The sequence below is a fragment of the Oryzibacillus soli genome, assembly GCF_051594765.1.
In the GTDB taxonomy this organism is placed as follows: domain Bacteria; phylum Bacillota; class Bacilli; order Paenibacillales; family NBRC-103111; genus Paenibacillus_AR.
Map to the genome: position 1 here is coordinate 1 of NZ_JBPPGJ010000023.1, position 81402 is coordinate 81402.

Annotated in this window: 93 protein-coding genes and 1 rRNA gene; 73 read left to right on the forward strand and 21 right to left on the reverse strand. The window is 58.3% G+C overall.

Annotation, left to right across the window (positions count from 1 at the left end; genetic code table 11):
- Positions 1–288: 288 nt before the first annotated feature.
- Positions 289–1068: a DODA-type extradiol aromatic ring-opening family dioxygenase gene (locus ACSEXW_RS24250; RefSeq protein ID WP_438448772.1), complete on the forward strand. Its 780-nt coding sequence runs from the start codon at positions 289–291 to the stop codon at positions 1066–1068.
- A 67-nt stretch (positions 1069–1135) separates the two neighbouring features.
- Here the strand turns inward: ACSEXW_RS24250 and ACSEXW_RS24255 are convergent, their stop codons facing one another.
- Positions 1136–1363, reverse strand: a complete 228-nt coding sequence (locus ACSEXW_RS24255; protein ID WP_438448773.1) for a hypothetical protein — start codon at positions 1361–1363, stop codon at positions 1136–1138.
- 477 nt (positions 1364–1840) lie between these two features.
- Between ACSEXW_RS24255 and ACSEXW_RS24260 the strand changes: the two genes are divergently transcribed.
- The 11 genes from ACSEXW_RS24260 to ACSEXW_RS24310 all read left to right on the forward strand — a co-directional run bounded on the left by ACSEXW_RS24260 (position 1841) and on the right by ACSEXW_RS24310 (position 12725).
- The gene (locus tag ACSEXW_RS24260; RefSeq protein ID WP_438448774.1) at positions 1841–2269 is read left to right on the forward strand and encodes a Fur family transcriptional regulator; all 429 of its coding nucleotides are present in this window, start codon (positions 1841–1843) and stop codon (positions 2267–2269) included.
- Entirely contained in the window at positions 2266–2496 is a 231-nt protein-coding gene (gene yidD, locus ACSEXW_RS24265; RefSeq protein ID WP_438448775.1) for a membrane protein insertion efficiency factor YidD, read from the forward strand. Before ACSEXW_RS24260 ends, yidD begins: the two co-directional genes overlap by 4 nt.
- A gap of 412 nt (positions 2497–2908) precedes the next feature.
- Entirely contained in the window at positions 2909–4891 is a 1983-nt protein-coding gene (gene metG, locus ACSEXW_RS24270; protein ID WP_438448776.1) for a methionine--tRNA ligase, read from the forward strand.
- A 124-nt stretch (positions 4892–5015) separates the two neighbouring features.
- Complete coding sequence (locus ACSEXW_RS24275) at positions 5016–5261, forward strand: hypothetical protein (RefSeq protein WP_438448777.1); 246 nt, start codon at positions 5016–5018, stop codon at positions 5259–5261.
- Positions 5258–6796: a spore germination protein gene (locus ACSEXW_RS24280; RefSeq protein ID WP_438448778.1), complete on the forward strand. Its 1539-nt coding sequence runs from the start codon at positions 5258–5260 to the stop codon at positions 6794–6796. The genes ACSEXW_RS24275 and ACSEXW_RS24280 overlap by 4 nt, the downstream gene beginning before the upstream one ends.
- Positions 6797–6833: 37 nt before the next feature.
- A complete protein-coding gene (locus tag ACSEXW_RS24285; protein WP_438448779.1) occupies positions 6834–7937 on the forward strand; it encodes a GerAB/ArcD/ProY family transporter in 1104 nt (367 codons plus the stop codon).
- On the forward strand, positions 7934–9145 hold the full coding sequence (locus ACSEXW_RS24290; protein ID WP_438448780.1) for a Ger(x)C family spore germination protein: 1212 nt from the start codon (positions 7934–7936) through the stop codon (positions 9143–9145). The genes ACSEXW_RS24285 and ACSEXW_RS24290 overlap by 4 nt, the downstream gene beginning before the upstream one ends.
- Before the next feature lie 180 nt (positions 9146–9325).
- Positions 9326–10318: a metal ABC transporter substrate-binding protein gene (locus tag ACSEXW_RS24295; RefSeq protein ID WP_438448781.1), complete on the forward strand. Its 993-nt coding sequence runs from the start codon at positions 9326–9328 to the stop codon at positions 10316–10318.
- A gap of 49 nt (positions 10319–10367) precedes the next feature.
- Positions 10368–11153, forward strand: coding sequence for a metal ABC transporter ATP-binding protein (locus ACSEXW_RS24300; RefSeq protein ID WP_438448782.1), 786 nt, complete (start codon positions 10368–10370; stop codon positions 11151–11153).
- A 12-nt stretch (positions 11154–11165) separates the two neighbouring features.
- Positions 11166–11972, forward strand: coding sequence for a metal ABC transporter permease (locus tag ACSEXW_RS24305; protein WP_438448783.1), 807 nt, complete (start codon positions 11166–11168; stop codon positions 11970–11972).
- 36 nt (positions 11973–12008) lie between these two features.
- Positions 12009–12725: a cytochrome c biogenesis CcdA family protein gene (locus ACSEXW_RS24310; protein WP_438448784.1), complete on the forward strand. Its 717-nt coding sequence runs from the start codon at positions 12009–12011 to the stop codon at positions 12723–12725.
- Here ACSEXW_RS24310 and splB read toward each other — a convergent pair whose 3' ends face one another.
- The gene (gene splB / locus ACSEXW_RS24315; RefSeq protein WP_438448785.1) at positions 12726–13787 is read right to left on the reverse strand and encodes a spore photoproduct lyase; all 1062 of its coding nucleotides are present in this window, start codon (positions 13785–13787) and stop codon (positions 12726–12728) included.
- A 217-nt stretch (positions 13788–14004) separates the two neighbouring features.
- Between splB and mntR the strand changes: the two genes are divergently transcribed.
- Both mntR and ACSEXW_RS24325 read left to right on the forward strand, forming a co-directional pair.
- Entirely contained in the window at positions 14005–14418 is a 414-nt protein-coding gene (gene mntR / locus ACSEXW_RS24320) for a transcriptional regulator MntR (protein WP_438448860.1), read from the forward strand.
- A gap of 117 nt (positions 14419–14535) precedes the next feature.
- Entirely contained in the window at positions 14536–15513 is a 978-nt protein-coding gene (locus ACSEXW_RS24325; RefSeq protein WP_438448786.1) for a patatin-like phospholipase family protein, read from the forward strand.
- 3 nt (positions 15514–15516) lie between these two features.
- Here the strand turns inward: ACSEXW_RS24325 and ACSEXW_RS24330 are convergent, their stop codons facing one another.
- The 3 genes from ACSEXW_RS24330 to ACSEXW_RS24340 all read right to left on the reverse strand — a co-directional run bounded on the left by ACSEXW_RS24330 (position 15517) and on the right by ACSEXW_RS24340 (position 17303).
- Positions 15517–15996 carry a hypothetical protein gene (locus ACSEXW_RS24330; protein ID WP_438448787.1) on the reverse strand — a complete coding sequence of 160 codons (480 nt, stop codon included), beginning with the start codon at positions 15994–15996 and terminating at the stop codon, positions 15517–15519.
- 121 nt (positions 15997–16117) lie between these two features.
- Positions 16118–16408, reverse strand: coding sequence for a hypothetical protein (locus tag ACSEXW_RS24335; protein WP_438448788.1), 291 nt, complete (start codon positions 16406–16408; stop codon positions 16118–16120).
- Between the two features lie 13 nt (positions 16409–16421).
- Positions 16422–17303 (reverse strand): DUF1385 domain-containing protein, encoded by an 882-nt coding sequence (locus tag ACSEXW_RS24340; RefSeq protein ID WP_438448789.1) that lies wholly within the window; start codon positions 17301–17303, stop codon positions 16422–16424.
- A 181-nt stretch (positions 17304–17484) separates the two neighbouring features.
- Between ACSEXW_RS24340 and ACSEXW_RS24345 the strand changes: the two genes are divergently transcribed.
- The 6 genes from ACSEXW_RS24345 to ACSEXW_RS24370 all read left to right on the forward strand — a co-directional run bounded on the left by ACSEXW_RS24345 (position 17485) and on the right by ACSEXW_RS24370 (position 22518).
- Positions 17485–18012 carry a YqhR family membrane protein gene (locus ACSEXW_RS24345; protein ID WP_438448790.1) on the forward strand — a complete coding sequence of 176 codons (528 nt, stop codon included), beginning with the start codon at positions 17485–17487 and terminating at the stop codon, positions 18010–18012.
- An 89-nt stretch (positions 18013–18101) separates the two neighbouring features.
- Positions 18102–18545, forward strand: coding sequence for a type II 3-dehydroquinate dehydratase (gene aroQ, locus ACSEXW_RS24350; RefSeq protein ID WP_438448791.1), 444 nt, complete (start codon positions 18102–18104; stop codon positions 18543–18545).
- Positions 18546–18554: 9 nt separating this feature from the next.
- Positions 18555–19625, forward strand: coding sequence for a M24 family metallopeptidase (locus tag ACSEXW_RS24355; protein ID WP_438448792.1), 1071 nt, complete (start codon positions 18555–18557; stop codon positions 19623–19625).
- Positions 19626–19687: 62 nt separating this feature from the next.
- Entirely contained in the window at positions 19688–20245 is a 558-nt protein-coding gene (gene efp, locus ACSEXW_RS24360; RefSeq protein WP_438448793.1) for an elongation factor P, read from the forward strand.
- 250 nt (positions 20246–20495) lie between these two features.
- On the forward strand, positions 20496–21749 hold the full coding sequence (locus ACSEXW_RS24365; protein WP_438448794.1) for an aspartate kinase: 1254 nt from the start codon (positions 20496–20498) through the stop codon (positions 21747–21749).
- A gap of 97 nt (positions 21750–21846) precedes the next feature.
- On the forward strand, positions 21847–22518 hold the full coding sequence (locus ACSEXW_RS24370) for a putative endonuclease domain-containing protein (protein WP_438448795.1): 672 nt from the start codon (positions 21847–21849) through the stop codon (positions 22516–22518).
- Between the two features lie 466 nt (positions 22519–22984).
- On the opposite strand, the gene ACSEXW_RS24375 is transcribed toward ACSEXW_RS24370, so the two are convergent.
- The 3 genes from ACSEXW_RS24375 to comA all read right to left on the reverse strand — a co-directional run bounded on the left by ACSEXW_RS24375 (position 22985) and on the right by comA (position 25155).
- Positions 22985–23440, reverse strand: a complete 456-nt coding sequence (locus ACSEXW_RS24375) for a DUF441 domain-containing protein (protein ID WP_438448796.1) — start codon at positions 23438–23440, stop codon at positions 22985–22987.
- A 153-nt stretch (positions 23441–23593) separates the two neighbouring features.
- Complete coding sequence (locus ACSEXW_RS24380) at positions 23594–24319, reverse strand: 2-phosphosulfolactate phosphatase (protein WP_438448797.1); 726 nt, start codon at positions 24317–24319, stop codon at positions 23594–23596.
- Positions 24320–24351: 32 nt separating this feature from the next.
- Positions 24352–25155 carry a phosphosulfolactate synthase gene (gene comA, locus ACSEXW_RS24385; protein ID WP_438448798.1) on the reverse strand — a complete coding sequence of 268 codons (804 nt, stop codon included), beginning with the start codon at positions 25153–25155 and terminating at the stop codon, positions 24352–24354.
- 205 nt (positions 25156–25360) lie between these two features.
- Here comA and ACSEXW_RS24390 point away from each other — a divergent pair, with 205 nt between their 5' ends.
- The 29 genes from ACSEXW_RS24390 to trxA all read left to right on the forward strand — a co-directional run bounded on the left by ACSEXW_RS24390 (position 25361) and on the right by trxA (position 49228).
- Positions 25361–25627, forward strand: coding sequence for a YqhV family protein (locus tag ACSEXW_RS24390; protein WP_438448799.1), 267 nt, complete (start codon positions 25361–25363; stop codon positions 25625–25627).
- A gap of 33 nt (positions 25628–25660) precedes the next feature.
- The gene (gene spoIIIAA, locus ACSEXW_RS24395) at positions 25661–26644 is read left to right on the forward strand and encodes a stage III sporulation protein AA (RefSeq protein WP_438448800.1); all 984 of its coding nucleotides are present in this window, start codon (positions 25661–25663) and stop codon (positions 26642–26644) included.
- Between the two features lie 47 nt (positions 26645–26691).
- Entirely contained in the window at positions 26692–27210 is a 519-nt protein-coding gene (gene spoIIIAB / locus ACSEXW_RS24400) for a stage III sporulation protein SpoIIIAB (RefSeq protein ID WP_438448801.1), read from the forward strand.
- 15 nt (positions 27211–27225) lie between these two features.
- Positions 27226–27429: a stage III sporulation protein AC gene (gene spoIIIAC / locus ACSEXW_RS24405; RefSeq protein WP_438448802.1), complete on the forward strand. Its 204-nt coding sequence runs from the start codon at positions 27226–27228 to the stop codon at positions 27427–27429.
- Between the two features lie 11 nt (positions 27430–27440).
- On the forward strand, positions 27441–27830 hold the full coding sequence (gene spoIIIAD / locus ACSEXW_RS24410) for a stage III sporulation protein AD (protein WP_438448803.1): 390 nt from the start codon (positions 27441–27443) through the stop codon (positions 27828–27830).
- A 19-nt stretch (positions 27831–27849) separates the two neighbouring features.
- A complete protein-coding gene (spoIIIAE, locus tag ACSEXW_RS24415) occupies positions 27850–29034 on the forward strand; it encodes a stage III sporulation protein AE (protein WP_438448804.1) in 1185 nt (394 codons plus the stop codon).
- A gap of 13 nt (positions 29035–29047) precedes the next feature.
- Positions 29048–29764 (forward strand): stage III sporulation protein AF, encoded by a 717-nt coding sequence (gene spoIIIAF / locus ACSEXW_RS24420; RefSeq protein ID WP_438448805.1) that lies wholly within the window; start codon positions 29048–29050, stop codon positions 29762–29764.
- A gap of 31 nt (positions 29765–29795) precedes the next feature.
- The gene (spoIIIAG, locus tag ACSEXW_RS24425) at positions 29796–30437 is read left to right on the forward strand and encodes a stage III sporulation protein AG (protein ID WP_438448806.1); all 642 of its coding nucleotides are present in this window, start codon (positions 29796–29798) and stop codon (positions 30435–30437) included.
- A gap of 81 nt (positions 30438–30518) precedes the next feature.
- The gene (locus ACSEXW_RS24430) at positions 30519–31193 is read left to right on the forward strand and encodes a SpoIIIAH-like family protein (RefSeq protein WP_438448807.1); all 675 of its coding nucleotides are present in this window, start codon (positions 30519–30521) and stop codon (positions 31191–31193) included.
- A gap of 305 nt (positions 31194–31498) precedes the next feature.
- Positions 31499–31984: an acetyl-CoA carboxylase biotin carboxyl carrier protein gene (gene accB / locus ACSEXW_RS24435; RefSeq protein WP_438448808.1), complete on the forward strand. Its 486-nt coding sequence runs from the start codon at positions 31499–31501 to the stop codon at positions 31982–31984.
- A 72-nt stretch (positions 31985–32056) separates the two neighbouring features.
- Positions 32057–33415: an acetyl-CoA carboxylase biotin carboxylase subunit gene (gene accC / locus ACSEXW_RS24440; protein ID WP_438448809.1), complete on the forward strand. Its 1359-nt coding sequence runs from the start codon at positions 32057–32059 to the stop codon at positions 33413–33415.
- Positions 33416–33565: 150 nt separating this feature from the next.
- On the forward strand, positions 33566–33979 hold the full coding sequence (locus ACSEXW_RS24445) for an Asp23/Gls24 family envelope stress response protein (RefSeq protein WP_438448810.1): 414 nt from the start codon (positions 33566–33568) through the stop codon (positions 33977–33979).
- A 200-nt stretch (positions 33980–34179) separates the two neighbouring features.
- Positions 34180–34740, forward strand: a complete 561-nt coding sequence (amaP, locus tag ACSEXW_RS24450) for an alkaline shock response membrane anchor protein AmaP (RefSeq protein ID WP_438448811.1) — start codon at positions 34180–34182, stop codon at positions 34738–34740.
- A gap of 14 nt (positions 34741–34754) precedes the next feature.
- Positions 34755–34982 carry a DUF2273 domain-containing protein gene (locus ACSEXW_RS24455; protein ID WP_438448812.1) on the forward strand — a complete coding sequence of 76 codons (228 nt, stop codon included), beginning with the start codon at positions 34755–34757 and terminating at the stop codon, positions 34980–34982.
- Between the two features lie 179 nt (positions 34983–35161).
- The gene (nusB, locus tag ACSEXW_RS24460) at positions 35162–35611 is read left to right on the forward strand and encodes a transcription antitermination factor NusB (RefSeq protein ID WP_438448813.1); all 450 of its coding nucleotides are present in this window, start codon (positions 35162–35164) and stop codon (positions 35609–35611) included.
- Positions 35612–35645: 34 nt separating this feature from the next.
- Positions 35646–36503 (forward strand): bifunctional methylenetetrahydrofolate dehydrogenase/methenyltetrahydrofolate cyclohydrolase FolD, encoded by an 858-nt coding sequence (folD, locus tag ACSEXW_RS24465; RefSeq protein WP_438448814.1) that lies wholly within the window; start codon positions 35646–35648, stop codon positions 36501–36503.
- 6 nt (positions 36504–36509) lie between these two features.
- Entirely contained in the window at positions 36510–37877 is a 1368-nt protein-coding gene (gene xseA, locus ACSEXW_RS24470; protein WP_438448815.1) for an exodeoxyribonuclease VII large subunit, read from the forward strand.
- Positions 37878–37896: 19 nt separating this feature from the next.
- The gene (gene xseB, locus ACSEXW_RS24475; RefSeq protein WP_438448861.1) at positions 37897–38139 is read left to right on the forward strand and encodes an exodeoxyribonuclease VII small subunit; all 243 of its coding nucleotides are present in this window, start codon (positions 37897–37899) and stop codon (positions 38137–38139) included.
- 5 nt (positions 38140–38144) lie between these two features.
- A complete protein-coding gene (locus ACSEXW_RS24480; RefSeq protein ID WP_438448816.1) occupies positions 38145–39083 on the forward strand; it encodes a polyprenyl synthetase family protein in 939 nt (312 codons plus the stop codon).
- Between the two features lie 104 nt (positions 39084–39187).
- A complete protein-coding gene (gene dxs / locus ACSEXW_RS24485; protein WP_438448817.1) occupies positions 39188–41068 on the forward strand; it encodes a 1-deoxy-D-xylulose-5-phosphate synthase in 1881 nt (626 codons plus the stop codon).
- Positions 41069–41119: 51 nt separating this feature from the next.
- Entirely contained in the window at positions 41120–41935 is an 816-nt protein-coding gene (locus ACSEXW_RS24490) for a TlyA family RNA methyltransferase (RefSeq protein ID WP_438448818.1), read from the forward strand.
- Between the two features lie 141 nt (positions 41936–42076).
- Positions 42077–42529, forward strand: a complete 453-nt coding sequence (locus ACSEXW_RS24495) for a hypothetical protein (RefSeq protein ID WP_438448819.1) — start codon at positions 42077–42079, stop codon at positions 42527–42529.
- Between the two features lie 10 nt (positions 42530–42539).
- Positions 42540–42989, forward strand: a complete 450-nt coding sequence (gene ahrC, locus ACSEXW_RS24500) for a transcriptional regulator AhrC/ArgR (RefSeq protein WP_438448820.1) — start codon at positions 42540–42542, stop codon at positions 42987–42989.
- Positions 42990–43291: 302 nt separating this feature from the next.
- Positions 43292–45040 (forward strand): DNA repair protein RecN, encoded by a 1749-nt coding sequence (recN, locus tag ACSEXW_RS24505; protein WP_438448821.1) that lies wholly within the window; start codon positions 43292–43294, stop codon positions 45038–45040.
- Between the two features lie 113 nt (positions 45041–45153).
- Complete coding sequence (spoIVB, locus tag ACSEXW_RS24510; protein WP_438448822.1) at positions 45154–46473, forward strand: SpoIVB peptidase; 1320 nt, start codon at positions 45154–45156, stop codon at positions 46471–46473.
- Positions 46474–46684: 211 nt separating this feature from the next.
- On the forward strand, positions 46685–47509 hold the full coding sequence (spo0A, locus tag ACSEXW_RS24515; RefSeq protein ID WP_438448823.1) for a sporulation transcription factor Spo0A: 825 nt from the start codon (positions 46685–46687) through the stop codon (positions 47507–47509).
- A 175-nt stretch (positions 47510–47684) separates the two neighbouring features.
- Positions 47685–48323 carry a phosphatase PAP2 family protein gene (locus ACSEXW_RS24520; RefSeq protein WP_438448824.1) on the forward strand — a complete coding sequence of 213 codons (639 nt, stop codon included), beginning with the start codon at positions 47685–47687 and terminating at the stop codon, positions 48321–48323.
- 60 nt (positions 48324–48383) lie between these two features.
- On the forward strand, positions 48384–48821 hold the full coding sequence (locus ACSEXW_RS24525; RefSeq protein WP_438448825.1) for an RrF2 family transcriptional regulator: 438 nt from the start codon (positions 48384–48386) through the stop codon (positions 48819–48821).
- 89 nt (positions 48822–48910) lie between these two features.
- Complete coding sequence (gene trxA, locus ACSEXW_RS24530; protein ID WP_438448862.1) at positions 48911–49228, forward strand: thioredoxin; 318 nt, start codon at positions 48911–48913, stop codon at positions 49226–49228.
- A gap of 86 nt (positions 49229–49314) precedes the next feature.
- On the opposite strand, the gene ACSEXW_RS24535 is transcribed toward trxA, so the two are convergent.
- From ACSEXW_RS24535 to ACSEXW_RS24565, 7 genes are all read right to left on the reverse strand, one after another.
- A complete protein-coding gene (locus ACSEXW_RS24535; protein ID WP_438448826.1) occupies positions 49315–49599 on the reverse strand; it encodes a hypothetical protein in 285 nt (94 codons plus the stop codon).
- The gene (locus tag ACSEXW_RS24540) at positions 49596–49793 is read right to left on the reverse strand and encodes a DUF2524 domain-containing protein (protein WP_438448827.1); all 198 of its coding nucleotides are present in this window, start codon (positions 49791–49793) and stop codon (positions 49596–49598) included. The genes ACSEXW_RS24535 and ACSEXW_RS24540 overlap by 4 nt, the downstream gene beginning before the upstream one ends.
- Before the next feature lie 199 nt (positions 49794–49992).
- Positions 49993–51225 (reverse strand): [FeFe] hydrogenase H-cluster maturation GTPase HydF, encoded by a 1233-nt coding sequence (gene hydF / locus ACSEXW_RS24545; RefSeq protein WP_438448828.1) that lies wholly within the window; start codon positions 51223–51225, stop codon positions 49993–49995.
- Positions 51226–51239: 14 nt separating this feature from the next.
- Positions 51240–52652: an aspartate ammonia-lyase gene (locus ACSEXW_RS24550; RefSeq protein WP_438448829.1), complete on the reverse strand. Its 1413-nt coding sequence runs from the start codon at positions 52650–52652 to the stop codon at positions 51240–51242.
- A 159-nt stretch (positions 52653–52811) separates the two neighbouring features.
- Positions 52812–53084 carry a hypothetical protein gene (locus tag ACSEXW_RS24555; protein WP_438448830.1) on the reverse strand — a complete coding sequence of 91 codons (273 nt, stop codon included), beginning with the start codon at positions 53082–53084 and terminating at the stop codon, positions 52812–52814.
- Positions 53085–53181: 97 nt separating this feature from the next.
- The gene (locus ACSEXW_RS24560) at positions 53182–53364 is read right to left on the reverse strand and encodes a hypothetical protein (protein ID WP_438448831.1); all 183 of its coding nucleotides are present in this window, start codon (positions 53362–53364) and stop codon (positions 53182–53184) included.
- Between the two features lie 156 nt (positions 53365–53520).
- Entirely contained in the window at positions 53521–53703 is a 183-nt protein-coding gene (locus tag ACSEXW_RS24565) for a hypothetical protein (RefSeq protein ID WP_438448832.1), read from the reverse strand.
- A 167-nt stretch (positions 53704–53870) separates the two neighbouring features.
- Here ACSEXW_RS24565 and ACSEXW_RS24570 point away from each other — a divergent pair, with 167 nt between their 5' ends.
- A complete protein-coding gene (locus tag ACSEXW_RS24570; protein ID WP_438448833.1) occupies positions 53871–54449 on the forward strand; it encodes a CBO0543 family protein in 579 nt (192 codons plus the stop codon).
- Positions 54450–54503: 54 nt separating this feature from the next.
- On the opposite strand, the gene ACSEXW_RS24575 is transcribed toward ACSEXW_RS24570, so the two are convergent.
- Entirely contained in the window at positions 54504–54779 is a 276-nt protein-coding gene (locus ACSEXW_RS24575; protein ID WP_438448834.1) for a DUF2627 domain-containing protein, read from the reverse strand.
- Between the two features lie 65 nt (positions 54780–54844).
- Here ACSEXW_RS24575 and lpdA (ACSEXW_RS24580) point away from each other — a divergent pair, with 65 nt between their 5' ends.
- The 4 genes from lpdA (ACSEXW_RS24580) to ACSEXW_RS24595 all read left to right on the forward strand — a co-directional run bounded on the left by lpdA (ACSEXW_RS24580) (position 54845) and on the right by ACSEXW_RS24595 (position 59897).
- The gene (gene lpdA / locus ACSEXW_RS24580) at positions 54845–56323 is read left to right on the forward strand and encodes a dihydrolipoyl dehydrogenase (protein WP_438448863.1); all 1479 of its coding nucleotides are present in this window, start codon (positions 54845–54847) and stop codon (positions 56321–56323) included.
- A 162-nt stretch (positions 56324–56485) separates the two neighbouring features.
- Entirely contained in the window at positions 56486–57511 is a 1026-nt protein-coding gene (locus tag ACSEXW_RS24585; protein ID WP_438448835.1) for a thiamine pyrophosphate-dependent dehydrogenase E1 component subunit alpha, read from the forward strand.
- A gap of 3 nt (positions 57512–57514) precedes the next feature.
- Positions 57515–58495 carry an alpha-ketoacid dehydrogenase subunit beta gene (locus ACSEXW_RS24590; RefSeq protein WP_438448836.1) on the forward strand — a complete coding sequence of 327 codons (981 nt, stop codon included), beginning with the start codon at positions 57515–57517 and terminating at the stop codon, positions 58493–58495.
- A 46-nt stretch (positions 58496–58541) separates the two neighbouring features.
- The gene (locus ACSEXW_RS24595; RefSeq protein WP_438448837.1) at positions 58542–59897 is read left to right on the forward strand and encodes a dihydrolipoamide acetyltransferase family protein; all 1356 of its coding nucleotides are present in this window, start codon (positions 58542–58544) and stop codon (positions 59895–59897) included.
- Here ACSEXW_RS24595 and prli42 read toward each other — a convergent pair.
- Positions 59894–59995, reverse strand: coding sequence for a stressosome-associated protein Prli42 (gene prli42 / locus ACSEXW_RS24600; RefSeq protein ID WP_438448838.1), 102 nt, complete (start codon positions 59993–59995; stop codon positions 59894–59896). The two genes, ACSEXW_RS24595 and prli42, sit on opposite strands and share 4 nt — an antisense overlap.
- A gap of 120 nt (positions 59996–60115) precedes the next feature.
- Here prli42 and ACSEXW_RS24605 point away from each other — a divergent pair, with 120 nt between their 5' ends.
- A complete protein-coding gene (locus ACSEXW_RS24605; protein ID WP_438448839.1) occupies positions 60116–61252 on the forward strand; it encodes a M20/M25/M40 family metallo-hydrolase in 1137 nt (378 codons plus the stop codon).
- Between the two features lie 59 nt (positions 61253–61311).
- Here ACSEXW_RS24605 and ACSEXW_RS24610 read toward each other — a convergent pair whose 3' ends face one another.
- Positions 61312–62409, reverse strand: coding sequence for a DNA alkylation repair protein (locus tag ACSEXW_RS24610; RefSeq protein ID WP_438448840.1), 1098 nt, complete (start codon positions 62407–62409; stop codon positions 61312–61314).
- Between the two features lie 110 nt (positions 62410–62519).
- Positions 62520–62741 (reverse strand): hypothetical protein, encoded by a 222-nt coding sequence (locus ACSEXW_RS24615; protein ID WP_438448841.1) that lies wholly within the window; start codon positions 62739–62741, stop codon positions 62520–62522.
- 106 nt (positions 62742–62847) lie between these two features.
- Between ACSEXW_RS24615 and ACSEXW_RS24620 the strand changes: the two genes are divergently transcribed.
- The 4 genes from ACSEXW_RS24620 (at position 62848) to fur (ending at position 65910) form a co-directional block, all read left to right on the forward strand.
- Positions 62848–63408, forward strand: coding sequence for an NUDIX hydrolase (locus tag ACSEXW_RS24620; RefSeq protein WP_438448842.1), 561 nt, complete (start codon positions 62848–62850; stop codon positions 63406–63408).
- 4 nt (positions 63409–63412) lie between these two features.
- Positions 63413–64600: an endonuclease Q family protein gene (locus tag ACSEXW_RS24625; protein ID WP_438448843.1), complete on the forward strand. Its 1188-nt coding sequence runs from the start codon at positions 63413–63415 to the stop codon at positions 64598–64600.
- A 104-nt stretch (positions 64601–64704) separates the two neighbouring features.
- Positions 64705–65343: a stage II sporulation protein M gene (spoIIM, locus tag ACSEXW_RS24630; protein WP_438448844.1), complete on the forward strand. Its 639-nt coding sequence runs from the start codon at positions 64705–64707 to the stop codon at positions 65341–65343.
- Positions 65344–65442: 99 nt separating this feature from the next.
- Complete coding sequence (gene fur, locus ACSEXW_RS24635) at positions 65443–65910, forward strand: ferric iron uptake transcriptional regulator (protein WP_438448845.1); 468 nt, start codon at positions 65443–65445, stop codon at positions 65908–65910.
- A gap of 118 nt (positions 65911–66028) precedes the next feature.
- On the opposite strand, the gene ACSEXW_RS24640 is transcribed toward fur, so the two are convergent.
- Positions 66029–67225, reverse strand: a complete 1197-nt coding sequence (locus ACSEXW_RS24640; protein WP_438448846.1) for a S8 family peptidase — start codon at positions 67223–67225, stop codon at positions 66029–66031.
- Positions 67226–67402: 177 nt separating this feature from the next.
- Here ACSEXW_RS24640 and ACSEXW_RS24645 point away from each other — a divergent pair, with 177 nt between their 5' ends.
- The 13 genes from ACSEXW_RS24645 (at position 67403) to lpdA (ACSEXW_RS24705) (ending at position 80466) form a co-directional block, all read left to right on the forward strand.
- Complete coding sequence (locus tag ACSEXW_RS24645; protein WP_438448864.1) at positions 67403–68221, forward strand: SDR family oxidoreductase; 819 nt, start codon at positions 67403–67405, stop codon at positions 68219–68221.
- A gap of 72 nt (positions 68222–68293) precedes the next feature.
- Positions 68294–68527 carry a DUF4227 family protein gene (locus ACSEXW_RS24650; protein WP_438448847.1) on the forward strand — a complete coding sequence of 78 codons (234 nt, stop codon included), beginning with the start codon at positions 68294–68296 and terminating at the stop codon, positions 68525–68527.
- Between the two features lie 87 nt (positions 68528–68614).
- The gene (gene xerD, locus ACSEXW_RS24655) at positions 68615–69508 is read left to right on the forward strand and encodes a site-specific tyrosine recombinase XerD (protein ID WP_438448848.1); all 894 of its coding nucleotides are present in this window, start codon (positions 68615–68617) and stop codon (positions 69506–69508) included.
- A gap of 19 nt (positions 69509–69527) precedes the next feature.
- Positions 69528–70703, forward strand: coding sequence for a phosphopentomutase (deoB, locus tag ACSEXW_RS24660; protein WP_438448849.1), 1176 nt, complete (start codon positions 69528–69530; stop codon positions 70701–70703).
- Between the two features lie 22 nt (positions 70704–70725).
- The gene (locus ACSEXW_RS24665) at positions 70726–71556 is read left to right on the forward strand and encodes a purine-nucleoside phosphorylase (protein WP_438448850.1); all 831 of its coding nucleotides are present in this window, start codon (positions 70726–70728) and stop codon (positions 71554–71556) included.
- A gap of 60 nt (positions 71557–71616) precedes the next feature.
- A complete protein-coding gene (locus tag ACSEXW_RS24670) occupies positions 71617–72477 on the forward strand; it encodes a purine-nucleoside phosphorylase (RefSeq protein WP_438448851.1) in 861 nt (286 codons plus the stop codon).
- A gap of 183 nt (positions 72478–72660) precedes the next feature.
- Positions 72661–73044 (forward strand): plastocyanin/azurin family copper-binding protein, encoded by a 384-nt coding sequence (locus ACSEXW_RS24675; protein ID WP_438448852.1) that lies wholly within the window; start codon positions 72661–72663, stop codon positions 73042–73044.
- Between the two features lie 146 nt (positions 73045–73190).
- Positions 73191–74525: a pyrimidine-nucleoside phosphorylase gene (locus tag ACSEXW_RS24680; protein WP_438448853.1), complete on the forward strand. Its 1335-nt coding sequence runs from the start codon at positions 73191–73193 to the stop codon at positions 74523–74525.
- Between the two features lie 41 nt (positions 74526–74566).
- On the forward strand, positions 74567–75388 hold the full coding sequence (locus ACSEXW_RS24685; protein WP_438448854.1) for a lipoate--protein ligase family protein: 822 nt from the start codon (positions 74567–74569) through the stop codon (positions 75386–75388).
- 168 nt (positions 75389–75556) lie between these two features.
- The gene (gene pdhA, locus ACSEXW_RS24690; RefSeq protein WP_438448855.1) at positions 75557–76627 is read left to right on the forward strand and encodes a pyruvate dehydrogenase (acetyl-transferring) E1 component subunit alpha; all 1071 of its coding nucleotides are present in this window, start codon (positions 75557–75559) and stop codon (positions 76625–76627) included.
- 60 nt (positions 76628–76687) lie between these two features.
- Positions 76688–77668 carry an alpha-ketoacid dehydrogenase subunit beta gene (locus ACSEXW_RS24695; RefSeq protein ID WP_438448856.1) on the forward strand — a complete coding sequence of 327 codons (981 nt, stop codon included), beginning with the start codon at positions 76688–76690 and terminating at the stop codon, positions 77666–77668.
- Between the two features lie 53 nt (positions 77669–77721).
- The gene (locus tag ACSEXW_RS24700) at positions 77722–79050 is read left to right on the forward strand and encodes a dihydrolipoamide acetyltransferase family protein (protein ID WP_438448857.1); all 1329 of its coding nucleotides are present in this window, start codon (positions 77722–77724) and stop codon (positions 79048–79050) included.
- Positions 79051–79053: 3 nt separating this feature from the next.
- A complete protein-coding gene (lpdA, locus tag ACSEXW_RS24705; protein ID WP_438448858.1) occupies positions 79054–80466 on the forward strand; it encodes a dihydrolipoyl dehydrogenase in 1413 nt (470 codons plus the stop codon).
- A 137-nt stretch (positions 80467–80603) separates the two neighbouring features.
- Here lpdA (ACSEXW_RS24705) and ACSEXW_RS24710 read toward each other — a convergent pair whose 3' ends face one another.
- Positions 80604–80939: an alpha/beta-type small acid-soluble spore protein gene (locus tag ACSEXW_RS24710; RefSeq protein ID WP_438448859.1), complete on the reverse strand. Its 336-nt coding sequence runs from the start codon at positions 80937–80939 to the stop codon at positions 80604–80606.
- Between the two features lie 401 nt (positions 80940–81340).
- Between ACSEXW_RS24710 and ACSEXW_RS24715 the strand changes: the two genes are divergently transcribed.
- Positions 81341–81402, forward strand: a 16S ribosomal RNA gene (locus ACSEXW_RS24715); the annotation flags it as partial.

The window sequence follows — 81402 nt, forward strand, 5'->3', positions numbered from 1 at the left end:
GCAGGTAACGAGGCCCCTTTTCAGGGGCTCGCCCGTGAACCCACGCGGTTGGCAGCCATTTCAGAGCGCCTTTAGGCGCCGGCTAGTAACATGCCCTTATAGGGCTAATGGAAGCCACCGGCTAAGCCGGTGGTTATGACTTGCGGCCAATCGGGTAATTCGGTGAACAATAGGGGGGATAGACGTGCGGGTGGTGGAATGGAAATGCAATTGACACCAAGTTGCTGAAAGTATTATACTAACTAACATAAAGTAACTTAATGATTAATGTGAAGGGGTTGAACCAAGATGATATCTCCCTTGTTTATCGCCCACGGCTCTCCGATGATGGCTGTGGAGCATAACGAAGTCACCCGTTTCCTGGAAGAGCTGGGCCGTCATGTTCGGCCTAAGGCCATCGTCATTTTTACCGCCCATTGGGAGGAGGAGACGCTGTCGGTCTCTTCGCCGGACGGAGCGTTCGATACGATCTATGATTTCGGAGGCTTCCCGCCTGAGCTGTACGCGATTCGGTATCCGGCTCCCGGAGACCCCGCGTTGGCCGCCCGCGTGGCCGAGCTGCTCAAGGGGAAGGGCATCGAAGTCCGAATGAAGGACCGGGGGCTGGACCACGGCTCATGGGTTCCCTTGTCCCGCATGTACCCGGAGGCGGATATTCCCGTGGTCCAGCTCTCCGTTAATCCGCACTTGGCCCCCGAAGAGCAGTACCGGATCGGGGAAGCGCTGAGAGAGCTGGGACAAGAGGATATTCTGGTGATGGGCAGCGGAGTAACCGTCCACAATCTCCGCAAAGTCCGCTGGGGGATGCCCCGCGACAGCGCGCCGGAGGCTTGGGCGGTTGCCTTCGACGACTGGCTGATCGGGAAGCTGGAGGAGCGCAATTGGAAGGACCTGTTCCGTTATGAGGAGCTGGCTCCCCATGCCAAGGACGCGGTGCCGCGGGAGGAGCACTTCGTGCCCTTGTTCCTGGCGGCCGGCAGCGCCCAGCCGGAAGGCCGGACGGAGGTCATTCACCGGAGCTATGAGATGGGAACGCTCAGCTACCTGAGCCTGAGTTTTGGAGCTTGAAGATGTGAAAGGCTGTCCTCTTGATAGGACAGCCTTTTTACGTGGGATGTGCCCTTGGAGCCGGCGGCTACCGGGCTTGCTGCTCGAAGGTTTTCTCCAGCTGCAGGGCGAACTCCATAAATTGTTCGAAGCGCCGGATTCCGATTCCCTCCAGGTAGAACTCGCACAGCTCCTGGAACTCCCGGCTCCGGAACATCCGGTACATGGACAACCGGCGGGGGCCGCCGGACGTGTGCCGGAGAAGCCGCTTCCGCAATTGAATCTGACCCGCAGTCTTATACGCTGACGCTCGCATGTCTTGACCTCCCATAAGCTGCTGATTTCCAGTTTGGACAAGGGGAGGCCGCTCCATACCAGCTGAGGGTGAGGAAGCGTTTTAGTGAAGTTGGTGAGAATAATTATCAGTTAATAGCGCAATGCCGGATTCACAGATTTTTCAAGTCTTCGCAGGAAAATTTGCCGGATCGGATAAAAGAAATTGACATTCGTTTGGGAATCAGGTAATCTAATGTCTGTAAGTGATAATCATTATCAGTCACTGAGCAGCGATGCATTTGAAGCTTCAGCATTACCTTTGTTTCCATTGTTTTCCCCATATAGTTATCCTCACTTGAACCGCCCGCATGAAGGGATTCGGCATGGTCCGTCCCGGTATGCCGGGCGGCCTTTTTTTTCTATAGACAAGCCTGCCCGCTCTTGGATTGACGCGCCGGCCGATTATGGTGCATGATGGTGGAAGAGAGTATGCATATAGACGGAGGCGCTTCCCAAGTTGAAAGCGGAACAGATTATCGAAGCCATGTCCAAGCAGGGCATGCGCATAACGGACCAGAGGCGTTCCCTGGCGGCCTTGTTCGCCAAGGCGGACGGCTATCTGACGCCCAAGGACGTATACGACCATATGGGCAAGATCTATTCGGGGCTCAGCTTCGACACCGTGTACCGGAATCTGCGCGTCATGCATGAGATGGGCGTGCTGGAGCAGTTCGTCTTCGAGGACGGCATCAAGTTCCGGGTACACTGCCAGGAGAAGGAGCACCATCACCATATCATCTGCATGCAGTGCTTGAAAACGTACCCATTGGTCTATTGTCCCATGGAGCAGGCCGGTGAACTGCCAGACGGCTTCGAGGCCGTGAAGCACAAGTTCGAGGTGTATGGCTACTGCAAGGACTGCAAGCCGGCGGAGGAGGCAAGATGAAGAGGGTGGCTCAGGCGCCGGTCCGGTTCTACCGGAAGTTCCTGTCTCCGCTGAAGCCGCCGACCTGCCGGTTCTACCCGACGTGCTCCCAATATGCCCTGGAGGCCATAGAGGTCCACGGCGCGCTGAAGGGCTCCATTCTGTCGGCGGTCCGGATCTGCAAGTGCCACCCGTTCCATCCGGGGGGCATCGACGAGGTGCCTCCCAAGGGAAGGTGGAAGCCTTGACACCGCCGGGCTTTTTCGCTATATTGTGGATAATTGTATGACAACCTTCGGTGAAGGGATAAGTACGGAGAACGAGCCTGCTTCAGAGAGCCGGGAATGGTGGGAGCCGGTGCAGGGGCGCTTCGGAAGATGGTCCTGGAGAACCTGTTTTCGAGCCGCTGCTTGGCATTGCGCCGCACGGTAAGGGAACGGCGCGGATTCCGGCGTTAACGGAAGACAGCGGATTCCGCTTGGACGCACAACTCCGGTTGCCCGTCTCGAGTACGGCCCGCTGGCAGAGCCCCGATCGCCGCAAGGCCGGGGGAACCTGGGTGGTACCACGTGAGCAGACTCTCGTCCCAAGACGGACGGGGGTTTTTTTGTTTGTCCAAGAGACGGTCTGGCGGTTTGAACCCAAGGAGGAGCTGAAGCGATGAGCACGAATGGAAAGAAGACCTTTTACATCACGACCCCGATCTATTACCCCAGCGACAAGCTGCATATCGGACACGCCTACACGACGGTGGCGGGGGATGCCATGGCCCGATACAAGCGGCTGCGCGGCTTTGACGTCCGCTATCTGACCGGTACGGACGAGCATGGCCAGAAGATCGAGCAGAAGGCGAAGGAGAAGGGCGTGTCGCCCAAGGATTTCGTCGACGGCATCGTAACGGGCATCAAGGACCTGTGGAAGAAGCTGGACATCTCGTACGACGACTTCATCCGGACGACGGATGAGCGGCACAAGGCAGCCGTCCAGAAGATCTTCGCCCAGCTTCTCGAGCAGGGGGACATCTACCGCGACACCTATGAGGGCTGGTACTGCGTGCCCTGCGAATCCTACATCCTGGAGCGCCAGCTGGTGAACGGCAATTGTCCGGACTGCAACCGTCCCGTGGAAAAAGTGAAGGAAGACAGCTATTTCTTCCGCATGAGCAAATACGCGGACCGGCTGCTCGAATATTACGAGCAGAATCCGGAGTTCATCCAGCCGGAGTCCCGGAAGAACGAGATGATCAACAATTTCATCAAGCCCGGACTGGAGGACCTGTCCGTCTCCCGCAGCAGCTTCGAATGGGGCGTCAAGGTGCCCGGCGATCCGAAGCACGTCATCTATGTATGGATCGACGCCCTGTCCAACTATATCTCCGCCCTGGGCTACGGCTCGGAGGATGAGTCCTTGTACCGGAATTACTGGCCGGCGGATGTCCATCTGGTCGGCAAGGAGATCGTCCGATTCCATACCATCTACTGGCCCATCATGCTGATGGCGCTGGGCCTGCCCCTGCCGAAGAAGGTGTTCGGCCACGGTTGGCTTCTCATGAAGGACGGCAAAATGTCCAAGTCCAAGGGCAATGTGGTGGACCCCGTGACCCTGATCGACCGCTATGGTCTGGATGCGCTCCGCTATTACCTGCTGCGCGAGGTGCCCTTCGGCTCCGACGGCACGTTCACCCCAGAGAGCTTCGTGGAGCGGGTCAACTCCGATCTGGCCAACGACCTGGGCAATCTGCTGAACCGGACCGTCGCCATGATCGATAAGTACTTCGGCGGAGAGCTGCCGGCTTATGTGGAAGGCGCCACGCCTTATGACGCTCTCCTCCGCGAGACGGCCGCCAACACGGTGGCCAAAGCCGAAGAAGCGCTGGAGTCCATGGAATTCTCCGTGGCCTTGACTGCCATCACCGCTCTGGTGAGCCGCACCAACAAGTATATCGACGAGACCGCGCCTTGGGCTCTGGCCAAGGACGAGAGCAACCGGGCCGTGCTGGGCTCCGTCATGTACCACCTGGCGGAGAGCCTGCGGATCGTCTCCGTGCTGCTGCAGCCGTTCCTGACGCTGACCCCGTCCAAGATCTGGGCTCAGCTCGGCATTGCTGCCGGGGACTTGACCGCATGGGAAAGCACCGCCGTCTTCGGCCTGTTGAAGCCGGGCACCCGCCTGGTGAAAGGCGATCCAATCTTCCCGCGTCTGGACGCCGAAGCCGAGACCGCCTACATTACCCAGGCGATGAGCGGCGGTACTGCTCCGGCAGCCGCTCCGGCTCCTGCTGCACCGGCCGCCAAGTCCGAGGCACCGGCTGCTGAAGCTGCGGAAATCTCCATCGACGATTTCTTCAAGGTGGAGCTGCGCGTGGCACAGGTAACGGCGGCGGAGCCGGTGAAGGGGGCGGATAAGCTGCTGAAGCTGCAGTTGGACCTCGGCAGCGAGACCCGCCAAGTCGTCTCAGGCATCGCCAAGTTCTACACCCCGGAGCAGATGGTGGGCCGCAAGGTCATCTGCGTCACCAATCTAAAGCCGGTGAAGCTGCGCGGCGAGCTGTCCCAAGGGATGATTCTGGCAGCCTCCCAGGGGGATCAGCTGACGTTGGCTACCGTAGCCGAGGACATTCCGGTCGGTTCCATCGTCAAATAATGGAAGAGAATTTCAGATGAGTCCCTCCTTCGAGGGGCTCTTTTCCTTTTTCTCCTGTTCTTACGCATAAAGGAGGCGGCTTGCGGCTCACACTACTCATCAAAAAGGAAAAGGGTGGGGCTCCATGAAGATCCTGAAGCTTGTATTCCTGCTCGGGCTGCTGGCTGCCTTTTTTCCATACGCAGTGAAGGATCGGGAGAGCGGGGCCAAGCCTGACCGCAAGAAGGAAAAGAGGGCGTACCTTGTTCTGGCCACGGCAGGACTTAGCCTTGGCATCATGGATTATTTGGATTGGCTTCCGTTGATTGCCCGGTGGATGGACCGGGCGATGGAGGTTCTCTTCCAGGCTACAGGCGGTACGTCGGTATGAGATGGTGGACGAAGCAGCCGAAGCCCTCCAAGTCGAACAATCCGAACACGGTGGAAGCATTGGAGAATTTCCCGGACGGCGAGATCGGTACCTCGCTCGATGAGACCTTGCAGTATTTCGGTTCCGTACTGAAGCTTGCGTCGGACTTGGTCGTGAAGCGGACCGTCCTGCAGGTGGAGGGAGGGCGCACCGTTCCCGCCGCCGTCTTGTACATCGACGGTCTGGCGGATAAGCAGATCGTCCACCAGTTCATCCTCCAATCGATGGCGGAACGGGTGATGCCTGATTCCGGTATGGATACGTTGGAGAAGAGGATCGTCGCCACCAATATCAAGCGCTACCGGTCCATCGCCAGACTGCTGCATGCTCTCCTCTACAGCAGTACGCTGATCTTCGTAGACGGACAGCCGGAGGGTCTGGCGGTGTCTACGGAAGGATGGGAGCACCGCAAGGTCGGCGAAACCATCGTGGAGCCGATCGTCCGTGGTCCCCAGGATGCCTTCAACGAGGTGCTGCGGGTGAATACGGCGCTGATCCGCCGGCGGATCAAGGATCCGGGTTTGGCGGTGGAGGGACTACAGATCGGCACGAGGAGTCTGACGGACATCTCCATCCTGTATCTGAAGCATGTGGCCCATCCTTCCATCGTGAAGGAGGTCCGCCGCCGGCTGCAAGCCATCAAGGTGGATTCGGTCATGGAAGGGGGAGAGATCGAGGAGTATCTGGAGGACAATCCATTCTCTCCCTTTCCCCAGCTGATGTTCAGTGAACGGGTGGATAAGACGGTGGCGGCCATCATGGAAGGCAAGGTGGCGGTGCTGGTGGACGGCACGCCCTATGCGATGTCCATGCCGGGCACCTTCTCCTCCTTTCTCTACTCGCCGGAGGACTATTACGGCAAATTCATGACCTCCACCTTCATCCGCTGGATCCGGCTCCTGGCCCTCATGATCGCGCTGTTCCTGCCGTCGGTCTTCATCGCGCTGGTGAACTTCCATCAGGAGATGCTCCCGAGCCAGCTGATGCTCTCCATTGCAGCCAATCGGGTCGGCGTCCCGTTTCCCGTCCTGGTGGAGGCCCTGCTCATGGAGACCAGCTTCGAGCTGCTGCGGGAGGCCAGCCTTCGTCTGCCCGGCAATATGGGACAGACCATTGGCATCGTCGGTGCGCTGGTCATCGGTCAATCCGCCGTGGAGGCGGGACTGGTGGGGCCGGTGCTGACCATCATCGTCTCCTTTACGGCCATCGGCTCCTTCGTCATTCCGAGCTATAACACCTCCGTGACGATCCGGCTGCTGCGCTTCCCCATCATGTTCATGGCGGCCACCTTCGGCATCTTCGGACTGGTGTTCAGCTTCGCTGCCATTCTGATTCACTTGATATCCTTGCGCCCTCTCGGAGTGGGATATATGGAGCCCTTCCGTCCGTCCCGCTGGGAGAACCTGGACGATTCCGTCTTCCTGAAGAAGCCTTCCTTCATGCTTCGATTCCGGCAGGAATATATCCGTCCCCTGGACAGACAGCGCAGATCCTAGACGTTAGCTACAGAAATGATGGAACGGAGGCGGCAACATGGATCTGGGCAAACTGACCCAGAAGCAGCTGATCGTGTTATCGATCTTCTATGTGTTCGGAACCTTGTTCATCTCGCTGCCCCGTATCTTGTCCGAGCAGTCCTTGCATACGGGCTGGCTCAGCATTCTGCTGGCCATGGTCCTCTTCGCCGGCTACAGCGTAGTCTTCGGGAAGGTTCTGCAGAACCAGGGGGAGAAGGACTTCATCGCTTATTTGCACGGGCTGTTCGGCAAGCGGCTGGGGCCGGTCCTGACACTGCTTCTTTTTCTGCTTCCGACCCTGTTGTATTCCGCCTTTGTCGTACGACTGGTAATCGAGCTCTTCGTGACGCTGATTCTTCCAGAAACCCCCTTAGAGGCCATGCTCGTGTTGGTCTTGCTGCTGAGATACTGGATGGTGTCCGGAGGGGTGGCCGCCATCGGCTTGTTCGCCGAGATCATCTTGCCGATGGCGCTCGTAATCTTAAGCCTGATCTTCTTCATGTCTGGCAATAAGGTGGATCTGTCCCGCATCACCCCCTTGTTTGATTCGGGGATGTCAGGATTGCTTCGTGGCAGTATGGCGGTATATTCCTCTTATCTGGAGATAGGCATTCTGCTCTATGCCGCCAACCGGATCAGGAATCCGAAGCATACGGTACGCTCCCTGCACATCGTGAACGGAACGGTGGGAGTCCTGTTTTTGAGCGTATATTGGCTGTGCCTGGGCAACTTCGGGGTGGCGTTCTCCTCCCGGCTCTCCTTTCCAACTATTGAGATGGTCCGGAACATCAGTCTGTTCAATTTCATCGAGCATATCGAGAGCGTCTTCCTGGCCGTATTCGTCTTCGTCAACCTGACGAAGGGAGCCTTGACCATGTATGCCTGCTGCGTCGGCCTTCAGAGCTGGTTCAAGCTGGAGAGCTACCGTCCGTTAATGCTGCCGATCTCGATCATCATCTTCTATCTGGCACTTCTCCCGCAAAATCTGCTCCAAGCCGTGTTCCGCTTCGAGCAATTCAAAGCCTTGACTTATCCGGTATACGGGACCGTCACGATCCTGGTGCTGTACGGTCTGGCCCGCCTCAAGGCGAGCCGATCCTCGGGAGGCGGTTCGCCATGATCCGGACGCTGTCCGTGTCGGCTCTGATCCTGCTGCTGCTGACAGGCTGCTGGAACCGGAGGGAGCCGGAGCAGGTAGATTACGTGGTAGCCGTCGGCATCGACATCGCGGAGGACGGGAAGCTGGCATTGACCATCCAGAGTCCGACGCTGGAGGCCATGAAGCCGAGAGGAGCAGGACAGGAGGAAAAGGTGAAGACGATCAGCGTCAAGGGGGAGACGGCCTTCCAAGCGATCCGGAACTATATCCGGGCAGCGGGGCGGAAGCTCTTCTGGGGCCATACCCAGATCTACGTCCTGGGCGAAGAGGCGGCTAAGGCAGGCGTGGAGAAATATCTGGATTTCTTCTCCATGGATCCGGAGCTTCGCGGCACCTCCCAGATCGCCGTCGTGAAGGGCAAGGCGAAGGATGTGATGGAGAGCAAGACGCAGTTCACGTCCATCCCGGCGAATTATTTGGCAGAGCTGATCAAAAATTCGGTTATGGTCGGGAATGCGGCGAATGTCAACTTTGCGGATTTCAACCGGATGCTGGCGGAGCCGGCCGGTGGACAGCCCTACCTGCCGGTCATGAAGCTGATGGAGCAGAGTGAATATGACAAGAAGGTAGCGGGGATCAAATCCCCCAGCTCCAGCGGTCCGGAACAGAGTCCCATCGTCTACACGGAAGGGACTGCGGTATTCCGGGATTCCAAGCTGACGGGCTTTCTGAATGAGAGGGAAACCCGGGGGCTCCTGTGGGCGAATCAGATGCTCAAGTCGACCATCGTTGCGGTGCCCAGCGGCGACGGGAACAGCCGTATTTCCCTGGAGCTCATCGGAGGACTCAAGAGCCGGAAAGAGGTTTCCATAGAGGGCGGCAGAGCGCACTTGAAGCTGTATATCAAGGCGAATGTCAATATCGGGGACCGCAACAGCAGCTTCGAGCATACGGACGACGAGCTGTTAGTCCGTCTGGAGGAAGGCTTCGCCAAGATCGTCCGGGAAGAGGTGGAAGCCGCCTATTCCAAGGCATCGGTGAAGCTGCACAGCGATATTATGGGCTTCGGCAATGCGTTGGCAGACCAGAATCCCAAACTGTGGAAGCAGGTAAAGGGCGATTGGGAGGAGGAGCTTCTCCCGGACGCCAAGCTGGAGGTTAAAGTGGAGGGGACGATACGCCGGACCTCCCGGACCCTGTATTCTCCATGGGCCAAGGGAACGGAGTAGCCGTCAGACGTCTGTCCCGGCGGTATGTCGGCAGGATGGGCCTTGCACGTCTTTGTGGAGACGGTGCAAGGTTTTTTTGCGAGTACGGGTTGACAGGGCTGGGCCTGGATTTTATAATCAAGACCGTAATAATAAGGATTACGATTTACCACTTTATAACAAATAATAACCGAAGGACAGGTGGTCCCTTTGAAATCAACATTCCGCACGGCTGTATGGACGGCCGCAACCGTCATTCTGAGCTCCTCGCTGCTGGCCGGCTGCGGCGGCTCCCAAATCCAGCTGACCGAAGGCAAGATCAACGTCGTCACCAGTTTTTATCCGCTGTATGACTTCACCCAGAAGATCGGAGGAGGGCAGGTTCATGTGGTTAATGCCGTCCCATCCGGTGTAGAGCCCCACGATTGGACACCGAAGAGCAAGGACATCTCCCGGATTAATCAAGCGGATCTGTTCATCTATCAAGGTGCCGGCTTCGAGGGTTGGGTGGATGAGCTTCTCGAGAGCAAGAAGAAGGATGCCAAGGTGCTGGTGGTGGAGGCCAGCGCAGGCGCAGCCCTTCTTCCGGCGGATCATGCGGAGGAGAAGAAGCATGAGGAGAAGAAGCAAGACGAGAAGAAGCACGACGAGAAGGAGCACGGCCACGAATCCGGCTACGACCCGCACTCCTGGCTCAGCATCTCCAATGCTAAGAAGATGGCGGAGAACGTGAAGAACGGTCTCGTTCAAGTGGATTCCGCCCACCAGGCTGACTATGAGGCGAATTACAAGCAGCTGCTGGCCCGTCTCGACCAACTGGACCAGAAGTACAAGACCGAGCTGTCGAAGGTGCCGAACAAGTCCATCGTCGTCTCCCACGATTCCTTCGCTTATCTGTGCAAGGATTACGGTTTGACCCAGATGCCCATCATGGGATTGACGGCGGATTCGGAGCCGACGGCCCAGGATATGAAGGAGATCAACGATTTCGTCAAGAAGAACGGGGTCAAGTACATCTTCTTCGAGGAGCTGGTCTCCGACAAGCTGGCGAAGACGCTGGCCAAGGATGCGAAGACCGAGACCCTGGTCCTGAACCCGCTGGAAGGGCTGACGGATGCCCAAACGAAGGCCGGTGACGATTATTTCTCCATCATGGAGAACAATTTGCAAAATCTTGTGAAAGCTTTACAATAAAGGTTGCCGCGCAATGCGCGTCAGTTGTGAGTTTAAAGGAGACGTACCGATGAATCCGCTTCAGGAGACGCCGGGTCACTGCCACGAGCCCGTGGTGACGCTATCGAACGTGACCTTTTCCTATGAGAATAAGAATGTGATCCAGGATTTGAACTTTCAGGTGCTTCAGAGAGACTTCGTCGGTCTTGTAGGCCGGAACGGCGCCGGCAAGACAACGCTGCTCCGCATGATCGTCGGTCTCTTGAAGCCCACCTCAGGGGAGGTCCGTCTGTTCGGGCAGCCCCATTCCTCCTTTAACGGTTGGGACCGCATCGGCTACGTGCCGCAGAAGAATGCCTTCAACCCCCTCTTTCCGGCCACGGTCCGGGAGGTGGTGCTCTCGGGTCTATACGGGAGGAAGAAGCTGTTCAAGCGGATCACCCGGCAGGACCATCAGAAGTGTGCGGACGCGCTGGAGGTCATGGGAATCGAGGATCTGCAGGACCGCCGGATCGGACAGCTGTCGGGCGGTCAGCAGCAGCGGGTATTCCTGGCCCGGGCGCTGATCAACAATCCGGAGCTGCTCATTCTTGACGAGCCGACGGTAGGCATCGATGCGGAGACACAGGAAGGCTTCTTCCGGCTGATCCGGCATATGCACCAGCATCATGCCATTACGTTTCTGATGGTATCCCATGATATCGATATGCTGGAGGATTACATCGGCACCGGTCCGGTGGAGACCTCGGGCAAGCTGAAATTTTACGTCAAGCATACCCATGATCCGCAGAATTGCGCGGAAACGAGCCTTACGCATTCGCTGAAGGGTCTCCGGGAACAAATCGAGGCGTGGTAAGGAGAGAGCGGTGTGGATATTTTCACGGAATTATTTTTTCAGAGGGCGCTGATCGGAGGCATTCTCATCGGCATAACCGCCCCCCTGCTCGGCATATTCCTGGTATTGCGGAGATTGTCCATGATCGGGGATACGCTTTCCCACGTTTCTATTGCGGGTGTGGCGCTGGGGTTCATCATTCACGTCTATCCGGTCGCCATGGGGCTGATCTTCGCCCTGCTGGCGTCCTTCGCCATTGAGAAGCTGCGCCGAACCTACCGGACCTATGCGGAGCTCTCCATCGCCATCATCATGTCCGGAGGGGTAGCCTTGGCTGCCTTCCTGTTCACAATGGGCAAGAACTTCAACCTGAATGTGACCAGCTACATGTTCGGCAGCATTCTGACCTTGGACACTCTCGATCTATGGCTGGTTGCCGCCGTGACCGTAATGGTCGCCGTATTCATGCTGTTGAACCATAAGGAGGTCTTCCTGCTGGCGTTCGATGAGGATGCTGCGGGCATCAGTGGCCTGCCGGTTCGCCTCTATAACATCATCATCACCATGCTCACGGCCTTGGTCATCAGCGTTGCCATCAAGATCGTCGGCGCGCTCCTGGTATCCGCGCTCATCACGATCCCGGTGGCCAGCAGTCTGATGGTGGCCCGGAGCTTCCGCGGCGCCGTATGGGCCGCCGTCGTGTATTCGGAGATTGGCGTCATCGGCGGACTCTGCCTGGCAGGGGTAGGCAATTATGCGCCGGGCGCATCCGTCGTACTGCTCTTGATCGCCATGCTGATCCTGACCCTCTTGGTCAAAAGGGGCTTGAAGGTCGTCTAATCCATACCATCGATGGAAGGAAGGGAGGAAGCGAAGATGAAGGACGTCACCCTATGGATGGCATTGTTTGCAGGGATCGCTTCCTTTATATCACCCTGCTGCCTGCCGTTGTATCCATCCTACCTCTCCTATATGACCGGGATCTCCGTAGGAGAGCTAAGGGCTTCGAATCACAACACCCGGTCCGTCCGGTTTAAGACACTTTTCCACTCCATCTTTTTCGCCTTGGGCTTCTCTTCGGTGTTCTTCGTCCTGGCTTGGGGGGCTGGACAGCTTCCCGATGCCTTCGCCGGCCACAAGGATCTGATCCGGCAGCTGGCGGCCTTGTTGATTCTCGTCATGGGGCTGTTCATGCTGGGCATCTTCCAGCCGCAATTCCTCATGAAGGAATGGAAGTGGCGTTCGGGATTGAAGCGGGCGGGATATGCCGGCACCTTCCTGATCGGCGTCGGTTTCGCCGCGGGCTGGTCGCCTTGCGTCGGACCCATTCTCTCCGCCATACTGGCTCTGTCCGCCATGGAACAAGGGGCTTGGCTGCCTCTTATTACGATGTATTCCCTGGGGTTCGCCATTCCGTTCATCGTATTGGGCTTCTTCATCGGCTCCACCAAGTGGATCCTGCGTTATTCCAGCCTGCTGATGAAGGCAGGGGGGGCGGTGATGATCGTGATCGCCGTGCTGCTGTACACGGACCGGATGACGCGCATCACCATCTGGTTCAACGCCCATACCCCCAGCTGGCTTCAATTCTGACTACGTAAAATAATCGATGGACGATTGCGGAAACTTCTCGAAGATCTGCTCCGTGATGAATTCCCGAAGGGCGGTTGCCTGCTCGTCGGGATAAACGTACTTTCCTTGTCCCCATCGGCCCCACTTATACTTCCGCTTCGCCTCGTCCATCTCCAGCTTGGTCTTCGGATAACGCTCCAGAATGACCCGCTTGGAGGTCTTCGTGAACCGGTGCTGGATCAACTCGAAGGTCATGGTTTTCTCCGCTTCCGGAGGTACCGTGGCCTTCAGCTTGTTCAGAAGCTCTGCGTAGCCTTCTTCCCATCCCTCGAACCAGATGATCGGCGCAATGATGAAGCCCAATGGGTAGCCGGCACGGGCAATCTTGCCCGCGGCTTCAATGCGGTCAAGGAAGCTGGAGGTGGCGGGCTCGAAGTTCTTGATGACGTAGTCGGCGTTCACGCTAAACCGGATCCGGGTGTTCCCGTTATGCTCAACGTTCAAGAGCGGCTCCACGTGGTGGAACTTGGTCACGAACCGGAGCCGGCCCAGCGGCTGCTTGGCCATGAAGGCAATGGCCTCCTGCAGTGACCCTGTAATGTGCTCCAAGCCGACGGGATCGGAGGTACAGGCTGCCTCGAATCGGGTGATCTCCGGAGCCCGTTCGTCCAGATATCCCTGGGCGGCGTTCAGAATATCATCCATGTTCACGTAGACCCGGATATACGGCTTGGCTCCTAACGTCGTCTGAAGATAACAATAATGGCAGTGGGCCATGCAGCCCGTAGCGATCGGGATGGCGTACTCGGCGCTCGGCATGGATTGGTCGAACTTCAAGGTCTTCCGGATGCCTACCACCAGGGTTCGCTTGGCGATCCGGTATTTTTCCAGCTCCGATTCGCCCGGCAGATTGGTGATCCGGTTATGAGAGGAGGTCATGCGGATGGGCAGGCCGTTCTGCTCGGCCCACTCCATGATTTTCTGGCCCTTGGGGTAATTCAACGCATCAGGTTCAAAGTAGACCAGCTCGGGAATGAACGTCTGAAGCCCAGGGGCTGGACGTGTTAACAGCTCGGTAGCCATGGTGGATAGAACTCCTCCTTCAACGGGGATTTGCGGATATCCCTCTGTGTAGTTTTCCTGCTCCAGCCTTTCAAAAGTCATGGGAAATTCACACTTGACGGGAATTTAGACAAGAAAGGCTTGCCTTTAATCTCCTGTTTCAGGTATCATACTAAGGTGCCGAAGGGGCACGTTCCAAAAGGATAGAGGAGGAATCCGCGTGGCCGCTACACCCAGCATGGAGGATTACCTGGAGAGAATCTACAAGCTCATCGATGAGAAGGGGTATGCCCGCGTTTCCGACATAGCCGAAGGGCTGGAGGTTCATCCCTCGTCCGTCACCAAGATGATCCAGAAGCTGGACAAGGATAATTATCTGGTTTATGAGAAATACCGCGGGCTGATCTTAACCTCCAAGGGGAAGAAGCTCGGCAAGCGTCTGGTGGACCGCCACAAGCTGCTGGAGGAATTCCTGCACCTGATCGGCGTTCAGCAGGAGAACGTATACCGGGATGTGGAAGGAATCGAGCATCATCTGAGCACGGATTCCATCACCTGCATCGAGACCTTGGTGGAGTACTTCCGCCGCGAGCCCACGAGGCTGGAGGATCTCCGAAGCATCCGGTCTGAAATGGATAATGAGAACGCCTGATTGACGCCTTCCGGCCGCACGCCGGAGGGCGTTTTGCTTTTTTGCCGGAAGCAGTCATGAGACAGCCCCGCCCCTACATAGATCAGTACGGAAGGCCCAGAACGGCTGGAAGAGGGGATGTCCGTGAAGATCAATGCGGTATTCGAGGGCGGGGGCGTGAAGGCAATCGGCTTGGCAGGCGCCGTAACGGAGGCACAGAGGCGGGGGATCACGTTCTACCACGTAGCCGGAACCTCCTCAGGCTCCATTATCGCGGCACTGCTGGCCGCAGGCTATACGGGGGAGGAGATGAGGAAGCTGATCGAAGCCACTCCCTTCTCCTCCTTCCTGCAGAAGAGCTGGGTCCATCAGTTTCGATGGATCGGTCCGGCTGCGAGAGTTTTTGTGAAGAAGGGCCTATATTCAGGAGAAGCCTTGGAGACGTGGGTTCATCAGATTTTGGCGGCCAAAGGGGTACGGACGTTCGGGGATCTGGCTCCGGATCAGCTGCGCATCATCGCCTCCGACATCACCCAGAGCAAGCTGATGGTGCTGCCGGACGATCTGGTCCAGTACGGAATTGACCCCAAGCGGTTCCCGGTATCCAAAGCCATACGAATGAGCACGAGCATTCCCTATTTCTTCGATCCGGTCATGCTTCGCAAACGGAACGCCCCTCTGAAGAAAGGGGAGCCCTTCAGCAGCCAATTCGTCTATGTGGTGGACGGAGGGATCCTGAGCAACTTTCCCTTGTGGATTTTCGACCGGGAACATGAGACGGCGGAGGAGAAGGCGATTCCCACCATTGGGTTCCAGCTGGTCGGTCGGGGGGAGAATGCGCCGAAGCAGATTACCGGACCCATCAGTATGTTCCAGGCGCTGTTCAGCACTATGATGGATGCCCATGATGACCGGTATATCGAGGAGTCCAGCCGATTTCGGACCGTGAAGATTCCGACGGTCGGTGTGAAGGTGACCGATTTTGACATCTCCAAGGAGAAGAGCGAGGAGTTGTTCGAGTCCGGCGTGAAAGCGGCGGCCAAATATTTTGACCGTTGGTCCCTAACCGTGTATAACGCGAATTGCGCCAAATACCTGAGGCCGATGAAGGTCTAACGGCTAAGGCTTGGGCGAATAACGGTGGATGGCCCAAGAGCCGCCGCCAAGCAGTAAGAGCATGAGAATGACTCCGACGAACACGGGACCAATCCGGTCCAGGCTTAAGACTTGGACGGGTCCGGAGCTTAACACGACAAGAATGGTTCCGATGAAGCTGGAGGCGAAGAACGGTACGACGAGCAGACGTGGGTATGGGCGTTCCAGGTCTTGGCAGCAGTCATGGTAAGCATCGAATATGCCGAACACGTACACGCATGGATAGAAGAGAAGCCATTCGTAATTGATGATGCGCTGGGACTGCGGAATGTCGAAGAGCCAGGTATAGTAGATCGCCAGGTTCAGGTGTGAGTTGAGATTGATGAGGAACTCCAGAACGATGAAGATCAGTCCTTTGGCGAAGCGGCGGTTGTAGAGTTGACCAAACCCCGGTATGGCTACCGACCACAAGGCGGCGGCTAGAGGGCTGCGGGGAACTTTCATGGGACGATGCTCCTTCTTGTAGCGAGTGCTACTAGTGTGTCTCAGCGGCTGGTTATATATGTAAGTAAAAATTAAAAAGCCGCCTGATTCAGGCGGCTTGATCGTTCCTTCCTTGAAGCTCTTAATGGTACCGCGGCGGATCGTCCTCCGAGTCCGGCTTATTGCCGTAGATGACCCGGAAGTTGGCCTTCCGGCGCTCTCGGTCCCGATGCCGGGTGTCCGCACCGCGCTTGACGGTGGTACGGCCTCGGCGGCGCCAGCGGGCGGGAGGAAATTTGTAGAGGAGGAAGATGGTTCCGAATACCAGGATCGGTATGATGAAGGGAGCAGGATGCGTAACGAATGCGGACAAGATCCCGATGGCAAGCAAGCCGAACACGATGTAATCGGACAAGGAGAAACGCCTGCGCATACTCTTCAGCCTCCTAAGATGAAGTCCTCTGCTCGAACTGGGCGTCCAATTCCCGTACCCGGTTGAAGGACGCGATGGATACTTCGACCTGGGCATCCTCCGGTTCCTTGGTGGTCAAGAGCTGGAGCCACAGGCCCGGATAACCCAGAACCCGCAGCACCGGCGTGTCCCTCAGGTTGTTGGTGAACCGGAGGAACTCATACGACACCATGATGACGAACGGCAGAAGGATCAGGCGCTGGAGCATCCGCTCCCACAGGTTGTCGTAATGGAAGAAGGAGTAGATGACCACGCCGATCAGGACGGTTAAGACGATGAAGCTGCTTCCGCAGCGGTAATGCAGGGTGTTGAATTTCTGGACGTTCTCAACCGTCAGCTCCATCCCTGCCTCATACGCGCTGATGACCTTATGCTCGGCGCCGTGGTATTGGAACAAGCGCTTGATGACCGGAGTCAGAGAGATGCTATAAATGTATACGATGAGGAGCAGGATTTTTATGCCGCCTTCGAGCAGATTGTGAAGGATGTTGTTGTCGAAGGCTTTGCCGAACAGGAGCTGCTCGACGATGGCGGGCACCAGGGTGAAGATCAGCTTGCCGAATACAAAGGACAGGATGCCCACAATGGCCACACCGAGCACCATGGTTAAGTTATCCGTCCAGCCCTTCTTCTCTTCCTTCGGCACCCCCTCCTCCTCTGCGAAGACCTCCGCCGAGAAGTTCAGATGGCGGGAGCCCTTGGCACTGGCATCCAATATGGCAACCAAACCGCGGATAAAGGGGATCCGTCCCAGCCGCTTCACCCAAGCCTTATCCTGTCGGGGGACTTCAAAAAAGCTGATTTCGTTATTCTTCCGGCGCACGGCCGTGACATGTGCGGTTCGTCCCGCGAACATCACGCCTTCTATGACTGCTTGTCCGCCGTATATCGTTGACTGGTTCTGAGACAACCCGGTTCACCCACTTTGATGTATTTCCTCTATTGTAGCGGATTGAAGGGACGAATGCCAATGGTTTTAGCCGCGCGCGTAATGGTGCATACTAGGCCCAAACCTAAGTGAAGAAAGGGTGGATCACATGCTGCGGGCCAAATACAAATACCGGAACCGGATCGACCGGTCCAACAAACCGAAGAAGGAGACGAACCCATTCACGTATGCGCTGAACATCGGGTTGTTCGCAGGCTTGATCTGGGGCGGAGTGAAGCTGATCGAATTCGCCTTGAGCTTCACGGAGATTGTGCCGGGCTTTCTGATCGAGCCGTTTTTCCAGCATGCTTACTTGGTCACTTACACCGGCTTGGCCTTGGGCTATGCCAGCTTCATCGCTCTCTCCATGATTGCTGCGCTGATCTACGTCCTCCTTCTCCGGAAGCTGAAGGGCCCCTTGCCGGGATTGGTCTACGGAGCGGCATGGTGGGCTTTGATCTACCTTCTTGTTGGTCCCATGACCCAGATGACGCCGTCGATCATGCAGATGGACCGGAACTCTTTTTACTCGGACTTGAGCCTCTTCCTATTATGGGGATTGTTCATCGGGTATTCCATCGCGTATGAGTTCACGGATGAGCGGAGCCGCACCTCGCTTCTGCCTAAGCTCCACTGATTTAAAGCGCGAACGTTCTCAAAGGCACTTGGAATATGGTAAAATGTACCCGGTAACGAGTCTCTTGCGGAAACCGGGTGATTATAACAATGAAGCAAATCCTCGTATTGCATGGACCGAATCTGAATATGCTGGGCGTTCGGGAGCCGGGAGTATACGGCAATGTCTCCATGGACGGAATCAACCGCAGGCTGGATGCGGCTGCCGAGGGCTTGGACGTGGCATTGGAATATTTCCAATCCAACCATGAAGGGGCCTTGATCGACCGCATTCACGCCGCTTACGGAACGAAGGACGGAATTCTGATCAATCCCGGCGCATTCACGCATTACAGCTATGCGATCCGGGACGCTTTGGCAGCCGTTGCTTTGCCCGTGGCGGAGGTGCATCTCTCCAATATTCACAAGCGCGAGACCTTCCGTCACACCTCAGTGACCGCTCCCGTCTGCGTCGGCCAGATCAGCGGGTTCGGAGCTTACAGCTATGAGTTGGGATTGTTGGCATTAGTCCATTATCTTAAAGAGAACGGGTGAGGATAACCGATGACACAGAGCCGATTGGTGAAACTTCGCAAGGAGCTGGAGGCTCTCCAGCTGGATGCGCTACTGGTTACGAACAGCTACAACCGCCGTTATATGACGGGCTTTACCGGAACTTCGGGATACGTGCTGATTACGTCGGGGGAGGCGTACTTCCTGACCGACTTCCGCTATATGACCCAAGCCGCCCAGCAGGCACCCGACTACAAGATCGTCGAGCATAAGGCCAAGCCTATGGAGACCGTCAAGGAGCTTCTGGACGGGCTCGGTATCGGACGGCTCGGCTTTGAGCAGCAGGACGTGTCCTACGGCTTGTACAAGAGCTACGGCGAAGACTTGGAAGGAATCGAGCTGGTTCCGACCACCTTCGTAGTAGAGAAGCTGCGGATGATCAAGGATGAGCAGGAGCTGTCCGTCATGCAGGAGGCTGCCGATCTGGCCGACGCTGCTTTCACTCACATCCTGGGGTACTTGAAGCCGGGCGTTTCCGAGCTGGAGATCGCACTGGAGCTGGAATTTTTCCTGCGCAGGAACGGTGCCACCTCCACCTCCTTCGATACGATCATCGCATCCGGCGAACGCTCCGCTCTGCCCCATGGAGTCGCCAGCGAACGGAAATTGGGCATGAACGAATTCGTCAAAATGGACTTCGGCGCCTTGTATAAGGGCTACTGCTCCGATATTACCCGGACCGTGGTGCTGGGACAGCCCACTGACAAGCACCGGGAAATCTACGGCATCGTCAAGGAAGCCCAGGAAACCTGCTTGGCCGGACTTCGTCCCGGCATGACCGGCGCGGAAGGGGATGCCTTGGCCCGCGACGTAATCAAGAAAGCCGGCTACGGCGACCGCTTCGGTCACGGCACCGGCCACAGCTTCGGCCTGCAGATTCATGAGAATCCGCGGCTGTCTCCGACCTGCGACGTTGTCCTGCAGCCGGGCATGACCGTAACGGTGGAGCCGGGGATCTACCTGCCGGGCTTCGGCGGGGTCCGCATCGAGGACGATGTGGTGATGACCGAGACCGGGATCCGGGTGCTGACTCATTCGACCAAAGAGCTTTTACTGTTGTGACTTGACGGGAATTCTATTATAATCGTAAGATGTGCAACCAATACCAGGGAGGAACTTGTTGAATGATTTCCGTGAATGATTTTCGGACAGGCTTGACTATTGTAAGTGACGGTGATCCGTTTACCGTTATTGAATTCCAACACGTTAAACCGGGTAAAGGGGCCGCATTCGTTCGCTCCAAGCTGAAGAACCTGAAGAACGGCAATGTGGTAGAGAAAACCTTCCGCGCCGGTGAGACGGTGAGCCGCGCGATCGTAGAGAACCGCGAGACTCAATATCTGTATAACAGCGGCAGCGAATATACCTTTATGGACAACGAAACCTATGACCAGTTCAACCTGACCGCCAAGCAGGTAGAGTGGGAGCGTAACTTCCTGAAGGAGAACATGACCGTCCATTTCGTCAGCTACCAAGGCGAAATTCTGGGCATCAACCTGCCGAACAGCGTCGAGCTGGAAGTGACCGAGACCGAGCCGGGCATCAAGGGCAACACCGCTACCGGTGCCACCAAGAACGCTACGCTTGAGACCGGCCTGAATGTTCAGGTGCCGCTGTTTATCAACCAAGGCGACCGTCTCCTGATCGACACCCGGGACGGCCATTACATCTCTCGTGCATAATCCATAAGCACACCGTCTGGCTAGGCGGTGACGAGCCCCCGGAATCGATTCTCGAATCCGGGGGTTTTTTGGCTTTCCATCGCGATTCCTTCTAGAAAAGTTTATAGGCAGTAACCGGTTTTGGTGCTATAATAGATCAATGATTGCCGAACCCCGGTCAGGACGCTTTAGCACTTTAGCGCGCGGCCATGGAGGGAGCGGCAGACCGGGCGGTTCGCGTCCGAGGAGCTTAGGTAGGGAGTGTTGTGCGTTGTCGTTAATCGTGATGAAATTCGGCGGCAGTTCCGTAGGTACACCCGAGCGCATGAAACGGGTGGCTCAGCGGATCGTTGACCGCAAACGGGAAGGGCATCAATGTGTCGTCGTTGTTTCCGCTATGGGAGATACGACGGACGATCTGATCGATCTGTCCAAACAAATCTGTGATGTGGCTCCTCCCGCTCGTGAGATGGATATGCTCCTGACCACCGGGGAACAGGTATCCGTGGCCCTCTTGTCGATGGCCATCCACAGCCTCGGGGAGAGCGCCATGTCTTATACCGGTTGGCAGACCGGCATATATACGGAAGCTGTTCACAGCAAAGCGCGCATCAGCCGCATCGAGCCCCATCGGGTGTTGGCGGCGCTGGAATCGGGGAACGTGGTAATCGTCGCCGGCTTCCAGGGCATGACCGAGGGCGGCGAGATCACGACTCTTGGCCGCGGCGGTTCAGACACCACCGCGGTTGCAGTGGCAGCCGCCATCAAGGCGGACCTGTGCGAGATCTACACGGACGTGGACGGAGTCTATTCAACGGATCCGCGGATCGTGAAGTGCGCCCGCAAGCTGAACGAAATCTCGTACGACGAGATGCTGGAGCTGGCCAACCTTGGCGCAGCCGTCCTGCATCCCCGCGCCGTCGAGTGCGCGAAGCACAATCAGGTCCGGCTCGTCGTCCGGTCCAGCTTCAACAATAACGAAGGAACGCATGTCAAGGAGGAAGCCGCCATGGAGCAAGGAATCGTAGTCCGGGGAATCGCATATGACAAGAATGTTGCCCGCATCAGCCTGTTGGGAGTTCCGGAGAAGCCGGGTCAGCTGGCCAAGGTCTTCACCGCCCTCGCCAAGGAGCAGATCGATGTGGACATCATCGTTCAGGGCGGCGTTCAGGATCTGGCTGATTTCTCCTTCACCGTAGGCTCCGACGACCTGGAGAAGGCGATGGCGATCATCGAGAGCATCAAGCCGGTGATCGAATACAAGCAGGTCACCTCCCAGACCGGCCTCCTGAAGGTGTCCATCGTGGGCGCCGGCATGGTGAGCAACCCGGGCGTTGCCGCCAAAATGTTCGAGGCCATCTCCGACCTCGGCATCAGCATCAACATGGTCAGCACCTCCGAGATCAAGATCTCCTGCGTGATCGTGAACGAGCGGCTGAACGAGGTCATCCAAGCGCTGCACACCGCCTACGGCCTGGACACCGACTCCACCGCTTTCGTCGGCGGGCCGCAGGATCGTAGATAAGAAGATTCGAATAATCGCAATTCGACGTGAAGTACATGCCGCTAGTCTCCTTTTGGGAGGCTAGCGGCGTTATTTTTTTCAAGGAGAGTGGTAGGGTATGGGGTTCGATGCAGAATACGAGAGGTTTATTCTGGAACAAACCGAGGGGATGGGGAAAGAGGAGAAGGAATGCTTCCATAAACGGCACGGTCATGCATCCCGCTTGTTTTTGGAGCAGGTTTGGTGGCCCGCCTTCGGACATTTTGACTATCTCTATGCTGAGTATGAGGTGGAGGATTTCAAGGACGGAACCCGGTACTTGGATTTTGCATATATCCGTGATCCTTACCGAGTCAATATCGAAATCGATGGGTACCATCCGCATCAAAGAGACGTGTCACGATGGCAGTTCAGCGATCACTTGAACAGACAAAACCATATGGTGCTGGACGGGTGGAAGGTGTATCGATTTTCCTATGATGACATCAAAGATTCGCCTCGCCGTTGTCAGCAGTTTCTACAGCAAATGTTGGGGAAGTACTACGGAAACGGCCCGCTTCCAGAGCTCAGTATGAAGGAGAGGGAGATCTTGAGGTTGGCATTACTGTCCAAGGGACCAATTCGGCCAGTCGATATGAAGAAGCACTTACAGGTAGGTAAGCTTCAGATACGATCAATATTGGCGGGATTGATGGTAAAAGGATTGTTGCAGTCATGCTCAGAAGGGACTAGAATCAACCGATACATGATCACTCCCACATGGAGAGGGTTGCTGCAGGATATAAAATGAAGGCCACCAGAGGCCTTCATTCTGGAGCAAAGCCGGTTAGTGTGAAATCAAGGCTACGGATGGCCTTCAATCGGCGGGACCCCAGGGTTTCGAGCGGATACGAAGGAACGAAGGCCACCAGAGGCCTTCATTCTGGAGCAAAGCCGGTTAGTGTGAAACCAAGGCCACGGATGGCCTTCAATTGGCGGGACCCCAGGGGTTCGAGCGGATAAGAGGGAATGAAGGTCAACAGAGGCCTTCATTCTGGAGCAAAGCCGGTTAGTGTGAAACCAAGGCCACGGATGGCCTTCAATTGGCGGGAACCCAGGGTTTCGAGCGGATACGAGGGAATGAAGGCCACCAGAGGCCTTCATTCCAGAGCAAAGTCGGTTAGTGTCAAACAAAGGCCACGGATGGCCTTCAATCAGCGCCCCCTGCACACAACGAAGCCCCCAACCACGGAACCGTGATGTTGGGGGCTTCTTCATCATCTGAAGAAAAATTGGCCGATTTTCAGCAGCATGGCGGTGATGCCGGCGGCCATCAGCGGGCCGACGGGGATGCCCCGGAGGAAGATAATCCCGAAGATGGAGCCGATGACGAGACCGACGATCAGTTGGGGATCGAATTTCAGCAGATCCAAGCCCTTGCCGTTCATCCAGGTGGCGAGTCCGCCTCCAACGAGGGCGATGATCCCAGGCCAGGTCGTGAAGACCGAGGTAACGTCCCGGAGCTGGATCTTCTCGCTGGCGAACGGCACCAGCACACCCATTGTCAGGAACAGGAGCCCCAGCTCCAGCCCGCGCCGCTCGATCGTCGGAAGATACCGTTCCAGGCTGATCAATTTGATGGCCAACAAGACGCATGCCGCCGTCGTAATGATATGCGAACGGCCCAGCATCCCGATGATGATTAAGATGACAAGCAGCACATTGCCATTCATAGATCGGATTACCCCTTGTCCTTAGGATTTACGATTCATTCTATGTGGGACAAAGGGTTTTAGAACGACGAATGCGCGCCCCCGCCATATGATAACAAAACAACAAAAGGCCCCACGCCCATCCAAGCGCGTACAGGCCCCTCTCTTAACACCTTATGGCTTCGCTGCCACACCGGCGGGAACCAGCATCCCGTCCCGGAGCACCGGTACCACATCATAGACGTTGGTACGGGCGCAATATTCGATGTCGGGCTTGAAGCCCAGCCGGATCAGCCGGTTGCCGTTGGAGCAGGTCAAGAGCGCCTCCGTCAGCCGGTTCCGGTTCTGCAGATAGCACGCCTGCATGGCCAGCCCGAAGTCGCCGATCTCTACTCCGCCCGACAGCCTCTGCAGCTCCTCCACCAGCATTCCGGCGCATAAGCCGTCCTCCAGCGAGAACACATCCTGGGTGCCCGAGCAGAGCACCGTCACATCCCTGCCGATGGCGAGCGCCGCCTCCGCACACGCGGTGACGTTCAAGAGCGAGCAGGCGATAACGGTTTGGGCCCGCTGGGCTTTCTGAATCGCACGGGTACCGTTGGTGGTGGTCATCAGAATTCGCTTGCCGGCGACTTCTTCACCCATATACTCAAACGGTGAATTGCCCAGGTCGAAGCCGGCCAGCTTCCGGCAGTTCCGCTCACCGCCCAACAGATCCCCGGGGGCATGCAGGCTCTTGGCCTGCTGGACGGTTTCCACGGGCACGATGCCCGGACAACCGTGCGCAAGTCCCGTTACCATATTGCTCGTGGCGCGGAGTACGTCGATGACCAGCACCGTCTTTCCGGCCAAGTCCTCCGAACGGGCTTCGATCACACTCGCGATAACCTCGATCTGCATCCTGCCCCTCCTCATCAACTCCTAAGAATCGCTTAGGATTTCTTCTTCAGGTAAAACGTATCGGAGCGCAAGCCCCGGCGGAGCGCCTCCAGCGCAAAAATATCCTGCGGCGCAATATTGCCCAGGTTCACGTCCGGACCCAGCATCTGGATCAGATGAACCTGCTGCTGCTTCTGCGGCGCTTCCCACAAGAGCAGATGGGGACCCGGCACCTGATCCAGCACCGCCTGCACCTCATCGTCGCGGCATTCGCCCTTCTCATCGAAAATCCCGACGCCCGCCCCCGACTCCCGGGCTTCGATCGTAACCAGTTCCGCTCCATGCTCGATGTCGGAGATGACGGTATCGATGAGCTCCTGAACCTCGACTCGGGAGCCCCAGCCTTTTTTGCCGTATTCGGTGTAGACCTTGAAGCCGTTCTCTGCGGCTGTACGGATCAGGGACCGGCGCAACGCCGGGTCCATCTCGATGGTGCCGTCGGAGACCTCCACGCCGGTGAACCCCAGCTTCACGACCATCTCGAAAAAGGCGTCGGTCAGCCCATGGGCCACCGCCACCTCAAGAAAGGTGCCACCGGGTATGACGGTAATCCCGCGTTCCCGGGCCAGCTCGATCTTCCGCTTCAATAATTCCGGCGGATACAAGGGGGCGGTGCCGAATCCGAATTTGACGATATCGATATACGAAGTGGCGGTATCCAACAGGTCTGCATAAGCGTGCAGGCCGAGGCCTTTGTCGATCACCATGGTGATGCCGCTCGCTCTTGGCTTAGGCGACCGGCTGGCCGTCGGATCCTGCAGCGCCGGGTGCCATACGGCGGGGGTTGTCGGTTCCATGTGCGATTCTCCTCGCTGTTATCAAAATGTATAGGCTATGAGACCATCATATGCATGAAAAAAACGTGGGTGCAGGATATTCCTAAAATCGCCCGGGCCTGCATATCGTTAAGTAGGGCCAGTCCCGGACCAAGCCCCCCGCTCTATGAAACGGCACATCTTCTAGCAGAAGCGGCAGCGGATTACAAGAAACGGAGGTACAGGAATGATAGACAAATTCGTAATGGGCATGGCATCGCTCCGGCTCTTATCCGGTTCGATCGAGATCGTCGCAGCGGTGCTGATGCTCCGGTACATGCAGGTGGAAAAGGCGCTTCTCATCAATTCCGGCCTGGCTTTGGTCGGTCCGATGATCCTGCTGCTCACGACCACCATCGGGCTCGTCGGCATGGCAGATAAGCTGTCCGCCAGCAAGATGCTGTGGATTCTCGCAGGCGTTTCTTGCATTTTTTTCGGAATCTTAAAGAAATAAAGAGTCATATTCATGAGGGCGAGGCATATAGATGTGATAGAGAACCGGACAACTCCAACCAGTCAGCCTCAAGAGAACGCGGGGACGATCTACCCGCTGCTGCCGCCCGCCGTGCGTGAAGCGGTCCGCAGAATGCCGGCGGCGGTGCTGGAAGGGATGGAGGAGCTCCGCATCCGGGAGGGACGGCCCCTCGAGGTAGTCTATGGCGGCCGCTACGGGTTCATCCGGTCTGACGGCCGGACGGACAGGCCGCCGGAGGAAGCCTACCGGCCAACCCGCCAGGACTGCGGGCTCCTGCTGGAGCTCTTGACCCGCCATTCGCTGTATTCCTTCGAGGAGGAGCTGAGGCGGGGATTCATCACCGTCGAAGGAGGGCACCGCGTCGGGCTCGCCGGAAGGACAGTGCTGGAGGACGGACGGGTCAAGCAGATCCGGGACGTCAGCGGCTTCAACCTCCGGATCGCCCGTGAACTTCGCGGCTGCGGCCTCCGGGTGCTCCCCGACCTGCTGGACCCGGCGGAGCGCACCGTTCGCCACACGCTCATCATCTCCCCGCCCGGATACGGGAAGACGACGCTCCTCCGGGATCTGATCCGCATGATCAGCACGGGAGAGTGGCCGGTGCCGGAGTATGGCGGGGGCCGCAAGGTGGGCGTCGTGGACGAGCGCTCGGAGCTGGCCGCCAGCGTCCGCGGCGTGCCGAGGTTCGATCTCGGACCGCGGACCGACGTGATGGACGGCTGCCCCAAGGCCGAAGGGATGCTGATGATGATCCGTTCTATGTCGCCGGAGGTGCTGGCCGTGGATGAGATCGGCCGTCCGGAGGATGCCGCAGCGGTCCATGAGGCCGTACACGCCGGAATCCGGGTGCTGGCCACCGCTCACGGCTCCAATCGGGAGGACGCCCTCCGGCGTCCGGCCCTTCGGGAGCTGGCGGCGGAAGGCGTGTTCTCCCGGTACGTGGTGCTCCGGAAGGGGACGGCGGGACTCCAGGTGTCTACCTTCAAGGAGGCCTGACCGCCGCTTCGGCCCGACCCTTACCGCCTACCGAAGGAGGGAAAGCCATGCTCAAGCTGATCGGGGCCGTCTTCATTCTCTTCGCCGGAACGATGCTGGGCTTCTACCAGTCGCTCCAGCTGTCGGCCCGGCAAAGACAGATCCGGCAGACGGTCCAAGCGCTCCAGCGTCTCGAGACCGAGATCCTGTACGGGTACACGCCGCTTCCGGAAGCACTGGCCGGTGTGGCTGCCTCCTTGAACGGTCCGGTATCCGTCCTGTTCGCCAAGGTCGCCGAGGAGCTGGAGAAGGGGGAGGCGGATACGGCTGCGGCAGGCTGGAGGCGGTCCGTCGAGGCCATCTGGTCCCACACTGCCATGAAGCGCAACGAGCGCGAGACGCTGCTTGCCCTGGGCTCCGTGCTGGGTCGCAGCGACCGGACGGATCAGGCCAAGCACCTGCGCCTCGCAGCCGGCGTCCTTCAAGCCGAGGAGACGGCGGCGGGCGAAGACAACCGGCGGTACGGCACCATGTGGCGCAGCCTCGGGCTCCTCTCCGCCGTGCTGATCGTCATCCTAATGTACTGATGCAGGAGGCCCTCCATGAATGTAGATGTGAACGCGATCTTTCAAATCGCCGGAATCGGCATCATCATCGCCATGATCCACACCGTCCTGAAGCAGATGGGCAAGGAGGACATGGCCCACTGGGTGACCTTGATCGGCTTCGTCGTCGTGCTCTTTATGGTCGTCAGCATGCTCAACGAGCTGTTCCAGGAAATCAAGACCATCTTCTTGTTCCAATAGGCGGTGGGACTGTGGAAATCGTACAAGTCGTAGCGCTCGGGCTCATCGTGACCGTCCTCGCCCTGATCCTGAAGGAACAGAAGCCGGTCTTCGCCTTCCTCCTGATCAGCTTCACAGGCGTGGCCATCTTCTTGTTCCTCCTGGGCAAGATCTCCTCGGTCATCGGGATCCTACAGCAGCTGGCGGATAAGTCGCAGGTCAACCACATGTTTTTCATCACGATTCTGAAAATCATCGGCATCGCCTACATCGCCGAATTCGGCGCGCAGGTCGTACGGGATGCGGGACAGGAGTCCATCGCGTCCAAGATTGAACTGGCAGGCAAAATCCTCATCATGGTCATGGCCATACCGATCATTACGGTGATCATCGAAACAGTGATGAAGCTGATGCCGGCATGATGAACAAGGGGGCTTTCCCATGATAAGACGCAGCCCGAAGCTCCCCGTATGGCTGGCGGCCGTATGGCTCCTGCTCTTCGGCTTCGCGGGCACGGCGTTCTCCGCCGGTCCCATGGATCCGCTGGTCAAGGGGCAGGCGGAACGGCTACCGACGGACCAGGTCGAGCAATATTGGAGCCAGCTGATGACCGAGTACGGCGGCTATTTTCCGGAGGGCCGGACACCGGGCTTCTCGGACATGCTGCTCCCGGGCGGAGAAGGGTTCGGACTGAAGAAGCTGCTGGGCGGATTCTTCCGGTTCTTCTTCCACGAGGTGCTGGCAAGTGGCAAGCTGCTGGCGGCCATCGTCGTCCTGACGGTATTCAGCATGATCCTGGAGTCGCTGCAGAGTGCCTTCGAGCGCAAGAATGTGAGCAAGATCGGATATGCCATCTGCTACATGGTGCTGATCGTCATCGCCATCAACAGCTTCAGCCTGGCCATCGGCTATGCCAAGGATTCCATCTCCACCATGATCCATTTCATGATCGCCATCGTCCCGCTGCTCCTGACGCTCATGGCCTCCATGGGCAACCTGTCCTCGGTGACGGTGATGCATCCGCTGATCATCTTCATGATCAATACCATGGGAACGGTCATCTATTACGTGGTCTTCCCGCTGCTGTTCTTCTCGGTGGTGCTGCATATCGCAAGCTCCATCTCGGATAAGTACAAGGTGACCCAGCTGGCCAAGCTGCTGCAAAAAACGGGAGTCGCCATCATGGGCGGGATGGTCACGATCTTCCTGGGCGTATTGTCCGTCCAAGGGGTGACGGGAGCCGTCACCGACGGGGTGGGCATCCGCACAGCCAAGTATATTACGGGCAACTTCGTGCCGGTGGTAGGCAAGCTCTTCACGGACGCTTCCGACACGGTCATCGGCGCCTCGCTACTGGTCAAGAACGCCATCGGCCTTGCCGGCGTGGTGATGATCATCTTCATCTGCGCCTTCCCGGCCATCAAGATTCTGACCATGGCGCTCATCTACCATGTGTCCTCCGCGGTGCTGCAGCCCTTGGGCGACAGTCCCATCGTGAAGACGCTGGAGACCATCGGCAAGAGCATGATGTATGTGTTCGCCGCCCTGGCGGCCGTCGGGTTCCTGTTCTTCCTGGCCATTACCATCCTGATTACGGCGAGCAACGTGTCCGTGATGGTCCGATAGGAGGGATGCGCGAATGATGGGGTGGTTAAGCGATTGGCTGAAGCAAGTGATTCTCATCATCCTCTTGGCCGCCTTCGTAGACCTGCTGCTGCCGAACCAGACGATGCAGCGGTACGTGAAGACCGTCGTCAGCCTGTTCATCCTGATGGTGCTCCTTACTCCCGTGTTCGAGCTGTTCCAGCGGGGCTGGGATGCGGATAAGCTCCTGGCGGAAGCGGAGCGGCTGCAGTCAGAGGCCAAGGCCGGCGGGGCAGGGCCCCAAAAGAGCTCTCTCCGGAGCCTGGCGGAGATCATGGAGGATTCCCGCAAGCTTCAGGCGGGGAACGGGGAGGACGCCAAGAAGCTGGCCGAGGCGCGGCTGGCCGAGGAGATGAAGGCCGGGCTGGAGCAGGCAACCGGCGTGAAGGTTGCAGAGCTTGCGGCTCAGATTAACGTCGATAATCAAGGCAATCCCGCGGTCGGGTACGTGCGGGCAGTCCTTTTACATAAACAGAAGCTGGAGGCGGCGGCTCCGGCTGCGGCCGATACGGTTCGTCCCATCGCCGGTGTCAAAGTGGAGGCGGTAAAGCCCGTCACGGTATCCATCGGAACGGCCGCGACGGAAGCCAAGCCGGCGGTGGCGGAAGCTGCCGAGCCGGTGCCGGAAGAAGTCCGATCCGACGCCGAACGCTACTTCCGTCAGGAATGGAGGCTGGCGCCGGACAAGATTGTGATCCGATTCGGACCGTAGGAGATGAGCATGAACGGGAGGTGAGGCCGATTTGGGAGCATGGTTGAAAAAAATCGAGGAGCTTCTGTCGGGAGGACCCGGCGGAAGCAAAAGAGTGAAGACCTTCCGCTGGCTGATTCTGATCGGGTTGGCGGGATGCGCGCTCATGATCTTGAACAGTTTCTCGTTTTTGAACATCAAGAACGTCGATCCGATTCAGCAGGGGGCTTCGCCTCCCGGGAATGCGGCGGCGCCCGCTTTCGGCTCGGGCGTCAGCAAAGAGCAGGCGACCTTCAAGGATTACGAGCAGGCTTATGAGTCGAAGCTGCGGGATATTTTGACCAAGATCGTGGGGGTCGGCGAGGTGGAGGTGATGGTGACCATCGATTCCACGGAGGAGCTGCAGGTGGAGAAGAGCACCAAGGACACCCAGCAGACGACCAACGAGAAGGCGGGAGACGGCGCCACGCGCCACATCTCGGATGTGAGCCAACAGCGGGATCCGGTGACCATGAACCAGTCGGGCGATCAGGTCCCCCTGGTGACCAAGACGATTAAGCCCAAGATCCGCGGAGTCGTCGTGGTGGCGAAGGGCGCCGAGAACGCTACGGTGAAAAAGCTGATCTCCGATGCGGTGGAGCGGGGGCTGGAGGTGCCGGCCCACCGGATCTCGGTGATCCCCCGCAAGCAGTAACGAAGCATTTGCCCATTCCGGAATCATCCCGCCAACCGGCGGGCCCCATAAACCCATACCATTATTTAGGAGGAATAAACGATGAATACGAAGAGACAAACAATTTGGTTGGTATCCATGCTGAGCCTGATGGTGGTTCTGTCCGCCTACTACCTGTTCACCGAGGACGTCAGCAAGCTGAACACCGCATCCGACAAGGTCACCCAGGAAGGCATCAAGGTCACCACGGACGTGAAGGATCCCCAAGCCGGCGATCAAGCCGTAAGCGGCGGCCTGGCATCCAGCACCAGCACTAGCACCGGCAACGCCTCGAAGACCGGCGACACCTCGAAGACCGGCGACGCCAAGGCGGCCCAAGGCCAGACCACGGATTCCAAGGTCCTGGAGAAGATGGCCAGCGCCAAATCCGGAGCGGAATACTTCGCCGAGCTGGCCTTCAAGCGCAACCAGGAATTTACCAAGCAGATCGAGCAGCTGTTGAACACGACGGCCGATACGAAGAAGTCTGCCGACGAGATCTCCAAGGCTCACGACGAGTATGAGAGAGTCCAAACCATGCAGGCCAAGGTGGAGAACCTGGAGGATCTGCTGATGAAATCCTACAAGAACGCCATCGTGCTGGAGGAAGGCAAGAAATACAAGGCCGTCGTTCAAGCCGACAAGCTGGACGCCAAGCAGGCTCAAAGCATCATCGACATGATGATCAAGGAGCTGAACGTCACCAAGGACACCGTGTCCGTCCAATACATGCATTGATCCGGGGGCCGGAGGGCATCCGGAGAAGGGAGCCAGCCGGACCGCCGGAGGGCTCCCTTCTTCTCCCATCGGGGCTCAGCAGGGCTGCAAGAGGAGGGATAAACGATCATCCAATGGTCAATTAAAAGTGGGACGCCGTAATAGGACTAGGTTATAATACAGTCTTGTAGTGGAAAAATATTGTGTTATAATAACAACGTTGTACTAGTGCCCGTTTGGCGCGGCGTTTACGGACGACCCATGGATGGGCTTTATTTTTGCCAGTTTGCTGCTGGCGCAAAAAACTCTTGGGAGTGGGACGGCACATGTTCAAACTGAGCGAAATCAAGGAATTGGTCAAGCTGATTGACCAATCGTCCTTACAGGAACTCGAAATTCAAAATGAAGGATATAAACTCTCGCTTCGCAAGCCTAACGTTACGGAGTCCGTGCTGGTGACACATGCTCCCGTACACTCGGCTGTTCCGGCCCCTGCGGGACAGATGGCTCCGGTGGCTGCCGTGGAGGTCCGCTCCGAGCTGCCGGCCGCCTCCAAGGACGACGACACCGCACACCTTCACCGGATCGTCTCCCCGATGGTAGGGACATTCTATCACGCTCCGTCTCCGGATGCTCCCGTGTTCGTCAAGCCGGGGGATAAGGTATCCGAGAAGACCGTCGTGTGCATCGTGGAAGCGATGAAGCTGATGAACGAGATCGAAGCCGAAGTAAAGGGCGAAGTCGTGGAAGTGCTGGTGGAGAATGGCCAGCTGGTGGAGTACGGACAGCCGTTGTTCCTCGTCCGCACCTAAACGAAAGCTCGCTCGCGTCTATTTGGGCCGCACCGTTACGGTGCCGGCCGAATCGGAGGGATCAAATTCAACATGGCGTTTCATAAAATCTTGATTGCCAACCGGGGCGAAATTGCCGTCCGGATCATCCGGGCGTGCCGTGAAATGGGCATCTATACCGTAGCCGTCTATTCCGAGGCGGACCGGGAGTCGCTTCACGTCCGTCTGGCGGATGAAGCTTACTGCATCGGGCCGACCTTGTCGAAGGACAGCTACTTGAACTTTACGAATCTGATGAGCGTGGCGACGCTTACGGACGTGGACGCCGTCCACCCGGGCTACGGCTTCCTGGCCGAGAACGCGGACTTCGCGGAGATCTGCGAGCGCTGCAACATCACCTTCATCGGTCCTTCTCCGGACGCCATCAACCGTATGGGCGACAAGTCCGTGGCGAAGACCACGATGAAGGATGCCGGCGTACCCGTTATTCCGGGCTCCGACGGTTTGGTGGAGGATCTGGACGAAGCCGTTATGATCGCCAGGGATATCGGATATCCGGTGATCATCAAGGCGACGGCGGGCGGCGGAGGCAAGGGCATCCGGATCGCCGAAGACGAGTCGACACTCGTTCAACAGATCACCACCGCTCAGCAGGAAGCATCCAAGGCCTTCGGCAATGCGGGCGTCTACTTGGAGAAGTACTTGACCGGCATGAAGCACGTAGAAATTCAGATCATGGCGGACAAACACGGCAACGCCGTCCATCTGGGCGAGCGCGACTGCTCCGTGCAGCGCCGCCGCCAGAAGCTGGTGGAGGAGGCTCCCTGCTCCATTCTGACCCCGGAGATCCGGGCCAAGATGGGCGAGGCCGCCGTACGGGCAGCCCGCGCGGTGAATTATTCCGGCGCAGGTACGCTGGAGTTCTTGTTGGGGCCGGACGGCAGCTTCTACTTCATGGAGATGAACACCCGGATCCAGGTGGAGCATCCCGTCACCGAGATGGTCACGGGCGTCGACCTGATCAAGGAAATGATCCGAGTAGCCGAAGGCGAGCCGTTGTCCTTCAGCCAAGAGGATGTTAAGCTGAAGGGCTGGGCCATCGAGTGCCGCATCAACGCGGAGGATCCGGAGCGCAACTTCATGCCTTCGCCGGGCCAGATCAACTTCTATCTGCCTCCTGGCGGCTTGGGAGTTCGGGTGGACAGCTCGGCATATCCGGGATATGTCATCTCGCCCCATTACGACTCCATGATCGCCAAGCTGATCGTGTGGGCGGACACCCGCGAGGAAGCCATCGCCCGCATGAGCCGGGCCTTGTCCGAGTTCGCCATTGAAGGCGTGAGCACCACCATCGGGTTCCATCAGAAGCTCCTCCGCCATAAGAAATTCATAGCAGGCGACTTCGACATCAAGTTTCTCGAGGAGCATGACGTGAACGACCCGGAATCCTAAAGAGTTTGTCATAAATCGGCTCCAATGGTATAGTTATATATTATGGCAGGCTTGTTCAAGCCCTGCCAGCAGAAGCCGGTTGTTACGGCGTAAGCGGTTTTATCGACCGCGAGGCCGAAGTGGTTGGCGAATACTCTTAGGAGGTGTCTCATGAGTACCATAGCTCCGGATTATGAGAAGACGGATATGGGCAACATTCAGATTGCCCCTGAAGTAATCGAAGTGATCGCCGGCTTGGCATCCGTTGAAGTGGAGGGCGTAGCAGGAATGAGCGGCGGCTTCGCCAGCGGCGTAGCCGAGCTTCTCGGACGCAAGAACCTGTCCAAGGGCGTGAAGGTGGAGGTTGGCCAGAAGGAAGCGGCCATCGATGTTTCCATCATCGTCATGTACGGCCATCGGATTCCGACCGTTGCATCCGATATCCAGCGCAATGTGAAGCAAGCCATCGAATCCATGACCGGTCTTGATGTGGTGGAAGTCAACGTACATATCCACGGCGTCCATTTTAAGAACCCGGAAGCACGTCCCGTGGAGGAAGAAGCACCGGTTATCCGACTCAAATAGGCATGATCTTAACCTAACGCATGGACGCCCCTGCTTTGGTCGGGGGCTGCTTTTCGCCCATCGGCATGCGCCTCCGCCACCGGCCTCTACCGGAAGGAGGAGGCATGCCGATTGGCATGGGTGCATCTGCTACATGAGCGTGCGGGCGGGAACACCGGGCCGTTACGCTTTTCTTTTTAAGAGGAAGGGGACAAGCCATCGTGGCCAAAATCATCGACCGACTCCTGCTATTTCTATTCAGTCTGGCGATCCTCGTTGCAACCTGCTGCATGCTGGCGGCATCCTTCAATTGGATTCCGCAGGACGTAACGCAAGATTTCATTGAGAAGGTATACACGGACACCCGTACGGCCATCGCTTTCATTGCGGGTTGCGCCGTGCTGATCCTGATCAGCATCCGTTTGTTCTACATTTCCGTCCGGTCGGTCAATGCGATGCCGCCTTCCTTCGACCAGCGGAATGAGCTGGGAGCACTGAAGGTTTCGGTGGATACTATCGAGAATCTGGCTCTGAAGGCCGCAAGCCGCATTCGGGGAGTGAAGGACCTGCGCGCCCGCGTCGGTGCGGGACATGCAGGGATTGAGATTACGATCCGCAGCGTGGTGGATGGGGAAACGTCCATTCCGGCCATGACGGAAGAGATGCAGAACGCCGTCAAGCAGCAGATTGAGGAGATCACCGGTTTCCCGGTAGCGTCGGTCTCCGTCTTTATTGCGAATGTGGCGCAATCCACTCCGACCTTCAAAAGCCGGGTTGAATAGAGGGGGCTCCCGAGATGTGGATGGAGTTGTGGGAGAACCACAAAGGGAAGATCCTGGGTACGGCTTTCGGCTTTTTCCTCGGCCTGTTATACCTGACCGTCGGATTTTGGGACATGCTGATCTTTGCATTCATCGTGTTTATCGGGTATTATATGGGAAAAAAGCGGGATCAAGGCGAACGTTTGGTCCATATCGAGGTCTTATGGCGATGGCTGTCGGAAAGATGGAGAATGTTCAGATAGACGCCAACTAGCGCATGCATCTGCGGTTCTTCGGCGTCACCTACGGAAGCTGCGAACGCCCCTCGTCCAAGAGGGGGTCGCAGGACCTTTTCCTGTGGAACGGCACCGCAGCGACAGCAGTGCCCTTTCATAGGATTTTGTGTTTTATTGGTAATTCAGACCGGGAGGATGGTCTTTCGATGAGACGGAGACTGGCGAGGGAATTAGCGGTACAGAGTCTGTACCAGATGAGAATGAACGAGGTTGAGATGGAGCAGGCCATCCGGGCCGTAATCGAGGAGGCGCTCCAGGATAACGAAGGGGAGCTCCGCCAGAAGAACGAGGATATCACGCCCGAAGCAGTGCGGGAGCTGGTGTCGGGAACGCAGCAGCACCTCGATACGATCGATATCCTGATGCAGGACTATCTGAAGGGCTGGAGTATGGACCGTCTGTCCAAGGTGGATCGGGAGATTCTCCGCCTGGGGGTGTATGAGATGATCTACCGCCAGGATGTGCCGCCGAAGGTTGTCGTCAACGAAGCCATCGAGATGTCCAAGCATTTCGGCACGGAGGAATCCGGCAAGTTCGTCAACGGCGTTCTGGGCAAGATGATCAGCCAACTCGACGACATCAAGGCAAAGCTGTAATCCATACATATATACGGGGCAGGGGGAATGAGACGTGACAGCGCATGTGATTAACGGAAAAGAATTGGTCAGCTCCGTTCGGGAGCAGTTTAAGCAGGAGGTTTCGGAGCTTGCCGAGAAGGGAATCCAGCCGGGTCTCGCCGTGGTCCTCGTCGGAGACGATGCGGCTTCCGCCGTATATGTGCGGAACAAGGCCAAGGCCTGCGAAGCGGCGGGCATCTACTCCGTCGTCCACCGCCTGCCGGCCGAGACCTCCCAGGAGGAGCTGCTGAAGCTGATCTCGGAGCTGAATGGGGATGCTGCCATCAACGGTATTCTGGTGCAGCTCCCGCTTCCGAAGCATATTCACGAGGAAACCGTCCTTGACGCCATCGACGTAGCCAAGGACGTGGATTGCTTCCATCCGGTCAACGTGGGGAACCTGATGATCGGCAAGAAGGGCTTCCTGCCCTGCACGCCGGCCGGCGTCATCGAGATATTGAAGCGCATGGACGTACAGATCTCCGGCAAGCACGCCGTCGTGATCGGCCGCAGCAACATCGTCGGCAAACCGATGGCCATGCTGCTCCTGCGCGAGCACGCGACCGTCACCGTCTGCCACTCCAAGACTCCGAACATGGAGGAGATTACCCGGCAGGCGGATATCCTGATCGCGGCTGTCGGACGGGCGCAGATGATCAAGGCCAAGCACGTGAAGCCCGGTGCGGTTGTCGTGGATGTGGGCATTAACCGAATGGAGTCCGGCAAGCTGGCCGGAGACGTGGATTTTGACGATGTGGTGGAAACAGCCGGTATGATTACGCCGGTTCCGGGAGTTGTGGGACCCATGACCATCACCATGCTGCTGAAGAACACCATCGAAGCGGCCAAACGGGCCAACGGGCTGGTGTAACACAGTATGGCCGGAGCATCGGAGCCGAATCAGATCTTGTCCATCAAGGATTTGACCCGGTACATCAAGGGCCGTTTGGAGAACGATCCGCGCTTGGCTGATGTCTGGGTTAGGGGAGAAATCTCCAACTTCACGAGGCATTCCAGCGGACATATGTACTTCACCCTGAAGGACGCGGACAGCCGGGTGAAGGCCATCATGTTCGCGTCCCAGAACCAGCGCCTTATGTTTCTGCCGAAGGACGGAACCAAGGTGCTGGCCAGGGGCAACATCTCCGTCTATGAGCGGGACGGACAATACCAGATGTACATCACCCAGATGCAGCCGGACGGTATCGGCAGCCTGTATCTGGCCTATGAACAGCTGAAGCGCAAGCTGGAGCTGGAGGGGCTCTTCTCGCCCCAGTCCAAGAAGCCAATCCCCCGCTTCCCTAGGGCGGTGGGCGTCATTACTTCCCCGACAGGCGCCGCGGTCCGAGACATCATCACGACCTTGCAGCGGCGATATCCGGCCGTGCCGATTCTGCTGTACCCGGTATCGGTGCAGGGGACCCACGCGGCTCCGTCCATCGTCCGGGCGATTGAGGCGATGAATGAATTGAATGAGGTGGATGTGCTCATCGTCGGACGGGGCGGCGGCAGTCTCGAGGAGCTGTGGGCATTCAACGAGGAGATAGTGGCCCGGGCCATCTACGCCTCCGTGCTGCCCGTCATCTCCGCCGTCGGCCACGAGACCGACTTCACCATCGCGGACTTCGTGGCGGATCTGCGGGCGGCGACTCCCACCGCGGCGGCCGAGTTGGCCGTGCCCCATCACCTGGAGCTGAAGCAGCAGTTAGCCTATGAAACCCAGCGCCTCTACAGAGGACTGCAGCGCCGCCTGCAGGAGAGCCGGGAGCGTCTGGAGCGGGCGAAGCGGTCGCCGTACCTCACGAATCCGAGAAGGCAGCTGCTTCAGCCCTCGGAGCGCCTGGACCGGCTGACCGAACGGCTCCGCTATCGGATGACGGAGCGCTTGGACCGGGCGAGGCAGCGGAAGCTGCGCTTGGAGCATACCTTGGCATCCTTCAACCCGAGGGATCAAGTGCTCTATGCCCGCAAACGTTCCGTTACCGCAGAGAAGCAGCTGATCCTGGCGATGCATACGCTGGTGAGAGGGAAGCGGGCGGAATTCGAGTCCCGGATCCGGCATCTGGATGCGCTCAGCCCCCTGAAGATCATGCAGAGAGGCTACAGCCTCGTCTATAATGAGAAGCAAACCGCACTCATCAAATCGATCAAGCAGATCCAGCCGGGCGATATCTTGAAGGTTCGTCTCCGGGACGGCCAAGTGGACGCCCATGTATGGGCCATGGAGGAGAAAACGGATGGGTAAGGAAACGAACCCGGCGGCAGTGCCGGATGAAGAGAGCATAAGCTTCGAAGCGGCCATGGAACGGCTGGAATCCATCGTAGGCAAGCTCGAAAGCGGAGATGTTCCGCTGGAGATGGCCATCGAGCTCTTCCAGCAGGGCATGAAGCTGTCCCAACTGTGCAGCGGCAAGCTGGAGCAAGTGGAACGCAAAATCGAAATGCTTGTAGAGGAGAACGGCGCCTACGGCAGGAAGCCGGTTGCTCCCTTAAACGACGAAGGGTGATCGAGATGCGGACAACGGGAGACAAGCTGACACGGAACAGCATAGAAGCGTATATCAAAAGTCACGCGGAACAGGTGGAGGCTGAGTTGTCCCGTTGCCTGCCTGCGGAGTGGGCTGTGCCGCAGCCCTTGCGCGAATCCATGCATTATTCACTCATGGCCGGAGGCAAGCGCCTGCGGCCTATTCTCGTCCTGGCTGCTGCGGAGGCCGTATCCGGCCAGAGCGGCGGGCGGACAACCGAGATGGCCATGCCGGTGGCCTGTGCCATCGAGATGATTCATACGTACTCCCTGATCCATGACGATCTGCCGGCTATGGACAACGACGACTTCCGCCGCGGCAAGCCAACCAATCACAAAGTGTTCGGCGAAGCCATGGCGATTCTGGCCGGGGATGCACTCTTGACCCACGCGTTCTACAGCATCGCCCGCGCCTCCAAAACGTACGGCGCGCCAGCGGATGCCGTACTCTCCATCGTGGAGGAGCTGTCCGTTTACGCCGGGGCGAAGGGAATGGTCGGCGGCCAGGCTGCGGATATGCTGGGGGAGCAGGGCTTGACGGAGCGCGAGGAGCTGGACTTCATCCACACCCATAAGACGGGAGATCTCATCGTCTTTTCTCTGAAGGCCGGAGCCCGCATCGCAGGCGCAACCGAGGAGCAGCTGCATGCTCTGGAAACCTATGGGTACAATATAGGTCTCGCCTTCCAGATACAAGACGACATCCTGGATCTGACGGGAGACGCTGAGAAGCTGGGCAAGCCGCTGAACAGCGATGAGAAGCAGATGAAGGTCACGTATCCTTATTTTATCGGCCTGGAGGCTTCGGCCGCCAAGGTCCACGAGCTGACGGAGGCGGGCAAGCTGGCCATACAGGCCGCCGGCTTCGCCGATCCGGTCCGGCTTCTGGAGCTGGCCGACTATCTCATGAAGCGGGATCATTAAGCGTATCCGGACAGGCACATTCGTTGTGACGATTTTCTGAACTGTGCTATAATGTTCCGTAATACGTAGAATGTATCCACCACAAGGAAAGCGGGGTAACCGACGTGCTCGATCAAATCAACCGGCCACAGGACCTGAAGAAGCTGAACGTCGAAGAACTGGAGGCTTTGGCGGGTGAAATCCGGGATTTTCTGATCGAAAAGCTCTCCGTCACCGGAGGCCATCTGGCTCCCAACCTGGGAGTTGTGGAACTAACCCTGGCCCTGCATTACCACTACAGCTCGCCCCGGGACAAGTTCATCTTCGACGTGGGGCACCAGTCTTATGTGCATAAGATCCTGACGGGTCGCAAGGATCAATTCGATACTCTCCGCAAGTACAAGGGACTCTGCGGTTTCATAAAGCGAAGCGAGAGCGAGCATGACGTGTGGGAAGCGGGCCACAGCAGCACCTCCCTGTCCGCTGCCATGGGCTTTGCCGCCGCCCGCGACCTGCAGGGCGGAAGCAACAAGGTGGTAGCCGTCATCGGTGACGGCGCCATGACCGGCGGGATGGCCTTCGAGGCGCTGAACCATATCGGACATGACAAGAAGGACCTGGTCGTCATTCTGAACGATAACGAGATGTCCATCGCCCCCAATGTGGGAGCCATGCACAATTATCTCGGCAAGATCCGCTCCGGCCGGCATTACCGCAAGGCCAAGGAGGAAGTGGAGCATCTCCTGAAGCGAATCCCTGCCATCGGGGGCAAGCTGGCTAAGACCGTCGAGAAGCTGAAGGATACGCTGAAGTACATGATCGTATCCGGCGTGCTCTTCGAGGAGCTGGGCTTCCAGTACATGGGACCCGTGGACGGCCATAACCTGCCGCAGCTTCTGGAGACGCTTCGGCAGGCGGATAAGCTGGAAGGCCCCGTGATGATCCATGTGATTACGCGCAAGGGCAAGGGCTATTCCCCGGCTGAGGCCGATTCCCACAAGTGGCACGGCATCAGCCCGTACAAGATTGAATCGGGCCAAGTCATGAAGAGCTCCGGGCCGCCGATGTATACCGATATTTTCGGGAGCACGCTGATTGAGCTGGCCGAGAAGGACCCCCGCATCGTGGCGGTTACGCCTGCCATGCCTGGAGGTTCCGGACTGCTGAAGTTCGCGGACCGGTTCCCGGACCGCATGATCGATGTGGGCATAGCCGAGCAGCATGCGGCTACCTTCTGCGCCGGCTTGGCGATTGAAGGCATGAAGCCCGTATACGCCGTATACTCCACCTTCATGCAGCGGGCTTATGACCAGATCGTGCACGACATCGCCCGGCAGAACCTGAACGTGGTGATCGCCATCGACCGGGCCGGCTTCGTCGGACCGGACGGGGAGACCCACCAAGGGGTTTACGACATGGCGTTTCTCCGCAGCATCCCCAACCTGACGATCATGATGCCGAAGGATGAGCAGGAGCTCCGTTCCATGCTACTGACGGCGGTGGACTATAACGAAGGGCCCATTGCGGTACGTTATCCCCGCATCAACGGAAGAGGAGTGGAGCTCCGGCCGATGGAGCTCATCCCGATCGGCACATGGGAGGTTCTCCGGGAGGGCAGGGATGCCGTCGTTCTGGCGGTCGGTCCCATGGTCGAAGTGGCGGAGCAGGCAGCTGAGCTGTTATCCGCACAAGGACATTCCATTCGGGTCGTCAACGCCCGGTTCATCAAGCCGCTGGACGAGGCCATGCTGTTGGAGATCGCCTCCGAGAACCTGCCGGTCATCACGCTGGAGGAGGGCGCCCGCTTGGGCGGCTTCGGCTCCTCGATACTGGAGTTCTTCGCGGACCGGGACATCTTCGGCATACCGGTGAAGAACATGGCGGTTCCCGATTACTTCGTCGAACACGGCAGCATTAAGGAGCAGCGCACCGAAGTCGGTTTGACGGCGGACAACGTCGCCGCCCAGCTGGCGGCATTCATTCCCAAGAAAAGACAGCACGCTTAAGAGGCATGGCGCGGCAAGACGAGGCAGCCTGCTGTTTGGAGGATCGCAACATTGGCAAGCGACAAAGAACGGATTGATCTGCTCCTCGTGGAGCAAGGCTATTTCGATAGCCGGGAAAAGGCAAAGGCCGCCATCATGGCCGGCCTGGTCTTCTCGGGAGAAGAGCGGGTGGAGAAGCCCGGCACCAAGATCTCCAGAGCCTCCGCCCTTACGGTGAAAGGGGCGCCCCATCCGTATGTAAGCCGCGGCGGGCTCAAGCTGGAGAAGGCCATCAAGGCCTTCGGGCTGGATCTGGCCGGGAAGCGGATGCTGGACATCGGCGCCTCCACCGGGGGCTTTACCGACTGTGCGCTGCAGCATGGAGCGGAGAAGGTCTGCGCCGTGGATGTGGGCTACAACCAATTGGATTGGTCGCTTCGCAATGATCCAAGAGTCATCGTGATGGAGAGGACCAATTTCCGCTATGTGGAGGCCAAGGATCTGAACGGCTTCGAGCCGGATTTGGCCACGATCGACGTCTCCTTCATCTCCCTGCACCTGATTCTGCCCCCTCTCACGAAGCTGCTCCCACCGGGAGGCGGCGTCATGGCCCTGATCAAGCCACAATTCGAGGCCGGGCGGGAGCAGGTCGGCAAGTCGGGAGTGGTACGGGATCCGGATATCCACCGGAGCGTGGTGAAGTCGGTGCTGGATTTTGCCGCTCAGCTGGATTTCCGGCTTCAAGGGCTTTCGTTCTCGCCCATTACAGGGGGAGAAGGGAATATCGAATTCCTCGCTTATTGGACTTACGGTGCGGAAGGCGGTACAGAGGAGCTGTCAGGGCTGGTGGAAGAAACTGTCCGGCAAGCCCACGCGACCTTCCGTTAACATTGGCATCCTAAGGAATACGGACCGTCCGCTGCCGATGCAGCCGGCCGGAATGCCGTTTTTTTCTTGGGATGTTTCTGCGTTCCGGCAGGATTTCCGGAAGACCCTCTCGAAATGATAGATATCGGGAGGGATGGCGGCATGTACCGGGGAGACAGTCTCATACTCATTCTGCTCAGTCTGTTCACCGCGGGTGTTCTCTTGATGTGGCTCCGCAAGTGGATCACTGCGCCACCCAAGGTTCAGCATCCGGTCGTGCCTGATGAGGAGATCATGGTGACCGAGGCCGTCGAGCTTCTGGAATTCGCCGGTTACGAGGTGTGGACCGGCAAGCGCAAGGTGCCGATCACCGTTTCCGTCAATGACCGGACCGAGCTGGAGACCCGGTTGTTCATCGACCATTTCGCCGCGGAGGGGGACAAGTTATATATCGTGAAGCTGGCCCGCGACCGCAAGCCGATCGATCGGACCGGAAGCGGACTCCGGGATGGGCTTCTGGTGTACCAGCTGCTCTACGAACAGACCGAGGGCATTCTGCTGGTGGACCCGAAACTCCGGACCATAGACAAAATCCATTTCTCCATAGAACGCTAAGGAGGCAGCCATGAAAGGCCAACGCCACGTCAAAATCAGAGAAATCTTAACGAACCACGAGATCGAAACCCAGGACGAGTTGGTGGAGGCGCTCCGCAATTCCGGCTTCAACGTGACCCAGGCCACGGTATCCAGGGATATCAAGGAGCTCCATTTGGTCAAGACACCGCTGGATAACGGCCGGTATAAGTATTCCCTGCCCACGGAGCAGCGGTTCAATCCCTTGTCCCGGCTGAAGCGGGTGCTGGGGGACCATTTTGTGAACATCGATTATACGGAGAATCTGGTCGTCATGAAGAGCATGCCGGGAACCGCCAATGCCATTGGGGCGCTGATCGACAGCCTCGAATGGCCGGAGGTCATGGGCACCATCTGCGGTGACGACACCATCCTCATGATCTGCCGGACCAAGGAGCAGAGCAAGGAGATTGTGGATCGGGTGTTTTCCATGCTGTCCTGACCTCGCAACACAAGCGAAGACCCGCCTCAAGGTTTATACCCTGAGGCGGGTTTTTTGGCGTTCCGATTGAAGGGGATCGCCGCTTATTCCTACTCGGCACCGAGCAAGGAGCTTGGCGTTGGACTGGGACTTGGACGCAAAGGTTCGTGACGGACTCCTGCAGCCGTGATATTGTCCGGTTGCGGACTCCATGCTATAATAGTACGAGAACATCTGTTTGCATACATCTGCAGCCATCACGAACAGACTAGGATGAGTTATCGTTTCTCTGCAGATATGCTGGACCATCGGGGGTATGAGGCATGTTGTTGGAATTATCCATCCGCAATCTGGCGGTAATCGAGTCCGTAAAGCTGAGCTTTCATAAGGGGTTCCATGTGCTGACGGGCGAGACCGGCGCAGGCAAATCCATCATTATCGACGCATTGAGCTTGATTGCGGGGAGCAGAGGAGCAAGTGACCTGGTCCGTTACGGCCAGGATAAGGCTGAGATCGAGGCGCTGTTCGATGTGCCGGAGAATCATCCCGTCTGGGAAGTGCTGAATCGGATCGGGCTGGAGGCGGCCCCGCATGAGCTTCTGATCATACGCAGGGAGATTAATGCCCAAGGCAAGAGCGTGAGCCGGATCAATGGGCAGTTGGTGAACCTGGGACTGCTGCGTGAGGCGGGAGAATGGCTGGTCAATATACATGGCCAGCATGAGCATCAGTCACTCCTGAAGGCGGAGGCCCATATCGAATGGCTGGATCTGTTCGGTGGGAAGGAGATAGCGGAGTCCAAGGGAGCGTACATCCAAGCCTACGAGGAATATAATAAGCTGCAGAAGCAGCTGAACGACCTGAAGGAGGCCGGGAAGCAGGCGCTGCAGATGCAGGATCTGTATCGGTTCCAGGTGGAGGAGATCAGCGACGCCAAATTGAAACCCGGCGAAGATGAATCATTATCGGAAGAAAAGCGCAAGCTAGGAAATGCCGAAAAATTATTCCAGAACGTCAACGACTCGTACGAAGGTATGTACGCCAACGGCAAGGCGCTGGATCTGGTGCGGAAAGCGGTTCAGCGGATCCAGGACATTGCCGATTATGATGCGCCGAAGCTCCAGCCTGTTCTGGAGCAGATGCAGTCTGCGTATTACCAGCTGGAGGATGCCGCCTACCAGCTCCGCGATTATCGCGATCAGATCGAATTCAATCCGGCCCGCTTGGACCAGATTGAAGACCGCTTGAGCCTGATCTCCTCTCTCCGCCGCAAGTACGGGGAAAATGTGGTGGATATCCTCGCTTATCTTGGTCAAATCAAGAATGAATTATCCGCCTTGGACCATAAGGAAGAGAAGCTTCAAGAGCTGGAGAGCCAATTGAAGGACAAGCATAACGAATGCGTCGGCTTGGCCGGGAAGCTGTCCGCTCTGCGCCGGAGCGCCGGGTTGAGGCTGGCGGAAGGCATCGAGCGGGAGCTCAAGGAGCTTCATATGGAGAGAACCAAATTCCACGTCAACATTATCCGGCTGGACGAAGGCAAGGAGCCGGGTGACGGCTCCGTCCGCTTGAACCGTCAGGGGATGGACCAGGTGGAGTTCCTGATCGCACCGAACCCCGGCGAGCCGCTCCGCGGCCTAGGGAAAATCGCGTCCGGCGGCGAGCTGTCCCGGATCATGCTGGCGATGAAGTCCATCTTCGCGAAGATGGACCAGATTCCGGTGCTGGTCTTCGACGAGGTTGACACCGGCGTTAGCGGCCGCGCCGCCCAAGCCATCGCCGAGCGGATGGCACGGCTGTCTTCGGACTGCCAGGTGTTCTCCATCACACACCTGCCGCAGGTCGCCTGTATGGCGGACGCCCATTATTACATCAGCAAGGCGGTGGAGGACGACAGAACCTTTACGAAGGTGAGAGATCTGGAGGAATCGGACCGTACGGAGGAGCTTGCCCGTATGCTGGGAGGCGTGGAGATAACCGAAACGACGCTGCATCACGCTAAGGAGATGCTAGCCCTCGCTATTGCTCAAAAAACCGCTTACCGGAAGGAAAATCAGCAGATTATGGCCTGACGTGGCAGCTTTTTCGAGTTATAAAAGGATTGGGGCGGGGTTAAGTTATAGGTACGCAAATGACACCAACGCCTACCCGAACGGCGAGGAGGAGAAAAGGAGCGTGATTTAGATTGAACACCGTCATACGCAAACGATTGGTTGGTCTTATCATCGCTTTTCTCATTTGCTTGATCAGCTTCTCCGCCCCATTCCAATGTTTCGCCCGCTTCCCGGACGAGCTTCGGATATTCTCCGGACAAGACAAGGACTTGCAATTATCCATGCCGGTCATCGGTCAAATCTCCGTTAAGAATCCCGGAATACTCAGTGTCAACGGTTCTTCCCAGCCCACCTTCCAAGCGAATCTGAAGGAGCCCATTCGCATTCACACATCCGAAACCGGCCAGACCGAGATGATGGTGAAGCTGGGCAAAATTCCGCTGAAGTCCGTCAAGGTGAAGGTTCTGCCCGATCTCAAGGTCATTCCGGGAGGCCAGACCATCGGAGTGAAGCTGAAGTCGGCCGGTGTTCTGGTTGTCGGTCATCATCTGGTGGCGATTAATGAAGAGAACAAGGTTTCCCCCGGCGAAGAGGCCAAGGTGCAAGTCGGGGATCTGATTCTAAGCATTGACGGAAAGAAGCTGCAGGATGTAAATCAGATGTCGGAAATGGTATCCAAGGCAGGGGAGAACGGTAAGCCCCTCGATCTGGAGATCAAACGGAACAAAGACATCGTTCACATTCAGCTGAGCCCGGCTTACGATAAGAATGACAAAGCCTACCGTCTCGGTCTTTATATCCGGGACTCCGCGGCAGGCGTCGGCACTCTGACGTTCTATGCGCCCGACCAACATGTGTATGGAGCTCTCGGACACGTCATTACGGATATGGATACCCAGACACCCATTGAGGTAGGCAGCGGCGAAATCGTTCATTCCAACGTTACGTCCATCTCCAAGAGCCAGAACGGGGAGCCGGGAGAGAAACGGGCCATCCTAAGGGAGAAGGTCATCGGCAATATCGAGAAGAATACGCCCTTCGGCATCTTCGGCAGAATGCCGGCTGCACCGGAGCAGGGGCTGGCTAAGGAAGCGATCCCTGTAGCCTTCTCCGAGGAAGTCAAGGAAGGACCGGCGGAGATCTACACGGTGGTCGGGGGGCAGAAGGTGGAGAAGTTCTCCATTGAGATTACGCATGTATCGAAGCAGGATTATCCCGCAACCAAGGGGATGATCATCAAGATTACGGATCCGAAGCTCCTTGAGAAGACAGGTGGTATTGTCCAAGGGATGAGCGGCAGCCCCATCGTTCAGAACGGTAAGATGATCGGTGCCGTGACTCACGTGTTCGTCAACGATCCATCCAGCGGATATGGATGCTTTATCGAATGGATGCTGAAGGATGCGGGTGTATTGGAGGATGAAAACGCACAGGAACTGAAGGCCAGCTAAGGCTGCCTTTGGTTTTTTGTTTTATCCGAAAAACCTCCATGACTTGGTGTCGAAAAATGTTGAGCCCTGTGGTAAAATATATATTATATATAATCAACCAAAAAAAATAAAGAAAAATAATTTTCGACAGAAGGAATTTAATTGTCATTGTCGAATTAGAATTCTTAGAAAGAAAATATTGGAATGCATCTACAGATAGGAGGATAATCAAGTGCAAAAAATCGAAGTATTGTTGGCAGATGACAATCGTGAATTTACTGCATTATTATCGGAATTCATCAATGATCAGCACGATATGACGGTCAGTGGGGTGGCCTACAACGGCAATGATGTACTCCGTCTGATTGAAGAGGGTCGTATCCCGGATGTGCTGATTCTCGATATCATCATGCCGCATCTCGATGGCCTTGGCGTTCTGGAGAAGCTCCGTGAGATGAACATCACGCCTCAACCCAAAATCATCATGCTGACCGCCTTCGGTCAAGAGAGCATCACCCAGAAGGCTGTACAGCTCGGCGCTTCTTATTACATATTGAAGCCGTTCGATATGGAGGTTCTCACCAACCGGATCCGCCAGCTGGTGACGAACTCCACTGTAAGTACCTCCGGCTCCGGCATGTCCTCCAACATGACCTCGGCGGTGATCCAGCATAAAGCCAATGTTGTACCGATGAGCAAAACTCGCAATCTGGATGCGAATATCACCAGCATTATCCATGAGATCGGCGTACCGGCTCATATCAAGGGCTACCAATACCTGCGTGAAGCTATTACGATGGTATACAACAATATCGAGATCTTGGGGGCGATCACGAAGACGCTGTACCCGGCTATCGCCGAGCGCTTCAAGACAACGCCGTCCCGCGTTGAACGCGCCATCCGCCACGCGATCGAAGTAGCCTGGACCCGCGGCAACATCGACAGCATCTCGCACCTGTTCGGCTACACCATCAACATCTCGAAGGCGAAGCCGACCAACAGCGAATTTATCGCGATGGTGGCTGACAAGCTGAGAATCGAGCATAAAGTTAGTTGAACTTCAAGGCCTGATGAACGAAACGATCCCCATAAACCATAACCGGTTTATGGGGGTTTTTGTTTGGATAGGGGAGAATATTCATCGAAACCGGGTTGTTCTTTCGAAGCGTTTCCAATAAAATAGAAAATGCAAATCGTTCTTATATAAAAATGATCCGAAAAAGAGGGGACTTATGAGTCAACGTACGCAATCCGGTTCAATCGGAAGTTCATGGTTAGGGAGGCTTACAGTCTGGGCTGCCGGATGCGGAGCGGTATTCCTGCTGCTTCTGGCGGGATTGGCGGGGGGATGGTGGAATCAGGCGGATCAAAGGGCAGCGGAAGCCTTCCGGGATATGCAGAACGAGGGGCTCACGCCACTATTCAAGGTCTTGTCCGAGCTGGGCTCCACACTGGCGTTCGTGCTGCTATTCGTAGCGGCAACCGTACTACTCCTCTGGCAGAAGAAGCAGAGGGAGGCGCTGATTCTGCTGATTTCGACGGGAGGGGCATATGCGTTGAACAGCCTGTTGAAGGAAGCCATTCAGCGTGAACGCCCGGCGCTGCCGCATCTGATTGAAGCGGACGGCTTCAGTTTTCCCAGCGGCAATGCCATGGTCGCAACCGCTTTTTATGGCATGCTGGCAATCTTCATTCTATGCTCCGGTCTGCCGCGCAGACGCTTGTTTGCCGGCTTGATAGCAGTGGTGCTTCTGTTGATCGGATTCAGCAGACTTTACTTGAACGTTCATTACCCCACCGATATTCTGGCAGGTTATGCAGCAGGAGGGTGCTGGCTCTTGGGCTGCAGCTTATTTTATATCCGGAGATGATCTGGCGTTGACAGATCCAACTGTAATTACTATAATAACAGTATCCGGGAGGCGAAGACGATGAACAGTGAATTTTCCATCGCCGTCCATAGCTTGGTGCTCTTGGCTCACCGGTCCGACCGGATGGCCACAAGCGACACGATTGCAGATAACGTATGCACCCACCCGGCGAGAGTCCGCAAAGTGCTGGGTATCCTAAGAAAGCAAGGCTTCGTATCGACCCGGGAAGGGATCGGCGGAGGATATATACTGAGCTGCGATCCGGAAGAGACGAATCTGGCCCAGGTCTACCGCGCGGTGTCCATGGGTACGCTGAAGCCCGGCTGGTGCTCCGGCGACCCGGAGAAGGTTTGCATCATTGCTTCGACGGTACAGAACGTCATGGATGATATGTTTCAGGAAGCGGAGCTCCATCTGGAGCAATATTGGGAGAAGTGGACCATTGCGGATGTCCTCCGCAAGATCTGCTCGGTGCATAAATGCAAGGAAACCAAGTGATTGGTTAGAGAGAAGCCCAAGCCCTAAGGGCTTTCTCTTAACAAGTAACTGTAACTATATAGATGACAATTGAAAAGGAGAGGATCATGATGGCTGTTCAACATGCAACCGATGCAACGTTTTCCGTAGAGGTCGGACAGGACGGACTGGTGCTAGCCGATTTCTGGGCCCCTTGGTGCGGCCCCTGCAAAATGCTGGCTCCCGTACTGGAGGAATTGGATCAAACGGCAGGCGACAAAGTAAAGATCGTGAAAATCAACGTAGATGAGAATCCGGAGACGGCAGGCCAGTTCAACGTCATGAGCATTCCGACAATGATCTTGTTTAAGGATGGTGTGCCGGTGGATAAGACCGTCGGACTGAAAAGCCGCGAAGCGCTTGAAACGTTGGTCAACCGCCACGCCTGATCGGATTAACCGTCAAGCCGCCCATCCGGTGCCGCTCCCATTCGAGGGACGGCGCCGGCAGGCGGCTTGATTGGTGTTCTGCAGGTTTAGAACTTACGGGCATTCTCCATTGCATTCTGCAGCTCGTTCAAATTCTGCAGAACCTGCTGCTCCTGGGATTGATTGGCTTCCGCCAGCAGCTGGTCTCTCGCTCCCTCAGCACGCCGCTCCGCCTGCTCCAGCTTTTGATAAGCATGGATCCGATCCTGCGGATTGGCGGACATCTGGGCTCTATAGGCTTCCTCCCGGGCTTGATTCAGCTCGTGAATGGCCTCATTCACAGCCGTCAGCACATGCTTCAGGCGTTCTTGATGCTGCAGATACTCGGTCATGGGCGCTCACTCTCCCCGGTGATGTCGCATTTATTGCGGATGAAATGAATTTGGTTCTCCAGCCGGTTCCGGTACTCCTCGTCTTCCTTGCTCAGACCGGTCTTCGAATTCCATTGCTCCAGCTCTTGAAGCAGCCGCGGCAGATCCTTGTCCGCATTGGCGCAATCATAATTGCTCTCCAGTTGATCCAGCATAAGGTCCTCCCATTGTCAAAAAAGGATGGTGGGCTAACATTGAATCCCCCTATAGGATGCGTTAGGCGCAAAAAAAGCATTCGACCCCCTCAAAAACAAGCAGGAGGTCGAATGCTATATATGGCGATACGTCGCCCGTTCACTATGCCTTGTCCCTGCCGGACCCGGAATTCGGCAGGGGCATTTTTTTGTTCAAATGTTACTCTTCGTCCCAAAGCATACGTGCCAAAGGGAACATCTCGATGGCACGGGGGAAGATTCCTTGCACATAAGCGATCAGCACTCCGTAGTTCACGATCGGAACGCCGGCTTCCACCGCCTGGGCGATCCGGTGCAGCATGGAGCGGCGATTCAGCATACAGGAGCCGCAGTGCACGATCAAGGAGTAGTCCTGAATGTTCTCCGGGAAGGAATACCCGTTGGCAAATTCGAAGACGATCTCCTTGCCTGTCACTTGGCGGATCCAACGGGGAATCTTCACCCGCCCGATATCGTCGGACTGCTGATGGTGGGTACAGGCCTCTGCGATCAGCACCTTGTCCCCGTCCTGCAGGCTCTCCACGGCCTTAGCTCCTTTTACCAGCTCCACCAGATCACCCTTATGACGGGCAAAGAGGATGGAGAAGGAGGTGAGCGGTACGTCCTTCGGCGTGTCCGCCGCCACTTTCAGGAAGGCTTGGGAATCGGTAATGACCAGCTTGGGCTTGGTGCCGAGCCGCTCCAGGGTCTCCTTCAGCTCGAATTCCTTGGTGACGACGGCAATGGCATCGCTCTCGAGAATGTCCCGGATGGTCTGCTGCTGCGGAAGGATAAGGCGTCCCTTGGGAGCGGCCTTGTCTATAGGGGTGACCAGCACCACGAAGTCGCCTGGACCGATGAGATCGCCGACGATCTTGAATTTATCCTCGTCATCGGGAACGGCTTCGCCCATCGCTTTGCGCAGCTCGTTCATTCCTTTGCCCGCGGAGGCGGAGACCGGCAGCACCTTCAGCTCCAGCCTGGCGGCCGCTTCACTCAGCATAGGCTCCACACTGGAGATGAGATCGGTTTTGTTCAACACACCGATGGCAGGGATCTTCTTCGTCCGGAGATAGGCGGCCATGGAGACCTCGAAGTCGCTGATGCCCTCACTGGCATCCACCACGAGAAGAGCCAGGTCCGTCTTCTCCAGCACCTCCAGCGTCTTGCGCTTGCGCAGTTCACCAAGCTCACCTTCATCATCCAGACCGGCTGTATCGATGAAGACCACGGGACCTAGCGGGAGCAGCTCCATCGCTTTGTAGACCGGATCAGTAGTTGTTCCCTTGACGGCCGATACCACGGCGATCTCCTGCTTCGTTATGGCGTTGATCAAGCTGGATTTGCCTGCATTCCGCTTGCCGAACAGAGCGATATGGACCCGGTTGGACCGGGGGGTGGCGTTCAAGCTCATGGCGGTTGCTCCTCTCATTTACCGGGTGTTCCGGGCTTGGTGACTTGGTGGAGGTTCAGAATCCGATCCGTTTCCTCCGGGGTAAACCGGCCTTCGGACAAGAGCACGTCCCGGACGGTGCAGCCCCCGGCCTGTGCCGCCAGCGCGATTCTGGACGCTTCCGCATACCCGACGTGGTTGACCAGTGCGGCGGCCAAGGCGGAGGAGAGCTCTACACTCTCCAGACATCGCTCGCGATCGGCCTCTATGCCCCGAATGCACTTCTCTTCGAAGAGTGTGACGGCCCTCGTCAGCAGCTCGAGGGATTCCAGCAGGCACTCGGCGATCAGCGGAGTGAAGGCGTTCAGCTCCAGCTGACCGCTCATCGCCGCCATGGTGATGGCCGAATCATTGGCGATGACCCGCATGGCCGTCTGGCCCATCATCTCGGCGATAACGGGGTTGGCCTTGCCGGGCATGATGCTGGAACCGGCCTGCACGGCAGGAAGCCGGAGCTCGCCGAGGCCGCCGCGCGGTCCCGAAGCCAGCAGCCGAAGATCATTGGAGATCTTCAGCAGATTGGAAGCGGCCGCCTTCAGCATGCCGGAGACTTCCACGAACACGTCCATGTTCTGCGTCAGGTCCATGGGATATTCGCTTCGGGCCAGTCCCAAACCCGTCAAGTCCTGCAACAGCTCGGTCACGGTATAGATATACTTAAGCGGAGCATTGAGTCCGGTGCCGATGGCCGTTCCGCCCAAGTTGATCTCCCGTAACCGTTCTTCAACCTTATAGATCCTCCAACGGTCCCGCGCGATGGCCTTCGCGTAAGCGCCAAAGCCTTGGCCGGCCGTCATGGGCAGGGCGTCCATCAGCTGGGTTCGGCCCAGCTTCAGCACGTCCGCCAGCTCTTGCTCCTTCTCTTGAAGCGCTTCCTGAAGGGAAGCGAAAGCTCGAGACAGAGGGCGGAGGAGACGAATGGCGGCGATCTTCAGGGCGGTGGGGTAGACGTCATTGGTGGATTGGCCGCAGTTCACATGGTCGACCGGGTGAACCATTCCGTAATCCCCCGGGCGTCCGCCGAGCCGAAGAATCGCCAGATTGGCGATGACCTCATTGACATTCATATGAGTGGAAGTCCCGGCTCCGCCTTGGAAGGCATCAACCGGGAATTGGCTGCGGTGCGGATTGCCGATGGCCTCCTCGCAGGCGCCGGCTATGGCTTCGGCCACGGGGGCAGGAATGAGCTTCAAGCGCCCGTTGGCGAGGGCGGCGGCTTGCTTCACGGTGATGATGGCTTGGATCAGATGTGGGTTGGCGGGTTTCCCGCTGATGGAGAAGTTCTCCATGGCCCGGGCCGTATGAATCCCGTACAACGCATCGGCGGGGATACTTTTGGTTCCCAGCATGTCGGTTTCCGTCCGGAATGGCGCAGCTGCATCAGACATTGAATCAACTCCATCCTTAGAAACGTTACATTATATATGAATTGTAACAAATCTGCGGGATCCGTTCCGCAGGGATTCGTGAAGAAATCCTAACAATTGCTCCTGGGAAAAAACCGAAAGCCGCTCCGGAATCCCGGAACGGCTTTCACGACGAGGGGATCAGAAGCCTGGCAGCGCCCTCGGTTCATTTTTATAAATAATGCGGGTGGAGTTGTAAACGGATTGCCGGTCCGCCTCCAGATACATCTCGCCGGAAAACCGGTACACCTGGTCGTCCTCCTCGGCATAAATCTCGATCCGCCCGCTGGTCATGCTGACATTCAAGGCAATCCCGTTGGGCAGATCCACGACATACGAGGCCTTGCGGAAGGAATTGGGCAATCTGAGCCATCTGCCGGATACGGCTTCGACTAAATAAGAATCACGATTCATGTACGCCATTGCTCCTCACATCTTTGATCCTGTAACTTTGCTTCCTATGGATATGATCGGTTTCCGGCAGATATGACTCTGCATAAACCTGTCATAACTAGGTGCCCAACAGGGTCCGGCGCCGCGGCTCTTCCTCGTTGACATAGGCCGGGCCATCCATCCACAGCCGCTCCATCTCCGATTCCTGCTCTTGCTCCCGCAGGATGTCAGCGGCATTCCTGCTCTTCACACGCCCATAAAGCGAGGCTTCTCTTGCTTGCTGCCGAGCTGTTCGAAACATGATGATCCCTCCCCTTCTTGAAGGTATTGTGCGCTGCCGGGCCGCACCGTATCAGGCCTTTTCCTCATATCCAACATTTTGCGCCGGCTTGCTGGCTGATGGAAACGTCAAAAAAACCGAAAGACCCGAGGGTCTTCCGGTTCGTGGGCTGTGCCGTTACTGGATGCTTCCGATCCCGCTGCGTTCAAGCGCATGTTCCCAGCTTGGGTAGTAATACAGCGCGTTCTTCATGAGGTCGGGATGGGATTTCTTCACGCTTTTCTTGGATAGCGCTTCCCCTTGCCCGTGCAGCCGGGCGATTTGAACCGCGACTTCTTCTGCAGACATTGATTGCTCCATGGTGGAATCCTCCTGTCGGATCAGATTTCGTTGCCATAGATGCGCGTTCATGGAAGTTACCCTACAGTTTGGACAGGCGTATCTGCTTTTATACCTGATTCTCTATATGGGATGTATGAAATATGGGGGGGCAGAAACACTAAACCCATGAAAGGAGGGGCTTTAGCATGGATCCGAACCAATGGTTCGACGAGCTGAGCCGGAAGCAGACGGAATTGGGCGCTGACCGGTGGGGTTATTGGCGGGAGCATGTGCTGTTTACGTTCGACTGGTGGCTGCTGCTGCTGTATTTCGTCGTCGGCTGGTTCGTGTGGTGGAGGCTGGCGGACAAGAGGAAGCTGACGGAGCTCCTGCCATTGGGTCTGTATGTTCTCTTGATCTCCCTGTCCTTGGATATGGTGGGCGCCGAGCTGGGGCTCTGGGACTACCCCAAGATGATCCTGCCGTGGGGAGCCAGGCTGGCTGTAGTGGATGCCGTGCTGCCCCTGTTCTATATGCTGGTCTACCAATATACCCGCAGCCTCCGGGGGTACACAGCGGGTCTTGTGGGCCTGTCGCTGCTGTTCTCCTTCGTCTTGGAGCCCTTCATGGTGAAGGTGGGGGTGTACCGCCCCCTCCAGTGGAAGCATTTGTTCTCCGTTCCCGGCTACCTGTTCGTGGGCTTGGTTTCCCTCTGGCTGTCGACCATGACGGTCCGTCTGATGAAGCGCCGAAGACCGGGAGGCGAATGGAGCCCGGCGGAATAAAAAAAAGCCGTACGGGCAGTCCGTACGGAGCTGAAGCAGTTGCGTCCACGCCTCTTAGGGTTCAGGAGGGCGGGGGCGTTTTTTCTTCGCGCGGAATTGCGGCGCTACATAGCCTCTCTTGCGGTCCCGGAAAAAAATCCAGCCTCCGATAAAGGCGGAGCCAACGGCGAACAGCAGCAAGCCTAGCAGGAAACGGCCCCACTGAAAGCCGCCCTCCGGCTCGAATTGATGGAAGAACGCATTCTTCATGGCCAAAAACCCATAGGTTGCCGCCAATCCGGGTATAACCAGCATCAGCGCGGCGGCAAGCCGTTGAAGCAACAGTCGCAAGATGGACTACCCCTTTCTCTTATACGCCCGAAAAAAATGCGGGGTCTTCTACATTTTATACTAGGATTCGCCCGGAAAAAAAGGTTAAAATGGAAGGGACTTTGCGAGGAGGGGTAAAAAGAATGACGAAGCAATACGATGTGGTCGTGCTCGGCGGCGGAACCGGAGGTTATGTCGCGGCCATCCGGGCAGCCCAACTGGGGAAAACGGTGGCGGTCGTCGAGAAGGACAAGCTGGGGGGGACCTGTCTCCACCGGGGCTGCATTCCGACCAAAGCACTCCTCCGCAGTGCGGAGCTGGCCGCTTCCATGCGGGAGAGCGAAGCTTACGGAATCGCAGCGGGACCCGTAACCGTTCATTTCCCCAAGGTGCTCGAGCGCAAGGACCGAATCGTGGACCAGCTCCACCGGGGTGTGCAGTACTTGATGAGAAAAAATAAAATTGACGTATATGAAGGCACGGGCCGCGTCATCGGACCGTCCATCTTCTCGCCGAAGAGCGGCGCAGTGGCGGTGGAGCTAGCCGATGGCGAGATGGAGACGCTGGTGCCGAAGCAGCTGATCCTGGCCACAGGCTCCCGGCCCCGTCTGCTGCCGGGCATGGAAGCGAACGGAGATCAGGTGATGACCAGCGACCATGCGCTGCGGATGGAGGAGCTGCCCCAGTCCATCGTCATCATCGGCGGTGGAGTAATCGGGGTGGAATGGGCTTCCATGCTTCGAGATTTCGACGTGGACGTCACCGTCGTGGAGTACGGCGGCAGGCTGGTGCCCTATGAGGATGCCGAGGTGTCCCGGGAGCTGGAACGGATATTCCGCAGCCGAGGGATCCGGGTGTTGACGGGTGCCCGGGTGCTGCCGGAGACCATCCGCTGGGACACGGAGGGAGTCCGGCTCCAAGCCGAGCAGAAGGGAGCCATCGTGGACCTGAAGGCGGACAAGATCCTGGTCAGCGTTGGCCGCGAGGCCAACACGGAGGGCTTGGGGCTTGAGAATACGGATGTGAAGGTGGAACGCGGAGTCATTCGGGTGAACGAATTCATGCAGACGACGGAATCCCACATCTATGCCATCGGAGACGTGAACGGCGGTCTTCAGCTGGCCCATGCGGCCGGACACGAGGGCATCCTGGCCGTGGAGCATTTCTGGGGGGAGAAGGCGGAGCCCTATGCACAGCATCTGATTCCGCGCTGCATCTATGGCCGTCCGGAGATCGCCAGTGTCGGCTGGACGGAGGAGCAGGCCGCCGAGAAGGGCTTCGAGGTGAAGACCGGGAAGTTCACGTTCAAGGCGCTGGGCAAAGCATTGGTTCACGGCGATGCCGACGGCTTCGTCAAGGTCATTGCCGACCGTAAAACGAACGACATCCTGGGCGTCCACATGATCGGAGCGCAGGTAACGGACCTGATCTCCGAAGCGGCATTGGCCCAATTGCTGAATGCTACGCCGTGGGAGGTGGGCGCAACCATCCACCCCCATCCGACCATGTCCGAGGCTCTGATGGAGGCCATGCTGGCGGTAGACGGGCGTGCCATTGGGATCTGAGAAGGGGCCGACCGGTCCGAATTCCGGCGCTTCCGGGCTTTAGGGCATCAAATTGTATTCTTCGGAGAAACCGACTATAATGACGATAAGAGCCAAGTCTTAGTACCTGGTATTAATCCGGTTTAAGCTGGCTGTACTCTTAACAAGGGAGGGTTTCCCCTTATGTCGATCGGTCAATTGCACCGCCACAGGTCAGTCGGACTGTCTGATGAGGAAGCGGTCGGGATGTACCGCAATATGCTGCGCGCCCGCAAGTTCGACGAGCGAGGATTCGTTCTGCAGCGGGCCGGCAAGATTGCCTTCCACGTATCCGGAATCGGCCAGGAAGCGGCCCAGGTGGCTGCGGCTACGGCGCTCCGGACGGATGAGGACCATTTTCTGCCCTATTACCGGGATTACGCCTTCGTCTTGACCGTTGGAATGACCATGCGGGAGCTGATGTTATCCCTGTTCGCCAAGGCGGAGGACCCTAACAGCGGCGGCCGGCAGATGCCGGGCCACTTCGGCCATAAGAAGCTGAAGATCGTCACCGGCTCCAGTCCGGTCACGACGCAGGTGCCTCATGCCGTTGGTATTGCGTTAGCGAAGAAGATGCGCAAGGAACCGGGCGTAGCTTGGGCCACCTTCGGCGAGGGCTCCAGCAACCAAGGGGATTTCCACGAGGGCTGCAATTTCGCCGGGGTCCATAAGCTGCCTGTGATCCTGATGTGCGAGAATAATCAGTACGCGATCTCGATTCCCGTCTCCCAGCAGTTGGGCGGTCGGGTGGTCGACCGGGCCTTGGGCTACGGCATGGAAGGGGTCCGGGTGGACGGCAACGATCCGCTGGAGGTCTACCGCGTCGTGAAGGAAGCCAGGGAGCGTGCGTTGAACGGCGGAGGAGCCACCCTGATCGAGGCCATGATGTACCGGATCTCGCCCCACTCGACGGCCGATGACGATATGCTGTATCGGACGAAGGAAGAGGTGGAGACCAACCGGGCCAAGGACGGCCTTCCGATTTATAAGCAGTATCTGATCGACATCGGGCTCTGGAGCGAGGAGCAGGACCAGGCGCTGGCGGCGGAGATCGCCAAGGAAATCACCGATGCGACCAACTATGCGGACCAGGCGCCGTATGCCAAGCCGGAGGATGCGCTCCTGCATGTGTATGGCGATGCTTCTTCGGAAGCGGAAGGAGGATTCTAGCGGATGGCCGTGATCACTTATCTGGAAGGCATCCGTTCCGCCATGCAGGAAGAGATGCAGCGGGACGGGAACGTATTCGTATTGGGCGAGGACGTGGGCAAGGGCGGCGTGCTGAACGCCACCAAGGGCCTGCGGGACCTGTACGGCCATGACCGCGTCCTCGACACGCCATTGGCGGAATCCGCCATTGCCGGCGTGGCGATCGGCGCCGCCATGTACGGCATGCGCCCCATCGCCGAGATGCAATTCGCGGACTTCATGCTGCCCGCTACCAATCAGATCATCAGCGAGGCGGCCAAGATCCGCTATCGCTCCAACGGGGATTGGAACTGCCCGCTGGTCATCCGTGCGCCTTATGGCGCTACGGGAGGCGGAGCGCTGTACCATTCACAATGCCCCGAATCCATCTATTTCGGAACCCCGGGCTTGAAGATCGTCGCCCCTTCGGATCCGTACGATGCCAAGGGATTGATGAAGGCGGCGATCCGGGACGAGGATCCGGTGCTGTTCTTCGAGCATAAGAAGTGCTACCTGTCCATTACCGGCGACGTGCCCGAGCAGGATTACATCGTGCCGATCGGCAAGGCGAAGGTGAAGAGGGAGGGGGCGGACATTACCGTCATCTCCTACGGATTGACGGTTCATTATGCCCTGAAGGCTGCCGAGGAGCTGGCCAAGGAAGGCATCAGCGTCCACGTGCTGGACCTCCGCACGCTTCAGCCCCTCGACAAGGAGGGTATTCTGGAGGCGGTACGGCGCACGGGCAAGGTGCTCATCATCCACGAGGACAACAAGACCGGCGGCGTTGGGGCGGAGGTCTCGGCCATCATTTCCGAGGAGCTATTCTTCGAGCTGGATGCTCCGATCATGCGCCTCTGCGGAGATGACATCCCCGCTGTCGGCATGGCGCCGACCATCGAGAAGTTCTTCCTCTTGAACCCGGATAAGGTCAAGGAAGCCATGCGCAGGCTGGCGGAGATCTAAGGGGATAGTCAAGGAAGGGAACAGGCGAATTGAGGGAGGTACATAGATGAATCTGAAGTCCAAAGGCACCGAGGTGCCGGTCCCCCATCTGGCGGAGTCGCTGGTGTCCGCCACCGTGGGCAAATGGCTGAAGAAGCCGGGGGATTACATCCAGCAGTATGATGTTCTGTGCGAGCTCATCACCGAGAAGGTCAACGTGGAGATGCCTTCCCCCGTGGAGGGCACTCTGACGGAGATTCTGGTAGGCGAGGGGCAGACGGCGGATGTCGGCGCTCCGATCTGCTTGATTGCGGAGCCTGGTACGTCCGAGGCCGCAGCACCTTCCGCCGTGTCTCATGGCAGCGTCAGCGATGCGGATGCCGGTTCAGTCGTCGCATCCGCACCGGGGCAGGCCATGCGCGCCCGCTATTCGCCGGCGGTGCTGACCTTGGCGGGCGAGCACGGCATCGACCTGTCCCAGCTGGAAGGCACGGGACTCGGCGGCCGCATCACCCGCAAGGACGTGCTCCAATATATCGATAGCGGCAAGCCGGTCCTCAAGCAGCCCGAACCGCCGCGCCCGGCGGCGCCGCCCGCCGCTTCCGCTGCCACCGCGCAACAGGCCGGCGGCATAGCCCATGCTTCGACGGAGCCGGTCCGCTCTACGGGCCTGCACCTGTCCGAGCATCCGCCTATTCCGAAGGTGGAAGTGGAGCATGCGAACCAGCGCGAGTATTACATCGACGTAACGCCGATCCGCAACACCATCGCCAGCCGGATGCGGCAGAGCGTGACCGAGATTCCCCACGGCTGGATGATGATCGAGGTGGACGTGACCAACCTGGTGGCTCTGCGGAGCAAGCTGAAGGACGAATTCATGCGCCAGGAAGGTTTCAACCTGACCTATCTGCCGTTCCTGATGAAGGCTGTGGTCAACTCCATCAAGGATTATCCGATCATCAATTCCGTCTGGGCCGTGGACAAAATCATCGTGAAGCGGGACATCAACATCTCGCTGGCCGTCGGAACCGAGGATTCGGTGCTGACCCCCGTTATCAAGAAGGCCGACCAGAAGAACATCGCCGGCCTGGCCCGCGAGATCGACGACCTGGCCCGCAAGACCCGGGCCGGCAAGCTGTCCATTGACGATATGATGGGCGGCACCTTCACGGTGAACAACACGGGCTCCTTCGGCTCCGTCCTGACCCAGCCGATCATCAACTACCCTCAGGCGGCCATCCTGACGTTCGAATCCATCGTCAAAAAACCGGTGGTCATCAACGACATGATCGCAGTCCGGTCCATGGTGAACCTCTGCCTGTCGCTGGACCACCGGATTCTCGACGGCGTCATCTGCGGGCGTTTCCTTCAGCGTGTGAAGGAGCATATGGAAGGCTATAATACCGAAACGAAGCTTTATTAAATCCCCATGATGGCTGTGACCGCATACAGCACGGTAGAGAACAGCATGGCGGCCAGCATGAGCCAGACCACCACACGCATGAGCTTTTTGTTGATCAATGGATTCATCTCCTTACAGATAAGGTTCAAGACAGGTTTGGACGGCCGGAAGACGGCCGTCTGCACGGACAAGCCTGCATCATCTATTGTAACGCATAACGAGTCCGGGAGGAAACGGGTATGGTCAACCAGCAAAGACTGGTCGAAGAGTTCTTGGAGCTGGTCCAGGTAGACAGCGAGTCCAAGTTCGAGGCGGAAATCGCCAAGGTGTTGAAGACGAAGTTCGGGGCGCTGGAGCTGTCCGTCGAAGAGGACGACTCCATGTCGCGCTCCGGCTGCCAAGCCAACAATCTGATGTTTACGCTGCCGGCATCGGCCGGGGGTGAAGGGGCGCCGACGATTTATTTTACCTGCCATATGGATACGGTGGTGCCGGGCAAGGGCATCAAGCCCCAGATCGGAGAGGACGGCGTCATCCGCAGTGACGGGACGACGATTTTGGGCTCCGACGATAAGGCCGGGATTGCGGCTATGCTGGAGCTGGTCCGCGTTCTGAAGGAGGACGGGATCCCCCACGGCGTCATCAAGTTCGTCATCACCGCCGGAGAAGAGTCCACACTGCTGGGCTCTCGCGCCATGAACGCCGGATGGGTGAAAGCGGATTACGGCTACGCCATCGACTCTAACGGAGACGTCGGAGGCATCGCGGTGGCCGCGCCGTTCCAGTCCAAGCTCTACATCGACTTTACCGGGAAGACGGCTCATGCCGGCGTGAATCCGGAAGCAGGTGTCAGCGCCATTACGGTGGCCGCCAAGGCAGTAGCCCGCATGAAGCTGGGCCGCATAGACAAGGAGACCACCGCCAACTTCGGCACCTTCTTCGCCAAGGGCGAGACCAATATCGTCGCCGAGAAGGTGCAGCTGATCGGCGAGGCAAGAAGCCTGGTCCGGGAGAAGCTGGAGGCCCAAGTGGAATCCATGAAGGCGGCCTGCCAAGCCGTATGCGAAGAGATGGGCGCCACGTTCGACTTCCGCTGGGAGCTGGCCTACCCGGGCTACAAGTACGACGAGTCGGCGCCGCACGTGAAGCTGGCCATGGACGCCATCAGCAATCTGGGCCTGACGCCCAAGCTGTTCCATTCCGGCGGCGGCAGCGATGCCAACCTGTTCAACAGCCAGGGGATCCCGACCGTGAACCTGTCCGTCGGCTACCAAGCCATCCACAGCACCAGCGAGCACATCGCCATCCGCGACTTGGTCAAGGTGGCCGAAGTCGTCGTGGAGATCGCCAAGCTGACTGGGCAAGCGAAGAAATAAGAACGTCATAAGAGCCGGCTCCCGATGGGGGCCGGCTTGTTTGTTCCTGGGATGCTGCGTCACGTATCCAGCAGCGTGAACATCTCCGATGCAGCGGCAATGCCGTTCACCAGGATGGTGAGGCGGTGCTCGCCGGGATAATGCTTGCGGGTGCTCAGGTCCTTGAAGCTCAAGCGGCGGGTGATCTGCTCTTCACCCTGGAAGCCCCGCTTCTCGCCGATGTGGAATCGTTTGGCGGAGGTGCCGCCGTTGGCCTTGCGATAGTCCACGGCGAATTGCAGCCGGAAGGAGGCGGCCTCCGGGGCAGAGATCCGGAAACAGAAGATCAGCTCTTCGCCGATGCGGAGAACCTGCGGTGTAAGCTCCAGCTCCTTCACGGCCACGGCTTCCGCCCCGGGCCCGTCTTCGTCCGCGAAGCCGAACAAGCGCAGGGCCTCCGGATGGCCCTTCTTCAGAAGCGTGCGGCAGGCGTGCTTCAGAATACGGTCCGTGCACGGATCCCGGCCGATCCAATCTGCGGCCAGCCCCAGCACCAGCTCCGGATGATCCTTGGAGATGTCGTTCAGGTTGTTGGCCACGCTGCGCCGCACATATTCGGAGCTGTCCGCCTTCAGCCGCTCGAGAATGGGCAGGACCGGAGCCGGGTCGGCGATAAGCCGGCGCAGCGGAGGCGCCCAGGGGAGGCGCGGCCGGCAGCCTTCGCTGGCCAGACGGCGGACATGCTCGTCCGGATCGGAGGCCCATTCCAGCAGGATCCCGAGCATCCGTTCCGGATCCTGTTCGATATACGGCCGGACGGCGAACTCGGACGAGTTCAGAGAGGTGAACCTCCGGAGTGCGGGCACCGATGCCTCCCAGTCTTCCAAACCGAACGTCTGGACGAAATCCGGGAAGAAGATATACGGGAACCCCTTGAACCGGCCCGTATCCGCCAGCTGTTCCAGGATGCCCAAGGCCTCCCGGTAATCCGGGGGAAGCGTCTGCCTTAGCGTCGCCGAGATGTGCCGGTACCGGTCCTTCAGCTCCCGGTTGCTCCATTCCCGATCGAAGACAAGCTCCAGAAAGCGACCGCTCTCGAACGGAGGGTAGACGGCTTTTACTTCCGCCGCGAAGCCCTCGAGGAGCTCCCGGGTGTACATCTGTTTCAAAGGTTCCATCGTTTCCGCGCACACTCCATTTCCTGGAATCGTCAATCTTCCGCCTTGAGTGTAACACGAAAAGACGGCATACGCATGCCGTCTCCTATGAATCCGATGAAACCTCTCCCTTATCGGATGGCCGATTCCCTGCTTCTGCCTCCGGCGGGGAACGGAAGGATGATGGCGGACGGACGGCTTAGGCGGCGGTCGGCAGGAGCCCAATCCGCCAATCTTTCGGACAATGGAGCGTGGGGGTGACGGGCGGTTTCCAGAAGCCGTTGGAGCTGCCAGCGCACCTCATAGGCTTTGCCGACGAGACGAAGGCCGGTGCTCGTATGGTAGGTTTTCATGGACGATTCCTCTTTCCGGTTCCTGACATGGTATAATGCATGCATATGCTCCGGCAGGACAAGTTATGCCAAGCCGGGGAGAATACGGAAGGGAGCATTCATAACCATGACCCGCGATTCGATGCAAAAATACGAAGAGGTGACCCTGAGCACCACCTCCATCTTCAAAGGCAAGATCATTTCCCTGCAGGTGGACGAGGTCCGGCTGCCGAATGGGGAGAACGCCAAACGGGAGATCGTCCGGCATCCCGGCGCCGTAGCCGTCATGGCTCTGGTCGACGGTAAGATGCTCATGGTGGAGCAGTTCCGGAAGCCGATGGAGAAGAGTCTGATCGAGATTCCCGCCGGCAAGCTGGATCCGGGGGAGGACCCTATGGACGCCGCCAGGAGAGAGCTGGAGGAAGAGACAGGCTACAAGGCGGGATCCCTGCGCCCTATCAGCTCGTTCTATTCTTCTCCGGGATTTGCCGATGAGCTCCTGCACGTATATCTGGCCGAAGACCTGGTGAAGGGGGAGCCGAAGCCGGACGAGGACGAGTTCCTGGACTGTATGGCGTTGACCCTGGAGGAGGCCGAGGCCTGTATGGCTGAGGGGAAGATCAGCGACGCCAAGACGATTCTTGCCGTTTACGCCTGGAAGCTGTACCGGCTGACAGGGAAGATCTGACCGAATGGACGGGCTGAACGAATATTACGCGGATCTCCATATCCATATCGGACGGACGGAGAAAGGCAAGCCGGTGAAGATCAGCGGGGCGAAGGACCTGACCTTCTACAACATTGCCCGGGAGTCCTCGGACCGCAAGGGCATTGAAGTGGTGGGTATCATTGACTGCCACTCGCCGCCGGTGCAGGAGGAGATCGAGGAGTATCTCAGCCGCGGCGAGATGGAGGAGCTCCCGGGCGGCGGCATCCGTTACGGACAGACGACGATCATCCTGGGCTCCGAGATCGAGGTGAAGGACCCCGGCAGGGGTCCGGCCCATCTTCTGGCGTATCTGCCGGACCTGGCCGCCATGAAATCCTTCAGTTCCTGGATGTCCCGTTATATGAAGAATGTGGAGCTGTCGTCCCAGCGGATTTACGTGACGGCCCGTGAGCTGCAGGACGAGGTATGCGGACGGGGAGGACTTCTGATACCCGCCCATATTTTCACTCCCTACAAGAGCATCTACGGGAGCTGCGCGGACCGGATGGGCGACGTGCTGGATCTGCAGCGGCTGGCGGCCGTGGAGCTGGGCCTGAGCTCGGACACGGAGATGGCCTCCCATCTGTCGGAGCTGGACGCTCTGACCTTCGTCACCGATTCCGACGCTCACTCATTGGGCAAGATCGGGCGCGAATACAACACCTTCGCCATGAAGGAGCCGACCTTCCGGGAGCTGTCCATGGCCCTGCTTCGCCAAGAGGGGCGCCGGCTGACGGCCAATTACGGCTTGAACCCCCGGCTGGGCAAGTACCACCGGACCTATTGCTCCCAATGCCAATCCATTCTGGATGAGGCAGAAGCGGCGGTGACGGAGCGATGTATCTACTGCGGAGCGCCGAGCATCGTCCGGGGCGTTATGGACCGGATTCTGGACATCGCGGACCGCGAGGAGCCTGTTGTGGCACCGCATCGGCCCCCGTATCATTATCAGGTGCCGCTGGAATTTCTCCCTGGCCTGGGACCGAAGCTAATGAACAAGCTGCTGGCTCGGTTCGGTACCGAAATGTCCATTCTGCACCATGCTCCCGCAGAGGAGCTGACGGATGCGGCGGGACCTGCCATCGCAGGCATGATCCTCCAGGCTAGAGTTGGCACCTTGAAGCTGTCCACGGGCGGCGGCGGCACTTACGGCAAGGTCAGCCGTACCTGAATCGCTCCCTGGGGACGATAGTGGAGGGAGCGCCGGTGACATAGTTTCTCTCCTGAGCTCATAGATTGAACTATGCGGCTTGTACAAGGAGGAAACGGATCACCATGACCACATCCCAACTGCCGGCTCGGATGCTCCAAAAGGAGCACCTGCCGTTCTATCTGTTCGTATTCGTGTTGTTTGCCGTGGGGATCGTCTTTGGCGCCGTCATGGTCGGTGCATTGACCCTGGAGCAGAAGCAGGAGCTGGCCCGCCATCTTCACTTCTTCATCCAGACCGTGAATGAGGGAGGAGGGTTCGATACCTCCGCCTCGTTCCAGCAGTCGCTTGTGATGCACCTGAAGTGGGTGGTCCTGATCTGGGTATTGGGCTTGTCCGTCATCGGACTTCCGCTGGTGTTCGCGCTGGATTTTTTGAAGGGTGTGCTGGTCGGGTTCTCCGTGGGCTATATGATCGGCCAATATTCCTGGAAGGGGATGCTGTTCGCCCTGACCTCCGTCGTTCCCCAGAACCTGATCGTCATTCCGGCCCTCGTCATTACAAGCGCCGCCGCCGCCTCGTTCTCCGTCCAGCTGGTTCGGAACCGGGTGGTGGGCAAGCAGGGACAGCTGCTTCCGGCCTTTGGGTCCTACACGGGCATCGCGCTTATGATGACAGTGCTGCTGACCGGAGCGGCTTTGTACGAAGGATTTTTGTCACCGGTGGTAATGAAATGGGTGACCCCCATGCTCCTCTCACTCTAGCAGTCCCTCCTATGAAAGTGTTTGACTTTATTTCACCTACCGCCCTATAATGAAGGGAGAGTGTCGAGGCGTCAGCCGTGATGCAGTAGGAGGGGAACCATGGAAGCGCGCATTGAAAAAATTAAACAACAGCTGCAGGCGCAAGCTTTCAAGCTGACACCCCAACGTGAAGCAACGGTGCGAGTCTTGCTCGAGAATGAAGAAGACCATCTGAGCGCCGAAGAGGTGTTCATGCTGGTTAAGGATAAATTCCCGGAAATCGGGCTTGCCACTGTATATCGCACTTTGGAGCTTCTGTCCGAGCTTCATGTCGTGGAGAAGATGAATTTCGGCGACGGAGTCGCCCGCTACGATCTGCGCAACGACAGCACCCATCATCACCACCATCACTTGATCTGCGTCCAATGCGGCTCTGTGGACGAGATTCTCGAGGATTGGCTGCTTCCTCTCGAGGAGCGTCTGGAGCGGGAATTCCAGTTCTCGGTTATCGACCACCGGCTGGACTTCCAGGGCATCTGCCACCGCTGCAAGGACAAGGCCAAGACCGGCAAGAAGCCGGCCAAATAACTGCGACAAGCATAAACCCTTAAGCTCGGACGAAGTCCGGCGCTTAAGGGTTTTTTTGATTTTCCGCCGGAGGAGGTCCGGGCTGTCCCGTGGGTGATGCGTCTTATACGGCGGCGGCTTACGCCTGGTCGAACGCTTCCTTGGCTTGGATCAAGCCGGCGCCTTGATCATTCGCCGTATCGCCGGGAAGCAGGGTCGCCGTCGTCTGCAGCAGCTGGCGGATCCGGTCCGGCGTCAGGGTCCGCCGCTTGGCCAGAAGCAGCGCAGCTGCGCCCGACACATGGGGAGCCGCCATGGAGGTGCCGTCCATCTGGGTGTAGCTCTTGCCCGGGATGGTGGAGCAGATCCCTTCTCCGGGAGCGGTGACGGAGATGCCGGTTCCCCGGCTGCTGAAGTCCGCCACCCCGTCATCCGGAGTGGAGGCCGCAACGGCGATGACCTCCTCCATCCGGGCCGGGAAATCAATGGTGCCGGAGCCGGTGCCGTTGTTTCCGGCGGACGCCACCAAGACGATGCCCTTGGCGTGTGCCCGCTTGATCTGCTCCGCCACGGTCGCGCTGTCCTCCTCCATGCCGAAGCTCATGTTGATCACGTGCATCTTGTTCTTGATGCACCACGCCAAGCCTTGGACGATATCCGAGGTGAACCCGTTGCCCGACTTGTCGAAGGCTTTGACCGCATAGATCCGGACCCGGGGGGCGACGCCGACAACGCCGAACTTGTTCTTCAGGGCGGCGATGGTTCCGGCCACATGCGTACCGTGTCCGTTCTGGTCGTAGGACGGCTTGCCGGCGATGGTATTGTAGACCTTGACCACCTTCAGGTCCGGATGAGTGCCGCTTACACCCGTATCCAGAACCGCCACCCGGATGGCGCCTCCCTGGAGCTTGCTCCAGATGCCGGGCGCACCGATCCGGCCTACCCCCCAGGGGACGATCTGCGGTTTCTTGACCGAGGCGCAGGGAGCCGATACCGAAACCTGCCGGCGGCTGGGGAGGACGTGGATGGAGAAGGTGTGGTCGTTCTCCACCCGTTTGACCATGGCATGGCTCTCCAAGGCCTTGAAGTCGGCCTGGGCCGGAAAGCGGCAGACCACGGCATGGACGCCGGATACCTTCTTCTCGGGCTTGACACCCAAAGCCTCCAGCTGCTTCAGACAATGCCTGTAGCAATGGGCGTTCTTCAGAATGATGATCTTCCGGACGGTTGAAGCGGCCGGCGGGCGTTTCCCCTTGCTCTTGCCCACCCGGTCCACCCGGTTGCCGCCTGTTCCGCCTCCCAGCAGATCGCTCAACACTTGCTTCAATGCGCTCATAGTGGCATGCTCTCCCCGTGAAGAAGTTTTGGATTGGAGTGATGCAACATTGTATGTCGGGAGATGGGCAAGGGGTGCGGGAGAACGGGTCGCGGCACATACTTTTGCGGCTGCTAGAGACACTATGAGCGACTGGATGAATCATGCAGAATGCAGATGGTGAATGGGGGAATCGTGATGGCAGTCCATTGGGCGCAGGAGAAAACGGCAGCCGCAAGCGGCAAGCTGCTGGACCGGGTCGCATTGGTGACGGGAGGAGGCTCCGGCATCGGGAGAGCTGCAGCCCTAAGGTTGGCCCGGGAGGGGGCAAGGGTGTGCATCGCCGATCTAAAGGACCGGCGGACGGAAGAGGTGAAGCGTCAGATCGAGGAAGAAGGCGGGTTGGCATTGGTGGCTGACGTGGACGTCTCCGATGCAGGCCGCATGGAAGCGGCCCTGGAGCGCACGATGAAGGAATGGGGGAGGCTGGACGTGGTCTTCGCCAATGCGGGAGTGAACGGGGTGATCGCTCCTCTGGAAACCATGAAGCCCGAGGATTGGGATACCACGCTTGCCGTGAACCTGCGGGGGACCTTCCTGACCGTGAAGTACGCCATCCCTTATATGAAGGAGAACGGAGGGAGCATCATCATCACGAGCTCCATCAACGGAAACCGGATCTTCAAGAACTTCGGCATGTCCGCTTACAGCGTATCCAAGGCAGGGCAGACGGCGCTGATGAAGATGGCCGCCCTGGAGCTCGCCACGTACAAGATCCGGGTCAATGCCATCTGTCCGGGGGCCATCGAGACCAATATCGGCGAGAACAGCCAGGAGATGCCCGATGTGAAGGACATCCGCATCCCCATCCAGTATCCGGAGGGGAACCAGCCCCTGGAGGGCAAGGCGGGAAAACCGGAGCAGGTGGCGGAGCTGGTGCTTTTCCTGGCCTCCGATGATTCCTCCCATATCACGGGAACCGAAGTATATATCGACGGAGCAGAATCCTTGCTGTGACTTCCGCTGTGCCCGGACAAGGCATACGCCGGGAGGAACCTTCATACGCTTACGGTAAGAGGTGAAACCGTCATGATCTTATCGCTGCGCAAATGGATCGACCGGGCCAAATTTATCCTGCTATTCGTGGTGCTGACCTTCGTGCTGTACCAGATTCTGTCCGTACTCTCCCTCTGGATGGAGCCGGTGCAACGGTACAAGCAGCCCTCGGGCAGTGCGGTCAAGGTATTCCATCAGGATAGCGGAACGTTGGATGCCGACAATATGCCCGAGCGGCTGCGGCTGTTCTATTGGTACGGAGAATAATCGGCCGGCCGCTCCGTCAAGCAGGAAAATCGTGCCTGCTTGTTGAAGCTTATCTACGTACAAGCCCACGATAAGGAGCAACCGGCAATGAACGACCTATTAACCCGCTATCTTCGCCAGTTGTCGGAGGAGCGAGGATTGGCCGCGAATACGCTGCAGTCGTACCGAAGGGATCTGACGCAATATCTGAAGGATCTGGAGGGCAGGGGGATTCCCGTGGAGGAATCCTCCCGAACGCATGTCCAGAGCTATCTCCATGCACTGCGGCGGCTGGGACGAGCTCCGGCCACCATCGGCCGGACGATCGTATCCCTCCGCTCCTTCTACCAATTCCTATTGGAGGAGCGGGTGGTGGAGCGGGATCCGACCCTGCGCCTGGAGGCGCCGAAGCCGGAGCGGAGATTGCCCCAGGTGCTGACGGTGGAGGAAGCGGACAAGCTCCTGAGTGCGCCGCGGACGGATTCCGCCTTCGGCCTGCGGGATAAGGCCATGCTGGAGCTGCTCTATGCCACCGGCATGCGGGTGACGGAGCTGGTCTCGCTGGACCGCGAGCATGTGTACCTGGAGATGGGCTTCATTCGCTGCCCCGGCAAGTCCGGCAAGGAGCGTCTCATTCCGCTGCACCGGCAGGCCGCCTTCTGGCTGGAACGGTATCTGAAGGAGGCGAGACCGGAATGGACCGGACCGGAGCAGGTCTTATTCCCGAACCACCTCGGCAGCAGGCTCACCCGGCAGGGCTTCTGGAAAATCATAAAGAAATACGCGGCCGATACCGGAATCGAGACGGAGATTACGCCCCATACGCTCCGTCATTCCTTCGCGGTCCATCTCCTGGAGAACGGAGCGGACTTGAAGGCTCTGCAGGAGATGCTGGGCCATGCGGATCTGACCTCCACCATCCAGTACGCCCGTTCGGGTGCAGCCCGGATGAAGGAGGTCTATACCCGCAGCCATCCCCGCGCGAACAGCTCGATCAACTAGACAAGGAGGCTCGACAAGCATGGCATTCAAGAGAATCTGCTTGATCGTATTAGACAGCGTCGGCATCGGGGAGCTTCCCGACGCCCCGGAATTCGGGGATGCCGGCTCCCATACCCTGGGACATATCTCGGACCGGACGGAGGGCTTCCGCCTGCCGAATCTGGAGAAGCTGGGACTCGGCAGCATCGCCCCGCTGAGCAAGGTCCCCCCGGCGGACAAGCCGCTGGCGTATTACGGCAAGATGGGGGAGGTTTCCGTAGGCAAGGATACCATGACCGGCCATTGGGAGCTCATGGGCCTGAAGATCACGGTGCCTTTCCGGACTTATCCGGACGGCTTCCCGAAGGAGCTGCTGGAGGAATTCATCGCCCGGACCGGACGCCAGGTCATCGGCAACAAGCCGGCCTCCGGCACGGAGATCATGGACGAGCTGGGCGAAGAGCATATGAAGACGGGGGCGTGGATCGTCTATACCTCCGCGGACAGCGTGTTCCAGATTGCTGCCCATGAAGAGATCGTCCCCTTGGACGAGCTGTACCGGGCATGCGAGATTGCCCGAGAGCTGACGTTCCGCCCCGAATTTACGGTGGGCCGGGTCATAGCAAGGCCATTTGTCGGCCAGCCCGGCGCCTTCAAGCGTACGCCTCACCGGCATGATTACGCCGTGAAGCCGCCGGAGCCGACGGTGATGAACCGTCTGGCCGACGCCGGCCTTCAGTGTATCGCCGTCGGCAAAATCAACGACATCTATTCCGGCGAAGGCGTGACCCAATCCTATCCGACCAAGAGCAACCTGGACGGCATCGACCGGACCATCGAGGTGATGAAGTCGGACTTCACCGGATTGGCGTTTACGAACCTGGTGGATTTCGATTCCCTGTACGGACACCGCCGGGACGTGCCCGGCTATGCCGGAGCGCTGATGGAATTCGACCACAAGCTGCCGGAGATCATGGCCGGCATCGGTCCGGACGATCTGCTGATCCTGACCGCCGACCATGGCAACGATCCCATCCACCCGGGAACGGATCATACCCGCGAATATGTGCCGCTATTGATGTACAGCCCGAAGCTGAAGGCTCCGGCATCCGTCGGAATCCGCAGCACCTTTGCGGACGTGGGAGCCACCATCGCCGACAATTTCGGCGTCCCTCCCATGGCTAACGGAACCAGCATGCTGACGCTCTTATCCTAATCCCCGAAGGGAGTTACCAACCATGTCCAACCACCCGTCCATTCTGGACCAAATTGAAGAAGCCGCCCGGTATATCGCCGGATTAACCTCCCTGAAGCCCGAGGTGGGATTGATTCTCGGCTCCGGCCTCGGGGTGCTGGCCGATTCCATGGAGAACGCCGTGACGGTGAGCTACGGCGACATTCCGCACTTCCCGGTATCCACCGTAGAGGGTCATGCCGGCGAGCTGCTCATCGGAACCGTCGGCGGCCGCCCGGTGCTGATGATGAAGGGCCGTTTCCATATGTACGAGGGCTATGAAGGCCTGACCGTCACTTTCCCGATCCGCGTTATGCGGGCTCTGGGGATCCGCACGCTTCTGGTCACCAACGCAGCCGGCGGGGTGAACACCTCTTATGCGCCGGGTGATCTGATGCTGATCCGGGACCATCTGAACCTGACCGGCGGCAACCCGCTGATCGGACCCAATTACAAGGAGCTGGGCGTCCGTTTTCCGGATATGTCCGAAGCCTACAGCAAGCGTCTGCGCCAGATGGCAATGGAAGTGGCGTCCGCACAAGGCTTCACGTTCCGCGAAGGGGTCTATGCGGGACTGATGGGACCGTCGTATGAGACGCCGGCCGAGATCCGGATGCTGCGCACGCTGGGGGCCGATGCCGTTGGCATGTCGACCGTATCGGAGGTCATCATCGCACGCCACTCGGGCATCGAGGTACTGGGGATCTCGTGCATCAGCAACATGGCGGCGGGGATTCTGGACCAGCCGTTGTCCCATGAGGAAGTGATGGAGACGACGGAGCGGGTGAAGGCCAAGTTCCTGCAGCTGGTCATCGCCATGATCCCGAAGCTGTAAGACGCTTAGAGGACTAGATCGGCTCGAGGAAGCAGCCGTTATCCATAGGAGGAACACAAGATGAACCCGAAACAGCAGCATGTGCTTCAAGAAATCCGCGAGGCGGCAGAGGCGGTCAGAAGCCGGTTGGCCGGCCGCCAGCCGGTGATCGGTCTGATTCTGGGCTCAGGGCTGGGCGATCTGGCGGAGCAGGTAGACAACCCGATCCACATCGATTACCAAGACGTGCCCCATTTTCCCGTATCGACAGTCGAGGGCCACGCCGGCCGCTTCGTGATCGGCGAACTGGAGGGCAAGACCGTCATCGTCATGCAGGGCCGCTTCCACTTCTATGAAGGCTACCCGATGAAAAAGGTGGTCTTCCCCGTCTACGTCATGCGGGAGCTGGGCGTCAAGAGCCTGGTCATCACCAACGCGGCGGGAGGCATGAACCGGGCATTCCAGGCCGGAGACCTGATGCTGATCTCCGACCATATCAACATGACGGGCGATAACCCGCTGATCGGACCGAACCATCCGGAGCTGGGCGTCCGCTTCCCGGATATGTCCGAGGCCTACAGCCGGGAATACCGGGCGCTGGCACGGGAGCTGTCGGCCGGCGTCACCGGCGAAGACGGGTCGGGCCTAACCCTGCAGGAAGGCGTCTATTGCGGCATCAGCGGACCGGCTTATATGACGCCGGCAGAGCTGACCATGCTGGCCAAGCTGGGCGGCGATGCAGTCGGCATGTCGACGGTGGGAGAAGTCATTGCGGCGCGGCATGGCGGCTTGAAGGTGCTGGGCATCTCCTGCATCACGGATATGGCCATCGGCGAGGAGCTGGAGCCCTTGACCCATGAGCAGGTCATGGCCGTAGCCAATCGGACCAAACCCAAATTCCAGGCTTTGGTCAAAGCTTTTGTGAAGCACGTTCAACTCTAACATCCGGCAGCCCTCGTTCCCCTTATTGCTGAAGGGAACGGGGGTTTTTACAGACTGCTAGGCTTGTCCGTCACAAAACGTTCACATAATCGCCATAAATATCATAAGGAAATCGGCGTGGAATTTTGTAAAATGATTAGAGTGATTCTTAACTAATTATAATTGGCATAGGGGGACTTACAAATGTCGAGATGGACCTACTTCATCTTGTTTATGGCCGCCGGAATCTTCGGGTTCGTGGCATTATTCATGACCGTATCCGAGAATGCGGACAAGAATGCCGGGGAAACCAGCAGCGGGCCCTCTCTGAAGCTGGTGGCGTCCAACTTCAAGTTCGACCAGCCGGAATATACCGTCAAGGCCGGAGAGAAAATGAAAGTCAGCCTGAGCATCAAGGAAGGCATCCATGCCGTCAAGATCTCCGGCAACGGAGTGGATATCGACCTGGACAAGCAGAATGCCTCTAAGGAAGTCACCTTCGACAAGCCGGGAACCTACACCATCCAGTGCACCCTGCCCTGCGGTGCCGGCCACGCGGACATGGTATCCAAGCTGATCGTTCAATAAGATTGACGGCACTGCAGCGCATCGGACTCAATAAGGTCCGGGCGCTGTTTTTTTGTTGTGGGTGGCATAGCGGCTTGGTCGGTCTCCCGGGAAGGTTGTGGTATAATAAGGAGGTTCGAACAGCCGGCACGAGGAGGAAGATGTCCATGCGGACCGTAGATATGATTCAGAAAAAAAGGGACGGCGGAGAGTTGACCCGTCAGGAAATCTCCGCACTGATCCAGGGATACACCCAAGGCACCATACCGGATTATCAGATGTCGGCATGGGCCATGGCGGTATATTTCCAAGGTATGACCGCGCGGGAAACCGCAGATCTGACCCTGGAGATGGCCGCCTCCGGCGAGCAGATGGACTTGAGCTCCATCCGCGGAGTGAAGGTTGACAAGCATTCCACCGGAGGCGTAGGCGATACGGTGACACTGGTGCTGGCTCCATTGACGGCCGCTGCGGGAGTACCTGTGGCCAAGATGTCGGGCCGCGGCTTGGGCCATACGGGAGGTACCATCGACAAGCTGGAAGCCATCCCGGGCTTTACGGTGGAGCTGACCCGCGACGCGTTCATCCGTCAGGTTAACGAGCACGGGGTCGCCGTCATCAGCCAGTCGGGCAACGTAACGCCGGCAGACAAGAAGCTGTACGGTCTCCGCGATGTGACGGCAACCGTCAATTCCATTCCGCTCATTGCCAGCTCCATTATGAGCAAAAAAATCGCGTCTGGCGCCGATGCTATCGTTCTAGACGTCAAAACCGGCAGCGGCGCATTCATGAAGACGCTGGAGGATTCGGTCCGGCTGGCGGAGGCGATGGTCAGCATCGGCACGGAGGTCGGGCGCCGGACCGTGGCGGTCATCACGGATATGGAGGAGCCTCTCGGCACGGCAGTGGGCAATGCCTTGGAGGTCCGCTTGGCCGTCGAGACGCTGCAGGGACGCGGACCGAAGGATCTGGAGGAGCTGTGCCTGGAGCTGGGCTCCCATATGCTGGTGTTGGGCGGAGCCGCAGATACGGCATCAACCGCCAAGGAGAAGCTGAAGGAAGCCATCGCCTCCGGCGCCGCGCTCCGAAAGTTCAAGGAATTCGTAGCCGCTCAAGGCGGAGACCCTGCCGTCGGCGATAACCCGGAGCTGCTCCCCACTGCTTCCCGTCAGCGGGAGGTTCCGGCAGCGGCGGACGGCTATGTCGGTCACATAACGGCCGAGGAGATCGGTGTCGCCGCAATGGAGCTGGGGGCCGGGCGGGAGACGAAGGAATCCGTCATCGATCTGTCCGTCGGCATCCGCCTTCTGAAGAAGGTGGGCGATCCGGTCCGCCGCGGCGAGCCGTTGGCCGTCTTGTACGCCAAATCGACCGAAGACAACGCGAAGCTGGATTCGATTCAAGAGCGGGTCCGTCTGGCTTATCGGATCCAGTCGGAAGCGGCGGAGCCGCGCAAGCTGATCCACGCCGTCATCACGAAGGACGGCGTGACGTATCGATAATCGTTCAGCAGTATGCCTATGATCAAAGGAAGCGTTGCAACATGTCTCTTATGACACAAGCTTGGCCCCAAGGAATGCGTATCCTGGAGGTTCCGCCTAAGCGGCAGCCGGAGGATGTGCTTCACCCCTTCGCTTGGGATGAAGCCGTATGCCGGCATATCGGCAGCGGCCGACTGCCCCCTGCGGCCCATATCTGGCGTCATCCCGGTGCCATGGTGCTGGGGCTTCGGGACCGGAGGCTTCCGCATGCGGAGCAGGCGATGAGGTCGCTGCGCGAACAAGGCCTATCCGTGGCCGTCCGGAATTCCGGCGGCGCCGCCGTACCGCTTGATGCAGGGGTGGTCAACCTCTCGCTGCTCTATCCGATCGAGCCGTCGGGGAGGCCGGATTTCCGCGCGGACTTCAGCCGGATGGCTTCCTTGATCGCAGCAGCCGTCGGCCGGTGGTCGGAGGGCACGGTGCCGGGCGAGATCCGGGGGGCTTATTGCCCCGGAGAATTCGACTTGAGCATCGGCGGCCGCAAGTTCTGCGGCATCGCCCAGCGCCGTCAGCTGAAGGGCGTGGTGGTCTCCGCCTTCATCGTCGTAGAGGGCAAGGGCTCCGATCGGGGAGTACGGGCGCAGTCGTTCTACAAGGAAGCGACCGGCGGAGAGCCTCATCCGGACGATCCGGGCGTATGCCCCGAAACCATGGGCAGTCTGGAGGAGCTGGCGGGTATCCGTTCGGCTGCCGGCTTCGCGGAGTGCCTGACGGAACAGCTGCTGGCGCTCGGCGGTCTCCGGGCAGGCCCGGATGACTTTCGGACTGTCGAGGAGGAGCTTCCCGTCGTCATGGCGGAGCTTCGAAGAAGATACAATGGGTAAGCCGGGCCGCCGGAATGGCCGGACCGGACAAGCTGCTTTCGCACCAGGTGCGGGAGCGGCTTTTTGGCGTACACCGGGTATGAATCGGGGGCTGATGGTAAAACTAGCATCATGTTTTATGGTTGTGCGTATGGCCATTCCGCAAGATGGACGAGGAGCAGGTGAATCATGGAAAAGTACTACGAGGTCCGGATACAGGCGCCGCAGCCCCTCTCGGTATTGTCACCGGAAGGGGAGCTTCTGCCTGAGCAGGAAATCCCGGAGATGTCCGGGGAAACGCTTCAAGAGCTGATGCGCCGGATGGTGTTTACCCGGGTGTGGGATCAGCGGGCCATCAGTCTGAACCGTCAGGGCAGGCTGGGCTTCTATGCGCCGGTATCCGGCCAGGAGGCCAGCATGGTCGGGACAACTATGCCGCTGGAGAAGGAGGACTTCGTCTGTCCCGGCTACCGGGACATGCCACAGCTGTATTGGCATGGGTTGCCCATCGCGAATGCCTTCCTATATTCGAGAGGCCATCAAGAGGGCGGCCGCATTCCCGAAGGCGTAAATGTGCTGATGCCGCAGATCATCATCGGAGCTCAGATCGTCCAGGCGGCCGGAGTCGCGATGGGATTCAAGAAGCGCGGCAAACGCAACGTCGTCGTAGCCTATACGGGAGACGGCGGGTCCTCGCAAGGGGATTTCTACGAGGGGTTGAACACGGCGGGGGCCTTCCAGCTTCCCGTGGTATTCGTGGTGCAGAACAACCACTTCGCCATCTCGACCCCGCGCTCCCTTCAGACGGCGGCGGAGACCATCGCCCAGAAGGCGGTGGCGGCAGGAATCCCCGGCGTGCTGGTGGACGGAATGGATGTGATGGCCGTGTACAAGGCCGCGACGGAGGCGGTGGATCGGGCCCGGAACGGCCAAGGTCCGACGCTGATCGAAACCGTCACTTACCGGTTCGGCCCCCATTCCATGTCCGGCGACGATCCGACCAAGTACCGGACCAAGGAAGAGCAGGGGGAGTGGGAGGAGAAGGACCCGCTGGTGCGGTTCCGCCGTTTCCTCGGGAAGAAGGGACTGTGGAACGAGGAGATGGAGAATCAGGTGACGGAGGCGGCCAAATCCGAGGTGGCCGAGGCCATCCAGAAGGCGGAGTCCGCCGGGAAGATGACGGTGGCGGGGCTGATCGACAGCATGTTCGAGAAGCTGACCCCCGAGCTGGAGGAGCAGAAGGCGATGTACTCCCGATAAGTAGGGCGCAGGGGGGTAGGCCCTGCGGATTTTTGTGAGTATGCGAAAGGACGTGAAAGCATGGCCCAATGGACTATGATACAAGCGATCACCGATGCGATGCGGGTGGAGCTGGCCCGTGACGAGAACGTGCTCGTCTTCGGCGAGGACGTCGGGCGTGTCGGCGGCGTGTTCCGGGCCACGGAAGGCCTGCAGAAGGAATTCGGGGAAGAGCGGGTGTTCGATACCCCCTTGGCGGAATCGGCTATCGGGGGATTGGCGGTGGGCTTGTGCACCCAAGGCTTCCGCCCCGTCGCCGAAATCCAGTTCATCGGCTTCGTGTTCGAGACGATGGACTCGATCTGTGCCCAAGCGGCACGTCTGCGGTATCGCTCCGGCGGCCGCTACCAGGCACCCATCGTATTCCGGAGCCCCTTCGGCGGGGGCGTGAAGGCACCGGAGCTGCATACGGACAGCCTGGAGGGGCTGTTCATGCAGACTCCCGGCTTGAAGGTGGTCATCCCCTCTAACCCCTACGATGCCAAGGGGCTGCTCATCAGCGCGATCCGGGACAATGACCCGGTCTTTTTTATGGAGCATCTGAAGCTGTACCGTTCCTTCCGGGCCGAGGTGCCAGAGGGGGAATATACGGTTCCCATCGGCGTAGCCAATGTGGTCCGCGAGGGGACGGACGTGACGGTGCTGACCTACGGGGCCATGGTTCATACGTCCTTGAAGGCGGCGGAGGAGCTGGAGAAGTCCCGGGGAGCCAAGGCGGAGGTCATCGATCTTCGCAGTCTGGTGCCGCTGGATACCGATACCATCCTCCGTTCCGTTCAAAAAACCGGGCGGGCCATCGTGGTCCAAGAGGCCCAGCGCTCCGCCGGCGCTGCAGCCGAAATTATCGCGCGCATCAACGAGAAGGCCATTCTGCACCTGGACGCTCCCGTGCTTCGGGTCACCTCGCCGGATACGGTCTTCGCCTTCGGCCAGCTGGAGGACCAATGGCTGCCGGATTCGCGGCGGGTGCTGGCTGCGATGAACGAGGTGCTGGATTTCTAAGTGGTGCAGGGTAACCGCAGAGTGCTGGAGCGATAAAAAAGGAGGCGTTGCCGGTGGGCAGGTATGAATACCGGTTCCCCGAGTTGGGTGAAGGCCTGCATGAAGGGGAAATCGTCAAGTGGCACATTAAGACGGGGGATACGGTTCAGGAGGACCAGACCATTATGGAGGTCCAGAATGACAAAGCCGTGGTGGAGGTTCCCTCCCCCGTTACAGGCAAGGTGACGGAGGTCAAGGTGCCGGAGGGCACGGTGGCCCACGTCGGGAATGTGGTGGCCGTCTTCGAGGTGGCGGGGGAAGTGCCGGCACAGGGCGCCGCTCACGGAGCGGATTCAGCGGAGAGCCTTGAAGGCGGAGGAGCGGCTGAAGGCGGTCCTGCGGCTCCGGCCCCTGGCGGCGGTGGAGAACAGGCGGTTGGAGCCCCGGCGGCCGGCGGGGACGGAAGGGAACGCCGCGATATTTTGGCTACACCGGCGGTTCGAAAGCTGGCGCGGGAACGGGGCATCAACCTGCTGCGCGTCACCGGTTCCGGCAGGGCCGGGCGGATTACGCGGGAGGATGTGGAGGGCTACGCGCCGGGAACGGCACCTGCAGCCGAAGCTCCTGCGGCTTCTGCGCCGGCAGAGGCTCCAGCACCTGCAGCAGTAGGGGGGGCGCCCAAGCCTGCTGCGGCTGGTGAATCAGCAGAGGAACGTGTCCCGCTCAAGGGCGTGCGCAAGCTGATCGCACAGGCGATGTCGAAGTCGGTATACACCGCGCCGCACGTCACGGTCATGGATGAAGCGGATGTCAGCGGCTTGGTGGCCTTCCGTGAGAAGATAAAGCCTCTGGCCGAGAAGCGCGGCGTAAAGCTGACGTATCTGCCTTTTGTCATTAAAGCGGTCGTCGCCGCTCTGAAGATGTATCCGGAGCTGAACGCCTCCATCGATGATGAGCGGGGCGAGATCGTATACAAGAAGGATTATCATGTCGGCATCGCCACGGACACGGATAACGGCTTGCTGGTTCCGGTGATCTTCCAGGCGGACCGGAAGAGCATGTGGACCATCGCGGCGGAGATCAAGGATCTGGCCGTCCGTGCCAGGGAAGGCAAGCTGGCTGCTCATGAGCTGAAGGGCAGTACGTTTACCATTACGAACATCGGGTCGGCGGGCGGCATGTTTTTTACCCCTGTGATCAATTGGCCGGAGGTGGCCATTCTCGGAACGGGGCGGATCTCGGAGAAGCCGGTGGTGAAGAACGGCGAGGTGACCGTGGGCAGTCTGATGGCCTTGTCCTTAAGCTTTGACCATCGGCTGATCGACGGAGCGACGGCGCAGATGGCCGTCAATACGATCAAGCAGCTGTTGGCGGATCCCGAGCTGCTCGTTATGGAGGTGTAACGGATGGTAGTCGGTGAATTTTCCACAGAAATCGATGTACTCGTGATCGGGGCGGGTCCCGGCGGCTACGTGGCGGCTATCCGCGCGGCGCAGCTGGGCAAAAGCGTGACCGTGGTGGACCGGACGGAGGTAGGCGGGGTCTGCCTAAACCGGGGCTGTATTCCGTCCAAGGCTCTGATCTCGGCGGCCCACCATCTGGAGGCGATGCAGCATGGAGGCGGCATGGGGATTACCGCGCAGGGGGTCCAGGTGGACTTCGGCAAGGTTCAGGAGTGGAAGACTAGTGTCGTCAAAAAACTGACCGGAGGCGTTGCTTCCCTCCTGAAGGGGAACAAAATCACGCTGATTAGCGGTGAGGCCTTGTTCACCGGTGAGAATGAGGTGCGGGTCGTCACAGGTTATGAAGGCAGCCGGTACAAATTCAATCATTGCATCATCGCCACTGGCTCTAGGCCCATTGAGCTGAAGCCTTTCCCGTACGGCGGGAGGATCATCTCGTCTACTGAGGCGCTGAATCTGCAGGAGGTTCCAAAGAGCATGATCGTGATCGGGGGCGGCTACATCGGGATCGAGCTGGGGCAGACCTATGCCAAGTTCGGCACTCAGGTGACGGTCTTGGAGGGCTCGGATCATATTCTCCCGGGCTTCGAGAAGGAGTTGACGGGCCTGGTGGCCAAGCGGCTGGAGAAGCAGGGGGTCACGGTCTTCACGGGGGCCATGGCCAAGTCCTCCAGCGCCACGGATCAGAATGTCACGGTTACGTTCATTGTCAACGGAGAGGATAAGCAGGTGACGGCGGACTATCTCCTGGTCACGGTCGGCCGCAAGCCGAATACGGATGAGATGGGCTTCGAACAGATCGGATTGAAGCTGACGGACCGGGGCTACATCGAGGTGGATCGCCAGTGCAAGACGAATCTGCCCAATGTCTACGCCATCGGAGATATTGTGCCCGGTCCTGCGCTGGCGCACAAAGCTTCATACGAGGGCAAAGTTGCAGCGGAGGTTATTGCGGGGCATCCTGCCGAGGTGGACTATAAAGCGATTCCGGCCGTTGTGTTCTCCGATCCGGAGATTGCGGGCGTCGGCATCAGCGAAACGGAAGCCAAGTCGGAGGGGCTGGATGTGGTTACCGGCCGGTTCCCGTATTCGGCTAATGGCCGGGCTCTGTCACTAGGCAATCCGGAGGGCTTCGTGAAGCTGGTGGCGAGGAAGGCGGACGGTGTTCTTCTGGGCGCCCACATCGTGGGACCGGAGGCATCGAACCTCATCGCCGAGATGGGCCTTGCCATCGAGATGGGGGCCACGCTCGAAGATATAGCCCTTACCATCCATGCCCACCCGACGCTGGGCGAAATGGTCATGGAGGCGGCGGAGGGTGCCTTAGGCCAAAGCGTGCATGTGATGAGCAAATAAAAGAAGACCGCCCCTAAGCGGTGAACTGCGCCTCGATTTTTAGACATTGTCTAACCATCGGAGGTGCAGTTCGCAGTTGGGGAGGTCTTGTTGGGTTGCGAAGCATTAGCAGGTGCGGATGGCATCAAGGTATCTTGCTAGCGGCGGTTGGGACCTGGCGGCTGGGGCTGGGATGCGCCTGGGGAGGATGGATTCCGCTGTTCAACAAGCTTTTGCTGAGCCAGCCGGATCATTTCCTTGACCATGGCACCGCCGATTTGACCGCCGATCCGGCCGGCTTCCTCGGTGCGCAGATGACCGTTGTCCCCCTGGCGGAGCGGGACGCCTAAGGTTCGCGCCACCTCATATTTTACATTCTCCGGCTGATTGGGATCCACGGCGTACCCTTCGTTGCGCATCACCTGGGCTTTGAAGCTCTCTATGCTGGATGGGGGCACAGGGTAAGCGTACTGCCGGCTTCTGCGTCTGGGCATATGTTCTTCACCTCGCTTTGAGACGGGATAGTACCCTTAGTTTTTTAACTTCTCGCATGGGCTATACGGTTAGGCGGATCTATTCAGATTCGGACGGACTGTCCTCTGGGCGAACTTTCCATTTGCTTTTTGGTGGAGAAGCTGATAAAGTATCTTCTTGTCGCCTCTCATATGAATGGCGGCACGGCAACTGAGAGGCATCTCGGGTCGATCCACGGATCGAAACGGAATGAAAAAACTGGCAGTTGACGAAAGAAGTCGAAGCGTGCTATATTAGTCTTCCGGCCGCGAGAGCGACGGTGAGAATAAGCAAGTAACTTTAACTTAGCTCCTTGAAAACTGAACAACGAGTAGTAACAAAACACAGCCAAGTGTAATGAATGAGCTATATCGAACGAACCTTTTTGGAGAGTTTGATCCTGGCTCAGGACGAACGCTGGCGGCGTGCCTAATACATGCAAGT

Bases quoted from the DNA above. Each gene is read 5' to 3' on its own strand.
- ACSEXW_RS24250 (WP_438448772.1), top strand. From the start codon at position 289: ATGATATCTCCCTTGTTTATCGCCCACGGCTCTCCGATGATGGCTGTG.
- ACSEXW_RS24255 (WP_438448773.1), bottom strand. From the start codon at position 1,363: ATGCGAGCGTCAGCGTATAAGACTGCGGGTCAGATTCAATTGCGGAAG.
- yidD (WP_438448775.1), top strand. From the start codon at position 2,266: ATGAAGAGGGTGGCTCAGGCGCCGGTCCGGTTCTACCGGAAGTTCCTG.
- metG (WP_438448776.1), top strand. From the start codon at position 2,909: ATGAGCACGAATGGAAAGAAGACCTTTTACATCACGACCCCGATCTAT.
- ACSEXW_RS24275 (WP_438448777.1), top strand. From the start codon at position 5,016: ATGAAGATCCTGAAGCTTGTATTCCTGCTCGGGCTGCTGGCTGCCTTT.
- ACSEXW_RS24280 (WP_438448778.1), top strand. From the start codon at position 5,258: ATGAGATGGTGGACGAAGCAGCCGAAGCCCTCCAAGTCGAACAATCCG.
- ACSEXW_RS24285 (WP_438448779.1), top strand. From the start codon at position 6,834: ATGGATCTGGGCAAACTGACCCAGAAGCAGCTGATCGTGTTATCGATC.
- ACSEXW_RS24290 (WP_438448780.1), top strand. From the start codon at position 7,934: ATGATCCGGACGCTGTCCGTGTCGGCTCTGATCCTGCTGCTGCTGACA.
- ACSEXW_RS24300 (WP_438448782.1), top strand. From the start codon at position 10,368: ATGAATCCGCTTCAGGAGACGCCGGGTCACTGCCACGAGCCCGTGGTG.
- ACSEXW_RS24310 (WP_438448784.1), top strand. From the start codon at position 12,009: ATGAAGGACGTCACCCTATGGATGGCATTGTTTGCAGGGATCGCTTCC.
- splB (WP_438448785.1), bottom strand. From the start codon at position 13,787: ATGGCTACCGAGCTGTTAACACGTCCAGCCCCTGGGCTTCAGACGTTC.
- mntR (WP_438448860.1), top strand. From the start codon at position 14,005: ATGGAGGATTACCTGGAGAGAATCTACAAGCTCATCGATGAGAAGGGG.
- ACSEXW_RS24325 (WP_438448786.1), top strand. From the start codon at position 14,536: ATGTCCGTGAAGATCAATGCGGTATTCGAGGGCGGGGGCGTGAAGGCA.
- ACSEXW_RS24330 (WP_438448787.1), bottom strand. From the start codon at position 15,996: ATGAAAGTTCCCCGCAGCCCTCTAGCCGCCGCCTTGTGGTCGGTAGCC.
- ACSEXW_RS24335 (WP_438448788.1), bottom strand. From the start codon at position 16,408: ATGCGCAGGCGTTTCTCCTTGTCCGATTACATCGTGTTCGGCTTGCTT.
- ACSEXW_RS24340 (WP_438448789.1), bottom strand. From the start codon at position 17,303: ATGTTCGCGGGACGAACCGCACATGTCACGGCCGTGCGCCGGAAGAAT.
- ACSEXW_RS24345 (WP_438448790.1), top strand. From the start codon at position 17,485: ATGCTGCGGGCCAAATACAAATACCGGAACCGGATCGACCGGTCCAAC.
- aroQ (WP_438448791.1), top strand. From the start codon at position 18,102: ATGAAGCAAATCCTCGTATTGCATGGACCGAATCTGAATATGCTGGGC.
- ACSEXW_RS24355 (WP_438448792.1), top strand. From the start codon at position 18,555: ATGACACAGAGCCGATTGGTGAAACTTCGCAAGGAGCTGGAGGCTCTC.
- efp (WP_438448793.1), top strand. From the start codon at position 19,688: ATGATTTCCGTGAATGATTTTCGGACAGGCTTGACTATTGTAAGTGAC.
- ACSEXW_RS24370 (WP_438448795.1), top strand. From the start codon at position 21,847: ATGGGGTTCGATGCAGAATACGAGAGGTTTATTCTGGAACAAACCGAG.
- ACSEXW_RS24375 (WP_438448796.1), bottom strand. From the start codon at position 23,440: ATGAATGGCAATGTGCTGCTTGTCATCTTAATCATCATCGGGATGCTG.
- ACSEXW_RS24380 (WP_438448797.1), bottom strand. From the start codon at position 24,319: ATGCAGATCGAGGTTATCGCGAGTGTGATCGAAGCCCGTTCGGAGGAC.
- comA (WP_438448798.1), bottom strand. From the start codon at position 25,155: ATGGAACCGACAACCCCCGCCGTATGGCACCCGGCGCTGCAGGATCCG.
- ACSEXW_RS24390 (WP_438448799.1), top strand. From the start codon at position 25,361: ATGATAGACAAATTCGTAATGGGCATGGCATCGCTCCGGCTCTTATCC.
- spoIIIAB (WP_438448801.1), top strand. From the start codon at position 26,692: ATGCTCAAGCTGATCGGGGCCGTCTTCATTCTCTTCGCCGGAACGATG.
- spoIIIAC (WP_438448802.1), top strand. From the start codon at position 27,226: ATGAATGTAGATGTGAACGCGATCTTTCAAATCGCCGGAATCGGCATC.
- spoIIIAE (WP_438448804.1), top strand. From the start codon at position 27,850: ATGATAAGACGCAGCCCGAAGCTCCCCGTATGGCTGGCGGCCGTATGG.
- spoIIIAF (WP_438448805.1), top strand. From the start codon at position 29,048: ATGATGGGGTGGTTAAGCGATTGGCTGAAGCAAGTGATTCTCATCATC.
- ACSEXW_RS24430 (WP_438448807.1), top strand. From the start codon at position 30,519: ATGAATACGAAGAGACAAACAATTTGGTTGGTATCCATGCTGAGCCTG.
- accB (WP_438448808.1), top strand. From the start codon at position 31,499: ATGTTCAAACTGAGCGAAATCAAGGAATTGGTCAAGCTGATTGACCAA.
- accC (WP_438448809.1), top strand. From the start codon at position 32,057: ATGGCGTTTCATAAAATCTTGATTGCCAACCGGGGCGAAATTGCCGTC.
- ACSEXW_RS24445 (WP_438448810.1), top strand. From the start codon at position 33,566: ATGAGTACCATAGCTCCGGATTATGAGAAGACGGATATGGGCAACATT.
- ACSEXW_RS24455 (WP_438448812.1), top strand. From the start codon at position 34,755: ATGTGGATGGAGTTGTGGGAGAACCACAAAGGGAAGATCCTGGGTACG.
- nusB (WP_438448813.1), top strand. From the start codon at position 35,162: ATGAGACGGAGACTGGCGAGGGAATTAGCGGTACAGAGTCTGTACCAG.
- xseA (WP_438448815.1), top strand. From the start codon at position 36,510: ATGGCCGGAGCATCGGAGCCGAATCAGATCTTGTCCATCAAGGATTTG.
- ACSEXW_RS24480 (WP_438448816.1), top strand. From the start codon at position 38,145: ATGCGGACAACGGGAGACAAGCTGACACGGAACAGCATAGAAGCGTAT.
- ACSEXW_RS24495 (WP_438448819.1), top strand. From the start codon at position 42,077: ATGTACCGGGGAGACAGTCTCATACTCATTCTGCTCAGTCTGTTCACC.
- ahrC (WP_438448820.1), top strand. From the start codon at position 42,540: ATGAAAGGCCAACGCCACGTCAAAATCAGAGAAATCTTAACGAACCAC.
- recN (WP_438448821.1), top strand. From the start codon at position 43,292: ATGTTGTTGGAATTATCCATCCGCAATCTGGCGGTAATCGAGTCCGTA.
- ACSEXW_RS24520 (WP_438448824.1), top strand. From the start codon at position 47,685: ATGAGTCAACGTACGCAATCCGGTTCAATCGGAAGTTCATGGTTAGGG.
- ACSEXW_RS24525 (WP_438448825.1), top strand. From the start codon at position 48,384: ATGAACAGTGAATTTTCCATCGCCGTCCATAGCTTGGTGCTCTTGGCT.
- trxA (WP_438448862.1), top strand. From the start codon at position 48,911: ATGGCTGTTCAACATGCAACCGATGCAACGTTTTCCGTAGAGGTCGGA.
- ACSEXW_RS24535 (WP_438448826.1), bottom strand. From the start codon at position 49,599: ATGACCGAGTATCTGCAGCATCAAGAACGCCTGAAGCATGTGCTGACG.
- ACSEXW_RS24540 (WP_438448827.1), bottom strand. From the start codon at position 49,793: ATGCTGGATCAACTGGAGAGCAATTATGATTGCGCCAATGCGGACAAG.
- hydF (WP_438448828.1), bottom strand. From the start codon at position 51,225: ATGAGCTTGAACGCCACCCCCCGGTCCAACCGGGTCCATATCGCTCTG.
- ACSEXW_RS24550 (WP_438448829.1), bottom strand. From the start codon at position 52,652: ATGTCTGATGCAGCTGCGCCATTCCGGACGGAAACCGACATGCTGGGA.
- ACSEXW_RS24555 (WP_438448830.1), bottom strand. From the start codon at position 53,084: ATGAATCGTGATTCTTATTTAGTCGAAGCCGTATCCGGCAGATGGCTC.
- ACSEXW_RS24560 (WP_438448831.1), bottom strand. From the start codon at position 53,364: ATGTTTCGAACAGCTCGGCAGCAAGCAAGAGAAGCCTCGCTTTATGGG.
- ACSEXW_RS24565 (WP_438448832.1), bottom strand. From the start codon at position 53,703: ATGGAGCAATCAATGTCTGCAGAAGAAGTCGCGGTTCAAATCGCCCGG.
- ACSEXW_RS24570 (WP_438448833.1), top strand. From the start codon at position 53,871: ATGGATCCGAACCAATGGTTCGACGAGCTGAGCCGGAAGCAGACGGAA.
- ACSEXW_RS24585 (WP_438448835.1), top strand. From the start codon at position 56,486: ATGTCGATCGGTCAATTGCACCGCCACAGGTCAGTCGGACTGTCTGAT.
- ACSEXW_RS24590 (WP_438448836.1), top strand. From the start codon at position 57,515: ATGGCCGTGATCACTTATCTGGAAGGCATCCGTTCCGCCATGCAGGAA.
- ACSEXW_RS24595 (WP_438448837.1), top strand. From the start codon at position 58,542: ATGAATCTGAAGTCCAAAGGCACCGAGGTGCCGGTCCCCCATCTGGCG.
- ACSEXW_RS24605 (WP_438448839.1), top strand. From the start codon at position 60,116: ATGGTCAACCAGCAAAGACTGGTCGAAGAGTTCTTGGAGCTGGTCCAG.
- ACSEXW_RS24610 (WP_438448840.1), bottom strand. From the start codon at position 62,409: ATGGAACCTTTGAAACAGATGTACACCCGGGAGCTCCTCGAGGGCTTC.
- ACSEXW_RS24615 (WP_438448841.1), bottom strand. From the start codon at position 62,741: ATGAAAACCTACCATACGAGCACCGGCCTTCGTCTCGTCGGCAAAGCC.
- ACSEXW_RS24620 (WP_438448842.1), top strand. From the start codon at position 62,848: ATGACCCGCGATTCGATGCAAAAATACGAAGAGGTGACCCTGAGCACC.
- ACSEXW_RS24625 (WP_438448843.1), top strand. From the start codon at position 63,413: ATGGACGGGCTGAACGAATATTACGCGGATCTCCATATCCATATCGGA.
- spoIIM (WP_438448844.1), top strand. From the start codon at position 64,705: ATGACCACATCCCAACTGCCGGCTCGGATGCTCCAAAAGGAGCACCTG.
- fur (WP_438448845.1), top strand. From the start codon at position 65,443: ATGGAAGCGCGCATTGAAAAAATTAAACAACAGCTGCAGGCGCAAGCT.
- ACSEXW_RS24640 (WP_438448846.1), bottom strand. From the start codon at position 67,225: ATGAGCGCATTGAAGCAAGTGTTGAGCGATCTGCTGGGAGGCGGAACA.
- ACSEXW_RS24645 (WP_438448864.1), top strand. From the start codon at position 67,403: ATGGCAGTCCATTGGGCGCAGGAGAAAACGGCAGCCGCAAGCGGCAAG.
- ACSEXW_RS24650 (WP_438448847.1), top strand. From the start codon at position 68,294: ATGATCTTATCGCTGCGCAAATGGATCGACCGGGCCAAATTTATCCTG.
- xerD (WP_438448848.1), top strand. From the start codon at position 68,615: ATGAACGACCTATTAACCCGCTATCTTCGCCAGTTGTCGGAGGAGCGA.
- deoB (WP_438448849.1), top strand. From the start codon at position 69,528: ATGGCATTCAAGAGAATCTGCTTGATCGTATTAGACAGCGTCGGCATC.
- ACSEXW_RS24665 (WP_438448850.1), top strand. From the start codon at position 70,726: ATGTCCAACCACCCGTCCATTCTGGACCAAATTGAAGAAGCCGCCCGG.
- ACSEXW_RS24670 (WP_438448851.1), top strand. From the start codon at position 71,617: ATGAACCCGAAACAGCAGCATGTGCTTCAAGAAATCCGCGAGGCGGCA.
- ACSEXW_RS24675 (WP_438448852.1), top strand. From the start codon at position 72,661: ATGTCGAGATGGACCTACTTCATCTTGTTTATGGCCGCCGGAATCTTC.
- ACSEXW_RS24680 (WP_438448853.1), top strand. From the start codon at position 73,191: ATGCGGACCGTAGATATGATTCAGAAAAAAAGGGACGGCGGAGAGTTG.
- ACSEXW_RS24685 (WP_438448854.1), top strand. From the start codon at position 74,567: ATGTCTCTTATGACACAAGCTTGGCCCCAAGGAATGCGTATCCTGGAG.
- pdhA (WP_438448855.1), top strand. From the start codon at position 75,557: ATGGAAAAGTACTACGAGGTCCGGATACAGGCGCCGCAGCCCCTCTCG.
- ACSEXW_RS24695 (WP_438448856.1), top strand. From the start codon at position 76,688: ATGGCCCAATGGACTATGATACAAGCGATCACCGATGCGATGCGGGTG.
- lpdA (WP_438448858.1), top strand. From the start codon at position 79,054: ATGGTAGTCGGTGAATTTTCCACAGAAATCGATGTACTCGTGATCGGG.
- ACSEXW_RS24710 (WP_438448859.1), bottom strand. From the start codon at position 80,939: ATGCCCAGACGCAGAAGCCGGCAGTACGCTTACCCTGTGCCCCCATCC.